Source organism: Arcicella sp. GW821-FHT09D11 (assembly GCF_059416265.1).
Genome location: NZ_JBWKOV010000005.1, coordinates 143,334 through 240,204, shown reverse-complemented (window position 1 = coordinate 240,204; position 96,871 = coordinate 143,334). Strand labels below are relative to the sequence as shown.

The 96,871-nt window shown below is 34.5% G+C and carries 91 protein-coding genes and 3 tRNA genes; 55 read left to right on the top strand and 39 right to left on the bottom strand.

The window, feature by feature from the left end; translation table 11 throughout:
- A tRNA-Lys gene (locus AC07N0_RS16310) sits at positions 1 to 73 on the top strand.
- 114 nt (positions 74 to 187) lie between these two features.
- Here AC07N0_RS16310 and AC07N0_RS16305 read toward each other — a convergent pair.
- Positions 188 to 1,240: a DUF5694 domain-containing protein gene (locus AC07N0_RS16305; RefSeq protein WP_494590020.1), complete on the bottom strand. Its 1,053-nt coding sequence runs from the start codon at positions 1,238 to 1,240 to the stop codon at positions 188 to 190.
- 336 nt (positions 1,241 to 1,576) lie between these two features.
- Here AC07N0_RS16305 and AC07N0_RS16300 point away from each other — a divergent pair, with 336 nt between their 5' ends.
- The 12 genes from AC07N0_RS16300 (at position 1,577) to AC07N0_RS16245 (ending at position 12,948) form a co-directional block, all read left to right on the top strand.
- Positions 1,577 to 1,759 carry a DUF2188 domain-containing protein gene (locus AC07N0_RS16300; protein WP_492799351.1) on the top strand — a complete coding sequence of 61 codons (183 nt, stop codon included), beginning with the start codon at positions 1,577 to 1,579 and terminating at the stop codon, positions 1,757 to 1,759.
- A 303-nt stretch (positions 1,760 to 2,062) separates the two neighbouring features.
- Complete coding sequence (locus AC07N0_RS16295; RefSeq protein ID WP_494590019.1) at positions 2,063 to 5,311, top strand: PAS domain S-box protein; 3,249 nt, start codon at positions 2,063 to 2,065, stop codon at positions 5,309 to 5,311.
- 52 nt (positions 5,312 to 5,363) lie between these two features.
- The gene (locus tag AC07N0_RS16290) at positions 5,364 to 5,759 is read left to right on the top strand and encodes a response regulator (protein ID WP_494590018.1); all 396 of its coding nucleotides are present in this window, start codon (positions 5,364 to 5,366) and stop codon (positions 5,757 to 5,759) included.
- 148 nt (positions 5,760 to 5,907) lie between these two features.
- The gene (locus AC07N0_RS16285; protein ID WP_494590017.1) at positions 5,908 to 6,477 is read left to right on the top strand and encodes a Crp/Fnr family transcriptional regulator; all 570 of its coding nucleotides are present in this window, start codon (positions 5,908 to 5,910) and stop codon (positions 6,475 to 6,477) included.
- A gap of 138 nt (positions 6,478 to 6,615) precedes the next feature.
- On the top strand, positions 6,616 to 7,296 hold the full coding sequence (locus tag AC07N0_RS16280) for a type 1 glutamine amidotransferase domain-containing protein (protein WP_494590016.1): 681 nt from the start codon (positions 6,616 to 6,618) through the stop codon (positions 7,294 to 7,296).
- Positions 7,297 to 7,397: 101 nt separating this feature from the next.
- Positions 7,398 to 7,703, top strand: a complete 306-nt coding sequence (locus AC07N0_RS16275; protein WP_494590015.1) for a putative quinol monooxygenase — start codon at positions 7,398 to 7,400, stop codon at positions 7,701 to 7,703.
- A 213-nt stretch (positions 7,704 to 7,916) separates the two neighbouring features.
- Positions 7,917 to 8,825, top strand: coding sequence for a LytR/AlgR family response regulator transcription factor (locus tag AC07N0_RS16270; protein ID WP_494590014.1), 909 nt, complete (start codon positions 7,917 to 7,919; stop codon positions 8,823 to 8,825).
- A gap of 122 nt (positions 8,826 to 8,947) precedes the next feature.
- Complete coding sequence (locus AC07N0_RS16265) at positions 8,948 to 10,090, top strand: acyltransferase family protein (RefSeq protein ID WP_494590013.1); 1,143 nt, start codon at positions 8,948 to 8,950, stop codon at positions 10,088 to 10,090.
- Between the two features lie 146 nt (positions 10,091 to 10,236).
- Entirely contained in the window at positions 10,237 to 10,827 is a 591-nt protein-coding gene (locus tag AC07N0_RS16260) for a TetR/AcrR family transcriptional regulator (protein ID WP_494590012.1), read from the top strand.
- Positions 10,828 to 10,994: 167 nt separating this feature from the next.
- The gene (locus tag AC07N0_RS16255) at positions 10,995 to 11,162 is read left to right on the top strand and encodes an SDR family NAD(P)-dependent oxidoreductase (RefSeq protein WP_494590011.1); all 168 of its coding nucleotides are present in this window, start codon (positions 10,995 to 10,997) and stop codon (positions 11,160 to 11,162) included.
- Positions 11,163 to 11,180: 18 nt separating this feature from the next.
- A complete protein-coding gene (locus AC07N0_RS16250) occupies positions 11,181 to 11,948 on the top strand; it encodes an SDR family oxidoreductase (RefSeq protein WP_494590009.1) in 768 nt (255 codons plus the stop codon).
- Position 11,949: 1 nt separating this feature from the next.
- On the top strand, positions 11,950 to 12,948 hold the full coding sequence (locus AC07N0_RS16245) for an NADP-dependent oxidoreductase (protein ID WP_494590008.1): 999 nt from the start codon (positions 11,950 to 11,952) through the stop codon (positions 12,946 to 12,948).
- Between the two features lie 107 nt (positions 12,949 to 13,055).
- On the opposite strand, the gene AC07N0_RS16240 is transcribed toward AC07N0_RS16245, so the two are convergent.
- Entirely contained in the window at positions 13,056 to 14,912 is a 1,857-nt protein-coding gene (locus AC07N0_RS16240) for a tetratricopeptide repeat-containing sensor histidine kinase (RefSeq protein ID WP_494590007.1), read from the bottom strand.
- 339 nt (positions 14,913 to 15,251) lie between these two features.
- Between AC07N0_RS16240 and AC07N0_RS16235 the strand changes: the two genes are divergently transcribed.
- The 5 genes from AC07N0_RS16235 (at position 15,252) to AC07N0_RS16215 (ending at position 20,467) form a co-directional block, all read left to right on the top strand.
- Positions 15,252 to 16,112: a helix-turn-helix domain-containing protein gene (locus AC07N0_RS16235; protein ID WP_494590006.1), complete on the top strand. Its 861-nt coding sequence runs from the start codon at positions 15,252 to 15,254 to the stop codon at positions 16,110 to 16,112.
- An 86-nt stretch (positions 16,113 to 16,198) separates the two neighbouring features.
- Positions 16,199 to 17,107 (top strand): NAD(P)/FAD-dependent oxidoreductase, encoded by a 909-nt coding sequence (locus tag AC07N0_RS16230; protein ID WP_494590005.1) that lies wholly within the window; start codon positions 16,199 to 16,201, stop codon positions 17,105 to 17,107.
- 14 nt (positions 17,108 to 17,121) lie between these two features.
- Positions 17,122 to 17,718, top strand: a complete 597-nt coding sequence (locus tag AC07N0_RS16225) for a short chain dehydrogenase (protein ID WP_494590004.1) — start codon at positions 17,122 to 17,124, stop codon at positions 17,716 to 17,718.
- A gap of 154 nt (positions 17,719 to 17,872) precedes the next feature.
- On the top strand, positions 17,873 to 19,378 hold the full coding sequence (locus AC07N0_RS16220; protein WP_494590003.1) for a flavin monoamine oxidase family protein: 1,506 nt from the start codon (positions 17,873 to 17,875) through the stop codon (positions 19,376 to 19,378).
- A 21-nt stretch (positions 19,379 to 19,399) separates the two neighbouring features.
- A complete protein-coding gene (locus AC07N0_RS16215; protein WP_494590002.1) occupies positions 19,400 to 20,467 on the top strand; it encodes a serine hydrolase domain-containing protein in 1,068 nt (355 codons plus the stop codon).
- On the opposite strand, the gene AC07N0_RS16210 is transcribed toward AC07N0_RS16215, so the two are convergent.
- The 5 genes from AC07N0_RS16210 to AC07N0_RS16190 all read right to left on the bottom strand — a co-directional run bounded on the left by AC07N0_RS16210 (position 20,460) and on the right by AC07N0_RS16190 (position 24,175).
- Complete coding sequence (locus AC07N0_RS16210; protein WP_494590001.1) at positions 20,460 to 21,716, bottom strand: Na+/H+ antiporter; 1,257 nt, start codon at positions 21,714 to 21,716, stop codon at positions 20,460 to 20,462. The genes AC07N0_RS16215 and AC07N0_RS16210 overlap by 8 nt on opposite strands.
- Before the next feature lie 73 nt (positions 21,717 to 21,789).
- The gene (locus AC07N0_RS16205; protein ID WP_492799369.1) at positions 21,790 to 22,116 is read right to left on the bottom strand and encodes a DMT family transporter; all 327 of its coding nucleotides are present in this window, start codon (positions 22,114 to 22,116) and stop codon (positions 21,790 to 21,792) included.
- A 77-nt stretch (positions 22,117 to 22,193) separates the two neighbouring features.
- Positions 22,194 to 23,177: an alpha/beta fold hydrolase gene (locus tag AC07N0_RS16200; RefSeq protein WP_494590000.1), complete on the bottom strand. Its 984-nt coding sequence runs from the start codon at positions 23,175 to 23,177 to the stop codon at positions 22,194 to 22,196.
- A gap of 114 nt (positions 23,178 to 23,291) precedes the next feature.
- Positions 23,292 to 23,717, bottom strand: coding sequence for an organic hydroperoxide resistance protein (locus AC07N0_RS16195; RefSeq protein ID WP_494589999.1), 426 nt, complete (start codon positions 23,715 to 23,717; stop codon positions 23,292 to 23,294).
- Positions 23,718 to 23,740: 23 nt separating this feature from the next.
- Positions 23,741 to 24,175 carry a MarR family winged helix-turn-helix transcriptional regulator gene (locus tag AC07N0_RS16190; protein ID WP_494589998.1) on the bottom strand — a complete coding sequence of 145 codons (435 nt, stop codon included), beginning with the start codon at positions 24,173 to 24,175 and terminating at the stop codon, positions 23,741 to 23,743.
- Between the two features lie 172 nt (positions 24,176 to 24,347).
- On the opposite strand from AC07N0_RS16190, the gene AC07N0_RS16185 reads away from it, so the two are divergent.
- Positions 24,348 to 25,346, top strand: coding sequence for a phosphotransferase enzyme family protein (locus AC07N0_RS16185; RefSeq protein WP_494589997.1), 999 nt, complete (start codon positions 24,348 to 24,350; stop codon positions 25,344 to 25,346).
- Positions 25,347 to 25,534: 188 nt separating this feature from the next.
- On the opposite strand, the gene AC07N0_RS16180 is transcribed toward AC07N0_RS16185, so the two are convergent.
- Positions 25,535 to 25,834: a thioredoxin family protein gene (locus AC07N0_RS16180; protein WP_309916497.1), complete on the bottom strand. Its 300-nt coding sequence runs from the start codon at positions 25,832 to 25,834 to the stop codon at positions 25,535 to 25,537.
- A 261-nt stretch (positions 25,835 to 26,095) separates the two neighbouring features.
- On the opposite strand from AC07N0_RS16180, the gene AC07N0_RS16175 reads away from it, so the two are divergent.
- Together AC07N0_RS16175 and AC07N0_RS16170 are read left to right on the top strand one after the other, a co-directional pair.
- Positions 26,096 to 26,698 carry a TetR/AcrR family transcriptional regulator gene (locus AC07N0_RS16175; protein ID WP_494589996.1) on the top strand — a complete coding sequence of 201 codons (603 nt, stop codon included), beginning with the start codon at positions 26,096 to 26,098 and terminating at the stop codon, positions 26,696 to 26,698.
- 77 nt (positions 26,699 to 26,775) lie between these two features.
- Positions 26,776 to 27,525 (top strand): SDR family oxidoreductase, encoded by a 750-nt coding sequence (locus AC07N0_RS16170; protein WP_494589995.1) that lies wholly within the window; start codon positions 26,776 to 26,778, stop codon positions 27,523 to 27,525.
- A 94-nt stretch (positions 27,526 to 27,619) separates the two neighbouring features.
- Here AC07N0_RS16170 and AC07N0_RS16165 read toward each other — a convergent pair whose 3' ends face one another.
- Entirely contained in the window at positions 27,620 to 28,000 is a 381-nt protein-coding gene (locus AC07N0_RS16165) for a winged helix-turn-helix transcriptional regulator (RefSeq protein ID WP_494589994.1), read from the bottom strand.
- 130 nt (positions 28,001 to 28,130) lie between these two features.
- Here AC07N0_RS16165 and AC07N0_RS16160 point away from each other — a divergent pair, with 130 nt between their 5' ends.
- Positions 28,131 to 28,487, top strand: coding sequence for a DoxX family protein (locus tag AC07N0_RS16160; protein WP_494589993.1), 357 nt, complete (start codon positions 28,131 to 28,133; stop codon positions 28,485 to 28,487).
- A gap of 99 nt (positions 28,488 to 28,586) precedes the next feature.
- Here the strand turns inward: AC07N0_RS16160 and AC07N0_RS16155 are convergent, their stop codons facing one another.
- From AC07N0_RS16155 to AC07N0_RS16145, 3 genes are all read right to left on the bottom strand, one after another.
- Complete coding sequence (locus AC07N0_RS16155; protein WP_494589992.1) at positions 28,587 to 30,938, bottom strand: M1 family metallopeptidase; 2,352 nt, start codon at positions 30,936 to 30,938, stop codon at positions 28,587 to 28,589.
- Positions 30,939 to 31,090: 152 nt separating this feature from the next.
- The gene (gene holA, locus AC07N0_RS16150) at positions 31,091 to 32,110 is read right to left on the bottom strand and encodes a DNA polymerase III subunit delta (protein WP_494589991.1); all 1,020 of its coding nucleotides are present in this window, start codon (positions 32,108 to 32,110) and stop codon (positions 31,091 to 31,093) included.
- The gene (locus tag AC07N0_RS16145) at positions 32,097 to 32,708 is read right to left on the bottom strand and encodes an acyl carrier protein phosphodiesterase (RefSeq protein WP_494589990.1); all 612 of its coding nucleotides are present in this window, start codon (positions 32,706 to 32,708) and stop codon (positions 32,097 to 32,099) included. Before AC07N0_RS16145 ends, holA begins: the two co-directional genes overlap by 14 nt.
- Positions 32,709 to 32,816: 108 nt before the next feature.
- Between AC07N0_RS16145 and AC07N0_RS16140 the strand changes: the two genes are divergently transcribed.
- Both AC07N0_RS16140 and AC07N0_RS16135 read left to right on the top strand, forming a co-directional pair.
- Complete coding sequence (locus tag AC07N0_RS16140; protein ID WP_492799382.1) at positions 32,817 to 33,329, top strand: FKBP-type peptidyl-prolyl cis-trans isomerase; 513 nt, start codon at positions 32,817 to 32,819, stop codon at positions 33,327 to 33,329.
- A gap of 143 nt (positions 33,330 to 33,472) precedes the next feature.
- On the top strand, positions 33,473 to 33,931 hold the full coding sequence (locus AC07N0_RS16135) for a deoxycytidylate deaminase (protein WP_309916470.1): 459 nt from the start codon (positions 33,473 to 33,475) through the stop codon (positions 33,929 to 33,931).
- A gap of 133 nt (positions 33,932 to 34,064) precedes the next feature.
- On the opposite strand, the gene AC07N0_RS16130 is transcribed toward AC07N0_RS16135, so the two are convergent.
- The 5 genes from AC07N0_RS16130 to AC07N0_RS16110 form a co-directional block, all read right to left on the bottom strand.
- A complete protein-coding gene (locus AC07N0_RS16130; protein WP_109744482.1) occupies positions 34,065 to 34,928 on the bottom strand; it encodes a sigma-70 family RNA polymerase sigma factor in 864 nt (287 codons plus the stop codon).
- A gap of 150 nt (positions 34,929 to 35,078) precedes the next feature.
- On the bottom strand, positions 35,079 to 37,208 hold the full coding sequence (pnp, locus tag AC07N0_RS16125) for a polyribonucleotide nucleotidyltransferase (protein WP_492799383.1): 2,130 nt from the start codon (positions 37,206 to 37,208) through the stop codon (positions 35,079 to 35,081).
- A gap of 223 nt (positions 37,209 to 37,431) precedes the next feature.
- Positions 37,432 to 37,707 (bottom strand): 30S ribosomal protein S15, encoded by a 276-nt coding sequence (gene rpsO, locus AC07N0_RS16120; protein ID WP_184135770.1) that lies wholly within the window; start codon positions 37,705 to 37,707, stop codon positions 37,432 to 37,434.
- A gap of 73 nt (positions 37,708 to 37,780) precedes the next feature.
- On the bottom strand, positions 37,781 to 39,268 hold the full coding sequence (locus AC07N0_RS16115) for an LptF/LptG family permease (RefSeq protein ID WP_494589989.1): 1,488 nt from the start codon (positions 39,266 to 39,268) through the stop codon (positions 37,781 to 37,783).
- A 112-nt stretch (positions 39,269 to 39,380) separates the two neighbouring features.
- A complete protein-coding gene (locus AC07N0_RS16110; RefSeq protein WP_492799385.1) occupies positions 39,381 to 39,773 on the bottom strand; it encodes an START-like domain-containing protein in 393 nt (130 codons plus the stop codon).
- A 329-nt stretch (positions 39,774 to 40,102) separates the two neighbouring features.
- Here AC07N0_RS16110 and AC07N0_RS16105 point away from each other — a divergent pair.
- Positions 40,103 to 40,176 (top strand) — tRNA-Met (locus AC07N0_RS16105).
- 88 nt (positions 40,177 to 40,264) lie between these two features.
- On the top strand, positions 40,265 to 41,983 hold the full coding sequence (gene menD, locus AC07N0_RS16100) for a 2-succinyl-5-enolpyruvyl-6-hydroxy-3-cyclohexene-1-carboxylic-acid synthase (RefSeq protein WP_494589988.1): 1,719 nt from the start codon (positions 40,265 to 40,267) through the stop codon (positions 41,981 to 41,983).
- Positions 41,984 to 42,028: 45 nt separating this feature from the next.
- Here menD and AC07N0_RS16095 read toward each other — a convergent pair whose 3' ends face one another.
- Complete coding sequence (locus AC07N0_RS16095; RefSeq protein ID WP_494589987.1) at positions 42,029 to 42,931, bottom strand: tetratricopeptide repeat protein; 903 nt, start codon at positions 42,929 to 42,931, stop codon at positions 42,029 to 42,031.
- 202 nt (positions 42,932 to 43,133) lie between these two features.
- Between AC07N0_RS16095 and AC07N0_RS16090 the strand changes: the two genes are divergently transcribed.
- From AC07N0_RS16090 to AC07N0_RS16075, 4 genes are all read left to right on the top strand, one after another.
- Positions 43,134 to 43,571, top strand: coding sequence for a peptidylprolyl isomerase (locus AC07N0_RS16090; protein ID WP_492799388.1), 438 nt, complete (start codon positions 43,134 to 43,136; stop codon positions 43,569 to 43,571).
- A 31-nt stretch (positions 43,572 to 43,602) separates the two neighbouring features.
- Positions 43,603 to 43,845 carry a hypothetical protein gene (locus AC07N0_RS16085; RefSeq protein WP_494589985.1) on the top strand — a complete coding sequence of 81 codons (243 nt, stop codon included), beginning with the start codon at positions 43,603 to 43,605 and terminating at the stop codon, positions 43,843 to 43,845.
- A 166-nt stretch (positions 43,846 to 44,011) separates the two neighbouring features.
- On the top strand, positions 44,012 to 44,257 hold the full coding sequence (locus tag AC07N0_RS16080) for a hypothetical protein (protein ID WP_494589984.1): 246 nt from the start codon (positions 44,012 to 44,014) through the stop codon (positions 44,255 to 44,257).
- Positions 44,239 to 44,538, top strand: coding sequence for a PIN domain-containing protein (locus tag AC07N0_RS16075; protein WP_494589983.1), 300 nt, complete (start codon positions 44,239 to 44,241; stop codon positions 44,536 to 44,538). The genes AC07N0_RS16080 and AC07N0_RS16075 overlap by 19 nt, the downstream gene beginning before the upstream one ends.
- Before the next feature lie 201 nt (positions 44,539 to 44,739).
- Here AC07N0_RS16075 and AC07N0_RS16070 read toward each other — a convergent pair whose 3' ends face one another.
- Positions 44,740 to 46,551 carry a M61 family metallopeptidase gene (locus tag AC07N0_RS16070; RefSeq protein WP_494589982.1) on the bottom strand — a complete coding sequence of 604 codons (1,812 nt, stop codon included), beginning with the start codon at positions 46,549 to 46,551 and terminating at the stop codon, positions 44,740 to 44,742.
- Positions 46,552 to 46,775: 224 nt separating this feature from the next.
- On the opposite strand from AC07N0_RS16070, the gene AC07N0_RS16065 reads away from it, so the two are divergent.
- The 6 genes from AC07N0_RS16065 to trmB all read left to right on the top strand — a co-directional run bounded on the left by AC07N0_RS16065 (position 46,776) and on the right by trmB (position 55,811).
- Positions 46,776 to 49,799 carry a tetratricopeptide repeat protein gene (locus AC07N0_RS16065; protein ID WP_494589981.1) on the top strand — a complete coding sequence of 1,008 codons (3,024 nt, stop codon included), beginning with the start codon at positions 46,776 to 46,778 and terminating at the stop codon, positions 49,797 to 49,799.
- Positions 49,800 to 49,862: 63 nt separating this feature from the next.
- Entirely contained in the window at positions 49,863 to 51,554 is a 1,692-nt protein-coding gene (locus AC07N0_RS16060; RefSeq protein ID WP_494589980.1) for a TonB-dependent receptor, read from the top strand.
- A 48-nt stretch (positions 51,555 to 51,602) separates the two neighbouring features.
- Positions 51,603 to 52,682, top strand: coding sequence for an HU domain-containing protein (locus AC07N0_RS16055; RefSeq protein WP_494589979.1), 1,080 nt, complete (start codon positions 51,603 to 51,605; stop codon positions 52,680 to 52,682).
- Between the two features lie 36 nt (positions 52,683 to 52,718).
- On the top strand, positions 52,719 to 53,690 hold the full coding sequence (locus tag AC07N0_RS16050) for a hypothetical protein (protein WP_492799396.1): 972 nt from the start codon (positions 52,719 to 52,721) through the stop codon (positions 53,688 to 53,690).
- Between the two features lie 127 nt (positions 53,691 to 53,817).
- Positions 53,818 to 55,110 carry a bifunctional folylpolyglutamate synthase/dihydrofolate synthase gene (locus AC07N0_RS16045; protein ID WP_494589978.1) on the top strand — a complete coding sequence of 431 codons (1,293 nt, stop codon included), beginning with the start codon at positions 53,818 to 53,820 and terminating at the stop codon, positions 55,108 to 55,110.
- Between the two features lie 47 nt (positions 55,111 to 55,157).
- Complete coding sequence (trmB, locus tag AC07N0_RS16040) at positions 55,158 to 55,811, top strand: tRNA (guanosine(46)-N7)-methyltransferase TrmB (RefSeq protein ID WP_494589977.1); 654 nt, start codon at positions 55,158 to 55,160, stop codon at positions 55,809 to 55,811.
- Between the two features lie 62 nt (positions 55,812 to 55,873).
- On the opposite strand, the gene gap is transcribed toward trmB, so the two are convergent.
- Positions 55,874 to 56,884, bottom strand: coding sequence for a type I glyceraldehyde-3-phosphate dehydrogenase (gene gap, locus AC07N0_RS16035; protein ID WP_492799399.1), 1,011 nt, complete (start codon positions 56,882 to 56,884; stop codon positions 55,874 to 55,876).
- Positions 56,885 to 57,704: 820 nt separating this feature from the next.
- Between gap and AC07N0_RS16030 the strand changes: the two genes are divergently transcribed.
- From AC07N0_RS16030 to AC07N0_RS16015, 4 genes are all read left to right on the top strand, one after another.
- Positions 57,705 to 58,523 carry a 2,3,4,5-tetrahydropyridine-2,6-dicarboxylate N-succinyltransferase gene (locus tag AC07N0_RS16030; RefSeq protein ID WP_492799400.1) on the top strand — a complete coding sequence of 273 codons (819 nt, stop codon included), beginning with the start codon at positions 57,705 to 57,707 and terminating at the stop codon, positions 58,521 to 58,523.
- Positions 58,524 to 58,682: 159 nt separating this feature from the next.
- The gene (locus tag AC07N0_RS16025) at positions 58,683 to 59,540 is read left to right on the top strand and encodes a CvfB family protein (protein ID WP_494589976.1); all 858 of its coding nucleotides are present in this window, start codon (positions 58,683 to 58,685) and stop codon (positions 59,538 to 59,540) included.
- A gap of 99 nt (positions 59,541 to 59,639) precedes the next feature.
- Positions 59,640 to 60,110, top strand: a complete 471-nt coding sequence (locus AC07N0_RS16020; protein WP_492799402.1) for a helix-turn-helix domain-containing protein — start codon at positions 59,640 to 59,642, stop codon at positions 60,108 to 60,110.
- Between the two features lie 655 nt (positions 60,111 to 60,765).
- Entirely contained in the window at positions 60,766 to 61,236 is a 471-nt protein-coding gene (locus AC07N0_RS16015; RefSeq protein WP_492799403.1) for a pyrophosphohydrolase domain-containing protein, read from the top strand.
- Positions 61,237 to 61,628: 392 nt separating this feature from the next.
- On the opposite strand, the gene AC07N0_RS16010 is transcribed toward AC07N0_RS16015, so the two are convergent.
- On the bottom strand, positions 61,629 to 63,104 hold the full coding sequence (locus AC07N0_RS16010) for a tetratricopeptide repeat protein (protein WP_494589975.1): 1,476 nt from the start codon (positions 63,102 to 63,104) through the stop codon (positions 61,629 to 61,631).
- Positions 63,105 to 63,197: 93 nt separating this feature from the next.
- On the bottom strand, positions 63,198 to 65,738 hold the full coding sequence (gene gyrA / locus AC07N0_RS16005) for a DNA gyrase subunit A (protein ID WP_494589974.1): 2,541 nt from the start codon (positions 65,736 to 65,738) through the stop codon (positions 63,198 to 63,200).
- A 321-nt stretch (positions 65,739 to 66,059) separates the two neighbouring features.
- Here gyrA and AC07N0_RS16000 point away from each other — a divergent pair, with 321 nt between their 5' ends.
- The 3 genes from AC07N0_RS16000 to AC07N0_RS15990 are packed head-to-tail and all read left to right on the top strand — an operon-like array spanning position 66,060 to position 67,405.
- The gene (locus AC07N0_RS16000) at positions 66,060 to 66,518 is read left to right on the top strand and encodes a guanyl-specific ribonuclease (protein ID WP_494589973.1); all 459 of its coding nucleotides are present in this window, start codon (positions 66,060 to 66,062) and stop codon (positions 66,516 to 66,518) included.
- A 4-nt stretch (positions 66,519 to 66,522) separates the two neighbouring features.
- The gene (locus AC07N0_RS15995; protein WP_494589972.1) at positions 66,523 to 66,933 is read left to right on the top strand and encodes a barstar family protein; all 411 of its coding nucleotides are present in this window, start codon (positions 66,523 to 66,525) and stop codon (positions 66,931 to 66,933) included.
- 55 nt (positions 66,934 to 66,988) lie between these two features.
- Positions 66,989 to 67,405 carry an OsmC family protein gene (locus AC07N0_RS15990; protein WP_492799408.1) on the top strand — a complete coding sequence of 139 codons (417 nt, stop codon included), beginning with the start codon at positions 66,989 to 66,991 and terminating at the stop codon, positions 67,403 to 67,405.
- A gap of 58 nt (positions 67,406 to 67,463) precedes the next feature.
- Here AC07N0_RS15990 and AC07N0_RS15985 read toward each other — a convergent pair whose 3' ends face one another.
- The 4 genes from AC07N0_RS15985 to AC07N0_RS15970 form a co-directional block, all read right to left on the bottom strand.
- Complete coding sequence (locus AC07N0_RS15985; protein WP_492799409.1) at positions 67,464 to 68,492, bottom strand: LacI family DNA-binding transcriptional regulator; 1,029 nt, start codon at positions 68,490 to 68,492, stop codon at positions 67,464 to 67,466.
- Between the two features lie 8 nt (positions 68,493 to 68,500).
- Entirely contained in the window at positions 68,501 to 68,851 is a 351-nt protein-coding gene (gene folB, locus AC07N0_RS15980) for a dihydroneopterin aldolase (RefSeq protein ID WP_309916389.1), read from the bottom strand.
- A gap of 53 nt (positions 68,852 to 68,904) precedes the next feature.
- Positions 68,905 to 69,825 (bottom strand): DivIVA domain-containing protein, encoded by a 921-nt coding sequence (locus AC07N0_RS15975; RefSeq protein ID WP_494589971.1) that lies wholly within the window; start codon positions 69,823 to 69,825, stop codon positions 68,905 to 68,907.
- Positions 69,826 to 69,896: 71 nt separating this feature from the next.
- A complete protein-coding gene (locus tag AC07N0_RS15970; protein ID WP_494589970.1) occupies positions 69,897 to 70,799 on the bottom strand; it encodes a WD40 repeat domain-containing protein in 903 nt (300 codons plus the stop codon).
- A 125-nt stretch (positions 70,800 to 70,924) separates the two neighbouring features.
- On the opposite strand from AC07N0_RS15970, the gene AC07N0_RS15965 reads away from it, so the two are divergent.
- On the top strand, positions 70,925 to 71,560 hold the full coding sequence (locus AC07N0_RS15965; protein WP_492799412.1) for a 4'-phosphopantetheinyl transferase family protein: 636 nt from the start codon (positions 70,925 to 70,927) through the stop codon (positions 71,558 to 71,560).
- A 49-nt stretch (positions 71,561 to 71,609) separates the two neighbouring features.
- Here the strand turns inward: AC07N0_RS15965 and AC07N0_RS15960 are convergent, their stop codons facing one another.
- Positions 71,610 to 72,446: a transglutaminase-like domain-containing protein gene (locus AC07N0_RS15960; RefSeq protein WP_492799413.1), complete on the bottom strand. Its 837-nt coding sequence runs from the start codon at positions 72,444 to 72,446 to the stop codon at positions 71,610 to 71,612.
- Positions 72,447 to 72,688: 242 nt separating this feature from the next.
- On the opposite strand from AC07N0_RS15960, the gene galE reads away from it, so the two are divergent.
- The 3 genes from galE to rfbA all read left to right on the top strand — a co-directional run bounded on the left by galE (position 72,689) and on the right by rfbA (position 75,752).
- On the top strand, positions 72,689 to 73,705 hold the full coding sequence (gene galE, locus AC07N0_RS15955; protein WP_494589969.1) for a UDP-glucose 4-epimerase GalE: 1,017 nt from the start codon (positions 72,689 to 72,691) through the stop codon (positions 73,703 to 73,705).
- A 36-nt stretch (positions 73,706 to 73,741) separates the two neighbouring features.
- Entirely contained in the window at positions 73,742 to 74,797 is a 1,056-nt protein-coding gene (rfbB, locus tag AC07N0_RS15950) for a dTDP-glucose 4,6-dehydratase (RefSeq protein ID WP_494589968.1), read from the top strand.
- A gap of 94 nt (positions 74,798 to 74,891) precedes the next feature.
- Positions 74,892 to 75,752 (top strand): glucose-1-phosphate thymidylyltransferase RfbA, encoded by an 861-nt coding sequence (gene rfbA / locus AC07N0_RS15945; RefSeq protein ID WP_494589967.1) that lies wholly within the window; start codon positions 74,892 to 74,894, stop codon positions 75,750 to 75,752.
- A 44-nt stretch (positions 75,753 to 75,796) separates the two neighbouring features.
- On the opposite strand, the gene AC07N0_RS15940 is transcribed toward rfbA, so the two are convergent.
- Both AC07N0_RS15940 and AC07N0_RS15935 read right to left on the bottom strand, forming a co-directional pair.
- Entirely contained in the window at positions 75,797 to 76,615 is an 819-nt protein-coding gene (locus AC07N0_RS15940; RefSeq protein ID WP_494589966.1) for an aldo/keto reductase, read from the bottom strand.
- Positions 76,616 to 76,618: 3 nt separating this feature from the next.
- Positions 76,619 to 77,605, bottom strand: coding sequence for a phytanoyl-CoA dioxygenase family protein (locus AC07N0_RS15935; protein WP_494589965.1), 987 nt, complete (start codon positions 77,603 to 77,605; stop codon positions 76,619 to 76,621).
- A gap of 135 nt (positions 77,606 to 77,740) precedes the next feature.
- On the opposite strand from AC07N0_RS15935, the gene AC07N0_RS15930 reads away from it, so the two are divergent.
- The gene (locus AC07N0_RS15930) at positions 77,741 to 78,598 is read left to right on the top strand and encodes a helix-turn-helix domain-containing protein (protein WP_494589964.1); all 858 of its coding nucleotides are present in this window, start codon (positions 77,741 to 77,743) and stop codon (positions 78,596 to 78,598) included.
- Here AC07N0_RS15930 and chrA read toward each other — a convergent pair.
- The 6 genes from chrA to AC07N0_RS15900 all read right to left on the bottom strand — a co-directional run bounded on the left by chrA (position 78,595) and on the right by AC07N0_RS15900 (position 83,112).
- The gene (gene chrA, locus AC07N0_RS15925) at positions 78,595 to 79,761 is read right to left on the bottom strand and encodes a chromate efflux transporter (protein WP_492799420.1); all 1,167 of its coding nucleotides are present in this window, start codon (positions 79,759 to 79,761) and stop codon (positions 78,595 to 78,597) included. The genes AC07N0_RS15930 and chrA overlap by 4 nt on opposite strands.
- Before the next feature lie 94 nt (positions 79,762 to 79,855).
- Positions 79,856 to 80,833: an isopenicillin N synthase family dioxygenase gene (locus AC07N0_RS15920; protein ID WP_494589963.1), complete on the bottom strand. Its 978-nt coding sequence runs from the start codon at positions 80,831 to 80,833 to the stop codon at positions 79,856 to 79,858.
- Positions 80,834 to 80,953: 120 nt separating this feature from the next.
- Positions 80,954 to 81,703 carry a superoxide dismutase gene (locus AC07N0_RS15915; RefSeq protein ID WP_492799422.1) on the bottom strand — a complete coding sequence of 250 codons (750 nt, stop codon included), beginning with the start codon at positions 81,701 to 81,703 and terminating at the stop codon, positions 80,954 to 80,956.
- Positions 81,704 to 81,733: 30 nt separating this feature from the next.
- The gene (locus tag AC07N0_RS15910; RefSeq protein ID WP_494589962.1) at positions 81,734 to 82,036 is read right to left on the bottom strand and encodes a hypothetical protein; all 303 of its coding nucleotides are present in this window, start codon (positions 82,034 to 82,036) and stop codon (positions 81,734 to 81,736) included.
- 119 nt (positions 82,037 to 82,155) lie between these two features.
- Positions 82,156 to 82,773 (bottom strand): recombination mediator RecR, encoded by a 618-nt coding sequence (gene recR, locus AC07N0_RS15905; protein WP_494589961.1) that lies wholly within the window; start codon positions 82,771 to 82,773, stop codon positions 82,156 to 82,158.
- Between the two features lie 57 nt (positions 82,774 to 82,830).
- Positions 82,831 to 83,112, bottom strand: a complete 282-nt coding sequence (locus AC07N0_RS15900; protein WP_492799425.1) for an ATP-dependent Clp protease adaptor ClpS — start codon at positions 83,110 to 83,112, stop codon at positions 82,831 to 82,833.
- 87 nt (positions 83,113 to 83,199) lie between these two features.
- Here AC07N0_RS15900 and AC07N0_RS15895 point away from each other — a divergent pair, with 87 nt between their 5' ends.
- Positions 83,200 to 84,645, top strand: a complete 1,446-nt coding sequence (locus tag AC07N0_RS15895) for a sodium:solute symporter (RefSeq protein ID WP_494590167.1) — start codon at positions 83,200 to 83,202, stop codon at positions 84,643 to 84,645.
- 76 nt (positions 84,646 to 84,721) lie between these two features.
- Here the strand turns inward: AC07N0_RS15895 and AC07N0_RS15890 are convergent, their stop codons facing one another.
- Positions 84,722 to 85,546, bottom strand: coding sequence for a septal ring lytic transglycosylase RlpA family protein (locus AC07N0_RS15890; RefSeq protein WP_494589960.1), 825 nt, complete (start codon positions 85,544 to 85,546; stop codon positions 84,722 to 84,724).
- 266 nt (positions 85,547 to 85,812) lie between these two features.
- Between AC07N0_RS15890 and AC07N0_RS15885 the strand changes: the two genes are divergently transcribed.
- The 5 genes from AC07N0_RS15885 (at position 85,813) to glgB (ending at position 92,251) form a co-directional block, all read left to right on the top strand.
- On the top strand, positions 85,813 to 87,777 hold the full coding sequence (locus tag AC07N0_RS15885) for an alpha-1,4-glucan--maltose-1-phosphate maltosyltransferase (RefSeq protein ID WP_494589959.1): 1,965 nt from the start codon (positions 85,813 to 85,815) through the stop codon (positions 87,775 to 87,777).
- Between the two features lie 57 nt (positions 87,778 to 87,834).
- On the top strand, positions 87,835 to 88,275 hold the full coding sequence (locus tag AC07N0_RS15880) for a DinB family protein (RefSeq protein ID WP_494589958.1): 441 nt from the start codon (positions 87,835 to 87,837) through the stop codon (positions 88,273 to 88,275).
- A 146-nt stretch (positions 88,276 to 88,421) separates the two neighbouring features.
- Positions 88,422 to 88,958, top strand: a complete 537-nt coding sequence (pyrR, locus tag AC07N0_RS15875; RefSeq protein ID WP_492799429.1) for a bifunctional pyr operon transcriptional regulator/uracil phosphoribosyltransferase PyrR — start codon at positions 88,422 to 88,424, stop codon at positions 88,956 to 88,958.
- A gap of 1 nt (position 88,959) precedes the next feature.
- Positions 88,960 to 89,886 (top strand): aspartate carbamoyltransferase catalytic subunit, encoded by a 927-nt coding sequence (locus tag AC07N0_RS15870; RefSeq protein ID WP_323253224.1) that lies wholly within the window; start codon positions 88,960 to 88,962, stop codon positions 89,884 to 89,886.
- Positions 89,887 to 90,229: 343 nt separating this feature from the next.
- Positions 90,230 to 92,251, top strand: a complete 2,022-nt coding sequence (gene glgB, locus AC07N0_RS15865) for a 1,4-alpha-glucan branching protein GlgB (RefSeq protein ID WP_492799431.1) — start codon at positions 90,230 to 90,232, stop codon at positions 92,249 to 92,251.
- A 909-nt stretch (positions 92,252 to 93,160) separates the two neighbouring features.
- On the opposite strand, the gene AC07N0_RS15860 is transcribed toward glgB, so the two are convergent.
- From AC07N0_RS15860 to AC07N0_RS15850, 3 genes are all read right to left on the bottom strand, one after another.
- Complete coding sequence (locus AC07N0_RS15860) at positions 93,161 to 93,787, bottom strand: acetoacetate decarboxylase family protein (protein ID WP_494589957.1); 627 nt, start codon at positions 93,785 to 93,787, stop codon at positions 93,161 to 93,163.
- A 57-nt stretch (positions 93,788 to 93,844) separates the two neighbouring features.
- The gene (pyrF, locus tag AC07N0_RS15855) at positions 93,845 to 94,675 is read right to left on the bottom strand and encodes an orotidine-5'-phosphate decarboxylase (RefSeq protein WP_494589956.1); all 831 of its coding nucleotides are present in this window, start codon (positions 94,673 to 94,675) and stop codon (positions 93,845 to 93,847) included.
- A gap of 270 nt (positions 94,676 to 94,945) precedes the next feature.
- Positions 94,946 to 96,529, bottom strand: coding sequence for a putative maltokinase (locus AC07N0_RS15850; protein ID WP_494589954.1), 1,584 nt, complete (start codon positions 96,527 to 96,529; stop codon positions 94,946 to 94,948).
- Between the two features lie 270 nt (positions 96,530 to 96,799).
- Here AC07N0_RS15850 and AC07N0_RS15845 point away from each other — a divergent pair.
- Positions 96,800 to 96,871 (top strand) — tRNA-Glu (locus AC07N0_RS15845).

The window sequence follows — 96,871 nt, the reverse complement described above, 5'->3', positions numbered from 1 at the left end:
GATTCCGTAGCTCAGTTGGTAGAGCAATACACTTTTAATGTATGGGTCCTGGGTTCGAGTCCCAGCGGGATCACAAGAAAGATAAAAGCCTTCAAAGTCATTTGATTTTGAAGGCTTTTTTTATCGATAATAATCTAGTACCTCATTTATCTCTCGTTATAGTCGTCTTTCTTTATGTAAATATTATCTAATCAACTTCATTAATGTTTCTTATTCTTACATGGGGCATAGCCTTGAAAATGTCCTGCATGTATTTTCTATGATTGGCACCCGCAATGACTATTACTTTTTTCGCCCCCGCCATTCTCGCCCTGTTTACAACATTGTCACACATTCCCTTATTTCTCATTATCCACCAATGTATTTTTGAAAGCATTTCTTCTTTAGGAAAGCCCTTCATATCATACATAACTGGCAAGTAAAAATCTCCCGAGGCGGAAATTGCAGATGCCTCATCCGTGTTAAGCCATTCCGTTACATTTTTTGAAGTCTTCTCAATACTTTCGTACTTTTCAAAACCTTTGTTAATAGCAACTAAATTTGCTTTCAGTTGTTTTACAAAAGAAGTTGTGGTATCATTCCTAAATATACTGAATTTTGCGTCGAATGTCACCCAAGATGCTTGCCAATTCAAATCATAGTCCTGACAATCCATAGAAAGTAAGTCGTGGACTCCCATTTCCAACATCATTGGAAACGCTATTAGCGCATATTCTGAAGTTTTCAGCCTTTTCATACTTCGCCCTGTTGTATCTAGCTGAGGGCTAAGTAATTTTATGACATAGTTTTCAAGTTTAGCATCAGGTTTTTGCTTAAGATAGTCGAAAACTTGCCAGAATTGATAGTGACCGTTTGCGACATCCTGATTAAGATAATAAGCATGGGCTAAATCAGCTTTTATATAATAGTCTTTAGGTTTTAGCAGGGCTATTTTTTTTAAGCTGTCAATCGACTTAGAAAGTAACTCATCCGACAATGTTCGATTGCTCCTAAGCATTTTTAGTCGCTTAATATTGTCCTGTTTGCACCAATAGTCCATCACAAGCCGCTCGTCCTCTTTACTCAGAAACTCCCCAAAAAAAGCATCAGGCTGGAATTTTCTTATTTTATTATGGAGATTGGAATAATCCTGTATAGGATATTTGCTATAGTCATGGGAAACACCTATTAGTAAAATATCTACGTCCTGTGCTCTAGCATTAATCGAAATGAAAAAAATATAAATAAGGAGATGTTTCATGTTTTCTGTCTGCTATTTTAATAAATGTTGGTCAGCTCTAGTTATTCGACAGTGTGACAGCTTGATTTTTTAACGCCATTGAAAACTGGCAGTATTTAATAAAATTAACGATAAATTGTACTGCAATTACAAAATCTATTGAAATATTCATAGCTAAATTTTGTGTATCAAATTATTGTATCAACAGCATTTGAGTCGCTTGGTGAAGTTATCAGTTAGGCGAAGTTGCCTATCATTATAGGCAAGCCAATGAATAAGTATATTATGGCATGATATTTTAATACCTTACTATAGTTTATAATCAAATACATTTGTTTCACTAAAAATGTAAATAATATGCCATGGACTAAGAGCGATTATCCGCCATCATACAAAAACCAACCTAAGAAAGTTAGGGACAAAGCCGTTGAGATTGCGAATGAGATATTAAAAGACGGAGCCGAAGAAGGGATTGCCATTGCTACTGGATTGAAAAAAGCACGAGAAGTTTTAGCAAAAAAACAAGATTCAAAAGAGTAATCAAAAAATAAGAATACCGATAGATAAATATAACGCTATCGACGATGAATCAAAAAGTGCATCACTTTCTATTCAAATACGTTGAATAATATTTATACTATCAAATAATTAAAGACGAGATGCATAGCCCTGCTAATTGTTATAAATAGCAGGACTTTTGCTTTTAGGAGCTTGCAAAAGTACGGCTAACTATCAAAATGAATGTCTTTAATGTCGGAATTATTATATTTTTAGCTAAATTTACTTTCATTCTTTTGTAAAGGGCAAGACATTCGTCATATCCTCTTAATTCAACCTTAATTCTTGGAAATTAAAAATACTACCGACGACTATTTCTTCCTTGAAAACGGTGGCGAAGCTGCCGAAATCATTAGGAATTTAGACTGGTCTTCAAATAGCCTAGGACGACCTGAAACATGGCCAGAAAATTTGAAGAATACTTTGGCGACATTATTGCCATCGAAATTCCCTATGTTTCTTTGGTGGGGTGACGACCTAATCCAGTTTTATAATGATTCTTATAGACCAAGTTTTGGTAAGTACGGGAAACATCCTAAAGCGATAGGACAAAAGGCAAAAGATTGTTGGCCTGAAATATGGGATTTTATTTCCCCGCTTATCAATAAAATATTAACTACTGGTGAAAGTATTTGGTATGAGAATATGCTATTGCCAATATACCGAAATGGTAGACTTGAAGATGTATATTGGACATTCAGTTATAGTCCCGTAAGAGGCGATGATCGCCAGATTAAAGGTGTTTTAGTAGTTTGTAACGAAACAACCAATACTGTAAATCATAACAGGCAACTTCAAAGCAGTAAGGATGAACTACTATTTGCTATTGAAGCAGCAGAACTTGGCACTTTTGACCTTAATCCACTCACTAATAAATTTTCAGCAAATAATCGCCTTAAAAGTTGGTTTGGATTAAAGCCAGATGATGAAATTCTCCTAAATATAGCAACGGACGTAATAGCAGAAGCTGATCGTGATAACGTGATAAAAGCGATAGAGGATGCCTTGAAATTTGAATTAGGAGGGAAGTATGAAATAGAATATACGATTATTCATCCTGTAACGAAAGAAGAAAAAAATGTTCGTGCCAAAGGACGTGCTTGGTTTAATGAGCATAAAGAAGCCTATCGTTTTAACGGGATTTTACAGGACATCACCGAACATAAAAAGGCAAATGATGAGATTGTTAAGTCAAGACAATTGACTGACCTTACCATACAAACTATGGGTATGGGCGTTTTTAATGTCGACTTTGCTACTAATAACATTGAATATTCTGCTGAATTTGCGGCTCTTATATCAGGATCAAAAATAAAGGATTTATCACGGATGGATTTTGTTAAATATATTCATCCTGATGATTTAGGGTTGCGTCTTGATGCCATCCAGCAAGGGCTAACCACTGGCAAATTTTATTATACTCCACGTGTAATATGGGACGACGGGAGCATTCATCATATTGCCATTTCTGGTGCGAGGATTGTTGATTCTAAGGGGAATCCCAAGACATTCTCAGGAACAGGCATCGATATTACAGAACGAGAAAGAAGCCGAATAGCATTACAACAAGCAGAGTATAAACTCGAACAGGTAAAACGAGAGGCAGATGCTATGTTCAGAAATGTGACTGATAGTTCACCCACAGGACTTTGGCTTTCTGATCAACAAGGTATGCTGACCTATTTGAATAAGACTTTGGTAGAGTGGACAGGTATGCCATATGAAGCACTCTTGGGAGCAGGTTGGACAAACACCATCATTGAAGAAGATAGACAAATGGCGGCAGAAGTCTTTATGGAAGCTGTAAATTCACTATCTCATTATGATGTTCTTTTCAGGATTAGAAAAGGTTCTGGTGAAATAATCTGGTGTCGGGCTGCTGGAGATCCTTTTTTTGATGATAAAGGTGTCTATTCAGGCTATGCGGGATTCTGTATGAATATGGATGAAATTATCGCTGGGAGAAGAGCACTCACTGAAAGCGAGGAACGTTTTAGCCTGATGATTAAACAAGCTCCTGTAGGAATTTGTCTTTTTACAGGATTGGACATGAAAATTGAGATTGCTAACGATATTATGATTGGCTACTGGGGAAGAGACAGAACTATCATAGGAAAACCACTTGAAGTAGCCATCCCTGAGTTAGTAGGACAGCCGTTTCTCTCATTATTGCAAGAAGTTTACTTAACAGGTGTGGCTTATGAGGCAGTATCTAGCCCAGCGCACCTCGTAGTTGATGGAAAATTAAGTACTTTTTATTTTGATTTTACCTATAAGCCAATCAGAGATATTAATGGAAATATTTATGGAATCATGGATATTGCCGTTGATGTGACAGAAAGAGTATTAGCCTCACAAAAACTGGAAGATACCCGCATTGCCTTAGCTGGGGCTATCGAATTAGCCGAACTAGCAACATGGCAACTTGATATTGACAATAAAACATTTTCATACTCAAAACGGTTTATGGATTGGTTGGGTTTTTCTGAAGATACCAAATCAATGGATGAAGCCTACAACCCATTACCTGATGATTACAGAAAATTAGTCAGTGATGCAATAGCCGCGACCATTACTCCGGGTTCTTCAGGAATATATGATAATGAGCATCCAATTATTAACAGGCTTACTGGTCAGGTAAGGATTATTCATGCCACAGCAAGAGTGTTTTATAACAGTGAGGGAAAACCAGAGTACTTAAGTGGCACAGCCCAAGATGTTACCAAAGAAAGGAAATTGCAGGAAGAACTTACCTTTAAGGTCAGGAAGAGTACGGAAGAGTTACGCCATGCCAATGCAGAATTAGAGATAAATAACAAAGAATTACAACAGTTTGCTTACATCGCTTCACACGATTTGCAAGAACCTATTCGGAAGATAACCGTATTCATGCAAATGCTTGAAAGTTATATTTCAACGGATACGGATAAGGCAAAAATATACATTGAAAAAATAAATAATTCAGCAAAACGTATGACAACCTTGATAAAGGATGTGTTAGGTTTTTCTGAATTGTCTAATGGTACGAAAGTATTTGAAAATGTAGATTTGGAGGAGATAATACTGAATATATTAAGTGATTTTGACTTGACCATAGAACAAAAAGAAGCCACTATCATCTACGAGAATTTGCCAACATTAAAAGCTATTCCACTACAAATGGGGCAGTTATTTGGCAACTTAATATCGAATGCTTTGAAATATTCTCGGCAGCATGTGAAGCCTGTCATTAAAGTTTTAGGCAGTAAACTTGTTGACGACGATAAAAAGCTGTTTAATATTGACCCTTCATTAGATTATATTAAAATTGAGGTCATTGATAACGGAATTGGTTTCAATCAAAAGTATGCAGAGCAGATTTTTAATATTTTTCAGAGATTACATGGCAAGAATGAATTCGCAGGCACAGGTATCGGTCTGGCAATGTGTCGAAAAATTGCACAAAATCATAATGGAGATATTAAGGCTTTTTCCGTGGAAGGCGAAGGAACAACATTTAATATTGTATTACCATCACAAGAACAGACTAACTAAGTAATTAAGAGATATTAAACCAACAAATTCCTATTTTTATATTAAACAACAAATGATGAAGACTGTCTTTTTGATTGATGATGATTTAGATGAACGTGAAATATTTCAAGAGTCCTTACATACACTTAATTTAGATGTGAACTATGTGGAAGCCAAAAATGGTGCTGAAGCATTGGAAAAATTAGACCTGCCTGATTTTAAGAAACCAGATATTATTTTTCTTGACCTTAATATGCCAATAATGGACGGTAGAGAATTTTTGAAAGAGGTTAAAGGACATGAAAAGTATAATGATATCCCTGTCATTATTTATTCAACTTCTTCAAATGAGATAGACAAGAGTTTTGCCCTCGAAAATAAGGCATCCATGTTTATGACAAAACCCTATTCTATAGAAGTGTTACGGAATGAAATAAAGCAGGTAATAAAAAGTTTTCTTCAAATATAAATCAAGAGATACAAGAAAGTTAAAAGCCTTTCAAATCAAGGATTTGGAGGGCTTTTTAATGTCCAATAAAAATGTAATTGACGCTTATATTTCTCAATATTTATTAAATTAGATTTGAGAACAAAAACCTCTGATTATTAAAACAATTATGGAAAAACTAAGAGCCCACATTGAAGAAATTATATCCATTAGCGATGAAGAATTTGATTATATCAAAACATTTTTCACGAAGAGAAAAGTAAGAAAACATCAATACCTGATTCAGGAAGGGGATAATGCCAAGTATGAATATGTGGTCATGAATGGTACTTTTAGGGTTTTTTATCTTGATGAAGAAGGAAAAGAACATATCCTGCAATTTGCCACAGAAAACTGGTGGATGTCAGACTACATTGCCTATTTCCATCAGAAACAAGCCAATATGCATGTGGTATGTATGGAAGAAGGAGAAGTGTTGTGCCTGACCCTCCACGGCAGAGAAAAGTTGTCTGCTGATATGCATAAAATGGAACATTTTTTTAGGGTAAAACTTACCAAAGGCTATGTGGCTTTACAACAAAGAATTATCTCCTTGCTATCTAGTACTCCTCAACAGCGATATGAAGAATTTGCGAGTCTTTATCCAAATGCCACGCAAAAAATACCCAAAAAATATATTGCAGAATACCTCGGCGTCAGCCGAGAAACATTAAGCAGACTATATTCTACTAATAAGTAAAGATAGTTGATGAAGTGTGATTTTAGTCACACTTTTTTTGTGATTTGCCTCCTTCCTCAGGGAGTGGCTGTGTGCTAATTTTGAATCAGAAATTAAAACACAGTAGTTATTTATTACTCAACTTTAAATACTCAAATCATGAAAAAGCAAATCTTAATTATCGTCTCAAATGCTAATACTATTGGCCCAAACAATAGAAGAACAGGAACTTTTTTGCCAGAGGTAGCTCACCCTTATGCGGAATTTGAAAAGGCAAATTATCAAATAGATTTTGCTAGCCTAACAGGTGATACGCCTTATTTAGATGCGCTTAATTTGGCAGATGACCCTGATAATCTACATTTTTTGGTAGGTAACGGATGGGCTAGTATGCAAAAAGGCAGAAAACTATCAGCCGTAGAGGTAAGCAATTACGATGCTATTTTTATACCTGGCGGTTTAGCACCCATGGTAGATATGCCAGAAAATGCCCTCCTCAAAAAAGTCATTGCCGAAACTTATGAACGTAATGCTGTTGTCGGAGCTGTCTGTCATGGTCCTGTATCATTATTGAATGTACAATTGAGCGACGGTTCTTATCTTGTAAAGGGCAAAAATATCGCTTCTTTTACAGATGAGGAGGAGGAAAATTATGCTAAAGATGATGTGCCATTCTACTTACAAACAGCACTTACTAACCAAGGAGCGAAATTTCATGCAGCCACTCCATGGTCTGCTAACAGTATTGCAGATGGCAACATTGTAACAGGTCAGAACCCTGCTTCGGCGAAAGGAGTAGCTGAAAAAATGATTGCTATTCTCGAATCTTCTAAAGCTTAGTAATATTGATTTCCTCATACATTGAAGAGGAAACCAACATAACACACCAGTTGTGGTGTTTACCACAGAAAAAACTACCATAATAAAAATCAAAAAAGAAAATGAAAAATCAACAACCCATCCATGTATTCGCTACATGGACCGTTAAAGAAGGACATATTGAAACTGTGTTGAATTTATTGAAAACGATAGGTAAGGAAACTGTAAAAGAAAGTGGTAATCTATTCTATAAAGTTCATCAGAGTAACACAGATGCTAATACAATTATACTGTTTGAAGGCTATATTGATGAAAATGCTATTGCAGAGCACCGTAAATCAGCACATTATCAAGATTTAATTATTGGGCAAATCATTCCCTTATTGAAAAGTAGAGACATTGTTTTAGCGACGCCTATTGAAGATTAATAGAAAGTAATAAGGGTACTAAAGGGTTTGTTTTTTGTAATATAGGAATCACAAGGAGGCTACCAATAAATACTAATAAAGGTTTTAAATAACATTTTCAATTAACTTGATTTTTATCGCTGATAAAAATTTCTTAGACATATTCCCTTAAAAATATACTTTTAGGAACGAGATTTTTGTAATTTTAATGCTAAATAAAAATACTTGTTATCCATGGAATTGTATGTAAATCGGGAACATTTACTAAAGGAAATTGAATATCCAGCTAGATTCAAGTCCGAAAACCTTTTCAAAAGTTCGGCAATTATCTTTGTTAGCCTCCTTGTGTTTCTTTTATTGTTCAAACCATTTGGCATGTATGCCCCTGAATATAAGATAAACTACTTTTTTATCTGTAGTCTCCACGCATTAGCACCTGCATCAATCGTTTTTATTTACTTCTCTATCCTCAACTATGTCAGAGCAAGAAAAGATAGTCTTCAACGCTGGACTTTACTACAGGAATACTCACAGATAGGGATAGTCCTAATTTTGACAGGCATTACTAGTTTTTTAATACGAGATTTAATCTATAACAACCCTGATAACTGGTCTTTCAATTACCTTTGGGAAGAAATTAGAAACTGCTTTATAGCAGGAACCTTCTTTTATTTTTTGCTGAGATTAGTTAGCTTCTATGTTCAATCAAAAAAAGGTTCACCCTTCGTACTTCAGTTTGTCCCTCTCTGTGTAGAAACTCCTAAAAAAGAGATTGAGGCTACACTTTTCATCAATACACAAGTTAAGCAAGATGATTTTAGCTTAAACATTGATGATTTATTATTCGTAAAAGCTGATGGAAACTATATTGAATTGACCAGAGCTATTGATAATCAGATAGTGATAGAATTAAAAAGAATTTCTCTTACTCAATTTGAATCTCAAATTTCAGACTATCCACATTTTTTCAGGTGCCACAGAGCTTATTTAGTAAATATGTTCAAAGTCGAAAAAGTTTCAGGAAATTCTCAAGGTTACTTATTATCCTTTCACGAAACCAGTGAAAAAGTGCCTGTTTCTAGGAAACAGCTAGATAGTTTTAATCACTGTTACGAACAACTCAGGCAGAAAAATGTAGCCTAGACTTGTTGTTCATCACAAAAATAGTTACTGATAACAGATTAGGCTGAAAACCGTTTTTCGTATTGTAGGTTTGTTGCAAGTAGCCGATAGTCGGATATGTAGCAACTATAAACCAATGAACCATGTCTTCTGTAATTTCAACTGCTAGCCCTTCAAACAAACTATTATACATTGATAACATCAAATTACTATTAACCATATTAGTAGTACTCCATCATACTTGTGTTACGTATGGTGGTCCAGGTGGATGGTATTATATTGAAAAAACTACTCATTTGGGTGCTCTTATTCCCATGACGATGTTTGTTAGTATAAACCAATCTTATTTCATGGGCTTTTTCTTCATGCTTGCAGCCTATTTTACGGGTACGTCTTATGCCAGAAAAGGTACTTCTAAGTTTATAGGTGACCGTCTGTTTAGACTAGGTATTCCCTTAGTTTTTTACTCATTTGTTTTTTCTCCTTTGCTCTGCTATCTAGTTTATTATTTTGGGAAAGAACAACACATTACTTATTGGCAGTATCTTCAAGGGTATGACAACTGGATAGATTTTGGAGTAATGTGGTTTGTTGTAGCATTACTGTTGTTCTCTTTGGTATATGCATTCGTAAAAAGCCTTTTTAACATTAATATTAAAAAACGTTTACCAACGCCTAACGCATTTATGATACTCTTGCTTGCTATGGCAGTAGGTTTTGTTAGTTTCCTAGTGAGAATCATATTTCCAGTTGGATGGGTTCTTAAACCATTAGGGTTTCAATTAGGGCATTTTCCGCAATATATTGTATTTTTTATCATTGGATTATTGGCGGCTAGGAACAATTGGTTTGACCAACTTTCTGAACGAACCAGAAAGCAACTTACTTTATCCATAGGACTGTGTTTATTGTTTTTCCCTATGTTTTATCTGATTCGCGTAAAGCTAGATATGCCTATTGCTTGGTACTCTGGAGGATTTCACTGGCAGTCGCTATTATATGCAGTATGGGAACAATTGATTGGTATTTCGCTTCTGACAGTATTACTTATTTACGGCAAAAAGCATTGGAACACTACATCTGTATTACTTAGTAAATTATCAAGATGTAGTTTTGCTGTATATATCTTTCATCCGCTGGTTATTATCGGCTTATCGTTAGCCGTAAGAAATTGGACAGTCGACCCATCCATAAAACTTTTGGTGATAGCGCCCATCGCAGTATTAGGTAGTTTTGTATTAGGTTGGCTTATTTTATTGATTCCTGGTGTTAAAAAGGTGATTTAAGGGGTGTAATTGCCCAAAATAGATTGTTTGAGAACTCATGTGGGTTTCCAAACAATCTATACGAGTTGTTTCATTGTAATTATATATTTATGTAAAATTTGTAAAATAAACTTTTTAGTATATTTTTGTGCTATAATTTATTAATCATGTTAACGAAAGCAGAAAGAACAAAACAATTTATATTAGAAATGGCTGCCCCTATATTCAATAAGAAAGGGATAGCTGGTGCTAATATAGACGACGTACTAGATGCTACCAAGCTAACTAAAGGCTGTCTATACGGTCATTTTGAAAATAAGGAAGATTTAGCCATGCAAGTTGTAGATCACATGTTGCAAAGTAATGCACAGAGATTATTGGTTGATATTAGTAATGCGAAGACAGCCACAACTAAGGTATTTGCTTATCTTGACTATTATAAGGATCCTTTAGAAACTTATATTAAAGGTGGATGTCCTGTGTTTAACATGGCTGTAGAATCTGATGATAATAATCCAGCTGTTAAAGAAAAGGTAGCTAATGTAATAAGACAGGGACAAGAATTATTTGTCAATATCTTAAACCAAGGTATCCAAAATGGTGAGTTATCTGATAAACTTGATACTGTTGGTTATGCGTTTAAAGCGGTGGCCTCGATAGAGGGCGCTGTTGTGATGTGCCGGATGTTGAATACTTCAAAGCCTATCCAAGCCCTCATAAAAAATCTGAAAACAGAATTAAATAATTATTTGATTTAGTTTTTTTTTAGGACTTAAAATATACTAAAAAGTTTATTTTAAGTATAAGTATACATCTTTTTTAGGTATTGAAATAGACTTTTTAGTATAAAATATAATGGTGCATTAGAATTATAACGTTCATTCATATCAATAACAAAAATATTTTCACACATAAAAATTAAACTATGAAAACTACAGGAAATACGATATTTATAAATGGCGGAAGTGCTGGTATTGGCTTAGCTATCGCTAAAAAACTAAGTGCCGAAGGCAAAAGAGTTATTATCAATAATCGAAATGCAGAACGTTTGCAAAAAGCTATACAAGAATTGGATAACGCTGTAGGTATATAACATCAAAAACAAAAGGACATGGATTTAAAGAATAAAACGATATTAATTACTGGCGGTGCATCGGGCATTGGGCTTGAAGCTGTCAGGCAATTTTTAGCAATTGGTGCTAAAGTAATCATTACAGGAAGAAACCAGACAAAACTAGATGCTGCTAAAAAGGCATATCCTGCCATTATTGCCATTCAAAGTGATGCTGGAAATAAAGAAGATGCCAAATCTCTTTTTGATAAAGTAAAAGAATTGGGCGGTATTGATATCCTGTATAATAATGCTGCTGTACTAGTTCCGCCATCAAATTTGGGTGTTGCAAATGACAAACATACTGAGGGTGCAGCCTACGAAATGGAAGTTAATTATCTGGGTGTACTAAGGCTAAATAATCTCTTTATGGATATGCTACAATCAAGGAAAGAAGCTGCAATAATCAACACAACATCAATACTCAGCCAAGCTCCCTCGTTAATTGAAGCCACCTATTCTTCATCTAAAACAGCATTGGCTTTTTATACTGTATCGCTACGTGAACATTTACGGATTATTGACAGTAAAGTGAAAATATTTGAATTGATTCCTCCACTTGTTGCTACAGAGATGACCGCAGATCGAAACGATAAAAAAATATCTACTCAAGAAATGGTAAAAGGCCTTATCGTTGGATTACAAAAAGAGCATTATACAATCCGCGTGGGCGATGCCAAACTATTTAACCTGATTAATAGGTTTTTCCCGAAAACAGCCTTTAAATTAGTTAATCCAAAGAAAAGCCATCAACTTTTAAAAAATTAAAATGAAAGCATTTATCATAGACAAATATACAAAAGGCAGTTTGCAACTTGCAGATGTTCCAGTTCCAATAGTAGGCGAAAATGAGGTTTTGGTGGAGGTTCACTCAGCTGGCGTAAATCTTCTGGATTCAAAAATTAAAACAGGTGAGTTTAAATTAATGCTCCCGTATAATTTTCCTTTGATTCTTGGGCATGATGTAGCTGGTATTATTACCAAAATAGGTTCAAAAGTAAGTCATTTTAAAGTGGGCGACGAAGTATATTCACGTGCTGCGGATTATCATATAGGAACCTTTGCCGAATACATTGCTATAGATGAAAAGGATGTGGCACTTAAACCTAAAAACCTTACCATGGAAGAAGCTGCATCGATTCCATTGGTGGCATTAACGGTTTGGCAAGCATTGGTAGAGAAAGCCAGCCTAAAAAAAGGACAAAAGGTTTTCATTCAAGCAGGCTCTGGTGGCGTGGGCACTATCGCTATTCAACTAGCCAAGCATTTAGGAGCGATTGTAGCCACTACAACTAGTACAGCGAATGTGGAATGGGTCAAATCATTAGGTGCCGATGTGGTGATTGATTATAAGAAAGAAAACTTTGAAGATAAGCTCAGTGGTTATGATGTTGTTCTGAATAGCCAAGATCAAAAGACCCTTAAAAAATCGTTGAATATACTTAAACCTGGCGGAAAGCTTATTTCAATATCAGGTCCACCAGACCCAGACTTTGCCAAGGAAATAGGACTCGGATGGCTTCTGAAACTAATAATATCCTTACTTAGTTTTAGTGTCCGTAAGAAGGCAAAGCATCAGAGAATTAGTTATTCTTTCCTTTTTATGAAAGCAGAAGGCAGCCAACTAAGTAAAATCACAACCCTGATGGAATCAGGTATCATTCGACCTGTAATTGATAAGGTATTTACGTTTGAGAAAACTCCAGACGCATTAGCGTATGTTGAAAGTGGACGTGCTAAAGGAAAAGTTGTTATTACAATGCAATAATACATATTACATAATTGCATTTGAGATATATCAAGTTTTAGTTTTGCCGAGTATATGTTTCATCCTCTGATTTTGACCTAGCTGATAGCAAACTAGTTTGCTATCAGCTAGGTCAGCGGTAATGATATAAAAAATGTAGTCCCAACGTTAATGTGGCTTTCAAAGCTCAAAGTGCCACCATGCTCTTCTATAATCTCCTTGGAAATAGCTAGGCCCAATCCAAAAGATTTTTCTCCGCTAGTGCCTAACCTTTTACTTTCTTCGCTTTTATTAAAGATTTTATCCTTTAGGTTGTCAGGTATTCCAATACCTGCGTCTTTAACAGCAATCACGGCCCTATCTATTTCAACATTCAATGTAACAGATATCGTTGAGCCTGTAGGACTGAATTTAATGGCATTGGTAACTAAATTGCTAATCACTCTCCATATTTTTTCTCTGTTCACAGGAATAGTCAAAGGACTGCTATTGAGGGTAATGAGTTGGTTTTTTTCTTTAGCTTTATATTGCAGTTGTGTGGTACAATAACTAAGCAATTGATGAAGGTCTATCGGCTCTTTTTTAAGTATTGTCGACTTCGATTCTTTTTGGAGAATTTCACTGATGAATTTCAGAGAATCTTCACCTGATGTATGGATTAATTTAACCATTTCAAGGTCTTCCTCCATAAGGTTATTATCGTCTATCATTAAACTTGATATCCCAACTATTGCTGCCATTGGGCTCCGTAAGTCATGAGCAATAATTTGTGTCATCCTCTTGTTTTTTTCATTGCTTTGTTCTAGTGCCTCTAGCGTATTCTGTAGATATTCATTCTGGGATACCATCTGTTTATTGATACGGTTCAAGGCACGATTGTTTTTTCTGGAGGTACTGATATTTTTATATAGGATAATTACAATCAGTATAGACAGTATTGAAACACAAATTGTGAAAGCAAAATAGCTATTGCGCAGTTCGTTTTCCTTTTCCAATAAATTTTCTCTTTCCTTGATGATATAATCGATAGGAATGGTGATAGCTGTTTTGTTTGCCTGTGCTATCTTTTCTACTGCCTCCGCATATTTTTGATAATATTCTATTGATGTATCATTGTCGCCCAGTTTTTTATAGGTTTTTGCCAAAGCCTCATAAACCAGCTTCATATTGCTGGCACTTTTCGTTTTCTGTACAAATGAAAGTGCTCTTAAGTAATATTTCAGAGCAATGTCTGAATGTCCCTCATTAAAGTGGATATTACCAAGGCCAATCAGTGCCTCCACTGCAAATTTTGAAAGATTATTCTTTTCTGCAAGTGCGATTGATTTTTCAAAATAGTGTCTTGCGGAATCACTTTTCCCTGCTTGAAGGAATGCCAATCCAATACCTGCGGCTTGGATAATAACCCCAGATTGATTAACGCCATTTCCTGTAATCTTACTCTGTATCTGATAGCTTTTTTTATGGTAGAATATTACAGAATCTACGTTCTTGATTTTTGGATTCTTATTAAAATTAGCAGCCATGATTTTGTATATCCGGCCGAGATTATTATATCTGCTATTGTCGTCTTTGATTTTTTCTGCATACTGCTTGGCCTCAAGTAGGCATTCCTGACTTTTTTCAAAAAAAAACAAAGCATTATAACAGTTTCCTCTTAAAGCATAAAGATGAGATATTTTGGCATTGTCACCAGTATTTAGCACTAACTTTTCACCTTGGTAAGTAAATTTCAATCCTTCATCAAATTTTCCTCTATTGAATAGATTTACTCCTTCTATCAGCACATAGCTGGCCATACCACCTTTATAGTCGATTTCTTCAGATTCTTGTTTAATAGTAGCCAATATCCTACTACTAGAATCTACATCATTTAAACTTTTGGCAACATTAATCAAACTGTCAATCCGTCTGATAGATGTTTGGGCATATCCAATACCAGCGGTTAACAATAAAAACCAAAAAATTGTATTTTTTAACATCATAGTTTGGGGTGCAAAGTCTAGGTTTAAATTAGGCTTGAATTAATTCTGCTGATTTCTGTTTCATTTCATCCGAATGATTTCGTTCAAATATACTAAAAAATGGTATTTATTTTAAAATTTCGATACTGTCGTTACAGAAAGAGTATTTATATGTTTATAAAAAGTATAAACTTTTTGTGTCATATTGGGTGATTCCAATGTTCTTTAAAGTTTCAGTGTTTAAGTTTTATGATAAAGCATTAATACATAATTCCAGTTCAAATATTACTTATTAACACATCAATCAATTGATTTTACTTAACTTTAAAGCCTTGTCTAATAAAATATCTTCTACTATACATGGAAAAAATCCCCATAAGACATATTAAAGTAAGCCAAAAAGAACCAGATTTTTCTGAAAGCTTTAGTATTCGAGATATTGGTGATTTACTTGCTGAAAACGACATGGTGCAAGAACTCCATCGGCATGATTTCTTTTATATGCTAATGGTGAAAAAAGGTACTGGTAAACATGATATCGACTTTACGTCTTACACTGTTTCTGACTATTCGGTTTTCTTTATGCGACCAGGGCAGGTACATGAACTTATCCTAGACGCTGGAAGTACTGGTTATTTGGTGCAATTTAGAGCCGATTTTTACTCTCCACATGATAAATCAGCCAGCCAATTATTACGCAAGACAAGTAATATCAATCATTATCAATTTGACTCTAATAAATTTCAAAAATTGATTGCTATATTATATTGTATCTCTCAGGAATATACGGACAAGCAAGAAAGGTATCTGGAAGTAATTAAAGCCAATATGGGTATTTTATTGATTGAGCTTATTCGGAAGCAGGGGAGTAATCCAATAACAGATAAGGCTAATCTTTACGCACAAGGACAACTTGAAGAGTTTTTAAAACTTTTGGAGACGCATATTTATAGTCACAAGCAGGTGTCTGCGTATGCCGATATGCTAAATCTTTCAACGTTCCAGTTGAATGCCATCATTAAGACATCATTAGGAAAGACGTGTTCAGAGGTTATTAATGAACATATTATATTAGAATCTAAAAGGTATCTTCTTGCAACTTCTAATCAAATCACTCAAATAGCTTATTATTTAGGCTATGAAGACGTTTCATACTTTATCAGATTCTTCAAAAAACATACTGGGTATACTCCTGATACTTTTAGACACAACTTTAAATAAATCCCATACAACTACATTTTTGTCCTATCCTTTCCATCTGGCCAAAAACTACCTTTGCAAAGAACAAAATTAGATTCTTTAAGGCAATGATAGATAATAAAAATTTTGACGTAATAATTGTAGGAGGGAGTTACGCTGGACTTGCAGCAGGTATGACTTTAGGCAGAGCATTAAAGCAGGTATTGATTATTGATAGTGGATTACCTTGCAACAGACAAACGCCACACTCACACAACTTTCTTACCCAAGACGGTAAAACACCTCAAGAGATTACAATACTGGCTAAACAACAAGTAGAAAGCTATAACACAGTAACGTTTTTTAATAGTCTGGCAACACAAGGAATCAAAACTAACAATGGTTTTGATATTCAAGTAGCCTCAGGTGAAGTATTTCATGCAGGCAAATTGATTTTTGCCACTGGTATCAAGGATATAATGCCTGATATTGATGGTTTATCTGCATGTTGGGGAATATCAGTGATTCACTGTCCATATTGTCATGGATATGAGGTGAAAGGTGAAAAGACAGGGATTTTAGGAAATGGTGAATATGGATTTGAATTTTCTGCCCTTATTTCGAATTGGACTAAAGACTTAACATTGTTTACGAACGGAACGTCAACGCTAACAAGCGAACAAACTGAGAAATTGAAAAAACACCAAATTGAAATTGTAGAAACACCTATTGAAAAATTAGAACATTCTAATGGATACCTGCAAAACCTCCTCTTTAAGGACGGAACAAAAACTGCTATTAAAGCACTCTATACGCGTATTGCCTTTGAAAAACACTGTCAGATTCCCACCATGTTAGGATGTGACTTAACAGAGGAGGGATATATTAAAATAGATGCTTTTCATAAAACCACTATGGAAGGTGTTTTTGCCTGTGGTGATAATGTAACACGATTGCGTACAGTAGCTAATGCTGTAGCGATGGGAACTACTACTGGAATAATGGTTAATAGAGAAATTATTTTTGAAAATTTTTAGACAATTTAAAGCAGATGAAAATTATTATAGTAGGTGCTACAGGCACTATGGGAAAACACTTGGTAAGTGCATTAGAGAATGAGCATGAAATAATAAAAGTAGGCTCACGTAGTGGAGATATTATCACAGACATAACATCTACAGAATCAATCGAAAATTTGTTTAAACAAGTTGGCCCTTTCGATGCCTTGATTTCAACGGCTGGCCCAACGTATGTAGGTCCTTGGAAAAAGATGACTGATAAGGAGTTCCGTAAAGGACTAGAAGGGAAATTGATGGGGCAAATCAATTTGGTACTTATCGGACAGCATTATATAAACCCCAAAGGTTCATTCACTTTAATCTCAGGAGCTTTAACGCATGAGCCACAATTGAATTTTGCCAATGCATCAGCAGCCAACGGTGCTGTTGATGCTTTTGTAAGAGCAGCAGCTATTGAATTAGAAAATGGTGTTCGAATAAATGCTGTTAGCCCAACGGTTATTGAAGATTCACCTCAGTATTTTCCATTTTTCCCCGGAGAGATTCCCGTAACGATGAAACAACTTGAATATGGCTTTCGTAAAAGTGTATTTGGAGCTAATACTGGACAAGTTATAAAGCCGTACTAGACTAATAGATATAAATATTAATTGTAATAGATGAATTTTGTAGATAAAAGATGTTTTATGTGTTTTAAAATATAAATTAATAATTTATTGTAAGTTATTTACAAATAAATCTGCTTATATTTATACAGTATTCCAATACCTAAACAATAAAACTATGGCAAGATCACTCTATGCAAAACTCCTTAAGAAATTTGGTACTACACCAACTGGTTATGAAAAGAACCAATATGCTTTAAGGCTCCAAAATGAAATCAGCCCCGATGTTAATCGTCTTTTACAAGCTGTCCCTACTACAGATGGAAAGTTTAATGTAGTAATTGTAGGTGCAGGCTTTGCGGGCTTATGTGCTGGCTACTTCCTTAGCGAAAGGGGGCACCACGTTACTATATTTGAGGCAAGAGATAGAGTTGGTGGAAGAGTATTCAGTAAAAATGATTTTGCGAGAGGTCAAATCATTGAATTTGGGGCAGAATTGGTCGGTTCTAATCATCCTTTGTGGGTAAAATTAGCGAAGGGCTTTGGACTAAGCTTTAATGTAGTAACAGGTGAAGATATGTTTACGGGTGCTCTTTTAGAAGAACCATTAATTATTGACGATAAGCCAGTATCGGAAGAAGATGCAATAAAACTCACGTTGAATATGGGTATTGTTCTTGATGCATTAAGTGAGCTGAGTGAAACAGTTGATTGTGTGTTCCCTTGGCGTAGCAAAGACGCCGTTTATTTGGATGGCAAATCGCTTTCTAGTTGGTTTTACGATAAAATAGGTAGTATGGCAATTCCAGCAAAAGAGAAAGCACTTTTATATGCAGCCTTAAATGCGGAATATACCAACAATAATGTGGTACCTATGGAAAAACAAAGTTTATTGGCTGTGCTTGCTCAAATTAAAGCGGGTGGAGGTGAAAACTACTGGACTATGACTGAAGTTTATAGGTGTAGTAGCGGTAATGATGAACTGGCTAAGCGAATGGAACAAGCCATTATTGCTAAAGGAAATAGAGTTGAGAAAAACTGTCCAGTTAATAAAATAGAGGTTTTCGATGAGTCTGTAAAAGTAATTACTGCCAAAGGTGAAACAAAAGAAGCTCAATATGTGATTTTAGCTACGCCACCTACTGTCTGGAAAGATATACAAATGGATGCCGAAATTATGAATTACCGAAGCCAAATGGGAAATGCCATAAAATATATGAGTGCTTTAAAAAATCGTTTCTGGATTAAGCAAGGAGTGGCACCCTCTGGACTATGCGGACCGCTTGGTATGACATGGGAAGGTAGCGATAATCAAATAGAAATAGCTGGTAAACAAATGGATTTATCTTCTTTTTGCGGAGGTACGTTTGCAGATAATATTTTAGCACAACCTGATAGGGATAACTATTATAAAACAAAACTAAATAATATTTTTGAAGGATATACAGGGGCAGTAGAAAAAACGCACTTACAGTCGTGGCCAGAAGAACAATGGACAAAAACAGGTTATTCATTCCCTAATGTTGGAGAGGTGTGTACAAAAATAAAAATGCTGAATGAACAACCTTATAAAAATAGAATGTATTTTGCAGGAGAGCATACTAGTACGGGCTTTTGCGGCTATATGGAAGGGGCACTTCAATCAGGACAGCGTGTTGCTATGAGTATTGATCCGCCTTTATAGAAAGATTTTATCAAATTTGAAATGATGAAAAAAATAGGATTAATACTGCTGTTATTAATAGTGTTTATAAACAGCTATGCTCAACAGTCTTTTGAAAAGGTAGATAAATGGTTGGATGATAATGTAGCAAGCATGAGTGGGCGACTGATGTTAGTTGTTTATAAAGATGGCAAGACTGTTTACAGACATTCTGTAAACCAAATGAATAATAAACAGCGGATGTTAGGGACGTTTATTGCTAAAAGACAAGGTAAAACAGTAGATTTTGATGATTTCACTGAAACATCTAAACTACAAATTGCCAGTTGCAGTAAATGGTTAAGTGCCGCATTAGTAATGACCTTTGTAGATGAAGGTAAATTAAAATTGACGGATACTGTAGGTAGGTTTTTGCCTGTTCTTTCAAGAAATGGGAAGGGAGCTATTACCATTAGTGAATGTCTATCGCACATGACAGCTATTCAGTCACCTGATTTGAGAGAGAATTTAAGAGAAATGAGGCAACTTAATAGCATGGATGAAGCGATAGCTCAAATTGCGGAATATCCTATGGAAGGTGCTCATGGAAAAGTTTTTCGTTACAGTAATACTGGTTTACAAATAGCAGGGGCGGTCATTGAAAAAATTAGTGGAAAAAGTTTTGAAACGCTGTTTGCAGAAAGAATTGCCAAACCTTTAGAGATGAAAAACACAGATTTTGGTAAAGGTAAAGTAGCCTTACCAGCTGGTGGGGCAAGTAGTAATCCTCATGATTACATGAATTTCTTAATCATGATATTGAACAAAGGTACATTTAATGGAAAAAGAATCCTTTCTGAGAATAGTATTGCTGAAATGCAAGTAAATAGAGTTACTGCCGATGTTAAAGTTGCTTATTCGCCAGCAGAAGCAGGAACATTAAGTTATGGTTATGGCGAATGGCTGATGGGAAATAATATTGTTAGTAGTCCGGGACTGTTTGGAAGTTTTCCGTGGGTGAATAATGATAAAAAATATTGTGCGTTTTTAATGGCTTTTTACCTCAAATCAGACGGCAGACAAAAGAAATATGCAACACTGAAAAAAGTAGTGGAGGAGGAGCTTAACTAAGCTCCTCCTTTTTATTTAAGCGTTTTACAATCCACGGTAAAGTAAGCCCCTGACCAAGAATGGTGAATAATACCATTGCCACGGAAATGAAAATAATGGTGTTCCTCATTGGAAAAGGTTGACCATTTTCAAGCGTTACGGGCAATGCCAAGGCAATTGCAAGGGATACGATGCCACGCATGCCAGACCAACTGATAATGATACTATTATTCAAATCTAATAGTGCATCAAAAGTGACTTTACCACGTTTATCTCTGAAACCTCTTTGTAAATTAATTTTCTGTAAAAATACACGTGCCATTCTGATTAATAAGGCTACTATTGTAATCAAAAAAGCATAACCAATATTGGGGAGAATCTGTGTTTTATCGATACTCATTAAAACAATAGGAAACTGTATGCCTATTAGAATGAATATTAACCCATTCAATAAGAAGATATTTATCTCCCAAAAATTTAATGATTGTTGCTTTAATTCTTTAGGGAATTTTGCCCTACTTAGCCTAGCCATGCTTAATCCTAAAATAACTACCGCAATTACGCCAGAGACATGAATTTCTTCCGCTAACAAGTAAGTAACGAAAGGCATCAATACCATAAGGCTAATAATAGCTAAGTGGTTTTGTCGAAACCAACGGAGTGTATAAGCTGATACTATACCCATTACTAAGCCTATGGCTAGTCCACCTAATAGCAAAATGACAAACTCTAAAGTAGCTTTCCACCAAACAAAAGCAACACCTGTAACAGACGCTACGGCAAAACGATAAGCTACTAGTGCTGAGGCATCGTTTACCAAGCTTTCTCCCTCTAAGATAGTGGTTGTTTTGTGCGAAAGTCCCAATCCCTTTGTAATGCCTATAGCAGCTACTGCATCTGTAGCCGAAAGGATAGCACCTAATACAAAAGCTACCGACCAGCTCATGCCTGGAATGCAGTAACGCCCGATAACAGCAATGCCCAAAGTAGTAAGAAATACCAACCCTATGGCTAAAGCACTGATTGTCTGTCCATGTGTTTTGAATTCTTTAAAAGAAATGTTAAAAGCAGCATCGTATAGGAGTGGAGGAAGAAATATTAGCATGATAATTTCAGGATTAATCTCTATATTAGGAATAGAAGGAATGAATCCTATGGCCATGCCCACAGTGATAAGTACGATGGGGTTTGGCAATTTTATCTTCTCTGCGATGGCAGTAAAGACAATCATGAGGGCTAATATAAAAATAACAATGCTATAATTTTCCATGGTTAGGTTTGCTTATTGAAGTAATGATAAATCCTCTTTGTATGAAGAGGGTTTATGCCAATTTTATGATAATTTAATGAGATATTGATTTTAAACCAACTATTGAACCGATAAGGGTGATAATAAAGAAAACTCTCCAAAAACTGATTGGTTCTTTAAAAACTAATATTCCTATTAATACAGTGCCTACTGCTCCAATGCCTGTCCAAACAGCATAGGCCGTTCCAATGGGTAGGGTTTGTGTTGCTTTGATTAATAACAACATGCTCGAGGTTAGTGCTACTAGAAATCCAGCATACCACCAATAAGCCTCATTACCTGCAACCAATTTAGCTTTTCCTAAGCAAAAAGCAAATGCTACTTCAAACAAACCTGCAATAATTAAAATAATCCAGTTCATGATTTTTGTTTTTTCTACAAAAATCTTAAATAATAAGGTAGATTTAATCAATTAATTGATGATTGTCTATATTCTTTTTATTGAGAGATATTCAAATGCTCTCTAATGGCTTCAATTACAATCTTGGCATCTTGAAGAGGAATATAATGCCCGCTATTACGAGCAATTATCTGTTTGCTATTAGTAGATAAATGTAATAGGTCTTTTTGATAATGTTGATGCGAATTAAGGTATTCATTTACCAAGGATTTTTTATTGACAAAATCAATTCCTTCAGGATAAGCTCCCGTCAGAATAGTTAATGGAATATTGCCAAAAGAGTTAATCTTTTCAGCTTGTTCAAACATCGGGTCATCATCAACAGCTTCTTGTAGGAATGTTTTATACGATTTATAAAAATAATCCTTTATGTGTATATTCATCCAATGCGAGGTAGGCAAATCACTTATAAAGGGCTTAAACGAGAAATATATCCTAGCAATACCTGTTTCTATTAAAGCAGCAATTAGCCACTTGGGAGGTACGACTAAGTATTGTTTTAATGCTGCGGAAGAATTCTTTATTTGTAAGGGATGAGAAACATCGGCAAATACGATGGCTCGAATATCATGTTGATTATTGATAATCAATGGGCGGAGAGTAATGCCTGCCAAAGAATGCCCGACTAAGATATATGGTTTAGGACAATTCGTTTTTTCAAGTAATACTTGTAACTCTGAGGTGATGTTTTCAAACGTTTTTGTTTTGTTAGTCTCATCACTCCATAATAAGCCTGCTCTATCATACGAAATCGTTGTGGTATGTTTAGCAACAGAATCCTGAATTTGTTGCCATATCTTATAGTCGCCACCAAGTCCAGACTGAAAAACCACTGTAGGTCCCCCATCACCTTTTTTGACATAATGAATGTTAATACCATTTATATTACAAAAATTACTCCTGTCAGGCTTCTTTGAATTGAAATAAATCTGCCAGCTTTGTTCATATATTGTTGTACTGATAATTAAGGCTAATAAACCAAGCAATATGTATTTGCCAATTTCCTTTAGTTGTAAAATCATATGTATATTATTTAGAATGATTACAAATAAAGCACTTGTTAAGTAACTATCCAAATAATAAAGCCTGCTAAATACGTATTTAGCAGGCTAAGATGAAATGTAATTCAAAAAAGATTAACCTTCTGTCGTTACAGTTAATGTCACTTCGATATTACCTCTCGTAGCATTTGAATATGGACATACCTGATGAGCTTGTTTAACCAATTCTTCAGCCTTTTGTTGTTCAACACCCGGTACATTTACAAAAAGTTCAACTGATAATCCAAAACCTCCATTTTCAATTTTACCAATACTTACTGCGGCTTTAACAGATGTTTCACCAGTAACTACTTTAGACATCTTAATAACCAATTTAAGGGCACTATCAAAACATGCTGAATATCCAGCCGCAAATAGTTGTTCTGGATTAGTATAGTTATCATTAGCACCTCCTAAGGCTTTAGGCATGCGAACTTCTAAATCCAAAATTCCGTCAGAACTTTTTACGTTGCCATTTCTTCCGCCAGTAGCAGTAGCTACGGCTGTATACAATTTTTCCATTGTTATAGTTGTGTTGATTTATTTTAAATATTCTTTGATTCTTTTACTTCTAACAGCTTATCGATTTGGGCTTTCAACATTAAAAATTGTTCTTCATCAGTCTCCAACTCTTTTATTAATGTATAGGGTAGCAATAATGCTTGTTCTTTAAGGGCCTTTCCTTTTTCAGTGATGGTAATGTCAACTAATCTTTCATCTAGCTCAGAGCGATTTTTAGTGACTAAACCATTTTCAATCAATCGCTTAAGTAAAGGGGTTAGTGTGCCACTATCTAGCCATAGTTTTTTCCCTAATTTTTTTACCGTTACTTGGTTGTGTTGCCACAAAACTAACATCACTAAGTACTGTGGGTAAGTCAACCCCATTTTTTCAAGATGTGGACGATAAAGAGATGTTATATGCCTTGATAGTGCATATACTGGAAAACATACTTGATTTTCGAGTTTTAAAATATCCATCGCTGTATTATTTATTGTGCAAAATTAAATTGTGTACAATTAAATAACAAACGATTTGACAATTATTTTAACAACAAATGAAAAGTTTTTAATTTTGAGGAGGTATTTGATATTTTTATACATAAAATATAATGTTTTGATTACCTTTGCACCCCTTCAAAAAAAACTTACTATGAACGCTATTTTCCCCACACAGTACTCAGCAGTTTCCACAAAAGCCTTGAATGCATTCCTTAATGAAAAATATGGCTTTAATATGTTTTGTCGCTTATTGATTAGGAATGTCAGCGATACCTATCTGTTAGAAGATGAGACCAAGAAGTATATCTTCAAGATTTATCGAAATACGCATAGGAGTCTGGAAGAAATTAAAGCAGAAGTAGAACTGCTTTACCATTTAAAAAACAAGGAGGCAAAAGTAGCCTATCCCATCCCAGATAAGGAAGGGAAAGATATTCAAGCATTTAATGTAGCGGAGGGAGTAAGGTATGGTGTGTTGTTCTACTTTGCGCCAGGAAAACCTGTTTTTGATTTAAGTACAGAGCAATTGCTGACTGTCGGGAGAGAGATGGCAGTGAACCATAATATTAGCTCGAAAGTAGCATTAAGTTACGAACGTGAGACTTTAGATATTAATAGCACATTACTTACTCCTTTAGAAGTGATTAAACCCGCTTTCAAAGATTTGCCAGAGGAATATGAATACCTGAGAGAGACGAGCCTTAAAGTAATTAATAAACTAAATCAGTTTGATACCAAAGATTTCGGTTATGGCTATTGTCATTACGATTATTTGCCTAAGAACTTTCATTTTGACGAAAAGGATAATATTACTTTCTTTGATTTTGACTTTTTTGCAAAAGGTTTTTTGGTAAATGATGTTATGACATTTTTTGTGCACTTTTTCTTCCATGTACATTATAAAGCTATCACTCAGGAACAAGCAGATGTTGATTTCAAGACTTTTATTAAAGGATACCGAGAAAATAGAGCATTATCAGAGGAGGAAATCGCGATGATTCCGTATTTAGGATATATGTTCTGGATGTATTTTTTCAAATATCATTTCGAACACTTTGAAGACTGGTCGAATTTCTTTTTTACCCATAAATTCATCAAGGAAAGGGTAGGGCTTATCAAGAAATGGGTAGACACTTTTTGTAAATTTTAAATAAAATTATGATTGTACAAATCTTTATTTTATTGGGGTGCGACTACATCTGTGATGTTTCCATCCTTATCACTAACGAGGGACTTAAGTCCCTCGTTAGTGATAAATAAACGGATTATCAATTATTTATACAATTGTGAGTAATCGTTAGTACTTACAGTCGCACCCTAATGAAAGGTAATACTGATTTACCAAATACTTCTAACAGCCTGTTTAGCTTTCGCCAAAGTAATCATCCCAGTGTGACGCCACTTTTGTTTGCCATTTTTAAAAGCAATCAGCGTAGGCACTGCTGTTATATTATACTTCTTCCTTAAAACTGGATTTTTATCAATATCAATTTTTATAATTGAAACTTCCTCATCTAGTTCATCTACTAACTGACTTAAAATGGGTGTTATTTTTTTACATGGAACACACCATTCTGCCGAAAAGTCAATAATAACTGGTGTTGAGGAGGCTATTAGTTCTTCGAATGTACCTGTCATTTTATTTTAATATTTTATACTGAAATTAATAAACAGCTTTATCTATACATAGAGTTCATTATCTGTTTAATTTATCAAGAGAAAACTGTTTTACAAAATTAAAGTATTCCTTCTATTGTTATCATTGAACTAGTTCAAGAAAAATAATTTATAAATTTTTTCAATAAAGTTTTGTTTTTAATATACCGATTGGTATATTTGTGTCGTCGATTTAACAATCGGTTATTTTTTCTAAAATGAAATACCAAACAGTATATAGAAATGGCTTTTATTCCAAGATCAGAAAAAACTAGGGCTTTTATTATTGAAACTACCGCAGGTATTTTTAATAAAAAAGGGTATGCGGGGACTTCAATGTCTGATTTAACAGACGCTACAAAGCTGACCAAAGGAAGTATTTATGGTAATTTCGAAAACAAAGAAGAGGTAGCTTTAGCAGCCTTTGAATATAACTTATCTAAAAGGAATCGACTGATTACTCAGCAATTAGAAATATCTAAGAGCAATTATGATAAACTGATGGCATTTCCTACTATCTATAGTAGTGCAGAGATGAGTTGTTTTCTGGAAGATGGCGGATGTCCTTTGTTAAATACGGGTGTTGAAGCTGACGATGCGAATGAACTTTTCAGAATTAAGGTAGCAGAAGGAGTTACACGTTGGAAACAATCTTTAGAAAATATTATTACGGCTGGTATCGAAGCCCAAGAGTTTAGGGCTGACACTGAAATCAGTAAAACTGCAACATCCATCATTGCATTGATACAAGGGGGTATTTTTTTGACAAAAACTACTAAAAATCCATTGCTCTTAAATCAATCTCTGGAGACAATTAAAGAAATCATTCAAAAAATAGCCTTGTGACAAGGTATTTTTTTAACAACAAATATACTGATTGGTATATGGATAATTTTAAAAATAACAAATAATCAAATACAATAATGAAAACTCAAAACAACACAATTTTAATTACTGGCGGTAGTGCTGGTATTGGCTTTGAAATGGCTAAATTATTTTCTCAGAACGGAAATAAAGTAATAATTACAGGAAGAAATGCTGAACGTTTGACCAGAGCAGCTGCACAATTAGAAAATGTTACTTCTATTGTTTCTGATGTTTCGAATGCAGAAGATACTGAACAATTGGTAGCAATACTGAAAAAAGATTTCCCTAGTCTAAATATTGTTATTAACAATGCTGGCTTGGCACACGTATATAATTTGATTGATACCAAAGTCAATGTTTTTGAAAAATCACAAGAAGAAATAATCACTAATTATTTATCGATTGTCAGATTAAATGAAAAGTTATTGCCACTCTTAACACAAAATGAAGATGCTGCCATTGTCAATGTATCTTCTATCGTAGCCTTTGCACCTGCTTTCTCTATCCCAAGTTATTCTATTTCTAAAGCGGCTTTGCATTCATATAGCAAAATTTTACGTTTCACGCTTGCTCAATCAACCAATGTTAAAGTATTTGAATTGATGCCTCCTTTGGTTGACACTGATTTTTCAACTGAGATTGGTGGAAGTAACGGTATCAAACCTAATGTAGTAGCAGAAAGATTGTTGGAAGGCTTGAAAAATGATGAGTATGAAATTCATGTAGGATTCACAGCAGATTTATACCAATTGTATCTATCATCACCTGAAAAAGCTTTAGAAGCATTGAATTCTCAAAATGCTTAGAATAATATATTGATAATGAGTACATTATCCTATATTTCTAGTGAGGGACCTAAGTCCCTCACTAGAAATATTAAACTTAATACCCAGCCTGTTATTATGACATTATTTTTTTACGATGCTCAATCCCCCAACTTATCATTTCGATAATTAAGCCATTAAGGCTTTGTCCATATTCAGTTATTTCGTACACTACTGTGATGGGTTTTGTATTACAAACAGTTCGGGTAATTAACTGATGACTTTCCAGATTTTGAAGCTCCTTCGATAGCATTTTAGACCCAATACCATCTACTTGCCTTAATAAGTCCATAAATCGTTTTTTGCCGTCAAAACTAAGCGTAGCAATGATTTGAATTTTCCATTTACCTGCCAAAATTTCCATTACATCACGCGCAGCTAAAATACCCTGTGTATGGTCTTGTCCGCAACTTTTTTCAATGGCGTCTTTTATTTCTTCTTGACTCTTCAGTTTCATAATACAAAGTTAGGGCTTATGATTTCACGATGAATGTTGGTTTCCTTAAAGAAACTACTTTCCTTGAGGAAACTAATAGTAAATAAAGAGAAAATTTGTTTGAATTTTGTCAAAACAAAATATTAAATAGATGAAAAAAGAAAAAATAATTTATTGGATAAGCACAGGATTAATTTCAGCAGCCATGCTTATGAGCAGTTTTATGTATTTAAGTAAAAATCCTGAATTGCTTGCAAATTTTAAATTGTTGGGATATCCAGAATACTTTATTCCAATGTTAGGGACTGCCAAATTGTTAGGCGCTATCAGTTTGCTGAATCCTTGGTTTTCGAAGCTAAGAGAATGGGCTTATGCAGGCTTTGCATTTACTTTTATCGGTGCTATCTGGTCACACGTTGCAACTAGTACACCCTTTGTTCCTGCATTGGTACTATTAGCAATATTAGGCGTTTCTTACTTTTTTAATACAAAGACTGAAAAAGTATAGTTGTGAGCTTTGAGTGATGAGCTATGCTACTTGCTTAATAAAAAATCCCAAATTATTAACAACGTGGGATTTTTTATTAAACTTGAAAGCCAAGGTTCACTAGTTTTTAGCTCCTTGAATAGCTCCACCTTGTGCTTGTTTTTGTAATTGCATAGGATTTGACTGAGTCTGGCGACTTTGTTTAAATACCTGAAAACGAGTAGGTTCTTCTGGTTCTCTTGGGAAAATATTGCTTTTAGTATCAATATCTGCAATTTCAAAGAAAGGATCTAGTGTCCATTTCGTTACTTTTTTATCAGTAGGAATCACCTTTTTAATTTCCTTATCATTCAAACGCCAAATTTCGGCTGGGTATCTAAATACTTCGCTAGTACCATCTTCGTAATTTGCTTTTACGATTACTGGCATTGGCAAGCCTCCAACGTTTTTAACGTTTAATACATAAAAGTTTTTATTGCCCTGTACTAAGCCTTTCTCTTCATCGCTTAAGCCTGCTGTAGCTTGTTCAAATCTCTTTTTGTCAGCTTCCGTTGTCGTGTATTTGTCATACCTGTTGTAGAAATCTCTCATGTCTGGGTTTTCTTCCACCACTGTTTTAGGAATATCTGTTTTATTACGGATATTGCTCATTGTCTGGCGTTTAGCTTGGTCATCAGCTTTAGTTTTCTCGGCTTTCTTTTCTGGCGAAACATTATCAATACCAAACCATTCTACATTGTCTAGTGATAAATCTACTGGCTCAACACCATAGAACCAACCTTTCCAGAACCAATCTAGGTCAACACCCGAAGCATCTTCCATTGTGCGGAAGAAATCTTGTGGAGTAGGGTGTTTAAATGCCCAACGACGTGCATATTCTTTGAAGGCAGCATCAAATAACTCTCTGCCCATCACTGTCTCACGTAAGATGTTTAAAGCTGTTGCAGGTTTGGTATAAGCATTTGGTCCGAAGCCCATGATATTATCCGAACTCGACATAATTGGTACTTGCTGACTTTTGTCAGTACGCATATAACCTACAATATCCTGAGGCTCACCCGATGCATCAAAATTTCTATCCCATTCTTTTTCAGCCAATTGCTCACAGAAAGTATTCAAGCCTTCATCCATCCACGACCATTGTCTTTCATCAGAGTTTACAATCATCGGGAAGAAGTTATGACCTACTTCATGAATTACTACACCAATTAAGAAATCTTTTGTTCCTTGTGAATAAGTCCCGTCAGCTTCTGGTCTTGCACCGTTGAAAGAAATCATCGGATATTCCATACCGCCTACTGGGCCATGTACTGACTGCGCTACTGGATAAGGATAAGCAATCGTTCTTTTTGAGTAAGAACGAAGAGTATGTGCAACCAACATCGTTGAATACTGTCCCCAAAGTGGATTAGCTTCTTTAGGATAAGCCGACATCGCCCAAACTTTCTTTCCTTCAATGTTTACCTGCATGGCATCCCAAATGAATTTTCTTGAACCTGCAAAAGCAAAATCTCTTACATTTTGTGCTGCGAAAACCCATGTTTTACTTCCAGTTGGTTTAGCTTTTTCAGCAGCAACAGCTTCTTCTTGTGTGACAATCAACACAGGACGAGTAGCAGTTTTGGCTTGTTCTAGTCTTTTGGTTTGTGTTGCACTAATTACTTGTGCTGCATTTTGCAATTCACCTGTACCTAGAATAACGAAATCGTTAGGAGCCGTGATACTTACTTTATAATCTCCAAAGGGAACAGTAAATTCGCCTTGTCCTAAGAATTGCTTATGTTGCCAACCGTTTACATCATCATAAACGCACATTCTTGGAAACCACTGAGCCAATTCGTATAAATAATTTCCATCTTTAGGAAAATATTCATAACCACTTCTTGCACGGGTAGCAATCGCATCTGTAATGTTGAAATTCCAATCAATAGAGAAAGAGAAAGAAGCACCAGACTTCAATGGTACTGGCAAATCGATTCTCATCATCGTTTCATTGATGGTATATTTTAAAGCATTACCCGCTTTGTCTTTTACAGCCGTAATTTTATAACCATATTCCTTCGGAGCTACTCCAGCAACACTATTTAATCTTGCAAAAGAGGTACCCTTGTCGGTTAAGGTTGATGTTTGCGAAAGTTGGGCGATACCACCTTTTTTGAAATTGTTTTGGTCTAATTGAACCCACAAATAACCTAGTTCGTCTGGAGAAAAGTTTTTGTAAGTAATTACTTCAGAGGCAATCATTGATTGATTCTGGTCATTCAATTCGGCTTTGATGTCATAATCAGCACGGTTTTGCCAATAACTTTTTCCTGGAGCACCAGAGGCCGCTCTGTATGAATTAGGAGTTGGCAGTATATTCCCGAGTTGTTCGAAACGATTATTGCCATTGTACTGACCCGCTTGTTGGGCGAAAGCTTGTATACTACAAGCAATCAGCATCAAACAGGGAGATAGGAATTTTTTGGTCATGATGGATAGTTTGAGTGAATGAATAATTTGAACGAATTTAATGAAAAAGAAAATTGAATCTTATTTTTTTAGACGTTTGATAGGCTAATACGTCTTTAACTTGACAAAATAGCTTACTTTTGAGCTGATTGAGAATACTTGTATTCACAATTTTAATGTAAAATCTTAAACGTTATTTCTCGTAATGCTTCGCCATCCGTCATTGAGCCACTGTCAATTCCTTTTGATTTTAAATCTAATTTCTTGATTTCATTAATAATGTAAATAACCTTTGAAAGGTTATAATTTCTAATGGCCAAAGAATAATCTTTTGTAAAAAATGGATTTATGCCTAATACGCTTGCTAAACTTTTTTCAGATTTATCAGGCGTAACGTGAGTGAGCAATACTTTTGAAAAGAAATTAAAAAGCATCATCACAATAGGAGCAAGTGGATTGTCTTTAGGATTGGCAGCAAAAAAATTGACAATTTGGTTGGCTTTCAGTACATCACGAGTGATTAAAGCCTTTTGGAATTCAAAATAATTATATTCTTTGCTAATGCCCACAAATTTCTCAACGACATGCGCATTGATTTCTTCATCTACACGAAGGTTCAGCACAATTTTATTGATTTCGGATGCCAAACGTTTTAAATCATTTCCAACGTTTTCAATTAACATCTCGATGGCTTTTCTGCTGATTTTCAATCCCTGTTCATGGCAGTACTCTAATATCCAGTCTGGAATTTTATTATCATAAAGCTTTTTAGAAGGCATCACCACGCCATTTTTATCAAAAGCCTTTATCCATGCTTTCCTTTCATCTACTGAATCTTTAAACATCAAAATAAGGATAGTAGAATCAAGTGGTTTTTGGGCATAAGCTTCCAAGGCTACTTGCATTTCTTTTTGCTCTAATCCTTGAATACCCTGTGCTTCTTTTACCAGAATCAATTGTCTGTCCGACATCATCGGAAAACGCTTGGCATAAGAAAGTAATGATGGAATATTCAGGTCTTTCCCAAACAATACAAATTGGTTAAAACTTTTATCACCATTTCCTAAAGCATGTTCTTCTAAATAATCAGCAACTTTATCGATATAATAGGGCTCATCACCATGCAGTAAATACAGCGGTGCATAGGTTTTTTTCTTTAATTCTTTTAATACTTCAGTACTAGATTTTGGCATTCTTTTGTTTTGCTAAAATATTTTGACAATATACGATGAGTTCAGGGAAGAAAACTTGAAATTCTTCCAAATATAAATCATAATCTTTTTTTAAATCTTCAGTAGCATTTTCAATACCCGATTCAAAGTGTAGCCTTTTTGAAATCCCTTTCAACGACCATTCAATACCTTGATAGGTAGCATATCCATTGAACCAATCTGTTGTTACCATTGAATTAATCATCCTGTCCATCTTGGCAGGCATATCTTTTTTTCGAGCAGTAATTAACGCATAAAATGCTTTGCTATATTGTGGCAAGGATATAGCCGAATAATGTTGAAATGTTTTTGCTAAAAGATGGTCGTAAAATACATCTACCACTATTCCAGCACATTTATGATATTTAGGCTGAAGCCTCTGAATACTTTTTCTAACAATAGGGTGTACATCTGTAAAAGAATCTATTGCTCTATGCAAAATAATCCCATTTTTAATTCCCTCATTGATGAAAGAATTCTGCTCATTATCAAGGTTTCCTTTGATAAAATCGCCCATGAGATTCCCGATTTTTATATCATCATCATCGCCCGAAAGAAAAGTATGTGCTAAAAAATTCAACTTTTATGTTTTTTTTATTGTTCTGAGACCATAAAGTTAAGGAAAAACCCTTACGTTTGTGGCAAATACGGGTTCCTCAACGAAAACACTATCAAAAAACTTAGTACAATGCAAATTTCAAATGAAAAGGTTGTTACCTTAACATACGAGCTAACAGTTACAGATGCTGATGGCGTAAAAGATTTAATAGAGACTGTAGAGCAAGAAGACCCAATGGTTTTTATTCAAGGTTTAAGCGGTTTACCAGAAGCTTTTGAAGAAAAAATTCAAGGACTTACTGCGGGTGATAGCTTTGAGTTTTCAATTCCTGCTGAGGATGGGTATGGTGAATACGACCCTTCGGCCGTTGTAGAGTTACCTAAAGAGATTTTCAAAGTTGATGGCGAATATGTAGAAGAAATGTTAGAAGTTGGTAATTTCTTGCCAATGACTGATGATGCTGGTAATCGTTTAAATGGAAAAATTATTGCTGTTGAAGATACTTTAGTAAGAATGGATTTTAATCACCCTTTGGTTGATAAAGAAATGTTTTTTAAAGGAACTATCGTTGCAGTAAGAGAAGCTACCCAGTCGGAACTAGATCATGGCCATGTTCATGGTGACGGAGGAGTACATCATTAAGAGTTTATGCGTTTAAAGTAAATGAGTTTAAAGTATTAGCGTTCATACTGGTGAATTTCGCTTTTATGAAATTTAGTACTTTAGACTCATTTACTTTACACTCATAAACTTAATACCTTACCACTCATAAACTTTTAAAACGTATGCAAAAACCTGCTTTTGATGATATTTTTATGGATTTGGCAGTTAACTTAGCCAAACGTTCTCATTGTGTGAAAGCACAAGTAGGAGCGGTGCTCACTAAAGATACTCGTATTATTTCAATAGGCTATAATGGCCCTCCTGCTGGAACACACAACTGTGATATAGAATTTCCGATAGACGGTTGTGAGCGAGATTCAAAAGGAAGTTGTTCATTAGCATTGCATGCGGAACAAAATGCTATTTTGTATGCAGTAAAAAATGGCTCTAGTATTGAAGGGTCAACAATTTATGTAACCTTGTCTCCGTGCATTGCCTGTGCAAGAATAATTTTTACGATGAAGGTCGCTAGAGTAATTTACCTGAACTCTTATGCAGAATATAAAGGAATCCCTAAAGATGAAGGAGTGGAGTTTTTAAAGAAATTTGGTGTTGAAGTGGTACGATATAGAAAAGACTGAAGGACTTAAAGACTAGAGGACTAATGAATAGAAGACTTAAAGATTGGAAAAGACTATAAAAGACTAAAGGACTTAATAACTCAAAGAATAAAATCTTAAAGTCATTAAGTCCTCCAGTCTTAAATCCAAAAGTCTACCCAAGATAAGTTTTCAAAGCTTTACTTCTAGAAGTATGTCTTAATCTACGAATAGCTTTTTCTTTGATTTGTCTAACACGTTCACGTGTTAAATTGAATTTCTCCCCGATTTCTTCTAACGTCATAGCGTGTTCGCCATTCAAGCCGAAATACAAAGTAACTACATCTGCTTCACGTTGTGTTAAAGTAGATAAAGCTCTTTGAACCTCACGACGAAGAGAATCGTTAATTAATCCTGAATCTGGCTTATCTTCACCGTCATTTTCCAAAACATCCAATAGTGAATTTTCTTCACCTTGTACGAATGGTGCATCCATCGAAACGTGACGACCCGAAATTTTTAAAGTATCAACAACTTCACCTGTTGAGATTTCTAATACTTCTGCTAACTCTTCAGGAGTAGGCTCGCGCTCAAACTTCTGTTCTAATTCAGAAAAAGTTTTAGAAATTTTATTAAGAGAACCAACACGGTTAAGAGGTAAACGTACAATACGAGATTGCTCAGCTAAAGCTTGCAAAATTGACTGACGAATCCACCAAACAGCATAAGAGATAAATTTAAAACCACGAGTTTCATCAAAACGTTGAGCAGCTTTAATCAAACCTAGGTTTCCTTCATTAATTAAGTCACCTAAGCTAAGCCCTTGGTTTTGATATTGTTTTGCTACGGATACCACAAAACGAAGGTTTGCCTTCGTTAGTCTTTCTAATGAAAGTTGATCCCCGTCACGAATTTTCTGAGCTAAAATAACCTCCTCCTCTGGTGTCAATAAATCCACCTTGCCAATCTCTTGTAAATATTTATCAAGTGACTGACTCTCTCTGTTAGTAATTTGCTTACTAATTTTTAGCTGTCTCATATTATCCTTGTTATATTTTTAAATGGTTAACAAATCCAAATGTTAAAAACCAAACAATTATATAAAGACAAAATGTTCAGAATATAATCGTTTGGTAAGATATATTTTTTAGTTCGTTATCAAAAGAACGTAATAAAATGCGGATTTGTTCTAATTCTTTTCTGGTTTTGGTAAAAGAGCTTTACGTGATAAGCGGAACTTGCCAGTTTTCTTATCAACTTCAATCAATTTTACTTTTACTTGTTCTCCGATTTGTAATACACCTTCCACTGTTTCTAAACGTTCCCATTTGATTTCAGAGATATGTAATAAACCATCTTTGCCAGGTAAAAACTCAACAAATGCACCAAATGGCATAATTGACTTTACAATACCGTCGTAAACTTCGCCTTCTTCAGGAATCATCACAATTCCTTTAACCATAGCAACAGCTTTGTCCATCGACTCTTTGTTTGAAGAGAATATAGAAACATAACCACCATCTGGTTTTTCTTCAATCGTTACCGTTGCGCCAGATTGTTTCTGAATATCTTGAACAATTTTACCGCCTGGTCCGATTACTGCTCCAATTTGGTCTTTCAATATTTTGATAACCATCGCTCTTGGCGTATGAGGCTTCATTTCAGGTCTAGTTGCTTGGATAGCTTCTTTCATTTTACCCAAAATGTGTAAACGTCCACGTTTTGCTTGGTCTAACGCTTCCGCTAATACTTCATAAGAAAGGCCATCTACTTTAATATCCATCTGACAAGCAGTGATACCATTTTCAGTACCTGTTACTTTGAAGTCCATATCTCCTAAGTGATCTTCATCACCTAAAATATCAGAAAGAACTGCATATTTACCAGTTTTAGGGTCTGAAATCAAGCCCATTGCAATACCTGAAACAGGAGCTTTGATTTTTACACCAGCATCCATTAATGCTAAAGTACCTGCACAAACGGTAGCCATTGATGAAGAACCATTTGATTCTAAAATATCAGAAACTACACGGATTGTATATGGATTGTCTGCATCAGCAGGTAATACTTTTTTGATGGCACGCATCGCTAAGTTACCATGACCAATTTCACGACGACCAGGACCTCTGTTTGGTTTTACTTCACCAGTAGAAAACCCAGGGAAGTTATAGTGTAACATAAAACGGTTGTAACCAGATGTCATTGCTTGGTCAACGATTTGTTCATCTAGTTTAGTTCCTAATGTTACAGTAGTAAGTGATTGAGTTTCACCACGTGTAAATACAGCCGAACCGTGTGGTGAAGGTAAATAATCAACTTCACAAGTAATTTGACGAATTTCATCTAATTGACGACCATCCAAACGATAGCGTTCGTTTAATACTAATTGACGAGCCGCTTCTTTTTCAATATCATGGAAATACCATTTTGCTAACGTTTTGTTAACAGTATTGTCTTCTGGCAATGATGTGAAATATTCTTCTTCAATAGCTTTGAAAGAATCTTTACGACCACTTTTACTTGGGTTTGCTAATTTTACTGCATCATAAAACTTCGTAAAATAAGTATCCCAAAGGAATTTTCTCAATTCTTCATCATGTGTCTCATGATTGTATTCACGCTTAGCAGTTTTACCTGTTTCAGCTGTTAATTCAATCAAGGCAGCACATTGAACTCTGATAGCATCATGCGCAATTTTCAATGCAGCAAGCATGTCGGTTTCAGAAATTTCATTTCCTTCACCTTCAACCATCAAAATATCGTTCACATTTGCAGCAACTAATAATTCTAGTTCAGCATTAGCAATTTGAGAAGTAAGAGGGTTGACAACAAATTCGCCGTTGATTTTGGCAATACGAACCTCAGAGATTGGTCCGTTGAATGGAATATCAGACACTGCAAGGGCAGCGGCAGCTGCTAAACCTGCAAAAGCATCTGGCGTAATCTCAGCATCTGCTGAAATCATTGTAATCATTACTTGAGTATCAGCGTGGTAGTCAGATGGGAAAGTAGGGCGTAAAGCTCTATCTACTAAACGACTCACCAAAATTTCATAGTCTGAAAGTCTTGATTCTCTGCGTAAAAATCCTCCAGGGATTTTACCAGCCGAAGCAAATTTTTCTTGGTAATCAACTGATAGGGGTAAAAAGTCTGTACCTTCTTTGGCTGTTTGGCTAGATACAACAGTTGCCAAAAGCATCATGTTTCCGCTTCTCACGACCACAGACCCGTCTGCCTGTTTTGCGAGTTTACCTGTTTCGATGGTAACTTCTTTACCATCGGGCATTATTATTTTCTTCGTAATTACGTTAAAAGACATATTTTTTGATTAATTACCTTGATTGATTAATTGTTTAACGTATCAAACAAGGTTTTTGTTGGATGTTGATTCGCAAATTCTTCTGTTCGTCAATGTTTAATTAATCCTTAAAATTGTTTAGAGAAACTACTTTACTGACGAACCACCAAAAAATTGACGAGTACCCAAAGAGAGGAAATGTAAGCAGGGAATCTTTTTCAAGACTCCCTGCTTTGAAAGAAAATTACTTTCTAATGCCTAGTTCAGCAATGATAGCACGGTAACGAGTAATGTCTGTTTTGATTAAGTAATCTAACAAACTTCTACGCTTTCCAACCAACTTTAAAAGACCCATACGAGTAGAGTGATCCTTTTTGTTTTTCTTTAAGTGTTCTGTCAAATGAGAGATTCTGAAAGTAAACAAAGCGATTTGCGACTCTGCAGAACCAGTATCAATTTTTGACTTCTCATGTCCACGAGATTCGAAAATCCCCTGCTTTACTTCTGAAGTTAAATACATCTTCAACCAGTTTAAATTGTTATAAAATATGAAAACGTGCAAAAATAACGTTTTTTCTGGCTATTAGCAAATCTTAACTGTAATTATTGAAAAATCTCTTTGAAAACTTTGCTTTTTTAAGCTTTTCCTTCAGTTGATTAAAATAAACGATATAAGCGTCACTCTCGAACAGTCGAGAATCGTTTTTGGCTTTGTTTAAAAAATACAATCCGATTAAGAATAATACAGTGTTTGAAATCCATGCGCCTATCTGTACGATTACCCTGCTTTCTTTGGCTGCTTTGTCGCCCTGCTGGGTCATTACATACATTAATATAAAGAATACGATAGCAATCACCACTGGCAAACCAAATCCACCTTTTTTAATAATACCACCTAAGGGCGCACCAATCAAAAACATGACAAAAACCGCAAAAGCATTTGTGAATTTATGATGCCATTCAAGATTAGTTTTTCTTAAGTCCTCATCCTTAGAAGTTAAGACAGAAACATTACTTTCTGCAAAACTGAGGGCATTATTTACCTGAGAAATAGCAAAATCAAGCGTTTGATAGGGGTTCGCTGTGTGAACATCTCGTTTTTTGATGAGTGAGTCAATCGTACTCATCTTTATTTTTTTGAGTTTCTTCTGGTCTTCGCTTAATAGTGGTGGAAATTTGTTCATCTCAAACAGATAATACGACCGTGCATTGTCATAAAAATTGCCTCGTACCCTGTTAAAATCTTTTTTGAGTGAATCAGCATCTTTGGCTAATTCTCCATAACTTCTCATCATTTGATAATGCTTAAACTGCTCTTCTTCGGTTTTATGCATATCAAAAGCCGCTAAGCTCATCACTACTTTACTTTTCCGAAAAGCATGCGTAACCATATCTGTTTGGTTTGTATTGCTTGTTTTGTCGGCATCCTCTACATAATCGTTACCATTGAAAAGCTCAAAAATCAAATATTGTTTATCCATGATAGTGTACATCAACGCAGAATCAGCCAGTGTTAGGTGTTTGTTCCCATCATTTTTTGTATGATCGAAGATAACGATATTCTTTAAAGTCTTGTTATCAGGGTATTTTTTAGAAACTTTTATGCTGTAGCCAGGCAAATCATTGTAGAAAATCCCTTCTTTGATATTTAAGGTTGTTTTCGTTGTTTTAATATCATATAATAAACGATACCCTTTTAGGTTAGCCCAAGGCAAGGCAACATTATTGAACCAAAAAGCAAACAAACTAATCAACACTGTGACAATAAACATCGGTTGCATGGCACGCGTAATAGAAATACCAGCACTTTTGATAGCCGTTAATTCAAAAAACTCTCCTAATTTCCCATAAGTCATTAATGTAGAAAGAAGCATCGCTAAAGGCAAAGCTATCGGAATGGTAATTAGGCTGAAATAAAAGAAAAGTTCGAAATACACTTCAACTCCTAAATCTTTACCAAAAAGGTCTGCGAAGTAAACCAAGATAAGTCTCATTAAGAAAATGAAAATTACTACGGCTAATGTTAAGACAAATGGTTGCCAAAAGGACTTAATGATAAGTTTATCAAGTTTCTTAATCATATAATATAATTAAAACGCTCGTATTTCATTAAAGAAACACGAGCGTTGTGTGCGCTCTGTTAAGAAAACGCAAAATTAAATATTTTTGAGTTGATACGCTTGTTAAATAAGCTTAATTGCCAACAATTTCTTTGAGCTTATAAATTAAATCTTCCCACAGTTCATTTAATTCGCTTTCATCTGTATTATCAGAATAGTCAACAATTTTTAAATAAGTAGAGCCTGTTAAGTCACTTACTTCCATTTTGAACTCAATATAATTATGGTCTCTGTCTTCAGCACTACTGGGTAAAAAATCAAATTTGGCCGATTTATTTAACCTCAGTTGTGAAAGTTTTGCAATATGACTATCGCCATCCCAAGAAAAATCAAATGTTGAACTGTCTTTCAATGTGACTTTCTCTGCAAACCACTGTTGTAAGCCAGACGCTGAGCTAATGTAAGGAAAAAGTACCTTAGGAGAGGCTCTCAATTCAAATTCTACAATAAATTTATGTTTGCTCATAATCCTAACATTTAAAGGTAATTAAATCACAAAATTACTCGACGAAACAATTTGTGAAGATAGATGTCGAGTAATTGACTCCCGAAACTCTGTTTTGGCAAAGGTATAAATGTTAGAGAAATACGCAAGCTTTTTTTTTAATTTCAAAAAATTTACTTTTTCTAGCCTAAAAAATGTATTACGTTTCCTTATTGATTCTCAATTATTTATATGACATTTTAATGAATTAATGATGAAATTAAAAAAATAATTTGAATAAAAAATGAAAGTATTTCTAAAATACCTTTGCATTTGAATACAAAAGCACTAATTTTGCACCACAATACGACAGCGGGATAGCTCAGATGGTTAGAGCGTAGGATTCATAACCCTAAGGTCGGCAGTTCGATCCTGCTTCCCGCTACTTATTAAAAGCGTAATTAATTGAAATTCAATTGGTTACGCTTTTTCTTTTTCATCAATATTTACTGTTTACTAATCTGTAAGTATCTATGCTTTTACAACCCATCGTAAATCTTGTAGAAATTCTTTCAAGAAAAGGTGTTCATCATGCCATTATTTCACCCGGTTCACGGAATGCTCCATTAACAATTGCTTTGGTGCGTCACCCAGCTATTGAAACATTGTCGATTTCTGATGAACGTTCCGCTGCTTTTATTGCGTTGGGGATGGCTCAAAACCTTAGCAAACCCGTGGCTATTTGTTGCACTTCTGGCTCTGCAGCGTATAATTATGCACCAGCAGTAGCAGAGGCTTTTTTTCAAGAAATTCCTTTGATTATTCTGACTGCTGATAGACCCAAAGAGTGGATTCATCAGCATGATGGACAAACAATATATCAAACAGATATTTTTGGCAAACACGTCAAGCAAAGCTTTGAAATAGGCGCTGATTATAGCCATCCAGATGCTATCTGGCATATTGAACGAACCGTTAATCATGCCGTGAATCTGGCCAATACTTTTCCTAAAGGGCCTGTTCATATTAATATTCCGCTGAGAGAGCCTTTTTACCCACTTGAAAATGAATTAGTTGTCTCTGATGGCAATGCCAGAGTAATAGAAAGAGTTGAAACATCAAATATTCTTTCAAACGAAGTTTGGGCTGATCTTTTAGCAAGTATCGAGCAATATGATAAGGTATTGATAGCAGGCGGACAAAATGAATTTGACCCTGATTTAACAAGTATATTAGAGAAGCTACAAGACGAATTTAATTTCCCTGTTGTTGGAGACTCCATCTCAAACTTAAAATTCAACTTGATTTCCAATCAGGATGTTTTTCTACAACAAGATGCTGAAAATTTAGCACCAGAACTATTAATTACGTTTGGCAAATCCTTTATTTCAAAAAGTTTTAAAACCTTTCTGAGAAAAAATAAGGCTATCGAGCATTGGCATTTGAGTGTAGACAATCATTTGATTGATACCTTTCAATCGTTGACTAAAATACTCCCTGTTCAGCCGCTGTATTTCTTTTCAAAACTATTAGAAGAAATAGATTTTACTCAATTCAAAAACGGCGATGATGAAGAGAGAAATAGTGATTATTTGGACGCATGGAAAAGAAATAGTTTTAAGGCAAACAATTATCTAGAGCATTTTTTCTTAGAAAACTTTCATCAATATCAACTGAATGAATTTTATGCCATCAAGAAATTATTAGATGCTTTCCCTGCTGATTGTCAACTACATTTGGCTAATTCTATGTCAGTACGTTATGCCAATTATATAGGAACTGACCCAACTAAGAAAATAGCAATATTTGCCAACAGAGGAACGAGCGGAATAGATGGTTGTGTAAGTACTGCTGTTGGTGCAGCCCTGAGTACTACCAAACAAGTATACTTATTAATAGGGGATTTAGCTTTTTTCTATGACAGAAATGCCCTTTGGAATCGTTATGTGCCTGATAATCTGAATATTATTTTAATGAATAATCATGGTGGTGGAATTTTCAGAATAATTGACGGACCAAGTAAACAGGCTGAGTTAGATGATTATTTTGAAACGATTCAATCATACACTGCTGAAAAAACAGCTTCTGAAGCGAATCTTGAATATTTCAATGCGAAGACCGTCACAGAATTTCATCAATTTTCAGAGGCTTTTCTTGAACCAAACGGAAAATCAAAAATCTTTGAAATAGAAACAGATAGTAAATACAATACAGAGATATTCAAGAAATTTAAAGCAGGTTTTTCGCTTTGAGTTAAATTAAAAAAGACTTTACTGATAAGGTAAAGTCTTTTTTAATTATTTAATATCGATACTACTATCTAATTTCTTGGCCTCTTGAAATTTCACTAAAGCCTCTTTCTCATTACCCGTTTTTTGAAAATAATAACCTAAATTTCTCAGCGTATAAGCATTTTGTGGATTAATTCTTAAAGAACGCTCTAGCGTTTCTTTGGCTTGGTCTAGCTTCCCGATTTGCAATAAAATATAGCCATAGTTGTTTAAATAAATCGCGTCGGTTGGTTTTAAAGCAATCGCTTGCTCTGAGAATACTTTTGCTTCTTGAAATTTTTGTTCTTCCGACAGGATAAATGCTAAGTTGTTTAAGGCAAAATCTTGTTTAGGATTAATCTCAATCGCTTTTTGAAAATCCTTCTTGGCTAAATCATATTGTTTGTTCTCAAAATAAATAAAACCGTGGTTGGAATAAGCCTCAGCATTATTAGGATTAATCCTGATAGCCTTTTCATAATCCGCCGTTGCTCCAGCAGCATTATTGAGTTGTACTTTTACATTTCCTAAGCTCACAAAATAAAAAGAGGAATCTTTAAAAGGCACAGCAATTTTTTCTAAATCCACTAAACTATTCTGAAAATCTCCTTTTTGAAAAAATACTTCTGAACGATTGTAATAAGCTTCCCAATATTTTTTGTCGATATCAATGGCTTTATCTAAATCTGTTAAAGCTTCATCCAATTCATCAAGCTTTTGATGGGCTAAGGCTCTGTTATTATAAGCATCTGCAAAATCTGGATTTTTAATAATAGCTTCGTCAAACCAATGAATCGCTTCTTGATATTCTTTATCTTTTAATTTATAATTTCCCCTTTCGAAGAATTTAATAGCCTCTTCTTTTTTATCTGCACCGCAAGAAAAAAGTAAAATGCCCGAGAGTATCAATAATAATGCGTTGTTTTTCACTGATTTTAAATGTTTTATGTAAATAATTGTCTTTGAAGATTCAGTTTTGTGTGATTAAGTCCCTCGTAAAATTACTAGAAATTGTTGGAAAGAACTCTAAAATTAGACAAGACTCCTTTCTGAACTATGACATTAACACTTTTGTTTCTAATTTTGTAAAGACAGTTCGCTGTCTTGATTTAAACTTTTAAAAAATATTGCAATGATTAAAGCTGAAATGCTAACCGACAAAGGTTTGATGGTGATAGAATTTTATGAGCAAGATGCTCCAATCCATGTTAAAAACTTTGTTGATTTATCAAAAAGTGGATTTTACGATGGCGTAACATTTCATAGAGTTTTACCTGATTTTGTGATTCAAGGTGGAGACCCAACTGGTACAGGTGGTGGTGGCCCTGGATATAGTATTGAATGTGAATTAACAGGAAATAATCAATATCACGACCGTGGTGTTTTATCGATGGCTCACCGTGGCAGAAACACAGGTGGTTCACAATTCTTTATTTGCCATAGCCGTAGAAACACTGCTCACTTAGACCGTAAACATACTTGTTTTGGTAAAGTAGTAGAGGGCTTAGAAGTAATCGATGCTATTCGTGAAGGCGATGTTATCCAGAAAATTACTATTACCGAAGAATAGGCTATTCTCACACAATTTAAATTAATCTGATATGTATTTTATTGGCGAGTTAAAAGGTTCTAGTCCTGATTTGAAAATTTCACTATATAAATGGAATTCAAAATTTTTTGTAAAGTTCGAAACACCAGATTTAGAACAAGTTTACAAAATATCAGAGATGGACGTTTCAGAAGATGAAGTTCGAGCAATGGTTAATGAAGCATTCGTCGAAAAAATTATTGCCCGTTTTAAAGAGATGTATCAAGATTTAGGAGAATTAATGGGAGATTATTAGCGTTGAAATTTAAATAAGGGCGATAAACTTTAACTAAATAGTTTATCGCCCTTATTATTTTCGTTTGTTAGAGTTTATTTTACACTAGAAAGTTTAATTTTGTAGGTATATTATATATGCTTCAAAACATATATAAAGTTTGATTTTTTGTTTAAACTGATAAGTTATGCCACAGATTATCATTAACTATAAAAATCCTAAAACGCTTGAAGCTTTAAAGGATTTTGCGAAATACTTTGATTTTTCAATACAAAACATTGACAAATCGAAACCCCCAAAAACGTCTTTAAATGGCGTTTCGCTTATATCAGGTGATAAGATGATTGATGTTTCTGATATATCTCAAATATTTACAGGTAAAGATATAGATGCCAAAGACTTACGCCAGAAAGCATGGAAACGAAGAAAATAATTTGTGATACTGATGTAATGATTGATTTTTTTGACGAAAATAAAAAACGACATCTAGTGACAAAAAAGATTATTGAAGAAGTTATTGGTATTGATAATGTTGTAATATCTGCTGTTACTAAGATGGAAATGATGGTTGGCGCTACCAATAAAATGGATTTAAGAACAATCAATAAAAAACTTCAACGTTTCCACATTGCCTTAATAAATGATAATATCTCAGTAATGGCTTTTGAATTAATTGAAAAATATTATTTAAGTCATGGTTTATGTAATGCCTGATGGATTAATAGCTTCAACAGCAATTATTACCAATTTAGAGTTATTTAGCTATAACATAAAAGATTATAAGTTTATAAAAGATCTTAAATTATTTAAAATCGATAATAAAGATTACGTACATAATTAACAATTATTGGAAAATAAAATAGGCTTCTTTAAAGAAAGAAGCCTATTTTATTAAATGAATCTAAAAATAGTTTTTTACAAAAACAACCATTTTTTATAAAGTGCTTTTTGTTCCTCAGTTTGGGTAGGAAGCGCTTCGATTACGAAATTTTTAGTAGGATTTCTCTGAATCTTAATCGCATAGGTTTTATCTAAACCATCTCTTTTCACTTTTACAGCTATAAGATCGCCAATCTTCTTGTTACTGATAGCTTTTAAAACCTCATCAGATTTTGAAATAGCCAGTCCGTCAATCTGCAAAATTTCATCATTAACATTCAATCCGTCGATATATGCAGGGGAATCTTTTATTACTCCTGTGATTTTCAAGCCACTAGCTGCTCTAAATTCAGCGCCTAAATATGGCTCATTTTTTTCAGCATTTTTATCAACCAGCGTCATGCCCACGGCAGACAAATAAGCATTGTAAGAGATAGCTTCTGTTCCAAAAACATATTTTTGGAAGAATTCATCCATTTTTTTACCAGCTACAGCTTCTACCGTTTTTTGAAATTCTTCATCTGTAAAACCTCTGCCTAGTTTTTTGTAATATTCGTTGTACAAAGCCTTCATTACATCATCGAGGTTTTTACCACCTTTGGTAGCTTCTAAAATGGCTAGATTCAAAACACCACCCAATACAGCTCCTTTGTCATAATAAGAAATAGTGCTATTTCGTGAGTTTTCGTTTTGGCGATAATATTTTATCCATGCATCCCAACTTGATTCTGCTGCTGATTGCACCTTGTTCCCAGGCTGATTTTCGATAGTATTGATTTCTGAAGCATAAGCACTCATATATTCTTCTGGCGTATTCAAATTAGCCCTACGCAAAATATAAGTAGCATAAAAACTAGTACAACCTTCTGAAAACCAAAGCATGTGCGTATAATTTTCATTTTCATAGTCAAACGGACCAAGTGCTTTTGGACGAATACGTTTTACATTCCATAAATGAAAATATTCATGCGCTATCAAATTTAATAAACCTTGATAACGTTTTGGATCTGAATAACTATTTCTAGATGTTTGGCAAGTAGTTGAATTAAGGTGCTCTAAACCGCCCCCGCCAACACCTAAATTATGAATCAAGAAAGTATAGTCTTTACAAGGATGTTCGCCAACGACAGACATAGCAGCTTCGCAAACTTTCTTGAAATCAGCGGTAACTTTAGCATCATCAAATTTTGCTTCTCCATACATTGCGATTTTGTGAGGAACGCCACTTAAATCAAACGAAAGTACTTTCTGCGTACCAATTTCAATAGGTGAGTCAATTAAAATGTCAAGGTTATCCGCTTGGTAAGTAAATGTACCAATATTTTTCAAGCCTGTTGAAACGGCCGTCCAGCCTTCATAAGGTTTAATTATCAACGTAGATGGAACTTGTTTCCATGCATTAACGTATAAGAATACACTTGCAGGGTTTAAATACCCATGTGAATCGTCTAAGAAAGATGTTCTAACCGATAACTCATAGGCATATACTTTATAAGAAATGCTTACTTCGCTGGTATTTTTATCAATCAGTACGCGCCAAGTATTTTTATTGATTTTATCAGCTTTTAAAAGACTCGCTTTGCTAGTAGCCTTAACACTTTCTACATTTTTAGCATATTCACGAATCAAGTAAGAACCTGGCGTCCAAACGGCCATTTTAAAATCGATATAACCTTGAGCCTTAGTTTTTAAATCAAGATTAGACACTTTCATGCTCACATCAAAATAATGAGAAGAAGGTTGTTCCATGGAAAGAGTGTACTCAATTTTAGGCTGACTTATAGGGGTCTGGGCCCTCAGGAATTGGCAAATGAGTAGGAATACGGCTAATATTGATTTTTTTTTCATAATTTAATGTTTGCTATGAACGTTTTAAAATTAAATAATACTTTACTATGAAAAAACCTTTGTAGCTTGATAATTTTACTTGATTATACTAAACTTACAAGCTTCGAAGGATTTCACAAATGTCAAAAGTAACAATCCATAGCTTGTTTAACAAATTATTTTCTATCTAAAAATAATCATATTTGCTTTTTTTGATAGAATAAACACCCTAAAAATCATCTCTAATGAAAAGATTAACTTCGTTAGTAATCTCAACACTCCTTTTATCATTCTTTGCTTTCAATACCGCTGTTTTGGCACAAAGCACATTAAGTTATTCAGATATCTCTGTTCATTTTAGAAATGGACAAGAACATTTTGAATCAAAGAATTATGAAGCATGTAGAGCAGAACTAACCCAATACCTCGAAGCAGACAGAACCTTTTTGGAAAAAGAAGACGCCAACAAAGTGTGGGCAGAATACTATTTAGTAAAATGTAGTTTGTATTTAAATTATTCGGATACTGAATTATTAGCCAATCGATTTGTAAGAAACTATCCTGAGCATCCTATTGCAGGAACGCTTTTTACAGAAATTGGTAATTATTTTTATGAGCAAGGTGATTATACCAGAGCAATAGATTATTTATCGAAAAGTCCTAAATCAAATGAAGAAGCACAATTTCGTTTAGGAATTTCGCATTTTACCCTTCAAAATTATAATGAAGCCCTTGTTATTTTTGATAGCATCAAAGGTGGACAAGGACAATACGCTCCTTCGGCTTCGTATTATGCCGGCGTAATTAATTTCAGGGCAAAAAAATATGAAGAAGCCATTTTTGATTTTAAACAAGCCGAACTTTCTACTTCTTATTTCTCTGAAATTCCAAGTTGGTTAGCCCATAGTTACTACCGACAAGGAAAATTTACTGAAATGTTGGCTTATACAGAGCCATTATTGAAAGAGAAAAATTCTGGGAAAAAACTAGATGATGTGGCGTTGTTAAGTGCAGAAGTATATTTTCAACAAGCAGAATATGCCAAGGCTGCCAATTATTATACCATATATAAGAACTACAAGTCTCAAGGCATGCCCTTGCCAATCGCCTATCGTTATGGGTATAGCCTTTATAAAACCGACCAGTTTGCACCAGCGAGTGAGCAATTAAAAAATGTTGCTGCCAAAGGCGATACCCTCGGTCAATATGCCGCTTATATTTTAGGGATTTGTTATTTAAAAGCCAATAATCCCAATTATGCATTAGGGGCTTTTGACCAAGCTAGAAAGACCAACTTCAATAAAACCGTTACGGAAGATGCAGACTTCAACTACGCAAAAGTATTGCTTGATTTGCAAAGAGGAGCGGAATCTATCAAAGCCTTTGAAAGCTTTTTAGCAAAATATCCAAACTCTAAATATGAAGACGAAGCCAATGAATTAGTCAGTGAAGCGTATTTATATTCTAATAATTATCAGGCAGCACTGGCCTATATAGAAGGCTTGAAAAAGCGAACGCCAAGAACCAATGCCGCTTATCAAAGGATTTCTTTTAATCAAGCAGTAAAATTATATAATGACGAGCGTTATGCTGAATCACTTCCTTATTTTGAAAAATCATTATTAACGCCCGAGAACCTAGAAACAAAGTATGCTGCTAATTTTTGGAAAGCAGAAGCATTATCGGCTGAGAAAAGATATTCAGAGGCTATTCCTTTATATCAATCATTAATTGCTACTTCCGATCCTTCTGTGAGTAGTTTAGCCGAACTTCAAAGCAAGAGTAAATATTCATTGGCTTACTGCTATTATAATAACAAAGAATACGATAAAGCGAATAAAGTTTTTAAAGAATATGCCGACCAGATGAAATCTTCTGGCGATTCACAATCGTATCAAGATGCGTTGATTCGTTTGGGAGATACTTATTTTGCGTCTAAAAACTACGACCAAGCGATTTATTATTATGATCAGGCCATTGCAGGCAATCGCTCAGACCGCGACTACGCTACTTTCCAGAAAGGGTTAGTATTAGCCTTGAAGGGTAATGAAGCAGGAGCAAAGGCAGCTTTCCAAAAAGTTCAAACGGATTATCCACAATCACTTTATTTTGACAATGCCTTGTATCAAGAAGCCAATCTGGAGTTTGTTGCTGGAAGATATATTCCTGCTATTACAAGATTCACACAATTAATTAATAATAAACCACAGAGTAGATTAATTCCAAACGCTTTATTAAAACGTGCCGCAGCTTTTGCCAACACAGCCAATCATGAGGCTTCTATTGTGGATTATAAGAGTATCTTGAAAAACTTCCCGACACTTTCACAAAGCAAAGATGCTTTGACGGGCGTGCAAGAAGAATTAAATGAAGTAGGTCGTCCAGAAGAATTTTCGGCGATTTTATCAGATTATCAACGAACTAATCCTACCGATAATTCAGTAGTTGGCTTAGAATATGAAACTGCTAAACGTCTTTTTTATGCGGATAAATTTGATAAAGCTATCATCGCATTGAGCGAATACGTGCGTAAAAATCCAACAAGCGTAGAATCGTATGAAGCTAAATACTTGATTGCTGAATCTTATTATAAATTGAACGACAAATACCAAGCGTTGAATTTTTATTATCAAGTAATAGCCGATAATAAATACAAATCAGTCAACAAAGCTTATGTAAAAGCTGCCGAATTGGAATTTAATAGTAATAATTTCAACAGAGCCATTACAAATTACAGAAATATTTTAAGGTTCGTAGGAGATAAAAAAGACCAGCAGGCAGCTTTAATTGGTTTGATGGAGTCTTATTATAAAATGTCAAGAGCAGATTCTACGCTATATTATGCTAATGAAGTAGCTAATACACCCGACTTAGTATTAGGAGCAAAAAGCAAAGCAAGGCTCTATACAGGTAAAATTTACATGGATAGAAATGATTTTATAAAGGCAACAGAATATTTCAATCAAACGATTCAAATTGCAAAAGACAATTATGGTGCAGAAGCGCAGTATCTGATTGCTAAAATTCTGTATACCCAGAAAAAATACAAGGAATCGTCTGAAATGATTATTAGCAAATTCAGAACAGACTTTGCTGATGCTGCCGATAACATTGTTGGTAAAGCGTATTTATTATTATCAGATGATTTTGTGGGTCTTGATAATATCGTTCAAGCACGTGCTACTTTAAACTCTATTATAGAGAACCTTCCTGACCAAACGATTGTAGCGGAAGCGAAAGTAAAATTAAAAGCTATCGAGAAACGATAGTACAGCACGTTATCACCATAATTTTCAATAAAATAGACTTCGGTAATTTAAACCTTTCTTACAATGCAAAATAGCTCATTTAATACCATATATACCCGACTCCCTTTATTACTAATCGCGCTTGGTTGTTCTTTGCAAATGAAAGCCCAGAAGAAAGAAGGAGAAGTAAAAACAGATGAAATTGAGGTTTGGAAAGAGGCAAAAGTAAATTTGCCTCAAGCGAATAGAATTTTTGAAAAAATTTCTACCGCTAAAATAGATAATACCAAAAAGCCTATTCGATATGAATTTATCGAAAGAAGATTGCCTGTAGAGACGCCCGAATTCAGTCCGACTGTGACAATGCCTGATAAAGGAAGTACCAAAGAAAACGAATTTGCGGAAAGATATAATAATATAATCAGGGCAGGAATTGGTAACTATGGACATACCTTTTTAGAAGGGCACGGAGGTTTTTCAACTGGCGAGGATAATTATCATGGCGTATACATCAAACATAATAGTTTTAGACTAGGTCCTATTGGAGCCAATTATTCTGGACAATCTCAGAATTTAATAAAGGTTCATAGCCGTACTTCGTTCAGTTCAGTAAAACTAGCGGGTGCATTGGGTTGGGAAAGAAGAGGTTTTGATTATTATGCATATAACAACCAAAGCAATTTTAATTTCCCTGAATCGCAAATTTTCAATTCGTGGAACAAGTTTAATTTTACAGGTACAGTAAGTAATAACAACAAAAATGCGAAGGTTGACTATGTACTTAACTCAAACCTATCATATTTATTTACCCACTTAAAGGCTAATGAGTTAGTTTGGAATGCGAATTTGAAAGGAGTATATCCCCTGACAGAACAGCTATCAGCCTTGCTTGAAGGAAGTATCGTTATCGCTCAGCGCCAAGACTCACTTACTTTATACCGTAACCTGTATAAAGTAAAGCCAACCTTTCAATTTAAAAATGATTTGTTTTCAATCACGGCGGGTTTAAATATTATCAATGACAGAGAAAAGAATACCTTCAATAACAGCTATTTATTCCCAATCGTCAAAATTGATGTGCAGCCTATAGAAGGTGTGAAAGTGTTTGCAGGATATGAAGGAGATGTATATGCAAACAATCTTTCATCCTTGTTAACCGAAAATCAATGGCTAGGAAGATTCACACAATTAAGGAATACCCGTAAAACGGCTGATTATTTTGCAGGAGCAAAAACTACTTTATCTAACGGCCTTTCGGTAGAAGCAAAAATTAGCTATGCTCGTTATAAAGATTTTTATGTATTCAATAGCAATTCAACAGATAGTACTCGTTTTGATGTGATGTATTCAAATGATACTACTATCGTAAAAGTAACTACTTTTTCAGGGCAAGCTAGCTATCAAATTCCTGATGTTTGGCGGTCTAATTTCAAGTTTGATGTAAATGTATACAGTGGCTTAGGGAATCTTGAGAAAGCTTGGCATCGCCCTGCATTCAATGCAACTTGGACGAATACTTTTACTGTGAAAGAAAAACTATTGTTAGCATCCGACTTTTACATTATCACGGGACTAAAAGGGAAAAATTATGTTACCAATCGTGAAGTAAAACTTAATTCGATTATCGACCTTAACGTAAAAGCTACCTATTTACTTTCTGAGCATTTAGATTTATTCATTTCGGTGAACAATATTTTGAATAAAAGTTATCAACGATACTTATATTATCCTACACAAGGGGTAAATTTTCTTGGTGGTCTGTCATATTCTTTCTAAATTCGTCCATAGAACATAAAAACCAATATTTGAATTCTTTTAAAATTTATGATAACAGTACAAAATCATATTAGAGAATTACTCTTTGAACAAGATTGTGTGGTAATCCCAGATTTTGGAGGATTCGTAACCAATTTTGATTGTGCCAAGGTTGATAAATTAGAACAATATATCAAGCCTGCACAAAAATGGTTGGCTTTCAATGGCTTACTAAAAAATGATGATGGTTTGTTGAGTAACTTTATTGCTAAGAATGAAGGAATAAGCAGAGAAGAAGCTACTCATAAAATTAAACTGTTTGTTGAAGAAGCCAAGAAAGGCATTCGTTTTGAACAACACTTTCATATTGATGGTGTTGGTATGTTTACGCAAAATGAAGAAGGTAAAATTCAATTTCACGCTTCAGAACAAAGTAATTTTTTAGGAGAAAGTTTCGGATTAGAAAAAATTTCTATCAAGCGAAGTAATATTATTCAGCCAATTGTTAAAGTGGATACTTTGGTTAATAATACAGTTTCTCAGAAAACTATTCAACATGTTTTTGCTAGTAATGATCGCGATACGTCAGCGATAGAGCTTAAAGTTATGGCTAATAGAGTATTGACTACTAAGGATAAAAAAAGAACTCCTGTATTGAAATTTTTAGTGGCTATGGTAGCTGCTTCATTGTTTGTCTCAGCTATTTATTTATATGATAATGAGAAAAACAGTTTAAGTTCTTTCAACCCTTTTCATTTTTCGCAGAAGCAACCTGCAGAGATGGAAGCTTACGCTGACCCCGTACCTGTAGATACTGCTACTCCTATAGCTATGGTTCCAAAAGTAGATTCTTCTAAATTTGTGAAAATTATTCCTGCTGTTAAATCAATTGAAAAACCGATACTAAATGAAGATGAAAATCGTTTTTTTGTAATAACAGGAAGTTTTGGACAAAAAGAGAATGCAGAAAATCAATTAGAAACACTGAAACGTAAAGGTTTTATTCATGCTTCTATTTTAAAACCATCAAAAGCCGGGAAATTAATTAAAGTTTCTGCTGGCGGTTTTAATGATGAAGAATCAGCTAACGAAGAAGCTATCAAAGTTGCTAAAGCTATCAACCAAAATGCCTGGATATTTAAAAAGTAAGTTTGGTAAATCTATCAATCATTAGCTATTATATCAATGAACTCCTATCAACTCGAAGAAGAAGAAAGTAAAAATAGGCAAAGAGCGCTTATTATTACAATTATCATTAATGCTTTAATGTTTTACTTATTTTGGTACATTACGGTATGGACTAGTGAGGAGAACAAAAAAGAAGAATTAGTGGGTGATGGAGGTTTTGTAATGAATTTTGGGACAGATAAATCAGGAAGTGGAAAAGTTTATACAAAAAACAAAGCCAGTGATTTAAAAGAAGAAATAGAATCTAAAGCTTCACCTGAAACTAAGAAAATAGAAAAAGTAGTTCCAAAGCCTGTGATTCCTCCAGAAGTTGAAAAAGTAAAAACAGTTGTTAAGAAAGCTCCTAAAGAACCACCAGTAGTCAGTAGCAAAGTTACTAGCCCTGTAAAAGTGAAAGAGGAGTTAATCACGAAAGTAGACAAGAAGGTAACGCCAAAGCCAGCAGAAGTAAAACCAGTACCGGCTAAAGCTCCTGAGAAAGTAAAGATTGATAATTCAGCCTTGTTACCAACCAAGAAAGGAAATAGTTCTTCTAATGGTACTTCAGGAACAGAATCAAGACCGGGAGGGGCATCTGATGGAAATTCAAAAGGAAAAGGAAATCAAGGTCAGCCAGAAGGAAAAGTTGTTGAAGGAGGGGATTACACTAAACGACCAGCAGGAGATGGGAATGGTGGAACAGGAGGAAGTGGAAGTGGTGGAAGTTCCTTAAATTTAACAGGTTGGACGTGGTTTAGTAAACCTGTTGTTGATGATGATTCAAATGATACTGGTATTATTCGATTCAAAATTAAAGTAGATTCTGATGGTGATGTAGTTGATATTAGCCTTGTGGAAAGTACAGTTAGTCCAACAGTCATGCAGAAATACAAAAGAACAGTTCAGAAGACCAAATTTAGACCAACAAGTGATGGAGATAGACCAGAATATTCCTCTGGAACAGTCACTTTCAAATTAAGTCCGAGATAATTATTGAAAAGTGTAAGTCGAAAGGCTTACACTTTTTTCTTTTAAGAGCATCCATCAATTATCTTTGTTCATTAGATAATCAGGATAAATCATCAGGATGGCTCTTTTAGCATCCGATTTTAATAAAATGACCTACGAAGAAACTATTCATTATTTATACCAACAATTACCCGTATTCCACAGAATAGGGAAGAAAGCTTTCAAGGCCAACTTAGATAATACCAATGCTATTTGTGCACATTTAGGAAACCCGCATGAAAAATTTAAAACAATTCATATTGCAGGGACCAATGGAAAAGGGAGTACTTCACATTTTATGGCAGCAATTTTGCAAGCTGCGGGTTATAAAACAGGCTTATATACTTCGCCACATTTAAAATCATATACAGAACGGATTCGTATTAATGGAGCGCCAATAGCTGAAGAAGAAGTGGTTTCCTTCGTGGCAGAGCATCAAACTTTTTTAGAGGATTTAAAGCCTTCTTTTTTTGAAATGAGCGTAGGTATGGCCTTCGACTATTTTGCTCGTCAACAGGTTGATATTGCGGTCATTGAAGTAGGTTTAGGAGGGCGATTAGATTCTACCAATGTTATTCATCCAGAACTATCTGTCATCACTAACATTAGCTTTGATCATACGGATATTTTAGGAGATACCCTTGCTCTGATTGCTGGAGAAAAAGCTGGAATTATCAAAAGAAATACGCCAGTCGTTATAAGTGAGTATCAAGATGAAACCAAGGATGTTTTTATGCAGAAAGCCTTGGCAGAAACTGCCGATATCTTTTTTGCAGAAGATAGTTTTTCAATAACATCATTTAATAACAGCGGACTATCACTAGTTTTAGAAATTTTAAATAAAAGAACGAACTTATCTGAAACGTATATTTCTCAATTAAAAGGGAATTATCAGTTAAAAAATATTTTAGGGGTATTACAAGCTGTTGAAATATTGAAACAACAAGGATTTGATATCTCCAATGAAGCTCTTAAATATGGAATTGAAAATGTAGTTTCAATTACTGGCTTAAAAGGACGTTGGCAAATATTATCAGAAAATCCAACAATGATTTGTGATACAGCCCATAATTTAAGTGGCATTACCGAAGTACTATCAAGCATCACTAAGATAAAATATAATAGGCTATGGATGATATTAGGCTTTGTTTCTGATAAAGATATTGAAGGCATTTTAGCTCTGTTACCTAAAGAAGCAACCTATATCTTTTGTCAAGCAAACGTCCCTAGAGCGTTAGAAGCCAATCTGTTAAGTGAAAAAGCAAAGCATTATAATTTGCAAGGTTCTGTCATTGAGGATGTAAACAAAGCCATTGCTTTTGTTAAAAATCAGGCTTCAGCTAAAGATTTAATTTATGTTGGTGGAAGTACTTTTGTAGTGGCAGATATTGACGAATTATAATTTTAAGAGCGTAATTAAATTATCAAGTAAAAATAAGTAGTAGATTAATGGGAAGGCAAAAAGCTAAAAGATTTGAGAGTAATATTATTCAAGAGAATGTTATACAAGAAGGAAAACCTTTGTATGAAAATATAAAAGGGGCATGGAATAAAGAGGTTTTTCATAATTCAAATCCTATCGTACTTGAATTAGGCTGTGGGAAGGGTGAATATACGGTGGGGTTGGCCAAGTTATTTCCTGAGAAGAATTTTATAGGCATCGATATAAAAGGGGATAGGATAGCAGTGGGTAGTCAAAAAGCCTTAGACAATAATTTAACAAATGTTGCCTTTCTAAGAACTAAAATACATGGGTTAGAGAGTTTTTTTGAAGAAAATGAAGTGTCTGAGATTTGGATAACTTTTCCTGACCCACAAGTATTACAGAGTGGCGTAAGGAGAAGGCTTACAAATCCGCGTTTTTTAGAGATTTATGCTAAAATTTTATCCTCAGGAGGCTATTTACATTTAAAAACAGATTCAGAATCATTCTTTAAATACTCAATCAATGCTTTAAATGATTTTGGAGCGAAGGGATTAGTAGAAACCACTGACCTCTATCATTCAGATTTGAATGTAAGACATTATAATATTAAGACCAGATTTGAAGAGATTTTCACGGCAAAAGGCTTCAGTATTAATTACTTATATTGTTCGTTTTAAAAGAGTATAAAACAAAAAAGGTGAATCAAACGATTCACCTTTTTTGTTTATTTGTCAGCTGATTATTTAATCAATTGAGCAAAATAATTTACTGTACGTACTAATTGAGAAACGTAAGACATTTCGTTATCGTACCAAGATACAGTTCTAACAATTTGATTATCACCTACAGTTTGTACTTTAGTTTGTGTTGCATCGAATAATGAACCAAATGAAGTACCAATGATATCGCTACTTACGATTTCATCTTCAGTATAACCAAAGCTTTCGTTTGAAGCAGCTTTCATAGCTTCATTGATTTCACTAGCTGTCACTTTTTTAGCTAACACTACAGTAAGTTCAGTTAATGAACCAGTAATAGTTGGAACTCTTTGAGCAGAACCATCCAATTTACCTTTTAATGAAGGAAGTACTAAACCAATTGCTTTTGCAGCACCTGTAGAGTTTGGTACAATGTTTTCAGCAGCAGCTCTAGCTCTTCTTAAATCACCTTTAGCGTGTGGAGCATCCAAAGTATTTTGGTCATTTGTATAAGCATGAACAGTTGTCATTAAGCCGTTTACAATACCAAATTGTTCTTCTAATACTTTGGCCATTGGAGCTAAACAGTTAGTTGTACAAGATGCACCACTAATTACTGTCTCAGAACCATCTAAAATATCATGATTTACGTTAAATACAATTGTTTTAGCATCACCAGTAGCAGGAGCAGAGATTACTACTTTCTTAGCACCAGCAGTTATATGAGCAGAAGCTTTTTCTTTATCTGTAAAGAAGCCTGTACATTCTAATACAACATCAACTTCATGTTTTCCCCAAGGAATAAGAGCCGGATCTCTCTGAGCATAAATAGTTACTTCTTCGCCATTAACTGTAATAGTGCTGTCAGTAGAAGTAACTTCTGCATTAAAACGTCCTTGCGCTGAGTCATATTTTAATAAATGAGCCAACACTTTAGGGCTAGTTAAATCATTGATTGCTACAATATCAATGCCTTCCATGTTATAAATCTGACGATAGACTAAGCGTCCTATGCGTCCAAAACCGTTGATTGCAACTTTTACCTTTGCCATTTTTAAATAAGGGATAATTGATTAAATCTACAATACAAAAGTAGAGTTTTTAGGAGAATAATACAAGTAAAAACAATATATATAAGTAACTATCTATATTAGTAATAATTAGCATTAAATTTAGTAAAAAGCTAATTATTTGGTTATAATTACTAAGAATAATAGTTATTAAATCCTTATTTACTAAATTAAATATTACACTTTTATGTACTTAATAGCTCGTAATTCTAATTAAGAATCTGCATTTAAACTACTTAATATCTACATACTAGGGCATAATATAACCCTCTACGTAAATAATATACAGCGCAATGTGACGACGTTAAGAAGATAATAGGGAAGGGGGTATTTGTTACCTTAAGCTCAATAAGAATTGTTTAAATAAAGATTTGTTGTTCTTCTCTTTAAGAATATGCTAAAACGATTCTCATACTAGCTTATATATTAAAAAGAGGCTGTTCAAATGAAGTCAATCTGAGAGAGAAATAAAATTAGGAAAATCCTGTATTCAATTATCTCTAGCTATAAACTGTCAAATTGACATACTATCATTAAAATAATCAACCAAACAATATTTTGTTTCACTAATATTTACATAAAAGTGCTATTTGCAATATACTTAAAATCAAGTATTTAAATCATTTAAAGTAAACTAATAGTTTTTAACATAAAATAGGAGAGCGTTAGTAAGGATAATGTCTAATAACTTAATTCTGATAATATTCTCTCAGACGATTCTCTTAATATAATTTCATTAAGTATGTTCAAAACAGATTATCTTTGTAGATTAAATAAAAGCAACAATATCCAAAATATTTAAATGGAAAATTTAAAACAAATTATTGAAAACGCTTGGGAGAATCCAACTTTACGTTCATCAGACGAAACAAAAAAAGCGATTGAAGCCGTAGTTGAAAAAGTAGATAAGGGCGAGCTTAGAACGGCACATCCAAATGATGATGGCTCTTGGACGGTCAATGAATGGGTTAAAAAAGCAATCGTAATGTATTTTCCTATTCGCCAAATGGAAGTGCAAGAAGTAGGTATTTTTGAATTTCATGATAAAATGAAACTAAAGAATAATTATGCTAATTTGGGCGTACGCGTTGTGCCACCTGCGGTAGCAAGATATGGAGCTTATTTAGCAAAAGGTGTAATCATGATGCCATCATACGTAAACATTGGTGCTTATGTAGATTCGGGAACAATGGTTGATACTTGGGCTACAGTGGGTAGTTGTGCTCAAATCGGTAAAGATGTTCACTTGAGTGGTGGTGTTGGAATTGGCGGCGTTTTAGAGCCACCACAAGCTTCGCCAGTGATTATTGAAGATGGTGCTTTCATTGGCTCACGTTGTATTGTTGTTGAAGGAGCAAGAATTGGTAAACGTGCAGTATTAGGAGCAGGTGTTACTATCACTGGAAGTTCTAAAATAATAGATGTGACAGGTACTGAACCTGTAGAATACATAGGTTTCGTTCCTGAAAATAGTGTTGTTATTCCTGGAAGTTTAACTAAGAAATTTGCTGCGGGTGAATATAATGTTCCTTGTGCTTTAATCATTGGTAAGCGTAAGGAAAGTACAGACCTCAAAACCTCCTTAAATCAAGCGCTAAGAGAAAATAATGTAGTTGTTTAAGGATTTATCCATTCAAGAAAAAAAGTCGTGAAAATCACGACTTTTTTTCTTGCTATTAACTTAAAAATAAGGTCTATGTACTATTTGATTGATTTTCATCTTAAATTCGGTCAATACATATACATTTCAACTGAATGTTCATTCTAAATAATATATAAAATGATAAATGAGACACATCCTTTACAATTAGGTAAATACAATAGGCTAGAAGTTATTAAGGAACTAGACTTTGGTTTGTATTTAGATGGCTTTGAAGGAGAAGAAATTTTGATTCCTAGAGTCTATGTTCCTGAAGGGACTCAAATAGGACAATTCTTAGATGTATTCATCTACAGAGATTCTGAAGATAGGCTTATTGCCACTACTTTGAAACCTTATGCTACAGTGGGAGAGTTTGCCTATTTAAAGGTGAAAGATGTGAGTAAATTAGGGGTCTTTTTAGACTGGGGATTGATGAAAGACTTACTTGTTCCTTTCGGTGAACAACAATCTAAAATGGCCGTAGGGAGGAGTTATTTAGTTTATATTTATGTAGACGAAGAAACACAAAGAATCGTGGCTTCTGCTAAGATCGATAAGTTTCTACCAAATGATGCAGAGGAGTTTGTTGAAAAACAACAGGTGGAATTGCTACCATATGAATACACAGATTTAGGCATAAAAGCATTGATTAACAAATGTAAAATAGGCGTAATTTACAAAAACGAAGTATTCAAATTTATAAATCTTGGAGAGTTTACAATTGGATACATTAAAAAAATAAGAGAGGACGGCAAAATCGATTTAACATTGGAAAGAATCGGATTTGAACGAATTGACAATACTAAACTCGCTATATTATCTCTATTAAATAACAACAATGGATTCCTTCCATACAATGACAAGACAAGTGCAGAGGTCATTTACAGCAATTTACAAATGTCAAAGAAGGATTTTAAGAAAGCAATAGGAGGATTATATAAAGACATGCGAATTATCATCAAAGAAGATGGAATTCACATAAATAAACAAGAATAAGTTAACATTTATATTCAATTACATTTGTAATTTACACAATCAATTATCATATTTACATTATTAAATTAATATTGTAAATATGTATTAAACATTTGTAACATGGATTTAAACAAAAAAATAGAACAGATAATAGTAGATAAAGGGCTATCACCAAGTTATTTTGCTGATGCCATTGGTATACAGCGAAGTAGTATCTCACACATTTTATCTGGGAGAAATAAGCCTAGTTTAGACATTGTTCAAAGGATATTAAAGGTATTTCCTGATATAGATAGAGATTGGCTTCTTTTTGATAGCGATTCACTTAGTCAGAATATCCCTCAACCTCATAAACAAGTAATTAGTACTCAACCAATTAGGCCTACTCAGAATAGAGATATAAAGCCTCAAGAATCGGTTAAAAATAGTAGTCCTGAGCAATTATATGTACAATCGTCTGTAAATGCCTTACAGAGGCGTAAAACAGAGCGTCCGGAAGTGGTTGAAGCACCCGCTCCATCTGGTAAGCAGATAGAAAGGATTGTTATATTTTACACTGATGGTACCTTTATGGAAAGTAAACCTGTTTGATAAAACTTGTACTTTTTTAATATATCCCTTACGCAGTTATGGGTAGAGTAGGAGGAAACTTTCCCGAGAAAGGAAGAGGAATTGAATAGAAAAGGAGGTAGATAATGCCTATTTAAAGGGCTCTTCTTTTCCAAAAAATGATTAAACAGGATGTTGTTTGAACGAAAAAGATATTGGCTCTTAAAATCAAAATCTCAAATTTTGATTTTAAGAGAGGGTAAAAGTGAGCGAAAAAAGTCCATTTCAAAAAATTAAATTAATATTTTATATATATCTATATTTAATAATATTGAAATATTAAATACAACATCTAGTATTTTTTTGTTATCCATCCGACTCTATTAAGTATTGATAACTACCTATTTATGCTAGGTACTTCCTATTATATCATCGTATTTATCTCTTTAAATACCTACTTTGGGGGGTAGTATGTAATGTAACGTTTCACACAATCGAACAACTATCTGTCTGACTGTCAATTAGTTAACTAAAGTGTTCCACGTGAATATATAACTTACTGATAATTAGATACTTATAATTTGATTAGCAATAATAGTAATATTTTAAAAATCAAATCCATTTATTGATGTATAATCTTAGTGCTATTCTTACTAATTTTGATTAAATTTTTACTTAAAACATTATATACAAAACCATGCAAAGCATAGATTCTCTTAACCAAGTTGCTGAATTTCATCGCACATTCAAAGCACCCATTCTTGATACACCACAGATACCTTCATTAGAACGATGTAAATTAAGAGTAAGTCTTATTGCTGAAGAATTGAGAGAACTGCAAGAAGCTATTGAAGCAAATGACCTTGTTGAAGTAGCAGATGCTTTGTGCGATATTCAATATGTTCTTTCTGGAGCTGTACTTGAATTTGGCCTTGGTGAAAAATTCGTTGACCTTTTTAATGAAGTACAAAGATCAAACATGTCTAAAGCTTGTAGTACTTATGAAGAGGCTGAGGATACTGTAAAATTCTATTTTCAAAAAGATGGTACAGTGGCCGAGATTTTAAAAGATGAAGATAAATTTTTAGTTTATAGAACTTCCGACAATAAAGTACTTAAATCTGTAAAATATTCACCTGCTGATTTAAAAAGTATTCTAACATTATAATTTTAATGATTCTGCCTTGAAAATCAATCGCCTCAGAATTAAATAATCAAGGCAGAATCATTGATAAAATATTTCATCGGATTCTCAGCCACTTCATTAAATTATTTTCACTTCAATCTTGTTTTATAATACATTATATATCAATCTATTACAGCAAACCACTCTCTTCTAAGTGGGGATATATAATCGGTATTAGCAGGTTCAAAAAAATAAATTTAATTGTTATATAATTTACATTATGTTAAATAAAACATTTAATAGCTAAACATTGTACCAGTTTGCTATTTCCTATCATATAAATCGCTTATTATTGAAAAAATTCTTGAATAGCCTAGTCATAAAAAAAGACCTCAAATATTGAGGTCTTTTTTTATGACTAGCATGAATATTAATTATTCACCTAATGCTTTCAATTTATCTTCCATTTTCAAGATTTGATATAAACTTCTCAAACTTGATTTCAAATCTTCTTCTTGTTTGATAGAATATGCTTTTTCAAAATATGGTAAAGCTTCTCTGAATTTCTTCTCAGCTAATTCTTCGATTTTCTTACCTTCTGTTTTGTAAGCAGCCATATCTAACAAATCAACTTTTTTCTTAATTTCAACAGCTTCGTTGAAGCTCATTACTCCTAAGTTAAAGTTAACATCATAATTGTTAGGATCTAACTCTAATGATTTCTTATAATAAGTCAATGCTAAATCTTTAGCTGCTTTTTGTTTTGCTTCTAATTCAGCTAGTTTCTTGCTAGTTTCTTCAACATTAACACCACTAGCTGCTTGTTTAGCTGCATCTTCGTTCAACTTAGTCAACTCAGCTTTTTGTTCATTTTGCATTTCTTTTACTTGAACAATTTGTTTTTTAGAAGCTGCTGCTGTCTTTGGGTCTTTCTTGATTTTATCAGTCAAACGCTTGATTTCCTCATCATAAGCCGCTACTTTATCTTTCTGAACTTGGATTTTTTTCTTTAAAGCATCTACATTATTGTCAGATAAAGTTTCTTTTAATGCACGAATTTCTGGAATAAACTCTGATGCTTTATTTTCATATAAAATACCCAAGTTCAATACTTCCTGAGGGTTACTTGTACCTTTTGAAACTGATGTTTCCAGTTCTTTGATAGCTAAATCAATCTTTTTAAATGCTAATAATAAGTTGATTTTTTCAGCCTTTAAATCTTTATTGGTTGGATGAAGAGCAATTCCTTTTTCTAAGGTAGCAATTGCTTTATCTTCATTTTTCTCATTTCTATAGATTTGAGCCAAAGCATAAATCATCGCTGGGTCCTTCCCTCCTAGGTCTAAAAACTTCTCAAATCCACCTTTAGCTGCTGTTTCGTCTTTAGCCATTTGACCAATTACGCCTGTATACATCGCAGCTGTAGTATCTTTTGGACTAATTACAGATGCCATTTGAAGGTCTTTTACAGCACCTGCAAAATCCTTACTTTGATATTTAGCAATCCCTCCGTTCATGAAGGCACTAAATGTTTTTTGTCCTTCAATTTCTGGTTTTCCCTCTTTATTGAGCGTTACTAAAAGGTATTTTTTAGCTGAAACAGCTACCGCTCCGTCTTTAGCATCTAATGCAATAGCTTTTTTGAAGTATTCAACTGCTTTGTAAGCTGCTAAAGGTTCTGTTTTTGTCAACACTGAGTCCTGAGAATTCGCAAGGTCTAAATAGGCTTCTCCACGAGTTAACCAAGTTTTAGCTTTTAAAGAGTCTTTTTTAGTAACCGCAGCATCAGCTTTTTTTACTGCCTCAGAAAAAGTTTTACGATTCGCCTCAATCATCATTTTGTCCATTTGAGCAGAGGCTGCTCCTGCTGTCATCAGTATTGCGAAAAGAGCAAGTGTGATTTTTTTCATTGTTCTGTTTGGAAATGGTTTCTATAATTGAATTATTGAAAAAGTAAAATCGCATTAAAATGCGATTTTACCAAGGATACTCTTATTAAATAGCTATTCTGGAGTTACTTCTCCTTCAGATTCAATTGTTGGTAAATCTACCTCTCCTTCTGGAGTGATATCTGCAATTACATCTTCAGGATCTTTCACAATTTTAGTTACCGACGAAATTTCGTCTGACTCATTCTTTAAACGAATAAGTTTAACGCCTTGTGTGTTACGACCCATTACACGTAAATCAGCCACAGCGATACGAATCAAAATACCAGATTTTGTAATAATCATTAAATCATTATTATCTGTTACTTCTTTGATAGCCACCAAGTTACCTGTTTTATCAGTAAGATTAAGTGCCTTCACTCCTTTTCCGCCACGGTTTGTCAAACGGTAATCTTCCACATCTGAACGTTTACCAAAACCTTTTTCAGAAACCACTAATAATTGTTGTGTTTCTGGATCTTCGATACAAACCATTCCGATTGCTTTTTCGTCTTGTTTTTCTTCGTCAAGCCAAATACCTTTTACACCAGCCGCTGAACGACCCATCGGGCGAACACGAGATTCTTCAAAACGAACCGAGCGACCTGTATTAGTAGCGATAATGATATGATTATTTCCGTTGGTCAAAGATACATCTAACAATCTATCGTTTTCTCTGATAGTGATAGCGATGATACCATTTTGACGTGGACGAGAGTAAGCCTCTAAAGTAGTTTTCTTAATCGTACCGTCTTCAGTACACATCACAATAAAGTTATTGTTAATATAGTCTGGGTCAGTAAGCGATTTCACATTGATTACGGCTCTGATTGAATCACCGCTTTCAATATTCATTAAGTTTTGAACTGGTCTTCCTTTGGCAGTTTTTTGTCCTTCTGGTACAGCATAAACCCTTAGCCAGAAACACTTACCACTTTCAGTGAAGAATAGCAACCAATTGTGCATCGTTGCAGTAAATAGATGCTCAGTATAATCACTATCTTTGGTAGCTACCGCACGCGAACCTACTCCTCCCCTTCCTTGAGCTTTATACTCGCTGATTGGTGTACGTTTGATATAACCTTGATTAGAAACGGTAATCAACATTTCTTCATCAGCAATCATATCTTCGATAGAGAACTCATCGTCTGTCATATTGATTTGCGTACGACGCGCATCTCCATAACGTTCTTTGATTTCATGTAATTCATCTTTGATAATTTGTAGCTGACGCTCAGGTCTATCCAAAATATCTTGTAAATCTTCCATCAAACGCTTAATCTCTTCGTATTCAGCCAAAATCTTATCACGCTCCATACCTGTAAGGCGTTGAAGACGCATTTCAAGAATAGCTTTAGACTGAATCTCAGAAAGACTGAAGCTTTCCATCAAACCAATTTGAGCGGAATGTGGGTCACGAGATTCACGAATCAATTTGATAACAGCATCTAAATTATCAAGCGCAATAATGAAACCTTCTAAAATGTGCGCTCTTTTCTGTGCTTCACGTAAATCATATTGAGTACGACGAACAACTACTTCATTTCTATGCTCAACAAAATAATGAATTAAGTCTTTTAAAGTCAGCGTATAAGGACGACCTTTTACTAAACAAACATTATTAACAGAAAATGAAGACTGTAGGGCAGTTTGCTTATAAAGATTATTCAGAATTACGTTTGGAACGGCATCACGTTTTAAATCAAAAACGATACGCATACCATCACGGTCAGATTCATCTCTGATTTCTGAAATACCTTCAATTTTTTTATCGTTTACTAAGTCAGCACATTGTTTAATCAATGATGCTTTGTTGACCATATAAGGAATTTCAGAGATAATGATTTGCTCTTTGCCTGTTTTACTCGTTTCAAACGTAGCGTTTCCACGAACCACTATACGACCACGACCAGTAGCAAAGGCATTCTTGATACCCGAAACACCATAAATTGTTCCACCTGTAGGGAAATCTGGTGCCTTGATATATTGCATCAAGCCTTCAACTGTAATCTCACGATCATCAATATAGGCAATAATTCCTTCTACAACTTCTGTTAAATTGTGAGGTGCCATGTTGGTGGCCATCCCTACAGCAATACCAGAAGTACCATTTAATAAAAGGTTAGGAATTTTTGAAGGAAGTACGGTTGGTTCTTGTAAAGAGTCGTCAAAGTTATTTTGGAAATCGACTGTATCTTTGTTAAGGTCTCCTAAAAGTTCTTCAGCAATTCTCTTTAGTCGGGCTTCTGTATAACGCATCGCCGCTGGTGAATCGCCATCTACTGAACCAAAGTTACCTTGCCCATCTACTAATGGATATCTCAAAGACCATTCCTGAGCCATCCTAACCATGGTGTCATATACAGAAGAGTCACCATGTGGGTGAAACTTACCCATTACTTCACCAACGATACGGGCTGATTTTTTATAAGCTTTGTTGTAATTCACACCTAATTCATCCATTCCAAAAAGTACTCGGCGGTGAACAGGTTTTAATCCATCCCGAACGTCGGGTAAGGCACGAGATACAATCACAGACATTGAATAGTCAATGTATGCTCCACGCATTTCGTCCTCAATGTTAATCGAAATAATATTACTATGTTGTTCTGACATATAAATAAGGTTTGGTTGAAGGGACTAAGCACCTTTTTTGATTTTTTAACTGATAAATCAAGAGAGATAATTTTAAGTACCCTTAAAATGCCATTTTATACAAATTTCGTGAAATTTTAATGGTTTTGCAAATTTGAGAGGAACGAGAATACAAGCTTTAATTAGAAGATTATCAAAATTTGATTTAATTATAATTTCCTATAAATTTATTTCCTAAAATTTACTTCTCAGGAGTATTTAGCATGATTTTTTTATTAAAAAATTTGTTGATAAACAAAATTCAAAACTTCTTTTGTAGTTTTACCCAAACTATTCTCAACTATGAAAAATATATTACACTTTATCCTAAAGTTAGTCTTTTTTTACTTCATCACTTGTTCTTCGACATTCGGCTTAACCTTTGAAAAAGCAAATTTTAATAATGTATTTACTACTTTTGAAACGAGTGAAAATAGTTATTATTATGAATTATCTATTCAAAATGCCCAGCTTCCTACGGCTAGTACTAAAGAAATCCCTCAGAATGCAATAAAAGTATTAAAGTCAATTCGTGAAAATGGTGAAACATTCGATGGATACGTTGGAGGCAGAAAATTTGGCAATTATGAAGGGCTATTACCTAAAAAAGATAAGAATGGGCAGAAAATTAATTACAGAGAATGGGATATTTATCCAAAAATTCAAGGTAAAAACAGAGGTGCTGAAAGACTAGTAACTGGTTCAGATGGGAAAGCCTATTTTACCAAAAATCATTATCAATCATTTGTTGAAATTAAATAAGACAATGGCAAATTATTATATCCTAGGTGAAGATTCGACGCTAAAATCTCACGATAACATCTTGGTAGCCATCATTGATGGCGAAAAAGTAGAAACTGTTGAAGTTTTTTATCAAACGCTTGGAAAAGCTTTGCACTTCCCCGATTATTTCAATCATAATATGGATTCATTCGATGAGCTAATAAACGATTTAGATTGGTTAGACCAGAATGATATTCGCATTGTATTTAAAAATTATGACGATTTCTTATCGGAAGAAAACGAAGAAATACGAGAAATTATCCTCACTGTCTTGGATGATGCTGCTGAGGAATGGAAAAGAAACGATAATACTAAAGTATTAAATATTTATATTGAGCCATCTGAATTAGCAGAAGATGACTTAGAAACGCTTGGTATTAGTTATGAAAATTAATTTCGGAAAGAGTATTCAATAAATTTTGTCTCATAAACTTAAATAAAAAAAAGTCATGCAAATTAAAAGAAGTGCGACTGCCCAGTGGATTGGCGCAGGAAAAGATGGTAAAGGCTCATTAACAAGTCAAAGTGGTGTTTTGAGTAACACCCAGTATTCTTTCAATACTCGTTTTGAAGATGGCATTGGCACAAACCCTGAAGAGTTAGTAGCGGCTGCTCATGCTGGATGTTTTTCAATGCAATTAGCTTTTAATTTACAAGGTGCTGGTTTTATTGCAGATAGTATTGATACTACATCGCAAGTGATTTTAGAAAATGGTGCTATTAATGAAATCAAATTAACAACTTCGGTGAAGGCTACTGATTTAACGCAGGAGAAATTTGAAGAATTAGTGAATCATGCTAAAGAAAATTGCCCAATATCTAAACTATTTAATGCAACAATTACTTTAGACGCAACATTGTTATAAAAATATAAAGCCTGAAGTAAAATCAACATTTACTTCAGGCTTTATATTTTGTTTAATTTTAGTCCCTTTTCAATCGCTGAGATGACTCTCTCACAACTAATTGAGTTTTCAGAATTTGAATATCTGGTTTGAAAGTTCCCAGTCTATCTTCTATTTGATCAATCAGTAATGCCGTGGCATTTTTACCGATATCCATTGTCGGCTGTGCAACACTTGATAATGTGGGAGTTATTATCGTACAAATTGGTTCATCATTAAAACTTACTACAGCTACTTCTTCAGGGATTTTTATATTCCTTGATTTCAAGGCAGAAATGGCTCCTACTGCTAATCGGTCACTTACTACGATAAATCCGTCTGGTCTGTTTTCAAGATTCATTAGATGATGTGTCACTTCTACCGCTTTAGACAAAGCATATTCACCGTGTACTATTAAAGAAGTATCAATCTGAAATCCATGATCTTTTAAAGCATTCTCATATCCCTCAAGTCTCTGATTACTTACTGTAACACTCTGTGGACCAGCCAAAAAGGCAATTCTTTCACAACCATTATCAATTAAATGTTTAGTGGCTTCGTAGGCGGCACCAACATTATCGACCATTACTTTTGATACATCCAGCTCTTGTGCATCTCTATCAAAAAATACTAAAGGAATGCCTTTTCTTTGAAGTCGCTTTAGATGATCTAAATCAACGGTTTCCTGAGAAAGCGAAATAATAAACCCCTCTACCTGTCCCCTTGATAAATTTTGAACGTTTATTAATTCTCGTTCATACAGCTCACTAGTCTGGGTAAGTAACAAACTATAACCACGGGCAATAGCCTCTGCTTCAATTCCTTTGATGACCGATGCAAAAAAATGATAGGCTAAATCTGGCACAATTACTCCAATGGTCTTTGTCCTACTTTTCACCAAACTGGTGGCTAGAATATTAGGCTGATAGTCCCATTCCTTCGCAAGTTGTAAAACAGCCTGTCGTGTTTCTGGTTTTATTTCAGGCATATCACGCAAAGCACGAGAAATTGTTGCCACAGAAACATTCAGATGGCGAGCTAAATCTTTAATCGTTACTTGATGTGCCATAATTTATTTTATCCTTTCAGAGTTACTTTTGCTCTTGTACAAACACCTCCAATAGGCGGATTAAACTTCGATACTGAAACTTCAATTAATTCTATAGTGGGATAACGATTACGAACACTTTTGATGATTAGCTGGGCTATATGCTCTAGTAATTTTGCTTTTATCTTCATTACACCAGAAATTATTTCATAAACATCTCCATAATTTACAGTGTCACTAAGTTTATCATTTTCTGCTGCTTCCGAAAAATCAGTTGTAATAGCAATATCTATTTGATAACGATTTCCAATTTTTTGTTCTTCTGCATAAAAACCATGATATGCAAAAAACTCTATGCCTTCAAGGGCAATTATTCCCATTGTGTTTTTTATTTCTGAATACGATTGTAAGTATCCTTTTAAAATTTAATTACCTATAAATCATCAAAAAAGGAGCCTCCCCCATTTGAAATACCACTTGCATTATCTTTACCGAATTCTTCCATTACTGACGACACTGTCGGCAGACCATCATCCTTACCAGGCTTTTTAGGTTTTACCTTAATCGTCTTCATTTCTTTAACCAGTTCATCAGCTTTAGCATTAAAAACAGTATTATCCTTTTTCTCTACTATTTTGCTTACTTCTGGCAATTCTTCGTTTTCATCATCAAAATCATTGGCAGGTTCAAAATCAATTCTTGTGTCATTTTCTGGCGTTTCCTCCTTTGGAAACAAAGGCGTTTCTTTGACAGGAGTCGCTACTTCTGCCTTTGCAACAGGTTCTGGGAAAATTGCCTCTGTTACATTCTCTATTTTTTGAACATTAGTCCTAGAACTTAGGTTATCTTCAAATTTCGCTACTTTCTCTAAAGTATCATTAGCAAACTGTTTCAGTTCTTCCACCAACGATTCTTTATATTTTTCCATTGTCTTGAAGTCGCGCTCATAATTCTTCAAATCATTTACAGCTTCTTCAACCAAAAACTTTGCTTTATTTTCAGCATCTGAAATAATCATTTTAGCACTCTTACGCGCTTCATTTAAAATTTCATCTACCTCAATCTTAGCATTTTCTTTTAATTGATCTATTTCCGTTTGAGCTTTCAAACTTATTTGGTCTTGAGCTTCTTCGGCAGCTTTTAATGTTTTGAAAAGACTACTTTCAATCTCTTGCATTCGGATGATTTCGCGCTCAGCTACTTCAAGTTTTTGTTTTGTTTGGCGCATATCTTCACCTACACGTTCCCATTCTTGAGAAAGTGAGAGTAAAAAAGCTTCTACAGATTCAGTATCAAAACCTCTAAAGCTTCTATCAAAAGTATGTTTTCTTATTTCAAGGGGAGTAATTCTCATTTTTTTGGATTGTTTAAGTAGGTTAAAACAAGGTAACCTCTAAATAAAAGTTTTAACACAAAATTTCTGTCTTAGTTTGTCAGGCTCCAAACAGATATTTTTTTATCATCGGATGCTGAAACTAATTGGTGCTCGTAGGTACTCCAAAAAAGTTTATTGACCGATGTCCCATGCCCTGCGTGTCTGGCTTTATCAATTACTTTCAACAACTTAAATGTTTTAGCATCCCAAATTTTAATAGATTTATCCATGCTACACGTTGCAAATAAATCTCCGCTAGGATGATAAGTAATATGGTTTATTGCAAAAAGATGAGCCACAATACTTTGTTTCAATTGATATTTTTGTGTGACATCCCAGACTTTCAAATGTGCGTCTCTGCCTGTTGTAAGCAAATACTTTTTGTCTGGTGAATAACAAACGGAAAATATTGAATTTGTATGTTCATCAATCACTAATTTCAATGAAAAATCCTGCAAATCAAAGATTTTTACAGAAAAATCACTGTATCCTACAGCAAATTCTTTTGTTAATTCATTAATTGCTATGCTCCTTACGCTTTTGTCAGATGCTTTTAAATGTCTTTTTACACTAAAAGTTTCAACATCCATGACAACAATAATTCCATCAGAAAGCCCTATTAAAGCGATGTTTTCATGAATTTTAATGTCAAAGATAGATGCAGAAGTAATTTTCAAAGATTTAATTTCTTGTTTCAACACAACATCTATTAAATGAATTCCATCAAAGTTTTGCCCCACCCATAGCTGATTCCTTTGCTTATCTAAGCAAATAGCATAAACAGAAGCAGGTACTTGGGCTATTAGCTCTCCTAAATCTGGCGTTTGTAAATTCCATTTAACAATAAGTCCATCTCCACCAGCCGAAAAAAACTGAGAAGAATCTTTACTACCTTCAAGCGCATAAACACAGTCACGATGACCAGAAAATGTATCTATTTTATCAACTTGCATAAGTAGGGATTAAAATTTTAAATCTTTATTTAAGCAAAAATAGTTTATTTTGTGCCTAATGACAACAATCAAAGATGGATAGAGGCTATTTAGGCTTGTATTGCTTTGAATTACAGGATAGTTAAATGGCAATAATTTTTTGTAAAGAAATTTCTGAAAAAAGTATTTTGACTCTTTGGAAAATTGAGGAGTCGCCTTCTTTTTATTTAGAGTACTTAGAAATAAAAGAAAATGATTTAATTGATATCTCTGATGTAACCCATCCTGCTAAACAATTAGAATGGCTTGCTAGTAGAACCTGTGCGAAACATACTTTGTCTTTGTTCGGAATTACGTATGAAGGCATCGCTAAGGACTCATACAAAAACCCTTATTTGATTAATAATCATGCTGCATATATTTCATTATCACATACAAATGAGTATGCCGCTGTAATCATCAGTTTGGATGAAGAAGTTGGTATCGACATTGAAAAAGTATCTGATAAATTAAGTAGAGTTTCGCATAAATTCCTTCGAGCATCCGAACTTAATCATGCTGGCGAAGATTTGCTAAAACTTTGTATTTATTGGTGTGCTAAGGAAAGTTTGTATAAATGGTATGGCAAAAAAAACCTGTCACTTAAAGATAATATTTATATTGAACCCTTTGAAGATAAGCCTAGCAAATTGACAGGTGAAATATTTATTGAAGGAAAACTAAAAACAGAACATGAACTTTTAGTGATTTATTTTGATGATTATGTTCTCACAGTAACTTAAATAAAGTTGTTCCCCACAATTTTCTGGTTGTGGGAAATAACCTACTTCTTTACTTCATCATCTCTTTAAGTGCTTTTTCTATTTCTTGTACTTTGTCATCATCCCCTACTTTCTCAAAAGCTAATGTTAAGTTTCTTAATACTCTTCTGATAATGTCTAGGTTGCTACAGGGTTGATAAAAAATATCATTGGAAGCTATGTTTAGCTGAGAGATATAATTATCGATATCTACTTTACTAAACACCAAACCTCTGTTGAATACATTAATATAAAACTGCATTTGTTCTGACTTATAAGTAAGTATAAACAAATTAGGAAGATTTACTCCCCAAATAGGCAATTTCAATTTTCGTGCTACCAATAGATAAATAACACACAACGAAATAGGATTGCCCTTTTTATTTTCCATCACCACATTCAGCATGGAGTTGGAAGCTGAATGAAAATGTTTGGTATTGGCTCCAAATTTCATCTTTCCAAAAATCACAGAGTTTAACGTTTTGATTTGGTCCATTGGGTGCATATTATCCCTGAACTCCATCCAAACCTCATAATATATTTGCTCTAATTCTTGCTGAAGCTTTTCGATGGATAATTCAGGATATTGATAAGTAGCAATAGCCCACATGCCTTCTAATAAATCTTCTGCCCCGTTTTCCTTCCAAGTAACCAACCTTGAAAAAAAAGCTTCATACTGTAAATCATGAATAAGGTCTTCTATTTTTTTCTGTGTTAATGGGCTCAAAGAAGATTCTTCCCAACGATCTTCCAAAAATGGAATTACGGTACCTCCTAATGACCTAATTTTATTTTCTACAAGGTTCAACACCTCGCTATCATCGTCTTCTAATAAGGATACTAAAGCCTTAATTTCTGATTGCTTCATATTGTCACGTTTAAATCACCTAAAAATAACATTTCTTATTCAAAAGTACAAATTTGATTATAAGGTTCTTTTTTCTTGCTAATTCTTATTGAAAAAGCAATTATATATTTTTTGTTTTAGTAAGGGTTTATGCTAAATTTGTTTTTTTACAACCTCATAATTATTATTCATCATTGCTCAATATTTAAGCAGGATAATAATAATTTGACTTAACTCTTCCTTTTTCTGGATTCACTTAAAATATGAAAATTTTAGTAACAGGTGGCGCAGGCTTTATCGGGTCTCACACAGTCGTTGAACTCCACAACGCAGGTTTTGAAACAGTATTAGTTGACAACTTTTCTAATTCTGAAAAAGAAGCTATCACAGGGATAGAAACAATTATTGGCAAATCTGTTACTTTTTATGAAGGTGATATTGGTCAAGCTACTACTTGGGATAAGTTATTTTCTGAACAAAAAATTGATGGAATTATTCACTTTGCCGCTTTTAAAGCTGTTGGCGAATCTGTAGCAAAACCACTGAAATATTATAGCAATAACATTTCAGCTACGGTGTTGATGCTTCAGAAAATGGAAGAATATGGCGTTAATAACCTAGTATTTTCGTCTTCTTGTACAGTGTATGGTCAGCCAGATACTTTACCCGTAACTGAAAGCTCGGCTGTTCAACCTGCGGCTTCTCCTTATGGAAATACCAAACAAGTATGCGAAGAAATCATTCGTGATACCGTAAATAGCTCAGCGACCTTCCATGCTCTTTCTTTAAGATATTTCAATCCTATTGGTGCGCATGATTCGGTACTTATTGGAGAATTACCATTAGGCGTACCCGCTAACCTTGTTCCATTTTTAACACAAAGTGTGGCTGGATTAAGAGGGGCATTAGCTGTTTTTGGTGATGACTATCCTACTGCTGATGGAACAGCCGTACGTGATTATATTCACGTAGTTGACCTTGCCAAAGCACACGTATCTGCCTTGAATCTTTTATTGAAACAACCTGAAGGACAATATTACGATTTCTTTAACATCGGTACTGGAACGGGTAGCTCTGTATTGGATGTAATTAATGCATTCGAAGCGGCTACTGGTTTAAAGGTAGATTATAATATCAAACCTAGACGCGAAGGAGATGTTGTAGCTGTTTATGCAGATTGTACAAAGTCTAATGAAATATTGGGTTGGAAAACTGAAAAAACATTAACTGATGCTTTAGGCGATGCTTGGAATTGGCAAAAAAAGTTAATTGAAAAATAACGGTAAATCAACGACTACCAACGAAAATATTTCATTATGAAAAAAACGCTTTTAATAACAGGTGGGGCAGGGTTTATTGGTTCTCATGTGGTTCGGTTATTTGTCAATAACTATGCTGATTATACCATTGTTAACCTTGACAAATTAACTTATGCTGGCAACCTTGAGAATTTGAAAGATATAGAAGACAAACCTAATTATATCTTTGAAAAAGGAGACATTGTTGATGCAGACTTTATCAATCAACTCTTTGACAAATATCAATTTGATGGTGTGATTCACTTAGCGGCTGAATCACATGTGGATAGGTCTATTGCAGAACCAATGGCTTTTGTGATGACCAATGTAGTGGGTACTTGCAACTTATTGAATGCTGCTAAAAACGCTTGGAAAGCAACTGGATACGAAGGAAAACGCTTTTATCATGTTTCTACCGATGAAGTGTATGGAGAATTACATAATCCAGAAGACTTCTTTACTGAAACCACTCCTTACGACCCACGTTCCCCTTATTCAGCTTCAAAGGCTTCTTCTGACCACTTTGTAAGAGCTTATGGTAATACCTATAAATTACCAGTAGTCATCACCAATTGCTCAAACAATTATGGACCAAACCATTTTCCTGAGAAACTATTACCACTCATGATTCACAACATCTTGAACAATAAACCATTGCCAGTATATGGGAAAGGTGAGAATGTAAGAGACTGGTTGTTTGTGGTGGATCATGCAAGAGCTATCGATACTGTTTTCCATAACGGCGTACTAGGTGAAACCTACAATATTGGAGGTTTTAACGAATGGAAGAATATCGACATCGTAAAGTTGGTTTGTAAAACGATGGATAGCAAACTAGGCAGACCAGAAGGTACTTCAGAAAAACTAATTACTTATGTAACTGACCGTGCAGGTCATGATTTAAGATATGCTATCGATGCTACCAAAATCATGAATGAATTAGGTTGGGAACCCTCTTTACAATTTGAAGAAGGACTTGATAAAACCGTAACATGGTTCTTGGATAACCAAGAATGGCTTGATAATGTTACCTCGGGGAATTATCAAGAATATTATAAAAAAATGTACTCTTAAATTGCTTTAAGCAATAGGCTATAAGCAATAAGTATTTTATGATGATACCATTGCCTGTAGCCTATCGCCTACAGCCTAAAGCTATAAGAAAGATATGAAAGGAATTATTTTGGCAGGCGGTTCTGGGACACGTTTGCACCCTCTTACCCTAGCCGTTAGTAAACAGTTAATGCCTGTTTACGATAAACCGATGATTTATTACCCGCTTTCTATTTTGATGTTGGCGGGTATCAAAGAAATATTGATTATTTCTACTCCCCATGATTTACCCCATTTCAAGAAGTTGTTAGGAGATGGCTCACAAATAGGTTGTAGATTTGAATATGCAGAACAACCACTTCCTAATGGACTAGCACAGGCTTTTGTGATTGGAGAAGAGTTTATTGGTGATGATAAAGTAGCCTTGGTATTAGGAGATAATATTTTCTATGGTAGTGGTTTGAGTAAGTTATTACAAGCCAACAATGACCCCGAAGGTGGAGTAGTATATGCTTATCAGGTACATGATCCAGAGAGATATGGGGTAGTAGAGTTTGATGATGATTTCAATGTGCTTTCTATTGAAGAGAAGCCAGTGGCACCAAAATCAAATTATGCGGTACCAGGTTTGTATTTCTATGACAATTCAGTGGTAGAGATTGCTAAGAATATTGCTCCTTCGCCAAGAGGGGAATATGAGATAACGGATGTCAACAAAGAATACTTGAAGCAAGGAAAGCTGAAAGTTGGTGTGTTGAACAGAGGGACGGCATGGTTGGATACAGGAACATTTGTATCATTGATGCAGGCAGGACAGTTTGTTCAAGTGATTGAAGAACGACAGGGACTAAAAGTAGGTTGTATCGAAGAGGTAGCCTACAGAATGGGATTCATTGATGAGGTGCAACTCAAGAAAATAGCGGAACCGCTGGTAAAAAGTGGGTATGGAAAATATTTGCTCGGGTTACTGAAATAAGCAAACAAAAACCTTTTCATTTAAAAATGAAAAGGTTTTTGTTTTTATAACAATTCCATAGGGTCTTCTACTACCCTTAGATTTTCATTAAAACCATCAATCTTTTTCATATCTTCCTCAGATATTTCAAAATCAAAAATCTGAAAGTTTTCTTGTAATCGGATAGGGCTTGATGATTTTGGAATGGTTGAAATATTATGCTGTATAGCCCATCTTAATATAATTTGTGCGGGAGTCTTATAATATTTTTCACTCAAAGCGATTAATCGCACATCATTAAAACGTTGCCCTCTTACTAAAGGAGTATACGCTTGTAATTGAATTCCCTCTTTCTTACATTGCTCCCATAAAGATTTTTGAAATAAATAAGGACTAAACTCTATTTGATTAACGGCTGGTACTATTGTTTTATAAGTATCTAGTTCGTCTAAAAATGGCAATAAATAATTAGCAACACCTATTGCTCTTACTTGTTTAGTACTATATAAATGCTCAAGAGCCTTCCATGTATCTTTTCTGGTTGCTTTCATTGGCCAGTGAATAAGATATAAATCTATGTATTCACAATCCAATCGTTTCATACTTTGCTCAAAAGCCTTTAGCGTTTTGCCATATCCTTGACAAGCGTTGTCAACTTTAGTCGTCAAGAAAATCTCTTTTCTATCTACGCCACTTTGCCTAATTCCTTTACCAATTTCTACTTCGTTTTCATACATTACGGCAGTATCTATGAGCCTATAGCCTATTTTCAAGGCTGTACTTACAGTTTTTATCGCTTCTTGGTTATACATATCATATACGCCAAGCCCCAACAATGGCATTTGTATACCATTGTTGAGTTCAGTATAAATTTGTTTATGCATAACTTACCATTTTGTTAACCCTAATATTTTTTCTCCTAAATCGTTTAATTCAGCTACTGGATATTTTGTTTGTTCCCAGTTTCTTGGGTCACCAGGAAAAGCATAGCCTTCTGGAGCTACCCTATTTTTCCATGAGTTTATCCTCCATTGTCTTAACGCTTCGTTATCTTCTTCAGCAGGCATCATTGAAATATACTGTGCAATGCGTACTTTATCTTCACTTTTGTTCGGTCGAATACCATGCGGTTGACTACTATTAAAAATCAGCAAGTCCCCAGCTTCTAATTTTACTTTCACAAATTTGTCCTCAAAAGCAGAGGTATCAGGCTTAAAATGATTTCTATCCTCAGGCTGAGTCAGTTTCCAAGTATCATACGTTCTAAATAATTCGGGAATACATTGAAAGCCTCCCATATTTTCATCGGTTTGGTCGGCTAATGCCAGAACGCCTTGAACATTCTGAGGCTTAGTCTCAGGGTCATAGTCCCAATGAATAAAACCTTTGTATTGAAAATCGGGACGTAATGGAAAATTCAAGTTAGCACGGTCTATCGTTACCCACAATTTTTCTGTTCCCCAAATATCAGCAAAGGCATCGTGTACTCTTTGGCTTTGTCTGTTGTTCCACAAATGTTGGTTATTATATACTTCTACCATGCCTGTACCCGTCAATTCTTTCATTTTCATTTCAGCTCTTGGAGCGGTGTACCAAGTACTAGCATCATTAGGATTCTTTTCTTCAAATTCCCAAATAAATTCGGCTGTTCTTAAAGCCTGTTCTCTTGATACAGCATTTTTAATGATGACGTACCCATTAGTTATCCAAAAATTCCAATCATCTTCTGTTAATACCTTTAGCGCTTTCCCATCTGTAATACTAGTTCTTAGTTTTATTTGACTGCTAGTAGCAGTAGATGGATTCCCTGGGATTTCCTGATGAGCCATATTAGGCATCATCGTGGGCGTCATGGTCATAGTTTGATTTTCCATAATTTGTATAAATAATTATTGTTTTTTTTATACAAATTTGTAGTCTTTTAAATTACATTTCTACATCAATTTTTTCCTAAATTTGAACAATATTGATATTACAGAATACATTAATAGATACTAATTATCAAAATAATGAAAATAGAATTTGAAAAGATTATTCCATCACACGAAAACAGTTCTTTTCACTGGAATATCAACCCAAAATTGAATAATTTTTTCTATTGGCATTTTCATCCAGAATATGAATTGGTTTTTATCGAAATTCATGAACAGGAAGGCACACGCCATGTAGGCGACCATATAGCTAGGTATGAAGAAAGTGATTTAACGTTTATAGGTTCAAATATTCCCCATCTCAATTTTGACTATGGTCTAAAAACAGATTATGAGAAAATAGTATTACAAGTAAAAGAGGGTTTTCTAAAAGATACACTGCAAGATACGCCCGAGTTGAAAGGCGTATATGAACTTTTTGAGCTTTCAAAACATGGCATAACGTTTGGGAAAAATATTAAGGAAGTAGTAGGTAAGAGACTTAAACAGTTACACGAGCTATCTCCTTTTGAACAGTTTTTGGAAGTGTTGGCTTTGTTTAAAATATTAGCAGATAGTAATGATTATACGTTACTACATGAAAAACCATTTGACAATCAGCATAATAAAAGAGAGCAAGAAAGGCTAAGAAAGATTTATAGTTTTATTGACGAGCATTATCACCACAAAATTGAAATTGATGAAGTAGCCAACTTAAGCAATTTAAGCAAAGCTCCGTTTTGTAGGTATTTCAAAAAAATGACAAAGCTTACTTTTACTGAATTTTTAAATCATTATAGGGTTAACCAAGCAAAACGTTTATTATTAATTGATAAAAACGTTACGGAGACGTGCTTTGAATGTGGCTTCGAAAGCCTTTCGTACTTTAATAGAATATTCAAAAAAATAACGGGCGAAAATCCATTAGCCTTCAAGAAGAGGCATCTTTCTACTTAAAAAATGAAGCCTAGTATTAATCCTCCTAAAAAAATAAGGAAACTTGGTACTTTCGTAAATTGAAGAATTAGTAATGTACCGATAACTGTAACAAGACCTACTACATCTACTTGTTTCACCATAGGTACAATAAAAGTAATGGCCGCCGCCAATGTCAAACCGATGGAGGTAGCATTTATACCATCTAATGAAGCCCTTATTCCGCGGTATTGCTTTAGTTGCCCCCAAATTCTGTACACAAAAAATATTAAGAATGTACCCGGCAGAAAAATACCTGCTGCTCCTACGGCACTCCCTAATAGTTGTTCCCACCAAGTTCCGTCTTTCATCACTAACGTTCCTAGATAGGATGTCAAAGCAAATACAGGACCTGGTAAAGCTTGTGAAAGTGCCATACCCGTTAAAAAATCATCTGCCCTGACCAATTCCTTAAATTCAACAAATTCTGTATAAAGAATTGGAGCAAGCACTTGACCTCCGCCAAATACCAGACTTCCGTTACGATAAAAATTTTCAAACAGACGAATAGGTTCATAATCAGTAAAATGCCCAAGGATGGCTAAGCACAACAGAAAAATCCAAAAGACATTAAAATTAGCCCATGGGATAATCATCTTATGTTTTGTTTGTCGAGGATAATCTTTATAATTAAAAGCAGTAAATGTTCCTCCGATAATCAAAGAAATCGGGCAAACCCACGGAGATTGAAAATAAAATGCAAAACCAGAAGCTAGCACCATTAAAATTACCCCAGAAGCATTTTTAATGACTTTATTCCCCAATACAAATCCTGCATGCATAATAAAGGCTACCCCTATTGGCTGAATAAATCTGATAATGTCTCTATTCCTTAAATAAGTCATCCCAAAGGCTGCTGCCGTCATGATGGTTACGGCTGGGGTAATCCAAACTAGTAAAGTGAGATAAGCTAAATTGGGTCCGCCAATTTTATAACCCAAGGCTGTAATCGTTTGTGTTGAAGTGGGGCCGGGTAAGAACCCGCATAATGCTTGGAGTTCCAGTAGCTCCGCTTCGGTAAGATAATTTCTTTTCTTCACAAAACGATCAATAAACATCGCCAAATGTACTTGGGGACCTCCAAATGAAGTGCAAGCAAGAATCAGAACATCTTGTAGAAAGAGAAGTCTTCTGATTTTTTTCATTTGGATAAATTATAAAGCTATATGTGGAATTGAATAATAAAAAAATAATCCATGAGATACAAAAATCTCATGGATACAAAAATAAGTATAATATTTACTTCTTTAAACCTAACTCAATAAGTCTCTCATTTAAAAACTCTCCCGCAGTCATATTAACATACATTTTTGGATGAGTAGCATCCACACATGATTCTAAACACGTTAAATTCATTTCAGAACGTGGGTGCATGAAAAAAGGAATCGAGAAACGAGAAGTACCTAGTTTTTCTTTCGGTGGATTTACCACACGGTGAATCGTAGATTTTAATTTATGGTTTGTTAGTCTGTCTAGCATATCCCCTACATTCACTACCACATAGTCAGGTAAAGACGTAATAGGAATCCAAACACCATCGGCTCTTAATACCTCAAGCCCCTCCGCTGAGGCACCCATCAATAAAGTAATTAAATTAATATCTCCATGCGCAGCCGCTCTAACAGCGCCTTCTGGCAATGCTTCTGGATTTAAGATAGGGAAATAATGGATAGCTCGTAAAATAGAATTTCCATGCTTTACTTTTTGTTCAAAATAATCCTCTGGTAATTCTAAATACAATGCAATGGCTTTTAACAACGTTTTGCCTGCATTTTCTAATGTTTTATACGTATGAAGTGTATATGTTTCGAAGTCAGGTTGCTCTTTCGGAAAAACATTGTCAGGGTATTCCTCCCAAATAGGGTCTCCATCATCAATTTTAGGCTGACCTACGTGATAGAACTCTTTTAAATCGGGTACTTTAAAACCTTTGGCTGTTTCTTTCCCTTTGCTAATATACCCTCTTTGTCCAGCAATACCTTCGATGGCATATTGCATTTTTAGTTCATCTGGCGAGAAAAAAAACTTTTGAACATTATCATAAAGTTTTTCAGTATCATCTTTTGTTAAACCATGATTTTTGATGGCTACAAAACCAATATTATTAAAGGCAGCTCCTAAATCTTGTACAAATTTTTCTTTTCGAGCAGTATCGCCAGAAAGAAAGTCTGCTAAATCAAGAGATGGGATTGTGTCGAGAAGTGTTTCAGAAGTCATGTTAGTAATTGTTATTTATCAAATTCTATCTTATTTGTTAAATTGATAAACCTATATATTCAAGCTTTATGGATAATGGTTCTGCATAATTAATCAATCATATATGCAGAACCATTAAGATTATTTCTTCAAGTTTTCAAAATTCTTTGAAACAGCATCCCAATTTACAACATTCCAAAATGCAGTAATGTAATCAGGGCGTTTGTTTTGGTATTTAAGGTAATATGCATGTTCCCAAACATCTAATGCTAAAATTGGCGAGCCTTTCTTTTCAGCAACATCCATCAAAGGGTTATCTTGATTAGGCGTTGAGGTAATTACCAATTTCTTATCTTGAACAATTAACCAAGCCCAACCAGAACCAAAGCGAGTAGTACCAGCTTTAGCAAACTCTTCTTTGAATTTATCAAATGAACCAAAAGTCTTATTGATTTCATCCAATAATTCACCTTTTGGAGAACCTCCAGCTTTAGGCGACATTACGTTCCAGAAAAAAGTATGGTTCCAATGTCCACCTGCATTATTTCTAATAGCGGCTGGTGCTTTGCCAGCTTCTTTCAATAAATCCCACAAAGATAATTTTTCGTAAGGAGTACCTGCTACAGCTTTATTCAAATTATCAACATACGCTTTATGATGGCGATCATGGTGAATCTCCATCGTCAACTTATCAATGCTTGGCTCTAAACTATCAGGTGCATAAGGCAACGCTGCTAAAGAGAAAGGCGCTGATTCAAGCATTACTTCTTCTAATGTCAATTTAGGCAATTTGTCATTATAGCTTCTTCTTAATGAAAAACTGAATGAATTTAAGCTAGACAATGCAAAAGCCGATGCCAATGTTGTCTTTAAAAAACTTTTACGGTTCATAGGAGATTTTGTTTGGAATAAAAATGAAATTTACTTTTCCTTTTTCAATAATTCAATATTTTTTTTAGAAGGAATTCTTTTCGATTTTTTTTTTGGAATAATAAGTAAATGCTCGTGATTTTTATTAGGTGGCTTAACAACGGGCATCTTTGCCATATTACCCAAATCAGGTTTTATAATCGTTAAATTATCAATATTTTCAACTGATTTCTTAAGCTCGGATATTCCAATGGCTTTTTTAGGAACAGCTTTAATCGTATTTTTTTGCTGGTAGCTTTGTAGGTATTCATTCATCATTGGCGATAGTGCCGTAGAATCTCTTCCTATTTTCAAAAGATTTTGACTTTTGGTTATTATAGGAAAGACCATCAAAAGAACGATGATTGAGGTACTTTTCATAATTAACAGGTTTTTATACAATCTTACTAGTAACTTACTAGCAAAAATCATACCTACTCATATACGATTCTGCTAACGATACTTCTTCCCAACGTTATCTCGTCTGCATATTCCAAATCTCCCCCTATTGGTATTCCTCGGGCAATCGTCGTAATTTTAACATTCAAAGGTTTTAATCTCTTTGTAAGATAAAACGCTGTTGTATCGCCTTCCATTGTGGGACTCAAGCCTAAAATAATTTCTTTTATAGCCGAATCGCCTGATTGTTTCTCAGTAATACGGCTTAATAAAGATTCAATATTCAAATCTGCTGGACCCACTCCTTCAAGTGGTGAAATGATTCCTCCAAGTACATGATAAAGCCCACGAAATTGAGAAGTGTTTTCAATCGCTAATACATCTCGAGTATCCTCCACTACACACACTACAGACTCATCTCTTTTAGGGTTTGTACAAATCCCACAAAGAATGTCATCAGAAATATTATGACATTGTATACAGTACTGTGTCTTAGTTCTCATAGCTGTTAGGGCTTCCGACAAACTAAGTGTTTGCTTCTCATCTCGTTTTAATAGATGTAAAGCCATTCTCAAAGCTGTCTTTTTGCCTATGCCAGGTAGTTTTGAGATTTCTTCAACAGCATTTTCTATGAGCTTAGATGGATAATTCAAGAGTATTAGAAATGTTGATTTTGGAGTAATTAATAATTATTGTAAAATACTAAAAGGTTATTGAACCTCCGCTGCTATTCCTCTTCGACAAATATCATTTCTCATCGGAGCTAGTTCTTCAAAAGTACCTTTCTTTACAGCACATTTTCCTTTGAAGTGAATCAACAATGTACATTGTTCAGCTTGTTCCGCCGAATGTCCACATACATCAATTAGCGTTTCAATAACAAAATCGAATGTATTTACTTCGTCATTAAACACGATAAGATCACATTGATCTACTCCAATAACTTCTTCTAATACATCAACTTCTTCTTCGAATTGTTCAAATGGTCGCATTTGTAAAAATATTTATCTTTTAAAATGATAGCAAATTTAACAAAAAATATCAAATTTGATGTTCACAATACTGAATACCCAAAATTTATGACTACAGGAATTGCTTTCGGAATTTTAGCCGTTTACTTTCTAATGCTTATTGTCGTAGCACATTACACTTCTAAGGGTGCTGATACTAATACTTTCTTTACCGCAAATAAACAATCTCCATGGTGGTTAGTAGCTTTTGGTATGATTGGAACATCAATCTCAGGTGTAACGTTCATTTCTGTTCCCGGTGATGTCGGAAAAGTATCTCTTTCTTATTATCAGATTATATTAGGCAATTTAGTGGGTTATTTTGTAATAGCAACGGTTTTACTCCCTTTATATTATCGTTTGAATTTAATTTCTATTTATACGTATTTGGATAAACGATTAGGGAAGGTCTCTTATAAAACAGGCTCTTCTTTCTTTTTATTAGCCCGTACTTTGGGTTCAGCCGCTCGTTTGTTTTTAGCCGTACAAGTACTTCAATTGGCTATCTTCGATGCTTGGAATATTCCCTTCTGGATTTCAGCTTTGGTGACTATCGCCCTTATTTGGGTTTATACATACCGCGGGGGTGTAAAGACTATCATTGTAACGGATACTCTTCAAACTTTCTTTCTTCTTACAGCACTTGTATTAACAATATTTTTGATTGCCAATAAATTAGATTTAGGCCTTGGTGAATTAGTCTCTACTATCCAGCAAAGTAAATATTCTAAAATGTTCTTTTTTGATGATTTTGCCTATAAGCATCATTTTAGTAAAGATTTTATCGCAGGAATATTCATTGCTATTGTAATGACGGGTCTTGACCAAGACTTGATGCAGAAGAACTTGACGTGTAAAAACATTGGTGAAGCACAAAAAAATATGTTTTGGTTTTGCTGTACCTTCGCCATTACTACCTTAATGTTTGTTTGCTTAGGTGCTTTGCTTTATATCTATGCTGATAAAATTGGCTTTCAGATTCCAGAAAGAACTGACTTGTTATATCCAAAATTAGCACTAGGTGGCGAATTTGGCATTTTAGCTGCCATTACATTCTTATTAGGTATTACTGCTGCCACTTATGCTAGTTCAGATTCAGCACTAACTGCCCTTACTACGGCTTTCTGTATTGATTTCATGCACATTGAAAAATACGAAGAGAAACAGCGTAACAATATCAAACATTATACTCACCTTGGGTTTTCTGCTCTTTTCTTTATTATTATCCTAATTTTTAATGCTGTAAGTAGCCAGTCTATCATCTCTACAGTATTCAATATTGCTAGTTATACCTACGGCCCATTGTTAGGGTTATTTTCTTTCGGGCTTTTTACTAAAATCCCAGTTAAAGATAAACTTGTTCCCTTTGTATGTATAATAGCACCTATTCTAACTTATATTATTGATGCTAATTCTAAGGAATGGTTGAATGGCTATCAATTCGGGTTCGAGAAGCTATTAGTCAATGGAGCGATTACTTTTATAGGTTTATTGCTTATTAAAAGTAAAGCATAACGACTGATGATTATATATAAAAGGGGTTGACAATTTAGTATTTGTCATCCCCTTTTTATTGATATTATAAATGCAATTACAAATTAAAATGCGAACGTACTACTCCTGTATAACCATGCTGAGAAAGCCAAATGGTTTTATCATTGGCTGATTCCTTAGAAGCATATTCGCCAAACAATAAGCGATAGAGTTTACCTGATTCTTTTTGAGTTACTTGAATAAAAATTTCATCTTTATGAATACCCATTTTCAACAACTCATCATACAAATCGTGAACAGACCCTAAATTGACAACAGCTGTAACTTGCACTGCAAAACCTTTAGGAAATTTTTCTATCCCATTGATATCATAAGTTCTTTCGGGTGAAAAGGCCGCAGGAGCAGATACTGTACTAACTACTGAATTAACATAGATGTTATTATCATAACTCTTACCACTATCTTTAGAGAAAACCTCTCTCCTATCTGGCACGATACTATCTGCTATTTTTTCAGAAACCCTCTTAGATGAAATAGTGGGAGAAATAACTTCTACCCTTACTCTAGCTTTTCCACTAGCCATCATGCCTAGTCTGGATGCTGCCTCTTTAGAAAGATTAATGATTCTGCCCTCCTCCTCACATTTACAATAATCATTAATCCTAACTTCAACAGTAAGATTGTTTTCCAGATTAATTACTTTAACAATAGTATTTAAGGGATACTTCGAATGTGAACCTGTAAGCTGGGTGTCGTCATACTTTTCACCAAAAGAAGTATATTTACCTTGCAAATGGGCAGCATAATAACGAGCGATACCTTCTTCGGCAAAGCCTTTAGTGGGAATTTGTTCGATTCGGTAGGCGAAAGAGGATGTTCCTACCAACAAAAATAGGGTTGAGTAAGCGATGATCTTTTTCACAGCGTTTATAATTTATAAATTTAAGGCTTAAAATATACTACTTTTTATATTGTCGCAAATAAGTACAACATTTTCACTGTAAAATAAAAATATTGCATCGGCATTTATTACAAACAGGCAATCATGTGAAATTAATTACTTTTTACTATAATTACATAAATTTAATCAATTTCCCTGTTATTTTTTAGTCTAATTTTAGAATATTGTACTACTACATATTTTTAAATGCTTAGTAGTTAACTTTTTAACCATTTTGATATACAAATATGATTTCAAAAACAATTCAAGGACAACAAAGAGTAATTATTGAAAATATTAGTCCTCAACTGGACGCAGGACGCTACGCTATCAAAGCTTTTGAGGGGGATACAATCAAGGTGGAAGCTGATATTTTCTTGGATGGACATGACCAACTGGCGGCAAAACTACTATATAAGTTTTCGACTGACGAGGATTGGACTGAAACAAAAATGAATTTTGTCAACAGTGACCACTACGAAGCTTATTTTCCAGTTTCAAAAAATGGTTTTTATACGTATACTATTCAAGCTTGGGTAGATCATGCTGCTACGTGGCACCATGAAATAGATATGAAAATCAAGGATGGCCAGCATGTAAATATAGAATTATTGGTTGGGGCAAGTATCATTGAAAAGATGATAAAGATTGCTTCAAAAGAAGATAAAGTTGAATTAAAAGCTATCGCAAACCTTTTTAAAGATTCCAATACTTATAACGAAGCCATTGGATTTATCTACAACCATAAATTACATGAATGGATAGAACAATATCCAGACAGACAACACGCTACGATTCATAAGCAACTGAAAATTTGGGTAGATAGAGAAAAAGCTGCCTTTTCTGCGTGGTATTCAATGTTCCCACGTTCGGCATCGGTTAAAAGAGGACAACATGGAACCTTTAAAGATGTTGAAGAGAATGTACTTCCCCGTTTAAAATCTTTAGGTTTTGATGTTTTATACATTCCGCCTATTCATCCTATTGGAAAACAATTCAGAAAAGGGAAAAATAATAGTACTACTTATCAAGAAGGTGAACCAGGGGTTCCTTATGGAATTGGGTCTGAATTGGGCGGACATACGGCTATTCTTCCTGAATTAGGAACATTAGATGACCTTAAACATTTAATTGGTGCTTGTAAAGAAATGGGTATTGAATTAGCGATGGATTTGGCTATTCAATGTTCACCCGACCACCCTTGGGCTAAAGAACATTCAGAATGGTTTAAAATCCGTCCTGATGGCACGATTCAATATGCAGAAAACCCTCCTAAGAAATACCAAGATATTTATCCTATCAATTTTGAAACTGAAAACTGGAAAGAGCTTTGGGAAGAATTGAAAACAATCATCATGACTTGGGCTGATTGGGGAGTAAGGATTCTTCGTATCGACAACCCGCATACTAAGCCTTTTGCCTTTTGGGAATGGATAATTGCTGAAGTACAAGCGGTGTATCCAGATATGATTTTCTTGGCAGAAGCTTTTACTAAACCAAAGGTGATGGCTCAATTGGCGAAATTAGGCTATACGCAATCTTATACCTATTATACATGGCGAAATTCAAAATATGAATTAATTAGCTATATGGATGAATTGACCAAAACAGCGCAAAGCCAATATATGCGTCCTAGTTTCTGGACAAATACGCATGATATTCTTCCTTGGATTTTGCAAAGTGGTCTTGAGCCCCTGTTTATTATTCGTTATTTCATGGCGGCTACGCTTTCTTCAAACTATGGTATTTTCGGTCCTGTATTTGAACACATGATTAATGAAGGAAATCCTAATAAAGAAGAGTACAAGAATTCTGAAAAATACGAAATCAAGCATTGGAATTGGCAAATGGAGAATAAGCTGACGTATATTATTCGTCAAACTAATCATGCTCGAATTGAGAATTCTGCCTTACAAAGAACCAATAATATTACCTTCTGTGATATTCAAAATGACCAACTATTGGCTTATTTGAAAACACATCATAATGGCAATAGAATTTTATGTATTGTAAACCTCGATGGCCACAATCGCCAAAGTGGATACGTTAGAATCCCCTTGCATTTGATTCAAAAATATCCAGATCAGGAATTTATCGTGCATGATTTGGTTACGGGTGCTAAGTATGTTTGGCGTGGAGAATACAACTATATTGATTTAGACCCACACGTTATGCCGATGCATTTATTCAGAATTGAAGATATTTATTATTAACACGCAGTAGTCCTTTTCTTAAATTGTTTAAGAAAAGGACTACTAAATTATACATACATGACTGAAGATTTACTAAAATTATTTCAAAGAGATTTGAAAGTACTTTACAGAGAAATAGAGCAATATCAATACGAAAGCCTCCTATGGGAAAAAGTTGATGGAATCAATAATGCTGGTGGAAACTTGGCTTTACATTTAATCGGAAATCTAAAAACTTATATTGGCAAAAATTTGGGCAATATCGATCATATTAGAAACCGTGAAGCCGAATTTTCTGCTAAAAACATTCCTCGTCCAGAGATATTGGAAGCCATCAATGAAACTTTTGATATTGTAACGGCTACTCTTTCAAAATTATCATCTACACAATTAACAGCCATATATGCTGAAAATGTTTTAGGGCATGAAATGACTACCCAGTACTTTCTGATTCATTTACACGGGCATCTTACTTATCATCTAGGACAAATTAATTACCATAGAAGATTTTTATCTTAGTATTTCCATCACTAATTCAAGCAAATAGTAATTAAAAAAGGTAAACAGCATAAAAAATTCTGCTCTCATCCTTCAGCTATTCATAAAGCATACTTATCTTTGTGCCATGATTACTTTTCATCGAGGTTAAGTAATCTCAAAACTCAATGCAACACAAACTTATCCTATCCAGTCCTCTACTAGGCATTACTATTAGCCGTCTCTGTCAAGAATTGATAGAGAATCACCAGAATTTTTCAAATTCTGTGATTATAGGTTTACAACCAAGGGGTATTTTTTTTGCCAAGCGAATTCATCAAGAATTAGAATCAATTACGGGTGTTAAAATTCCAATAGGCTATTTGGATGCTACTTTTTATCGTGATGATTATCGTCGTCGTGAATTAGTTAAAGCCAACGCTACCAAAATTCCTTTTATCATTGAAAATCAGAATGTTATATTAATTGATGATGTATTAGCAACTGGTAGAATGGTGAGAGCAGCCTTGGATGCAATGACGGCTTTCGGGCGACCTAAAAAAGTGGAATTATGCGTCTTGATTGATAGAATTTATAACCGAGATTTACCAATAAATCCTGATTATGTTGGTAAAAAAGTAAATACTCTTGCCACTGAGAAGGTATTGGTAGAATGGAAAGAACAAGGGCACGAAGCCGACAACATTTGGTTAATTACAAAATAGTATGCAAAAACTAAGTACTCGACATCTTTTGGGGATTAAGGATTTAACACCCGACGACATAGAACTCATCATGGCAACTGCCAAAGAGTTCAAAGAAGTAATTAATCGCCCCATCAAAAAAGTACCTTCCCTCCGTGATGTAACAATTGCTAACGTTTTTTTTGAAAATTCTACCCGAACAAGGCTTTCCTTTGAATTGGCAGAAAAACGTTTATCCGCAGATACAATCAATTTCTCTGCTTCTGGTAGTTCAGTAAAAAAAGGAGAAACACTTCTTGATACTGTCAACAATATTTTGGCTATGAAAGTGGATATGATTGTGATGCGTCATGCAAGCCCCGGAGCACCTCATTTCCTTTCAAAACACATTGCTGCCAATATTGTCAATGCTGGTGACGGTACGCACGAACACCCAACACAAGCATTACTCGATTCTTTTTCAATGCGTGAAAAATTAGGTGGTGATTTGGTAGGAAAGAAAATTGCTATTATTGGAGATATTTTACATTCACGCGTAGCCCTCTCTAATATTTTTGCACTTCGTAAACAAGGAGCTGAGGTAACCCTTTGTGGGCCTTCAACCTTGATTCCTCGGTATGTGAACGAATTAGGAGTAAAGGTTTCGCATAATGTCAAAGAAACCCTTGCTTGGTGCGATGTAGCCAATGTGTTGAGAATCCAGTTAGAAAGACAACAAATCAAGTATTTCCCTACACTGAGGGAATACTCTTTATACTTCGGTATTAATAAAAAAATGCTGGATGAATTGAATAAAGAAATCATAGTGATGCATCCTGGCCCGATTAACCGTGGCGTAGAGCTAACATCAGATGCTGCTGATTCTCATCATTCGATTATTCTAGACCAAGTTGAAAACGGCGTTGCCGTTAGAATGGCCGTGCTTTATCTATTAGCAGGCCAAAACTAATACCTTCTTTTACTCATAACATTGTTATCAATAATGTTATGAGTAGCCTTTCCTAGCTTCTTATTTACTGACAAATTTACTTGTTTCTATTTTTGATAAAATTATCTTTTCTCGCCAGAAAGAGGTTGAAATATTGTATATTTGATAAAAAAATAGATTATTCCACGAACAAATAAACAAAAAAGCGAAAACAAATTTATCCTATTTTTTTTAATAGTATTTTACATTTCACTAGTCGACAGGATAAGTTATATCGTATTAACAAAATCTATTTCAAAAGAAATTTTATATTTACTAAATGACATTTATAAGCTTCGCAAAACTCCATTAACCATCATTAAAAATGGCAAAAACGTCAAAAACAACTACTCAATCAACCGAAACAACTAAGAAAAAAGTAACTAAAAAAGCTGTTGTAGAAGTTATAGAGGAAACTCAAGCTCCTGTTTCTACTCCGGTAGTACTTAAAAATGTAGAAGCATTCAGCCGTTTCTCTGATTTCGACATTCATCTTTTCAAAGCTGGCAAGCATTATCGTTTATTTGAGAAATTCGGCTCACATATTACCGAATATCAAGGTGTGCAAGGCGTTTACTTTTCTGTTTGGGCACCTGCTGCTAAATCGGTATCAGTCATTGGAAATTTTAACTATTGGGATAAAGGTAGTCACCATCTTTTTGTACGTTGGGATGCTTCTGGTATTTGGGAAGGTTTTATTCCTTATATCGGCAAAGGGGAAACCTATAAATTTTGTATTCAGACGCAAGATAACCGTCTTATAGAAAAGATGGATCCTTATGCACAACAATTTGAAATACCCCCTCGCACAGCCTCTATAGTTTGGGATAATTGGTATGAATGGACGGATTCTGATTGGATGGCTAAACGCCACACCAAAAATTCTTTATCATCACCCATGTCTGTTTATGAAGTGCATGTTGGTTCTTGGAGAAGAAAGAATGGCAATGAAAAGCTGAGTTTTGTAGAATTGGCCGACCAACTAATGAATTACGTGAAAGAAATGGGCTTTACGCACGTTGAATTCATGCCCATCATGGAGCACCCTTATGAACCGTCATGGGGGTATCAAGTACTTGGTTTTTTTGCACCATCTTCTCGTTTTGGCTCACCACAAGATTTCATGTACTTGGTAGAAGAATGTCATAAAAATGATATTGGCGTAATACTCGACTGGGTTCCTTCACATTTCCCTGGCGATGCTCATGGGTTGTATGAATATGATGGTACTCACCTTTACGAACATCCAGATATGCGTAGAGGGTATCACCCCGATTGGAAGTCGTATATCTTTAATTATGGTAGAAACGAGATTCGCAGTTTCTTGATTTCAAATGCAGTTTATTGGCTAGAACGCTATCACGCAGATGGGTTGAGGGTTGATGCGGTAGCATCAATGCTTTACCTAGACTATTCAAGAAAACATGGAGAGTGGGAACCAAATATTTTTGGAGGCAATCATAACCTTGAAGCCATTTCTTTGTTCAAGGAATTGAATGAAACGCTTTACGCTCAGTTTCCAGATATTCAAATTATTGCAGAAGAATCAACCTCATTTTCTGGCGTTTCAAGACCTATTTATGCAGGTGGTTTAGGGTTTGGACAGAAATGGATGATGGGCTGGATGAATGATACCTTGAAATACTTCCAAAAAGATCCGATGTATCGTCGTCATCACCAAGATCAATTAACTTTCTCGACCAACTATGCTTTTACGGAGAATTTTATGTTACCACTATCTCATGATGAAGTGGTGTATGGTAAAAAATCGCTGGTAAGTAAAATGCCAGGCGATGAATGGCAAAGATTTGCCAATTTAAGGCTGTTGTTTTCATACATGTTTACTCACCCAGGAACTAATCTGATTTTTATGGGAGGTGAATTTGGACAAACAGGTGAATGGAATTTTGAGAAAAGCTTGGATTGGTGGCTACTAGACCACGCTCCTCACAGAGGCATTCAGAACTTGATAAAAGCATTAAACCATATGTATAAAACGGAGCCTGCATTATATGAAAAACAGTTTTCACATGAAGGTTTTGAATGGATTGATACATCTGATAGAAATAACTCAATCGTAATATATGCTAGAAAAGGAAATGTTAGTAAAGAGCAATTGATTATTATTCTGAACATGACGCCAGTTCCCCAAGAACACTACAGAATTGGCGTACCTATGATGGGTATTTGGAATGAAATATTAAACTCTGATGAACATGATTTTGGAGGTAGCGGAAAAACAAACAAATCGCTTATCATGGCAGAAGAGATTGCTTGGCAAGGAAAAGCCTACTCTATTTCACTCAATATTCCACCGCTCGGTGCTAGTATATTAAAAGTTAAATAAATTTAAAAGGGATGATACTTCATAAGTGTCATCCCTTTTAAATTTAATGTCCAAAAAAAAAGACCTATGAATCCGCCAATTCAAGGGTCTTTTTAAAATAATCTTTAAACAAGCATGGTATAAGCATGTTGTATATTATAATATTTTAAAAGTCTTTTTACCGCCATAAATAGAATTTAAAATATCATAATTGAATATCAAATAAAATAATTACCGCCATAATTTTGTTATTTGATGAAGTAAAATTAATACAAATTCATAGATTTTGTATTTTAAACGCTATGATTTTTTCAAGAATTACACGAACCAAGAATTTAGACATTCCAAGCTAAAATTTTGATGTGAATTTTAAGAATTTGTTATTTGAGCGAAAAAATATGATGATTTAAGTGAGAAGATTTTAAAATAAATTGTTAAATCTTCGTTAAGTTCTTCATTTATGAACCTCCCCTAAATTGGATAAATAAGCCTATAAACTTTTTTTGAGCGAAATTATAACAAAAAATAAAGACTCGATGCATAGCTCCGAGTCTTTACACAATCCGCCTAAGTAGTAATCTTTTCGGGAAAAGTCCCTTTGCTTTTTACAGCGTATATTTTTATTTATTACATTAAAAAGTAATAAAATATAAAACAGTTTAATTAACAATTTGTTTTGATTGATATCTGCACAATGAAAGGGTCAATAAATCTGGAGAAATGCTTTAAGCTTTAGCCTATCACTATTATCACAAAAGCTTTTCTCGTCCTAACATTTGGCGGATGTTATTCAGTTAATTATTAAAAGTTACTAAAAGGGGCTCTTTGTAGAAGCAAAACCTTCAATAGTAAACCTTTAACAAATATATATACACATTTCTCAATCCACAAAAAAATAAGTAATTATTTCTTAGATAAAACCAATAAATTTTATTCGAAATAGTTTTCTCTAATAAGTGGCATTTCAAATCTCATATCAAAATTATTAATTTGAATAGTTAATAATGGTGATAAACGTGTAATATCTGGAAAATATCCTCCGTCAACCCGAATTTTACCTATTTTTAAAAATTTAACTTTTCCTCTAAAATTAAAAGGAGTAAGCATTAAATCACTATTAAGTTTTTGCGCCAGCTTCAAAGGAAAAAAATTGCTTTTTACAGGAACATTCAAAAACCCTTTACTTAACGTTGCCTCAAAAATAACATGATTATTTACACTAACTTTTACTTTTTTGACACCATTTTTTTCTTCAACCCATTCAAAATCAGCCTTTTCTTTTGGAATTCCCCAGTTTTTATGTCCATTTAAAACACTTTCTTCAGAAGACACATAGATTTTACTAATTGAAAAAACTTTTGCCCAATCAAAGGTAAACATTCCTGGAATAAACAATAATTCATAGTATTGCCCAACATTTGAAGACTGATAATCTACCAACATGACTGTACCAAAATAGCCCAGAAAACGCTTTTTTTGAAAATCTTCCATAAAACCATTCTCTACTACAAATTCCTTTGGAAATTTATAAATCAATGCATAGGCATTGCCAGTCAAATTCCACGGAGCAGGTTCAAGCCTGATTTCACTATCATTTTGCATATCAAAAGTTTTCTACGATAAATAGGTAGCCAAATATGTTTGCATCTCTCCCTGAACTTTAAGGGCTTCTTGAGCAGCCTTTTCTGCAAAATCTTCACCAGATGACGCATAAATAATGGCTCTTGACGAATTAACTAACAAACCACACTGTTTGTTCATACCAAATTTAGAAACTTCGTCTAAACTTCCTCCTTGTGCCCCAACGCCTGGTACTAACAAAAAATGGTCAGGAACAATACTCCTAATTTTTTGAAGCATATCGGCTTTTGTAGCCCCTACTACATACATTAACTGGTCTGAGCTCCCCCATTCTTGAGATTTAGTAAGAACCTCCTCAAAAAGTTGTTTATCGTTGTTTAAAGTAAGATTCTGAAAGTCTTTACTTCCTGTATTTGAAGTAAGTGCTAAAAGAATTACCCATTTTCCATCAAAATCCAAAAAAGGCTTAACAGAATCTTCACCCATATAAGGTGCTACGGTTACTGAATCAAAATTCAAGCCCGAAGATTTTTCATCAAAAAAAGCCCTGGCATACAAGCCCGAAGTATTGCCAATATCTCCTCGTTTAGCATCAGCAATAGTAAAACACTCTTTGGGAATATAGGCTAATGTTTTTTGAAGACTTTCCCATCCTTTTGCACCAAAAGCCTCGTAAAATGCAATGTTGGGCTTATAGGCAACCGCATATTGATGGGTTGCATCAATAATCTGTTTATTAAACTCAAAAATGGGATCTTTTGTTGTAAGTAAATGTTTAGGAATTTTCTGAATATCAGTATCCAAACCAATGCATAGATAGGATTGCTTTTGTAAAATTTGCTCAAAAAGCTGCGACTTTGTCATTTATAAATGCTTAGTTTCTTTATAAAAAGTGCTAAGTTTAATTGAAGAAAAACTGCCTAACCAGAGGATTAAGCATCATTATATGAACAATATTAATCTGTTCGTATTCAAAAAACAACATTTTATTTATCTAATTTTTTATTTTAATGGCTTAAATAATACTTTTAAACAATACTATTATATCATTTGAAATGTACTTAATCATATTATAATAAAACAAAAAGACCAAAGCTTAATTAACGACTTTGGTCTTTTGTTTTGTTATTATAGCTACATTTTTAATTTTTCAATTTCACGAATTACATTTACAATTCCCTTTAATGGTATTTTAACCCAGTCAGGTCTATAGTTAATTTCATAGCCTAATTCATACACAGCCTTTTCTAAAAGATAAATCAACATCAAAAAATTAATTTCATTATTGTTTTTAAACAAAGGATGTGGGTTACCAAACGTTTCTAAATATTTATCCATAAACGTTTGCTGAATCAATCGATACCAGCGGTCTGCTACGGTTTGTATTCTTTGTGAATCTAGTTTTGCTGAAATAGGGTCATTAAACATTTTTGCTGAAATAGCATAATGATAGCTCCTAATCATGCCCGCTACATCTTTTAAAGGCGAATGCTTGATTTTCCTATCAGTGATAGAACTCTCAGGCTCTCCTTCGAAATCGATGATGATATAATCATTCTGAGTAGCTAATACCTGCCCCAGATGATAATCCCCATGAATCCTAATCCTTTGTGAAAAAATGGGTTTTTCAAGGATTCCCTCTGCAAACTCCTCAATCAACTCACGAGCTTCCATAAAATCCCAAGCCAGCTTCCTTGTGACTACATCAGTAATCTTGGTATAGTTGTCTATGAGGAGGTTATATCTTTTATCTAACAGGTTGGTTAACCTATCATGAATAAACTTTCTGTAGGCATCGTCAAAAGGAACAGGAATAAACATTTTTTCGGCTTCGGGTTTATATAAAGCCAAGTGCATTTCCGCTGTTCGTTGTGCCAACAATTCTACTTGCTGAAATACTTCTTCTTTAATCGAAAACGATTTTGCGACAAAAGCCTCCACAAAATCATTTAACTGCTCTCCTGTTTGAACCCAACTATCAGCTTGATTCTCTACCATCCGCTGCATCATCCCAAGGGTAATGTCTGGCATTTGTTCTTGTTTCCATACCATACTCCCTGCAAAAGCTGGTATAAAAGCAAAAGTGGAATGTTCTGTGATAAATTCCACCATATCCACTTCTGGATTAGTTTCAGTAAATAATTTTCTGTAAAGTTTTAGAAAATACTTATCGCCAAACACAATCGCTGAATTAGAAGAATCAACGGGCAAGATTTTAGAGCTAATCGGAGCGTTGATATCTTCTCCTAAAAACCCTTTCCCACGTGTAAAGTCTACCCTTCCCTCCTGTTGAGCAATGTTTTCAGCATGAGCTAAATGATAAAAAATAGTTTGCTGGAAACGTTCATCATAAATGGCATCTACGATGATTCCCCTTTTATTGTTGATATAAGCTAAGGTAATTATCCCTTTTGGGGTTATTTCTTTTGTATGGCTCGCATCTATAAACGAAACAGGCAATAGATAGCTTTCTACCTCCCCGTCTTCATACGAAACAGAGATAATCATTAATAAAGCCATAGAATCCTTCATCGGAATTTCTAGGGATGTTGTAACCTTAAAGGATTTCTGTATTCTAGCCTTACCAGCAAACCACCTACAGCTATTGAGATACGCAGGCAAAACATTTTTTTCAAAATTGTCAAAAAGCGCTGTATCTGCCCTAATTTGCTCCCACGCAATTTTTGAGCTTAGTGAGGTAATTTTTGAATGAATCATTATTGATAGCCTAATGTTGTTTTATAAAAAATGGTATTTTCATGATTTAAATTTATAATTTATTTATATTTAAAAAAAGTAGAATGGTGCTTTCAGCATTATTAAAAATATTTTTCAAAAAAACGCCCTTGCAAGGTTTTGATTATCAACAACTTTAACAATTTGTTTTCTTTTTTTTCATTTTGTGGTTGTGTATTCTAAATATTCTCCCTACCTTTGCACCACGAAAAACGAACAGCGATACCAAATATCGAAAAGTTTTAATCCAATGGTCCGTTCGTCTAGGGGTTAGGACACGTCCCTTTCACGGATGAAACACGGGTTCGATTCCCGTACGGACTA

What these genes read in the sequence shown, in the direction of transcription:
- folB (WP_309916389.1), bottom strand. Translation starts at nt 68,851, where the DNA reads ATGGGAATAATTGCCCTTGAAGGCATAGAGTTTTTTGCATATCATGGT.
- chrA (WP_492799420.1), bottom strand. Translation starts at nt 79,761, where the DNA reads ATGAAAAAAATCAGAAGACTTCTCTTTCTACAAGATGTTCTGATTCTT.
- AC07N0_RS16290 (WP_494590018.1), top strand. Translation starts at nt 5,364, where the DNA reads ATGATGAAGACTGTCTTTTTGATTGATGATGATTTAGATGAACGTGAA.
- AC07N0_RS16280 (WP_494590016.1), top strand. Translation starts at nt 6,616, where the DNA reads ATGAAAAAGCAAATCTTAATTATCGTCTCAAATGCTAATACTATTGGC.
- AC07N0_RS16200 (WP_494590000.1), bottom strand. Translation starts at nt 23,177, where the DNA reads ATGATTTTACAACTAAAGGAAATTGGCAAATACATATTGCTTGGTTTA.
- AC07N0_RS16135 (WP_309916470.1), top strand. Translation starts at nt 33,473, where the DNA reads ATGCAAAAACCTGCTTTTGATGATATTTTTATGGATTTGGCAGTTAAC.
- AC07N0_RS15870 (WP_323253224.1), top strand. Translation starts at nt 88,960, where the DNA reads ATGCAAAAACTAAGTACTCGACATCTTTTGGGGATTAAGGATTTAACA.
- AC07N0_RS16045 (WP_494589978.1), top strand. Translation starts at nt 53,818, where the DNA reads ATGACCTACGAAGAAACTATTCATTATTTATACCAACAATTACCCGTA.
- AC07N0_RS15930 (WP_494589964.1), top strand. Translation starts at nt 77,741, where the DNA reads ATGAAAATAGAATTTGAAAAGATTATTCCATCACACGAAAACAGTTCT.
- AC07N0_RS15880 (WP_494589958.1), top strand. Translation starts at nt 87,835, where the DNA reads ATGACTGAAGATTTACTAAAATTATTTCAAAGAGATTTGAAAGTACTT.
- AC07N0_RS16270 (WP_494590014.1), top strand. Translation starts at nt 7,917, where the DNA reads ATGGAATTGTATGTAAATCGGGAACATTTACTAAAGGAAATTGAATAT.
- rpsO (WP_184135770.1), bottom strand. Translation starts at nt 37,707, where the DNA reads ATGTATTTAACTTCAGAAGTAAAGCAGGGGATTTTCGAATCTCGTGGA.
- AC07N0_RS15975 (WP_494589971.1), bottom strand. Translation starts at nt 69,825, where the DNA reads ATGAGAATTACTCCCCTTGAAATAAGAAAACATACTTTTGATAGAAGC.
- AC07N0_RS16170 (WP_494589995.1), top strand. Translation starts at nt 26,776, where the DNA reads ATGAAAACTCAAAACAACACAATTTTAATTACTGGCGGTAGTGCTGGT.
- AC07N0_RS16185 (WP_494589997.1), top strand. Translation starts at nt 24,348, where the DNA reads ATGAACGCTATTTTCCCCACACAGTACTCAGCAGTTTCCACAAAAGCC.
- AC07N0_RS16285 (WP_494590017.1), top strand. Translation starts at nt 5,908, where the DNA reads ATGGAAAAACTAAGAGCCCACATTGAAGAAATTATATCCATTAGCGAT.
- AC07N0_RS15885 (WP_494589959.1), top strand. Translation starts at nt 85,813, where the DNA reads ATGATTTCAAAAACAATTCAAGGACAACAAAGAGTAATTATTGAAAAT.
- AC07N0_RS16205 (WP_492799369.1), bottom strand. Translation starts at nt 22,116, where the DNA reads ATGAACTGGATTATTTTAATTATTGCAGGTTTGTTTGAAGTAGCATTT.
- AC07N0_RS16230 (WP_494590005.1), top strand. Translation starts at nt 16,199, where the DNA reads ATGATAGATAATAAAAATTTTGACGTAATAATTGTAGGAGGGAGTTAC.
- AC07N0_RS16070 (WP_494589982.1), bottom strand. Translation starts at nt 46,551, where the DNA reads ATGAAAAAAAAATCAATATTAGCCGTATTCCTACTCATTTGCCAATTC.
- pnp (WP_492799383.1), bottom strand. Translation starts at nt 37,208, where the DNA reads ATGTCTTTTAACGTAATTACGAAGAAAATAATAATGCCCGATGGTAAA.
- AC07N0_RS15970 (WP_494589970.1), bottom strand. Translation starts at nt 70,799, where the DNA reads ATGCAAGTTGATAAAATAGATACATTTTCTGGTCATCGTGACTGTGTT.
- AC07N0_RS16160 (WP_494589993.1), top strand. Translation starts at nt 28,131, where the DNA reads ATGAAAAAAGAAAAAATAATTTATTGGATAAGCACAGGATTAATTTCA.
- AC07N0_RS16000 (WP_494589973.1), top strand. Translation starts at nt 66,060, where the DNA reads ATGAAAAATATATTACACTTTATCCTAAAGTTAGTCTTTTTTTACTTC.
- AC07N0_RS15990 (WP_492799408.1), top strand. Translation starts at nt 66,989, where the DNA reads ATGCAAATTAAAAGAAGTGCGACTGCCCAGTGGATTGGCGCAGGAAAA.
- AC07N0_RS16265 (WP_494590013.1), top strand. Translation starts at nt 8,948, where the DNA reads ATGTCTTCTGTAATTTCAACTGCTAGCCCTTCAAACAAACTATTATAC.
- AC07N0_RS16225 (WP_494590004.1), top strand. Translation starts at nt 17,122, where the DNA reads ATGAAAATTATTATAGTAGGTGCTACAGGCACTATGGGAAAACACTTG.
- AC07N0_RS16255 (WP_494590011.1), top strand. Translation starts at nt 10,995, where the DNA reads ATGAAAACTACAGGAAATACGATATTTATAAATGGCGGAAGTGCTGGT.
- AC07N0_RS16025 (WP_494589976.1), top strand. Translation starts at nt 58,683, where the DNA reads ATGATAAATGAGACACATCCTTTACAATTAGGTAAATACAATAGGCTA.
- AC07N0_RS15895 (WP_494590167.1), top strand. Translation starts at nt 83,200, where the DNA reads ATGACTACAGGAATTGCTTTCGGAATTTTAGCCGTTTACTTTCTAATG.
- AC07N0_RS16235 (WP_494590006.1), top strand. Translation starts at nt 15,252, where the DNA reads ATGGAAAAAATCCCCATAAGACATATTAAAGTAAGCCAAAAAGAACCA.
- AC07N0_RS16180 (WP_309916497.1), bottom strand. Translation starts at nt 25,834, where the DNA reads ATGACAGGTACATTCGAAGAACTAATAGCCTCCTCAACACCAGTTATT.
- menD (WP_494589988.1), top strand. Translation starts at nt 40,265, where the DNA reads ATGCTTTTACAACCCATCGTAAATCTTGTAGAAATTCTTTCAAGAAAA.
- AC07N0_RS16015 (WP_492799403.1), top strand. Translation starts at nt 60,766, where the DNA reads ATGCAAAGCATAGATTCTCTTAACCAAGTTGCTGAATTTCATCGCACA.
- rfbB (WP_494589968.1), top strand. Translation starts at nt 73,742, where the DNA reads ATGAAAAAAACGCTTTTAATAACAGGTGGGGCAGGGTTTATTGGTTCT.
- AC07N0_RS15940 (WP_494589966.1), bottom strand. Translation starts at nt 76,615, where the DNA reads ATGCATAAACAAATTTATACTGAACTCAACAATGGTATACAAATGCCA.
- holA (WP_494589991.1), bottom strand. Translation starts at nt 32,110, where the DNA reads ATGCCAAAATCTAGTACTGAAGTATTAAAAGAATTAAAGAAAAAAACC.
- AC07N0_RS15935 (WP_494589965.1), bottom strand. Translation starts at nt 77,605, where the DNA reads ATGGAAAATCAAACTATGACCATGACGCCCACGATGATGCCTAATATG.
- AC07N0_RS16020 (WP_492799402.1), top strand. Translation starts at nt 59,640, where the DNA reads ATGGATTTAAACAAAAAAATAGAACAGATAATAGTAGATAAAGGGCTA.
- AC07N0_RS16190 (WP_494589998.1), bottom strand. Translation starts at nt 24,175, where the DNA reads ATGGATATTTTAAAACTCGAAAATCAAGTATGTTTTCCAGTATATGCA.
- AC07N0_RS16030 (WP_492799400.1), top strand. Translation starts at nt 57,705, where the DNA reads ATGGAAAATTTAAAACAAATTATTGAAAACGCTTGGGAGAATCCAACT.
- AC07N0_RS16250 (WP_494590009.1), top strand. Translation starts at nt 11,181, where the DNA reads ATGGATTTAAAGAATAAAACGATATTAATTACTGGCGGTGCATCGGGC.
- AC07N0_RS16275 (WP_494590015.1), top strand. Translation starts at nt 7,398, where the DNA reads ATGAAAAATCAACAACCCATCCATGTATTCGCTACATGGACCGTTAAA.
- AC07N0_RS16240 (WP_494590007.1), bottom strand. Translation starts at nt 14,912, where the DNA reads ATGATGTTAAAAAATACAATTTTTTGGTTTTTATTGTTAACCGCTGGT.
- AC07N0_RS15850 (WP_494589954.1), bottom strand. Translation starts at nt 96,529, where the DNA reads ATGATTCATTCAAAAATTACCTCACTAAGCTCAAAAATTGCGTGGGAG.
- AC07N0_RS16305 (WP_494590020.1), bottom strand. Translation starts at nt 1,240, where the DNA reads ATGAAACATCTCCTTATTTATATTTTTTTCATTTCGATTAATGCTAGA.
- AC07N0_RS16245 (WP_494590008.1), top strand. Translation starts at nt 11,950, where the DNA reads ATGAAAGCATTTATCATAGACAAATATACAAAAGGCAGTTTGCAACTT.
- gap (WP_492799399.1), bottom strand. Translation starts at nt 56,884, where the DNA reads ATGGCAAAGGTAAAAGTTGCAATCAACGGTTTTGGACGCATAGGACGC.
- AC07N0_RS15995 (WP_494589972.1), top strand. Translation starts at nt 66,523, where the DNA reads ATGGCAAATTATTATATCCTAGGTGAAGATTCGACGCTAAAATCTCAC.
- AC07N0_RS16155 (WP_494589992.1), bottom strand. Translation starts at nt 30,938, where the DNA reads ATGACCAAAAAATTCCTATCTCCCTGTTTGATGCTGATTGCTTGTAGT.
- AC07N0_RS16215 (WP_494590002.1), top strand. Translation starts at nt 19,400, where the DNA reads ATGATGAAAAAAATAGGATTAATACTGCTGTTATTAATAGTGTTTATA.
- AC07N0_RS16220 (WP_494590003.1), top strand. Translation starts at nt 17,873, where the DNA reads ATGGCAAGATCACTCTATGCAAAACTCCTTAAGAAATTTGGTACTACA.
- AC07N0_RS16075 (WP_494589983.1), top strand. Translation starts at nt 44,239, where the DNA reads ATGGAAACGAAGAAAATAATTTGTGATACTGATGTAATGATTGATTTT.
- AC07N0_RS16210 (WP_494590001.1), bottom strand. Translation starts at nt 21,716, where the DNA reads ATGGAAAATTATAGCATTGTTATTTTTATATTAGCCCTCATGATTGTC.
- AC07N0_RS15915 (WP_492799422.1), bottom strand. Translation starts at nt 81,703, where the DNA reads ATGAACCGTAAAAGTTTTTTAAAGACAACATTGGCATCGGCTTTTGCA.
- pyrF (WP_494589956.1), bottom strand. Translation starts at nt 94,675, where the DNA reads ATGACAAAGTCGCAGCTTTTTGAGCAAATTTTACAAAAGCAATCCTAT.
- AC07N0_RS16055 (WP_494589979.1), top strand. Translation starts at nt 51,603, where the DNA reads ATGATAACAGTACAAAATCATATTAGAGAATTACTCTTTGAACAAGAT.
- AC07N0_RS16110 (WP_492799385.1), bottom strand. Translation starts at nt 39,773, where the DNA reads ATGAGCAAACATAAATTTATTGTAGAATTTGAATTGAGAGCCTCTCCT.
- AC07N0_RS16080 (WP_494589984.1), top strand. Translation starts at nt 44,012, where the DNA reads ATGCCACAGATTATCATTAACTATAAAAATCCTAAAACGCTTGAAGCT.
- glgB (WP_492799431.1), top strand. Translation starts at nt 90,230, where the DNA reads ATGGCAAAAACGTCAAAAACAACTACTCAATCAACCGAAACAACTAAG.
- AC07N0_RS15965 (WP_492799412.1), top strand. Translation starts at nt 70,925, where the DNA reads ATGGCAATAATTTTTTGTAAAGAAATTTCTGAAAAAAGTATTTTGACT.
- AC07N0_RS15920 (WP_494589963.1), bottom strand. Translation starts at nt 80,833, where the DNA reads ATGACTTCTGAAACACTTCTCGACACAATCCCATCTCTTGATTTAGCA.
- AC07N0_RS16085 (WP_494589985.1), top strand. Translation starts at nt 43,603, where the DNA reads ATGTATTTTATTGGCGAGTTAAAAGGTTCTAGTCCTGATTTGAAAATT.
- AC07N0_RS15960 (WP_492799413.1), bottom strand. Translation starts at nt 72,446, where the DNA reads ATGAAGCAATCAGAAATTAAGGCTTTAGTATCCTTATTAGAAGACGAT.
- AC07N0_RS16260 (WP_494590012.1), top strand. Translation starts at nt 10,237, where the DNA reads ATGTTAACGAAAGCAGAAAGAACAAAACAATTTATATTAGAAATGGCT.
- AC07N0_RS16050 (WP_492799396.1), top strand. Translation starts at nt 52,719, where the DNA reads ATGAACTCCTATCAACTCGAAGAAGAAGAAAGTAAAAATAGGCAAAGA.
- AC07N0_RS16010 (WP_494589975.1), bottom strand. Translation starts at nt 63,104, where the DNA reads ATGAAAAAAATCACACTTGCTCTTTTCGCAATACTGATGACAGCAGGA.
- AC07N0_RS16165 (WP_494589994.1), bottom strand. Translation starts at nt 28,000, where the DNA reads ATGAAACTGAAGAGTCAAGAAGAAATAAAAGACGCCATTGAAAAAAGT.
- AC07N0_RS16115 (WP_494589989.1), bottom strand. Translation starts at nt 39,268, where the DNA reads ATGATTAAGAAACTTGATAAACTTATCATTAAGTCCTTTTGGCAACCA.
- AC07N0_RS16300 (WP_492799351.1), top strand. Translation starts at nt 1,577, where the DNA reads ATGCCATGGACTAAGAGCGATTATCCGCCATCATACAAAAACCAACCT.
- AC07N0_RS16175 (WP_494589996.1), top strand. Translation starts at nt 26,096, where the DNA reads ATGGCTTTTATTCCAAGATCAGAAAAAACTAGGGCTTTTATTATTGAA.
- AC07N0_RS15900 (WP_492799425.1), bottom strand. Translation starts at nt 83,112, where the DNA reads ATGCGACCATTTGAACAATTCGAAGAAGAAGTTGATGTATTAGAAGAA.
- AC07N0_RS16090 (WP_492799388.1), top strand. Translation starts at nt 43,134, where the DNA reads ATGATTAAAGCTGAAATGCTAACCGACAAAGGTTTGATGGTGATAGAA.
- pyrR (WP_492799429.1), top strand. Translation starts at nt 88,422, where the DNA reads ATGCAACACAAACTTATCCTATCCAGTCCTCTACTAGGCATTACTATT.
- AC07N0_RS16195 (WP_494589999.1), bottom strand. Translation starts at nt 23,717, where the DNA reads ATGGAAAAATTGTATACAGCCGTAGCTACTGCTACTGGCGGAAGAAAT.
- AC07N0_RS16130 (WP_109744482.1), bottom strand. Translation starts at nt 34,928, where the DNA reads ATGAGACAGCTAAAAATTAGTAAGCAAATTACTAACAGAGAGAGTCAG.
- trmB (WP_494589977.1), top strand. Translation starts at nt 55,158, where the DNA reads ATGGGAAGGCAAAAAGCTAAAAGATTTGAGAGTAATATTATTCAAGAG.
- gyrA (WP_494589974.1), bottom strand. Translation starts at nt 65,738, where the DNA reads ATGTCAGAACAACATAGTAATATTATTTCGATTAACATTGAGGACGAA.
- rfbA (WP_494589967.1), top strand. Translation starts at nt 74,892, where the DNA reads ATGAAAGGAATTATTTTGGCAGGCGGTTCTGGGACACGTTTGCACCCT.
- AC07N0_RS16065 (WP_494589981.1), top strand. Translation starts at nt 46,776, where the DNA reads ATGAAAAGATTAACTTCGTTAGTAATCTCAACACTCCTTTTATCATTC.
- AC07N0_RS15985 (WP_492799409.1), bottom strand. Translation starts at nt 68,492, where the DNA reads ATGGCACATCAAGTAACGATTAAAGATTTAGCTCGCCATCTGAATGTT.
- AC07N0_RS16140 (WP_492799382.1), top strand. Translation starts at nt 32,817, where the DNA reads ATGCAAATTTCAAATGAAAAGGTTGTTACCTTAACATACGAGCTAACA.
- AC07N0_RS16060 (WP_494589980.1), top strand. Translation starts at nt 49,863, where the DNA reads ATGCAAAATAGCTCATTTAATACCATATATACCCGACTCCCTTTATTA.
- galE (WP_494589969.1), top strand. Translation starts at nt 72,689, where the DNA reads ATGAAAATTTTAGTAACAGGTGGCGCAGGCTTTATCGGGTCTCACACA.